The sequence below is a fragment of the Corynebacterium incognita genome (genome assembly GCF_014217255.1).
GTDB classification, from domain to species: Bacteria; Actinomycetota; Actinomycetes; order Mycobacteriales; family Mycobacteriaceae; genus Corynebacterium; species Corynebacterium incognitum.
Genome location: NZ_CP059404.1, coordinates 57,294 through 172,636, shown reverse-complemented (window position 1 = coordinate 172,636; position 115,343 = coordinate 57,294). Strand labels below are relative to the sequence as shown.

General features: G+C 61.6%; 107 protein-coding genes, 1 tRNA gene and 1 pseudogene (2 of these 109 cut by a window edge). 81 read left to right on the top strand and 28 right to left on the bottom strand.

All coding sequences use genetic code 11. From position 1 onward, the window contains the following. The 4 genes from H0194_RS00825 to ypfJ form a co-directional block, all read right to left on the bottom strand. Positions 1 to 78 carry the start of a CE1759 family FMN reductase gene (locus H0194_RS00825; protein ID WP_185176022.1) on the bottom strand. Its footprint begins 609 nt before the window's first position, so only the first 78 of its 687 coding nucleotides appear in the window; its start codon is at positions 76 to 78; its stop codon lies off the left edge, out of view. Between the two features lie 31 nt (positions 79 to 109). Further along, a complete protein-coding gene (locus H0194_RS00820; RefSeq protein WP_185176021.1) occupies positions 110 to 1,222 on the bottom strand; it encodes an LLM class flavin-dependent oxidoreductase in 1,113 nt (370 codons plus the stop codon). 106 nt (positions 1,223 to 1,328) lie between these two features. Then, entirely contained in the window at positions 1,329 to 2,033 is a 705-nt protein-coding gene (locus H0194_RS00815) for a CBS domain-containing protein (RefSeq protein WP_185176020.1), read from the bottom strand. A 256-nt stretch (positions 2,034 to 2,289) separates the two neighbouring features. Further along, positions 2,290 to 3,180 (bottom strand): KPN_02809 family neutral zinc metallopeptidase, encoded by an 891-nt coding sequence (gene ypfJ, locus H0194_RS00810; protein ID WP_185176019.1) that lies wholly within the window; start codon positions 3,178 to 3,180, stop codon positions 2,290 to 2,292. 114 nt (positions 3,181 to 3,294) lie between these two features. Here ypfJ and aspS point away from each other — a divergent pair, with 114 nt between their 5' ends. The 16 genes from aspS to H0194_RS00730 all read left to right on the top strand — a co-directional run bounded on the left by aspS (position 3,295) and on the right by H0194_RS00730 (position 20,560). Continuing rightward, a complete protein-coding gene (gene aspS / locus H0194_RS00805; protein WP_185176018.1) occupies positions 3,295 to 5,097 on the top strand; it encodes an aspartate--tRNA ligase in 1,803 nt (600 codons plus the stop codon). A gap of 52 nt (positions 5,098 to 5,149) precedes the next feature. Further along, entirely contained in the window at positions 5,150 to 6,370 is a 1,221-nt protein-coding gene (locus H0194_RS00800; RefSeq protein WP_185176017.1) for a protein kinase family protein, read from the top strand. Between the two features lie 3 nt (positions 6,371 to 6,373). After that, positions 6,374 to 7,744 carry a replication-associated recombination protein A gene (locus tag H0194_RS00795; protein ID WP_425486435.1) on the top strand — a complete coding sequence of 457 codons (1,371 nt, stop codon included), beginning with the start codon at positions 6,374 to 6,376 and terminating at the stop codon, positions 7,742 to 7,744. Positions 7,745 to 7,837: 93 nt separating this feature from the next. Then, positions 7,838 to 10,504: an alanine--tRNA ligase gene (gene alaS, locus H0194_RS00790; RefSeq protein ID WP_185176016.1), complete on the top strand. Its 2,667-nt coding sequence runs from the start codon at positions 7,838 to 7,840 to the stop codon at positions 10,502 to 10,504. 28 nt (positions 10,505 to 10,532) lie between these two features. Further along, positions 10,533 to 11,060: a Holliday junction resolvase RuvX gene (gene ruvX / locus H0194_RS00785; RefSeq protein WP_185176015.1), complete on the top strand. Its 528-nt coding sequence runs from the start codon at positions 10,533 to 10,535 to the stop codon at positions 11,058 to 11,060. A gap of 84 nt (positions 11,061 to 11,144) precedes the next feature. Continuing rightward, positions 11,145 to 12,311: an endolytic transglycosylase MltG gene (gene mltG / locus H0194_RS00780; RefSeq protein WP_185176789.1), complete on the top strand. Its 1,167-nt coding sequence runs from the start codon at positions 11,145 to 11,147 to the stop codon at positions 12,309 to 12,311. Positions 12,312 to 12,351: 40 nt separating this feature from the next. Next, on the top strand, positions 12,352 to 13,215 hold the full coding sequence (locus tag H0194_RS00775; RefSeq protein WP_185176014.1) for a shikimate dehydrogenase: 864 nt from the start codon (positions 12,352 to 12,354) through the stop codon (positions 13,213 to 13,215). 90 nt (positions 13,216 to 13,305) lie between these two features. Beyond that, the gene (locus H0194_RS00770) at positions 13,306 to 13,761 is read left to right on the top strand and encodes a prepilin peptidase (protein WP_246388959.1); all 456 of its coding nucleotides are present in this window, start codon (positions 13,306 to 13,308) and stop codon (positions 13,759 to 13,761) included. Positions 13,762 to 13,768: 7 nt separating this feature from the next. Further along, the gene (aroC, locus tag H0194_RS00765; RefSeq protein WP_185176013.1) at positions 13,769 to 14,992 is read left to right on the top strand and encodes a chorismate synthase; all 1,224 of its coding nucleotides are present in this window, start codon (positions 13,769 to 13,771) and stop codon (positions 14,990 to 14,992) included. 73 nt (positions 14,993 to 15,065) lie between these two features. Continuing rightward, positions 15,066 to 15,620 carry a shikimate kinase gene (locus H0194_RS00760; protein ID WP_185176012.1) on the top strand — a complete coding sequence of 185 codons (555 nt, stop codon included), beginning with the start codon at positions 15,066 to 15,068 and terminating at the stop codon, positions 15,618 to 15,620. Positions 15,621 to 15,678: 58 nt separating this feature from the next. Further along, positions 15,679 to 16,755 carry a 3-dehydroquinate synthase gene (gene aroB / locus H0194_RS00755; protein WP_425486451.1) on the top strand — a complete coding sequence of 359 codons (1,077 nt, stop codon included), beginning with the start codon at positions 15,679 to 15,681 and terminating at the stop codon, positions 16,753 to 16,755. A 10-nt stretch (positions 16,756 to 16,765) separates the two neighbouring features. After that, on the top strand, positions 16,766 to 17,209 hold the full coding sequence (gene aroQ, locus H0194_RS00750; RefSeq protein WP_185176010.1) for a type II 3-dehydroquinate dehydratase: 444 nt from the start codon (positions 16,766 to 16,768) through the stop codon (positions 17,207 to 17,209). 92 nt (positions 17,210 to 17,301) lie between these two features. Beyond that, entirely contained in the window at positions 17,302 to 18,393 is a 1,092-nt protein-coding gene (locus H0194_RS00745) for an aminopeptidase P family protein (protein WP_185176787.1), read from the top strand. A gap of 125 nt (positions 18,394 to 18,518) precedes the next feature. Beyond that, on the top strand, positions 18,519 to 19,082 hold the full coding sequence (efp, locus tag H0194_RS00740; protein WP_185176009.1) for an elongation factor P: 564 nt from the start codon (positions 18,519 to 18,521) through the stop codon (positions 19,080 to 19,082). A 27-nt stretch (positions 19,083 to 19,109) separates the two neighbouring features. Further along, positions 19,110 to 19,676, top strand: a complete 567-nt coding sequence (gene nusB / locus H0194_RS00735; protein WP_185176008.1) for a transcription antitermination factor NusB — start codon at positions 19,110 to 19,112, stop codon at positions 19,674 to 19,676. 29 nt (positions 19,677 to 19,705) lie between these two features. After that, entirely contained in the window at positions 19,706 to 20,560 is an 855-nt protein-coding gene (locus tag H0194_RS00730; protein WP_185176007.1) for a PPK2 family polyphosphate kinase, read from the top strand. Positions 20,561 to 20,590: 30 nt separating this feature from the next. Here the strand turns inward: H0194_RS00730 and H0194_RS00725 are convergent, their stop codons facing one another. The 3 genes from H0194_RS00725 to H0194_RS00715 form a co-directional block, all read right to left on the bottom strand. Beyond that, positions 20,591 to 21,064 carry a YbjN domain-containing protein gene (locus H0194_RS00725; RefSeq protein ID WP_185176006.1) on the bottom strand — a complete coding sequence of 158 codons (474 nt, stop codon included), beginning with the start codon at positions 21,062 to 21,064 and terminating at the stop codon, positions 20,591 to 20,593. Then, positions 21,054 to 21,593 (bottom strand): YbjN domain-containing protein, encoded by a 540-nt coding sequence (locus H0194_RS00720; RefSeq protein WP_185176005.1) that lies wholly within the window; start codon positions 21,591 to 21,593, stop codon positions 21,054 to 21,056. The genes H0194_RS00725 and H0194_RS00720 overlap by 11 nt, the downstream gene beginning before the upstream one ends. A gap of 119 nt (positions 21,594 to 21,712) precedes the next feature. Then, a complete protein-coding gene (locus H0194_RS00715; protein ID WP_185176004.1) occupies positions 21,713 to 23,146 on the bottom strand; it encodes a TIGR01777 family oxidoreductase in 1,434 nt (477 codons plus the stop codon). 192 nt (positions 23,147 to 23,338) lie between these two features. Here H0194_RS00715 and pyrR point away from each other — a divergent pair, with 192 nt between their 5' ends. The 28 genes from pyrR to secG all read left to right on the top strand — a co-directional run bounded on the left by pyrR (position 23,339) and on the right by secG (position 54,141). Further along, the gene (gene pyrR, locus H0194_RS00710; RefSeq protein ID WP_185176003.1) at positions 23,339 to 23,983 is read left to right on the top strand and encodes a bifunctional pyr operon transcriptional regulator/uracil phosphoribosyltransferase PyrR; all 645 of its coding nucleotides are present in this window, start codon (positions 23,339 to 23,341) and stop codon (positions 23,981 to 23,983) included. Positions 23,984 to 24,018: 35 nt separating this feature from the next. Continuing rightward, positions 24,019 to 24,978, top strand: a complete 960-nt coding sequence (locus tag H0194_RS00705; protein WP_185176002.1) for an aspartate carbamoyltransferase catalytic subunit — start codon at positions 24,019 to 24,021, stop codon at positions 24,976 to 24,978. Positions 24,979 to 25,036: 58 nt separating this feature from the next. Further along, on the top strand, positions 25,037 to 26,458 hold the full coding sequence (locus H0194_RS00700; protein WP_185176001.1) for a dihydroorotase: 1,422 nt from the start codon (positions 25,037 to 25,039) through the stop codon (positions 26,456 to 26,458). Between the two features lie 24 nt (positions 26,459 to 26,482). Next, complete coding sequence (carA, locus tag H0194_RS00695; RefSeq protein ID WP_185176000.1) at positions 26,483 to 27,688, top strand: glutamine-hydrolyzing carbamoyl-phosphate synthase small subunit; 1,206 nt, start codon at positions 26,483 to 26,485, stop codon at positions 27,686 to 27,688. Positions 27,689 to 27,720: 32 nt separating this feature from the next. Continuing rightward, positions 27,721 to 31,056 (top strand): carbamoyl-phosphate synthase large subunit, encoded by a 3,336-nt coding sequence (gene carB / locus H0194_RS00690; RefSeq protein WP_185175999.1) that lies wholly within the window; start codon positions 27,721 to 27,723, stop codon positions 31,054 to 31,056. Further along, positions 31,046 to 31,891 carry an orotidine-5'-phosphate decarboxylase gene (gene pyrF, locus H0194_RS00685; RefSeq protein WP_185175998.1) on the top strand — a complete coding sequence of 282 codons (846 nt, stop codon included), beginning with the start codon at positions 31,046 to 31,048 and terminating at the stop codon, positions 31,889 to 31,891. Before carB ends, pyrF begins: the two co-directional genes overlap by 11 nt. A 241-nt stretch (positions 31,892 to 32,132) precedes the next feature. Further along, positions 32,133 to 32,453 carry an integration host factor, actinobacterial type gene (gene mihF / locus H0194_RS00680; RefSeq protein WP_185175997.1) on the top strand — a complete coding sequence of 107 codons (321 nt, stop codon included), beginning with the start codon at positions 32,133 to 32,135 and terminating at the stop codon, positions 32,451 to 32,453. A 14-nt stretch (positions 32,454 to 32,467) separates the two neighbouring features. After that, on the top strand, positions 32,468 to 33,040 hold the full coding sequence (gene gmk / locus H0194_RS00675) for a guanylate kinase (protein WP_185175996.1): 573 nt from the start codon (positions 32,468 to 32,470) through the stop codon (positions 33,038 to 33,040). A 111-nt stretch (positions 33,041 to 33,151) separates the two neighbouring features. Beyond that, positions 33,152 to 33,454 carry a DNA-directed RNA polymerase subunit omega gene (rpoZ, locus tag H0194_RS00670; RefSeq protein WP_185175995.1) on the top strand — a complete coding sequence of 101 codons (303 nt, stop codon included), beginning with the start codon at positions 33,152 to 33,154 and terminating at the stop codon, positions 33,452 to 33,454. Positions 33,455 to 33,617: 163 nt separating this feature from the next. Next, on the top strand, positions 33,618 to 34,841 hold the full coding sequence (gene coaBC / locus H0194_RS00665; RefSeq protein WP_185175994.1) for a bifunctional phosphopantothenoylcysteine decarboxylase/phosphopantothenate--cysteine ligase CoaBC: 1,224 nt from the start codon (positions 33,618 to 33,620) through the stop codon (positions 34,839 to 34,841). A gap of 29 nt (positions 34,842 to 34,870) precedes the next feature. Next, positions 34,871 to 36,127 carry a methionine adenosyltransferase gene (metK, locus tag H0194_RS00660; protein WP_185175993.1) on the top strand — a complete coding sequence of 419 codons (1,257 nt, stop codon included), beginning with the start codon at positions 34,871 to 34,873 and terminating at the stop codon, positions 36,125 to 36,127. A gap of 11 nt (positions 36,128 to 36,138) precedes the next feature. After that, positions 36,139 to 38,160, top strand: a complete 2,022-nt coding sequence (locus tag H0194_RS00655; protein ID WP_185175992.1) for a primosomal protein N' — start codon at positions 36,139 to 36,141, stop codon at positions 38,158 to 38,160. 10 nt (positions 38,161 to 38,170) lie between these two features. Beyond that, positions 38,171 to 39,115: a methionyl-tRNA formyltransferase gene (gene fmt, locus H0194_RS00650; RefSeq protein WP_185175991.1), complete on the top strand. Its 945-nt coding sequence runs from the start codon at positions 38,171 to 38,173 to the stop codon at positions 39,113 to 39,115. Between the two features lie 3 nt (positions 39,116 to 39,118). After that, positions 39,119 to 40,684: an RsmB/NOP family class I SAM-dependent RNA methyltransferase gene (locus H0194_RS00645; protein WP_185175990.1), complete on the top strand. Its 1,566-nt coding sequence runs from the start codon at positions 39,119 to 39,121 to the stop codon at positions 40,682 to 40,684. A gap of 20 nt (positions 40,685 to 40,704) precedes the next feature. Further along, positions 40,705 to 41,418, top strand: a complete 714-nt coding sequence (rpe, locus tag H0194_RS00640) for a ribulose-phosphate 3-epimerase (protein ID WP_185175989.1) — start codon at positions 40,705 to 40,707, stop codon at positions 41,416 to 41,418. A 9-nt stretch (positions 41,419 to 41,427) separates the two neighbouring features. Then, positions 41,428 to 42,465: a bifunctional diaminohydroxyphosphoribosylaminopyrimidine deaminase/5-amino-6-(5-phosphoribosylamino)uracil reductase RibD gene (gene ribD / locus H0194_RS00635; RefSeq protein ID WP_185175988.1), complete on the top strand. Its 1,038-nt coding sequence runs from the start codon at positions 41,428 to 41,430 to the stop codon at positions 42,463 to 42,465. Positions 42,466 to 42,595: 130 nt separating this feature from the next. Then, positions 42,596 to 43,213 (top strand): riboflavin synthase, encoded by a 618-nt coding sequence (locus H0194_RS00630; protein ID WP_185175987.1) that lies wholly within the window; start codon positions 42,596 to 42,598, stop codon positions 43,211 to 43,213. 19 nt (positions 43,214 to 43,232) lie between these two features. Further along, positions 43,233 to 44,522 carry a bifunctional 3,4-dihydroxy-2-butanone-4-phosphate synthase/GTP cyclohydrolase II gene (locus H0194_RS00625; RefSeq protein ID WP_185175986.1) on the top strand — a complete coding sequence of 430 codons (1,290 nt, stop codon included), beginning with the start codon at positions 43,233 to 43,235 and terminating at the stop codon, positions 44,520 to 44,522. Positions 44,523 to 44,534: 12 nt separating this feature from the next. Beyond that, complete coding sequence (gene ribH / locus H0194_RS00620) at positions 44,535 to 45,032, top strand: 6,7-dimethyl-8-ribityllumazine synthase (protein WP_185175985.1); 498 nt, start codon at positions 44,535 to 44,537, stop codon at positions 45,030 to 45,032. Between the two features lie 11 nt (positions 45,033 to 45,043). Next, entirely contained in the window at positions 45,044 to 45,574 is a 531-nt protein-coding gene (locus H0194_RS00615) for a PH domain-containing protein (RefSeq protein WP_185176786.1), read from the top strand. Between the two features lie 15 nt (positions 45,575 to 45,589). Beyond that, the gene (gene uvrC, locus H0194_RS00610; protein WP_185175984.1) at positions 45,590 to 47,599 is read left to right on the top strand and encodes an excinuclease ABC subunit UvrC; all 2,010 of its coding nucleotides are present in this window, start codon (positions 45,590 to 45,592) and stop codon (positions 47,597 to 47,599) included. A 9-nt stretch (positions 47,600 to 47,608) separates the two neighbouring features. After that, positions 47,609 to 48,481: an RNase adapter RapZ gene (rapZ, locus tag H0194_RS00605; RefSeq protein ID WP_185175983.1), complete on the top strand. Its 873-nt coding sequence runs from the start codon at positions 47,609 to 47,611 to the stop codon at positions 48,479 to 48,481. 134 nt (positions 48,482 to 48,615) lie between these two features. Beyond that, the gene (locus tag H0194_RS00600) at positions 48,616 to 49,584 is read left to right on the top strand and encodes a gluconeogenesis factor YvcK family protein (RefSeq protein WP_246388956.1); all 969 of its coding nucleotides are present in this window, start codon (positions 48,616 to 48,618) and stop codon (positions 49,582 to 49,584) included. A 51-nt stretch (positions 49,585 to 49,635) separates the two neighbouring features. Beyond that, positions 49,636 to 50,610 (top strand): DNA-binding protein WhiA, encoded by a 975-nt coding sequence (whiA, locus tag H0194_RS00595; protein WP_246388953.1) that lies wholly within the window; start codon positions 49,636 to 49,638, stop codon positions 50,608 to 50,610. A gap of 118 nt (positions 50,611 to 50,728) precedes the next feature. Then, a complete protein-coding gene (gap, locus tag H0194_RS00590) occupies positions 50,729 to 51,736 on the top strand; it encodes a type I glyceraldehyde-3-phosphate dehydrogenase (RefSeq protein ID WP_185175982.1) in 1,008 nt (335 codons plus the stop codon). 101 nt (positions 51,737 to 51,837) lie between these two features. Continuing rightward, positions 51,838 to 53,052, top strand: coding sequence for a phosphoglycerate kinase (locus tag H0194_RS00585; protein WP_185175981.1), 1,215 nt, complete (start codon positions 51,838 to 51,840; stop codon positions 53,050 to 53,052). A 26-nt stretch (positions 53,053 to 53,078) separates the two neighbouring features. Continuing rightward, the gene (tpiA, locus tag H0194_RS00580; RefSeq protein WP_185175980.1) at positions 53,079 to 53,840 is read left to right on the top strand and encodes a triose-phosphate isomerase; all 762 of its coding nucleotides are present in this window, start codon (positions 53,079 to 53,081) and stop codon (positions 53,838 to 53,840) included. 64 nt (positions 53,841 to 53,904) lie between these two features. After that, on the top strand, positions 53,905 to 54,141 hold the full coding sequence (gene secG / locus H0194_RS00575) for a preprotein translocase subunit SecG (protein ID WP_185175979.1): 237 nt from the start codon (positions 53,905 to 53,907) through the stop codon (positions 54,139 to 54,141). On the opposite strand, the gene pgl is transcribed toward secG, so the two are convergent. The 5 genes from pgl to tkt are packed head-to-tail and all read right to left on the bottom strand — an operon-like array spanning position 54,129 to position 60,524. After that, a complete protein-coding gene (gene pgl, locus H0194_RS00570; protein ID WP_185175978.1) occupies positions 54,129 to 54,788 on the bottom strand; it encodes a 6-phosphogluconolactonase in 660 nt (219 codons plus the stop codon). The two genes, secG and pgl, sit on opposite strands and share 13 nt — an antisense overlap. A 13-nt stretch (positions 54,789 to 54,801) precedes the next feature. Then, positions 54,802 to 55,737, bottom strand: a complete 936-nt coding sequence (locus tag H0194_RS00565) for a glucose-6-phosphate dehydrogenase assembly protein OpcA (protein ID WP_185175977.1) — start codon at positions 55,735 to 55,737, stop codon at positions 54,802 to 54,804. A gap of 12 nt (positions 55,738 to 55,749) precedes the next feature. Beyond that, positions 55,750 to 57,282 carry a glucose-6-phosphate dehydrogenase gene (gene zwf, locus H0194_RS00560; protein WP_185175976.1) on the bottom strand — a complete coding sequence of 511 codons (1,533 nt, stop codon included), beginning with the start codon at positions 57,280 to 57,282 and terminating at the stop codon, positions 55,750 to 55,752. A 49-nt stretch (positions 57,283 to 57,331) separates the two neighbouring features. Next, a complete protein-coding gene (gene tal, locus H0194_RS00555; protein WP_185175975.1) occupies positions 57,332 to 58,390 on the bottom strand; it encodes a transaldolase in 1,059 nt (352 codons plus the stop codon). A 13-nt stretch (positions 58,391 to 58,403) separates the two neighbouring features. Further along, the gene (gene tkt / locus H0194_RS00550; protein WP_246388950.1) at positions 58,404 to 60,524 is read right to left on the bottom strand and encodes a transketolase; all 2,121 of its coding nucleotides are present in this window, start codon (positions 60,522 to 60,524) and stop codon (positions 58,404 to 58,406) included. A 169-nt stretch (positions 60,525 to 60,693) separates the two neighbouring features. On the opposite strand from tkt, the gene H0194_RS00545 reads away from it, so the two are divergent. Further along, on the top strand, positions 60,694 to 61,620 hold the full coding sequence (locus H0194_RS00545; RefSeq protein ID WP_185175974.1) for a heme o synthase: 927 nt from the start codon (positions 60,694 to 60,696) through the stop codon (positions 61,618 to 61,620). Here H0194_RS00545 and H0194_RS00540 read toward each other — a convergent pair. From H0194_RS00540 to mptB, 4 genes are read right to left on the bottom strand one after another with little or no spacing between them, the layout of a single operon-like run. After that, the gene (locus tag H0194_RS00540; protein ID WP_185175973.1) at positions 61,570 to 62,511 is read right to left on the bottom strand and encodes a COX15/CtaA family protein; all 942 of its coding nucleotides are present in this window, start codon (positions 62,509 to 62,511) and stop codon (positions 61,570 to 61,572) included. The two genes, H0194_RS00545 and H0194_RS00540, sit on opposite strands and share 51 nt — an antisense overlap. A 36-nt stretch (positions 62,512 to 62,547) precedes the next feature. Further along, positions 62,548 to 63,300: an ABC transporter permease gene (locus H0194_RS00535; protein WP_185175972.1), complete on the bottom strand. Its 753-nt coding sequence runs from the start codon at positions 63,298 to 63,300 to the stop codon at positions 62,548 to 62,550. A 2-nt stretch (positions 63,301 to 63,302) separates the two neighbouring features. Further along, positions 63,303 to 64,223, bottom strand: a complete 921-nt coding sequence (locus H0194_RS00530; RefSeq protein WP_185175971.1) for an ABC transporter ATP-binding protein — start codon at positions 64,221 to 64,223, stop codon at positions 63,303 to 63,305. A gap of 6 nt (positions 64,224 to 64,229) precedes the next feature. Next, positions 64,230 to 65,807 carry a polyprenol phosphomannose-dependent alpha 1,6 mannosyltransferase MptB gene (gene mptB / locus H0194_RS00525; protein ID WP_246388947.1) on the bottom strand — a complete coding sequence of 526 codons (1,578 nt, stop codon included), beginning with the start codon at positions 65,805 to 65,807 and terminating at the stop codon, positions 64,230 to 64,232. A gap of 126 nt (positions 65,808 to 65,933) precedes the next feature. Between mptB and H0194_RS00520 the strand changes: the two genes are divergently transcribed. From H0194_RS00520 to H0194_RS00485, 8 genes are read left to right on the top strand one after another with little or no spacing between them, the layout of a single operon-like run. Further along, positions 65,934 to 66,554 carry a helix-turn-helix transcriptional regulator gene (locus tag H0194_RS00520; protein ID WP_185175969.1) on the top strand — a complete coding sequence of 207 codons (621 nt, stop codon included), beginning with the start codon at positions 65,934 to 65,936 and terminating at the stop codon, positions 66,552 to 66,554. After that, complete coding sequence (gene sufB / locus H0194_RS00515; RefSeq protein ID WP_281382552.1) at positions 66,526 to 67,953, top strand: Fe-S cluster assembly protein SufB; 1,428 nt, start codon at positions 66,526 to 66,528, stop codon at positions 67,951 to 67,953. The genes H0194_RS00520 and sufB overlap by 29 nt, the downstream gene beginning before the upstream one ends. A 5-nt stretch (positions 67,954 to 67,958) precedes the next feature. Further along, complete coding sequence (sufD, locus tag H0194_RS00510) at positions 67,959 to 69,101, top strand: Fe-S cluster assembly protein SufD (RefSeq protein ID WP_185175968.1); 1,143 nt, start codon at positions 67,959 to 67,961, stop codon at positions 69,099 to 69,101. A 25-nt stretch (positions 69,102 to 69,126) separates the two neighbouring features. Next, on the top strand, positions 69,127 to 69,882 hold the full coding sequence (gene sufC / locus H0194_RS00505; RefSeq protein WP_185175967.1) for a Fe-S cluster assembly ATPase SufC: 756 nt from the start codon (positions 69,127 to 69,129) through the stop codon (positions 69,880 to 69,882). A gap of 18 nt (positions 69,883 to 69,900) precedes the next feature. Continuing rightward, positions 69,901 to 71,124, top strand: coding sequence for a cysteine desulfurase (locus H0194_RS00500; RefSeq protein ID WP_185175966.1), 1,224 nt, complete (start codon positions 69,901 to 69,903; stop codon positions 71,122 to 71,124). Continuing rightward, positions 71,125 to 71,580, top strand: coding sequence for a Fe-S cluster assembly sulfur transfer protein SufU (gene sufU / locus H0194_RS00495; RefSeq protein WP_185175965.1), 456 nt, complete (start codon positions 71,125 to 71,127; stop codon positions 71,578 to 71,580). It abuts the gene before it with no gap. Beyond that, positions 71,577 to 71,975: a metal-sulfur cluster assembly factor gene (locus tag H0194_RS00490; RefSeq protein WP_185175964.1), complete on the top strand. Its 399-nt coding sequence runs from the start codon at positions 71,577 to 71,579 to the stop codon at positions 71,973 to 71,975. The genes sufU and H0194_RS00490 overlap by 4 nt, the downstream gene beginning before the upstream one ends. 11 nt (positions 71,976 to 71,986) lie before the next feature. Continuing rightward, positions 71,987 to 73,609, top strand: a complete 1,623-nt coding sequence (locus H0194_RS00485) for an ABC-F family ATP-binding cassette domain-containing protein (RefSeq protein ID WP_185175963.1) — start codon at positions 71,987 to 71,989, stop codon at positions 73,607 to 73,609. Here H0194_RS00485 and H0194_RS00480 read toward each other — a convergent pair. From H0194_RS00480 to H0194_RS00470, 3 genes are all read right to left on the bottom strand, one after another. Continuing rightward, positions 73,586 to 74,665, bottom strand: a complete 1,080-nt coding sequence (locus tag H0194_RS00480; RefSeq protein ID WP_185175962.1) for an HNH endonuclease signature motif containing protein — start codon at positions 74,663 to 74,665, stop codon at positions 73,586 to 73,588. The two genes, H0194_RS00485 and H0194_RS00480, sit on opposite strands and share 24 nt — an antisense overlap. Before the next feature lie 68 nt (positions 74,666 to 74,733). Further along, a complete protein-coding gene (locus H0194_RS00475) occupies positions 74,734 to 76,059 on the bottom strand; it encodes a PFL family protein (protein WP_185175961.1) in 1,326 nt (441 codons plus the stop codon). Between the two features lie 3 nt (positions 76,060 to 76,062). After that, positions 76,063 to 76,332 (bottom strand): ACT domain-containing protein, encoded by a 270-nt coding sequence (locus H0194_RS00470; protein ID WP_185175960.1) that lies wholly within the window; start codon positions 76,330 to 76,332, stop codon positions 76,063 to 76,065. A 42-nt stretch (positions 76,333 to 76,374) separates the two neighbouring features. Here H0194_RS00470 and H0194_RS00465 point away from each other — a divergent pair, with 42 nt between their 5' ends. Continuing rightward, a complete protein-coding gene (locus H0194_RS00465; RefSeq protein ID WP_185175959.1) occupies positions 76,375 to 77,022 on the top strand; it encodes an NAD(P)H-binding protein in 648 nt (215 codons plus the stop codon). On the opposite strand, the gene H0194_RS00460 is transcribed toward H0194_RS00465, so the two are convergent. Further along, entirely contained in the window at positions 77,009 to 77,551 is a 543-nt protein-coding gene (locus tag H0194_RS00460; RefSeq protein WP_185175958.1) for a TetR/AcrR family transcriptional regulator, read from the bottom strand. The two genes, H0194_RS00465 and H0194_RS00460, sit on opposite strands and share 14 nt — an antisense overlap. 9 nt (positions 77,552 to 77,560) lie before the next feature. Further along, positions 77,561 to 80,371, bottom strand: coding sequence for an aconitate hydratase (gene can, locus H0194_RS00455; protein ID WP_185175957.1), 2,811 nt, complete (start codon positions 80,369 to 80,371; stop codon positions 77,561 to 77,563). A 187-nt stretch (positions 80,372 to 80,558) separates the two neighbouring features. Between can and H0194_RS00450 the strand changes: the two genes are divergently transcribed. The 3 genes from H0194_RS00450 to H0194_RS00440 all read left to right on the top strand — a co-directional run bounded on the left by H0194_RS00450 (position 80,559) and on the right by H0194_RS00440 (position 84,308). Then, entirely contained in the window at positions 80,559 to 81,008 is a 450-nt protein-coding gene (locus H0194_RS00450; RefSeq protein WP_185175956.1) for an Rv1476 family membrane protein, read from the top strand. Positions 81,009 to 81,463: 455 nt separating this feature from the next. Beyond that, entirely contained in the window at positions 81,464 to 83,194 is a 1,731-nt protein-coding gene (locus H0194_RS00445; RefSeq protein WP_185175955.1) for a DIP1281 family NlpC/P60 protein, read from the top strand. Positions 83,195 to 83,234: 40 nt separating this feature from the next. Then, positions 83,235 to 84,308 carry a ferrochelatase gene (locus H0194_RS00440; RefSeq protein ID WP_185175954.1) on the top strand — a complete coding sequence of 358 codons (1,074 nt, stop codon included), beginning with the start codon at positions 83,235 to 83,237 and terminating at the stop codon, positions 84,306 to 84,308. On the opposite strand, the gene H0194_RS00435 is transcribed toward H0194_RS00440, so the two are convergent. Continuing rightward, complete coding sequence (locus H0194_RS00435) at positions 84,305 to 85,084, bottom strand: hypothetical protein (protein WP_185175953.1); 780 nt, start codon at positions 85,082 to 85,084, stop codon at positions 84,305 to 84,307. The two genes, H0194_RS00440 and H0194_RS00435, sit on opposite strands and share 4 nt — an antisense overlap. Before the next feature lie 33 nt (positions 85,085 to 85,117). On the opposite strand from H0194_RS00435, the gene H0194_RS00430 reads away from it, so the two are divergent. Beyond that, positions 85,118 to 85,966, top strand: a complete 849-nt coding sequence (locus H0194_RS00430; protein ID WP_185175952.1) for a DUF3097 domain-containing protein — start codon at positions 85,118 to 85,120, stop codon at positions 85,964 to 85,966. On the opposite strand, the gene H0194_RS00425 is transcribed toward H0194_RS00430, so the two are convergent. Continuing rightward, positions 85,963 to 86,529, bottom strand: coding sequence for a MarR family transcriptional regulator (locus H0194_RS00425; protein ID WP_185175951.1), 567 nt, complete (start codon positions 86,527 to 86,529; stop codon positions 85,963 to 85,965). The genes H0194_RS00430 and H0194_RS00425 overlap by 4 nt on opposite strands. 45 nt (positions 86,530 to 86,574) lie before the next feature. Next, complete coding sequence (locus tag H0194_RS00420; RefSeq protein ID WP_185175950.1) at positions 86,575 to 87,330, bottom strand: TVP38/TMEM64 family protein; 756 nt, start codon at positions 87,328 to 87,330, stop codon at positions 86,575 to 86,577. A 105-nt stretch (positions 87,331 to 87,435) separates the two neighbouring features. On the opposite strand from H0194_RS00420, the gene H0194_RS00415 reads away from it, so the two are divergent. The 3 genes and pseudogenes from H0194_RS00415 to pflA all read left to right on the top strand — a co-directional run bounded on the left by H0194_RS00415 (position 87,436) and on the right by pflA (position 91,447). Then, positions 87,436 to 87,861: a cupin domain-containing protein gene (locus tag H0194_RS00415; protein WP_185175949.1), complete on the top strand. Its 426-nt coding sequence runs from the start codon at positions 87,436 to 87,438 to the stop codon at positions 87,859 to 87,861. 282 nt (positions 87,862 to 88,143) lie between these two features. After that, positions 88,144 to 90,519, top strand: a pseudogene (gene pflB / locus H0194_RS00410) (formate C-acetyltransferase). A gap of 37 nt (positions 90,520 to 90,556) precedes the next feature. Then, complete coding sequence (gene pflA / locus H0194_RS00400) at positions 90,557 to 91,447, top strand: pyruvate formate-lyase-activating protein (protein WP_185175946.1); 891 nt, start codon at positions 90,557 to 90,559, stop codon at positions 91,445 to 91,447. 87 nt (positions 91,448 to 91,534) lie between these two features. Here pflA and H0194_RS00395 read toward each other — a convergent pair. Next, positions 91,535 to 91,620: transfer RNA gene (locus H0194_RS00395), tRNA-Leu, on the bottom strand. A 209-nt stretch (positions 91,621 to 91,829) separates the two neighbouring features. On the opposite strand from H0194_RS00395, the gene H0194_RS00390 reads away from it, so the two are divergent. Further along, the gene (locus H0194_RS00390) at positions 91,830 to 92,369 is read left to right on the top strand and encodes a YbhB/YbcL family Raf kinase inhibitor-like protein (protein ID WP_185175945.1); all 540 of its coding nucleotides are present in this window, start codon (positions 91,830 to 91,832) and stop codon (positions 92,367 to 92,369) included. Between the two features lie 24 nt (positions 92,370 to 92,393). Next, complete coding sequence (locus H0194_RS00385) at positions 92,394 to 92,795, top strand: hypothetical protein (protein WP_185175944.1); 402 nt, start codon at positions 92,394 to 92,396, stop codon at positions 92,793 to 92,795. Positions 92,796 to 92,805: 10 nt separating this feature from the next. Here H0194_RS00385 and H0194_RS00380 read toward each other — a convergent pair whose 3' ends face one another. Both H0194_RS00380 and H0194_RS00375 read right to left on the bottom strand, forming a co-directional pair. Further along, entirely contained in the window at positions 92,806 to 93,897 is a 1,092-nt protein-coding gene (locus H0194_RS00380) for a quinone-dependent dihydroorotate dehydrogenase (protein ID WP_185175943.1), read from the bottom strand. After that, positions 93,898 to 94,908 carry a hypothetical protein gene (locus H0194_RS00375; protein WP_185175942.1) on the bottom strand — a complete coding sequence of 337 codons (1,011 nt, stop codon included), beginning with the start codon at positions 94,906 to 94,908 and terminating at the stop codon, positions 93,898 to 93,900. Between the two features lie 87 nt (positions 94,909 to 94,995). Here H0194_RS00375 and H0194_RS00370 point away from each other — a divergent pair, with 87 nt between their 5' ends. The 7 genes from H0194_RS00370 to H0194_RS00340 all read left to right on the top strand — a co-directional run bounded on the left by H0194_RS00370 (position 94,996) and on the right by H0194_RS00340 (position 103,320). Then, complete coding sequence (locus H0194_RS00370; protein ID WP_185176781.1) at positions 94,996 to 95,823, top strand: undecaprenyl-diphosphate phosphatase; 828 nt, start codon at positions 94,996 to 94,998, stop codon at positions 95,821 to 95,823. Between the two features lie 46 nt (positions 95,824 to 95,869). Continuing rightward, positions 95,870 to 97,114, top strand: a complete 1,245-nt coding sequence (gene mshC / locus H0194_RS00365) for a cysteine--1-D-myo-inosityl 2-amino-2-deoxy-alpha-D-glucopyranoside ligase (RefSeq protein ID WP_185175941.1) — start codon at positions 95,870 to 95,872, stop codon at positions 97,112 to 97,114. A 14-nt stretch (positions 97,115 to 97,128) separates the two neighbouring features. Then, the gene (locus H0194_RS00360) at positions 97,129 to 97,509 is read left to right on the top strand and encodes a hypothetical protein (RefSeq protein ID WP_185175940.1); all 381 of its coding nucleotides are present in this window, start codon (positions 97,129 to 97,131) and stop codon (positions 97,507 to 97,509) included. An 18-nt stretch (positions 97,510 to 97,527) separates the two neighbouring features. After that, on the top strand, positions 97,528 to 98,229 hold the full coding sequence (locus tag H0194_RS00355) for an HAD family hydrolase (protein WP_185175939.1): 702 nt from the start codon (positions 97,528 to 97,530) through the stop codon (positions 98,227 to 98,229). 231 nt (positions 98,230 to 98,460) lie between these two features. Beyond that, the gene (aspA, locus tag H0194_RS00350; protein ID WP_185175938.1) at positions 98,461 to 100,017 is read left to right on the top strand and encodes an aspartate ammonia-lyase; all 1,557 of its coding nucleotides are present in this window, start codon (positions 98,461 to 98,463) and stop codon (positions 100,015 to 100,017) included. A gap of 216 nt (positions 100,018 to 100,233) precedes the next feature. After that, positions 100,234 to 101,541 (top strand): anaerobic C4-dicarboxylate transporter, encoded by a 1,308-nt coding sequence (locus H0194_RS00345; RefSeq protein WP_185175937.1) that lies wholly within the window; start codon positions 100,234 to 100,236, stop codon positions 101,539 to 101,541. A gap of 123 nt (positions 101,542 to 101,664) precedes the next feature. After that, positions 101,665 to 103,320, top strand: a complete 1,656-nt coding sequence (locus tag H0194_RS00340; protein ID WP_185176780.1) for a formate--tetrahydrofolate ligase — start codon at positions 101,665 to 101,667, stop codon at positions 103,318 to 103,320. Here the strand turns inward: H0194_RS00340 and H0194_RS00335 are convergent. Beyond that, positions 103,317 to 104,156 carry a RecB family exonuclease gene (locus H0194_RS00335; RefSeq protein ID WP_185175936.1) on the bottom strand — a complete coding sequence of 280 codons (840 nt, stop codon included), beginning with the start codon at positions 104,154 to 104,156 and terminating at the stop codon, positions 103,317 to 103,319. The genes H0194_RS00340 and H0194_RS00335 overlap by 4 nt on opposite strands. Before the next feature lie 47 nt (positions 104,157 to 104,203). Between H0194_RS00335 and H0194_RS00330 the strand changes: the two genes are divergently transcribed. From H0194_RS00330 to H0194_RS00280, 11 genes are all read left to right on the top strand, one after another. After that, the gene (locus tag H0194_RS00330; RefSeq protein WP_185175935.1) at positions 104,204 to 105,454 is read left to right on the top strand and encodes a M18 family aminopeptidase; all 1,251 of its coding nucleotides are present in this window, start codon (positions 104,204 to 104,206) and stop codon (positions 105,452 to 105,454) included. A gap of 90 nt (positions 105,455 to 105,544) precedes the next feature. Next, the gene (locus tag H0194_RS00325) at positions 105,545 to 106,381 is read left to right on the top strand and encodes a tRNA (adenine-N1)-methyltransferase (RefSeq protein ID WP_185175934.1); all 837 of its coding nucleotides are present in this window, start codon (positions 105,545 to 105,547) and stop codon (positions 106,379 to 106,381) included. A gap of 13 nt (positions 106,382 to 106,394) precedes the next feature. Next, positions 106,395 to 107,822, top strand: a complete 1,428-nt coding sequence (locus tag H0194_RS00320; RefSeq protein ID WP_185175933.1) for an AAA family ATPase — start codon at positions 106,395 to 106,397, stop codon at positions 107,820 to 107,822. Positions 107,823 to 107,891: 69 nt separating this feature from the next. After that, positions 107,892 to 109,436 (top strand): depupylase/deamidase Dop, encoded by a 1,545-nt coding sequence (dop, locus tag H0194_RS00315; protein ID WP_185175932.1) that lies wholly within the window; start codon positions 107,892 to 107,894, stop codon positions 109,434 to 109,436. A 60-nt stretch (positions 109,437 to 109,496) separates the two neighbouring features. After that, positions 109,497 to 109,688: a ubiquitin-like protein Pup gene (locus tag H0194_RS00310; RefSeq protein WP_185175931.1), complete on the top strand. Its 192-nt coding sequence runs from the start codon at positions 109,497 to 109,499 to the stop codon at positions 109,686 to 109,688. 4 nt (positions 109,689 to 109,692) lie between these two features. After that, positions 109,693 to 111,177: a Pup--protein ligase gene (gene pafA / locus H0194_RS00305; RefSeq protein ID WP_425486434.1), complete on the top strand. Its 1,485-nt coding sequence runs from the start codon at positions 109,693 to 109,695 to the stop codon at positions 111,175 to 111,177. Between the two features lie 31 nt (positions 111,178 to 111,208). Then, a complete protein-coding gene (locus H0194_RS00300) occupies positions 111,209 to 112,198 on the top strand; it encodes a helix-turn-helix transcriptional regulator (protein ID WP_185175930.1) in 990 nt (329 codons plus the stop codon). Between the two features lie 3 nt (positions 112,199 to 112,201). Continuing rightward, positions 112,202 to 113,194: a helix-turn-helix transcriptional regulator gene (locus tag H0194_RS00295; RefSeq protein ID WP_185175929.1), complete on the top strand. Its 993-nt coding sequence runs from the start codon at positions 112,202 to 112,204 to the stop codon at positions 113,192 to 113,194. Positions 113,195 to 113,242: 48 nt separating this feature from the next. Continuing rightward, positions 113,243 to 113,530 carry a Sec-independent protein translocase subunit TatA gene (tatA, locus tag H0194_RS00290; RefSeq protein WP_185175928.1) on the top strand — a complete coding sequence of 96 codons (288 nt, stop codon included), beginning with the start codon at positions 113,243 to 113,245 and terminating at the stop codon, positions 113,528 to 113,530. 84 nt (positions 113,531 to 113,614) lie between these two features. Beyond that, the gene (gene tatC / locus H0194_RS00285) at positions 113,615 to 114,550 is read left to right on the top strand and encodes a twin-arginine translocase subunit TatC (RefSeq protein ID WP_185176778.1); all 936 of its coding nucleotides are present in this window, start codon (positions 113,615 to 113,617) and stop codon (positions 114,548 to 114,550) included. Positions 114,551 to 114,560: 10 nt separating this feature from the next. Next, positions 114,561 to 115,343, top strand: the beginning of a protein-coding gene (locus H0194_RS00280) for a DEAD/DEAH box helicase (protein WP_185175927.1). It continues 2,037 nt past the right edge of the window; the window shows 783 of its 2,820 coding nt (coding positions 1-783); its start codon is at positions 114,561 to 114,563; its stop codon lies beyond the right edge, outside the window.

The following is a 115,343-nucleotide window of genomic DNA, read 5'->3' as shown; positions in this document are numbered from 1 at the left end:
GGCGCTGAGGTCGTCGGCAAGCTTTGAGGTCGTGGACGGGGTTGATAGCCCCGCGGAGAGGACGACGAGATTGCGCATGGTTCCTCCTTACTATGGGCGCGGGCGGGGGCTAGCCGCGTTGGGTGGGATCGACGAAGTGGTGCGGGTGGTTGCGATCTGCCTTCAAGGTGGCGTGGGTCGGCGGATCGGACGGAACGTGCTCCGGGCGGCGCGCCTCCATGCGGCGGCGCAGCTCGGGGACCACCTGGGTGCCCAGGAGCTCAATCTGGTTGAGAACCACCTCCTCAGGCAGGCCGGCATGGTCAATGAGGAACAACTGGCGCTGGTAGTCGCCCACCCAGTCGGCGAACTGCATGGTGCGCTCAACAACCTGCTCCACGGTTCCCACCGTCAGTGGGGTCATGTCCGTGAATTCCTCGAGACTCGGACCGTGACCGTACACCGGGGCGTTGTCGAAGTAGGGGCGGAAGAACTTCTTTGCCGCCTCTTCGGACTCGCCGATGAACACCTGGCCGCCCAGACCCACGATGGCTTGGTCGGCGCGGCCGTGTCCGTAGGACTCAAAACGGCGGCGGTACATGTCCACCATCTTGGCGGTGTGCTCCTTGTTCCAGAAGATGTTGTTGTGGAAGAAGGCATCGCCGTAGAAACCAGCCTGTTCAGGAATCTGGACGGAACGGATGGAGCCGTGCCAGACGAAAGGTGGGGTGTCATCCAGTGGGGACGGGGTCGAGGTATAGCCCTGGAGTGGAGTGCGGAACTTGCCCTGCCACGTGATGTTCTTTTCGCGCCAGAGGCGACGGAGGAGGTGGTAGTTCTCTATGGCCAAGGGGATGCCCTGGCGGATGTCCTTGCCGAACCACGGGTACACCGGTCCGGTGTTGCCACGGCCCATCATGAGATCCACGCGGCCGCCGGAGGCGTGTTGCAAGAACGCGAAATCTTCGGCGATTTTGAGGGGATCGTTGGTGGTAATGAGCGTTGTCGCGGTGGAGAGCTGGAGGTGCTTGGTCTGTGCGGCGATATATCCCAGGTGGGTGGTCGGCGAAGACGGCACGAACGGCGGGTTGTGGTGCTCGCCGGTGGCGAAGACGTCGAGGCCAACTTCCTCGGCTTTGAGGGCGTACTTGGTAATCGAGCGGATGCGCTCGGCCTCGGTGGGGGTGGTGCCGTTGGTTGGGTCAGTGGTGACGTCGCCGATGGTGAAGATTCCGAATTGCATGACGGTTCCTTTGCTCGTGGGTTTCTATGTCATGTCAACAAGTTTGTGGCCGTGCAATTCCCGTGAGGGGTAGGCGGGGTGAACGCGGTGGGACTACAGGGCGGGCTTACAGGGCGTCGACAAGCACGTGCAAGTCCCGCGGTGAAATGACCCGGATGGGCCTTTGATCGGGCTTGCCGTGCTCGCTGATGATGAGCGCACGCGGGGTCTCGCCGTGATTGCCGGGTTTGGTAAGTAGCTCGTAGGCCTCGAGGGCGGTCGCGTCGCGGTGGACAATGAGCGCCCGTTCGTGGTCCTTGAGATAATCGAGAAGGTCGCTCACGTGAGAAGACGCAAGGTCATCGTCGACGTGGTGGGCGACCCAGCGCGCGACGGCGTTCATGGTGAGCAGTCGCACGAAGCGGCCATCATCGTAGACGGGAATCTGCGAGACGTCGTGCTCCCGAATGATGTCAAGCACGGTAGCGACGTTGTCATCCGGGTCGACGGTGAGGACTTTCTGCGGCGGCAGGAGGGACAGCGCCAGGGGAGGCGTGAGGAGCTTGTTGCGGATGTCAATGATGTCCGCCACGACGTCCTCGTGGGGGCTGGCGGTGGGCTGGTCGCCGTAATACTGGCCATGCGAAATGGCGTTGCGTAGTTTGGCAAAGTCCTTGAGCTGCGCGGCCTGCTCGTCGGTGAGCATGTGTTTGTTTTTGGACCACTCGACGAGCTTCCAAAAAGGCTGGCTGTCGCCGGCGTTGAGTGTGTCCCGGAGGTGGGACTCGATGTCGTTGAAGGCGGCGAGAAAGGTAGTGGCGCGGTCGGTCATGGACTCCACTGTATTGGAAGGATGCGCGGGGTGCGGCGGGCTTGAACAGCCAAAAAGTTTCTCGAGAGGCCTTTTCGAGGGGGGACCGTCAAGCGGTGAATGCATCACCCTCGATTGTAGAAAGTGGTGCATTTTTATGGCCACGGTACGCCGTTCGCGCCTCAGGGCACGGGAAAAATTTTGCCCACTCTGGCCAGAATCGTTTCCGATCGGCCGTGAGTGGGTAAAAATGACGCGCTGTGCAACGCGGCGGGTATTAACCCTTGTACACCCCGCGGCCCAGGGTGTCGCACTGGCTCATCTTGCCGGACTGGTAGCCGGCAAGGAAGGCGTTCTGGCGATCCTTGGAGGAACCGTGGGTCCACAGATCCGGGCGGACCTGGCCCTGGGTGCGCTGCTGGATGTTGTCATCGCCGACCGCGCGGGCGGACTCGAGTGCGGTCTTGACCTGCTCCTCGGTGAGGGGCTCCAACAGGGCGTTTTCGCCCTTGTCCGCGTGGTGGGCCCACAGCCCTGCGTAGCAGTCTGCCTGCAGCTCAACCTTCACTGCGTTCGAGTCTTCGCCCGGCTGGTTGTAGTTGGACAAGCGCAGGGTGCCTTCAATCTGCTGAATGTGGTGGCCGAACTCGTGGGCCACGATGTACATCTGCGCGAACGGGGCGTCGGAGCCGCCCAGCTGCTCCAGCTGGCTAAAGAAGGAGGTATCGAAGTAGGCGCTCTGATCGCCCGGGCAGTAGAAGGGGCCCGTGGAAGAAGACGCCATGCCGCAGCCGGAGTTGGTGGAGTTCTGGAAGATGACCAGGCCCGGCTCGGTGTATTCCAAGCCCGCCTGATCGCGGAGCATCTCGGTCCACACGTTATCCAAAGATTGCGCGGTGAATGCAACGCGGCAGTCGGCATGGTTGTTGCCGTCTTCCGCGGTTGTGCAGTGCTGGTATTGGCTGCCTTCTGCCTTGGGGAGCTCTTGCTGCCCGCCGCCGGATACGAGTCCGCCCAAATCGTTAGGGTTGCCGCCGAGGAGGAGGAAGAGTCCAATGAGGAGGAGGGAGCCGATGCCGCCGCCGGCCGCGATTGTGCCGCCGCGGCCGCCACCGCCTCGGGTGGTTTGTGCTCGGTCTCCAAAGTCTGCGCCTTCTCTGAAAGTCATACTCAAAATACTGCCACACCTAGTCGGGAAACGCTGGCATAGACCGAGTACACTGGGCGCGATAGAGAATGCCCGAAACGGGAACATGTACAGGCTGGAAGGAAGTAACAACGCGTGTTGCGCACTCACCTAGCGGGGGAACTCCGCAAAGATATTGCAGGTCAGTCGGTAACTTTGACAGGTTGGGTATCCCGCCGCCGAGACCATGGTGGTGTGATCTTCATCGACTTGCGTGACCGCTCCGGTTTGGCGCAGGTAGTTTTCCGCGAGTCTGAGGTTGCGGAGCGCGCCCACGATCTGCGGTCGGAATACTGCATCAAGGTCACCGGCGTCGTCGAGGCACGCCCGGAGGGCTCCGAGAACCCGAACCTGCCGTCGGGTGAGATCGAGGTGAACGTCGCTGAGTTGGAGGTGCTCAACAAGTCCGAGGCACTCCCGTTCCAGATCGATGACCCGTCCACGTCCGGCGAGGTGGGCGAAGAGGCCCGCCTGCGCTACCGCTACCTGGACCTGCGCCGTAAGTCCCAGGGTGACGCTCTGCGCCTGCGCTCTGCCGCCAACCGCGCCGCGCGCGAGGTGTTGGACCGCCACGACTTCACCGAGATCGAGACCCCGACGCTGACCCGCTCCACCCCGGAGGGTGCGCGTGACTTCTTGGTTCCGGCGCGCCTGAAGCCGGGCTCCTGGTACGCCCTGCCGCAGTCCCCGCAGCTGTTTAAGCAGCTGCTCATGGTGGCCGGCATGGAACGCTACTACCAGATCGCGCGCTGCTACCGCGACGAGGATTTCCGCGCGGATCGCCAGCCGGAGTTCACCCAGCTGGACGTCGAGATGTCCTTCGTGGACCAGGATGACGTCATCGCCCTGGCGGAGGAGATCCTCGTGGAGCTGTGGAAGCTCATTGGTTACGAGATCACCACCCCGATCCCCCGCATGACCTACGAGCACGCCATGAAGTACTACGGTTCGGACAAGCCAGATCTGCGCTTCGACATCAAGATCACCGAATGCACCGAGTTCTTCAAGGACACCACCTTCCGCGTGTTCCAGAACGAGTACGTGGGTGCCGTCGTGATGGAGGGCGGGGCCTCCCAGCCGCGCCGCCAGTTTGATGCATGGCAGGAATGGGCGAAGCAGCGCGGTGCCAAGGGCTTGGCGTACATCACCATCGCTGAGGACGGCACCCTGGGCGGCCCGGTGGCCAAGAACATCACCGACGCTGAGCGCGACGGCATCGCCGCACACGTTGGTGCGAAGCCGGGCGACGCTATCTTCTTCGCCGCCGGCGACACCAAGTCTTCCCGCGCGCTGCTCGGCGCGGCCCGTGGTGAGATCGCCCGCAAGCTGGACCTCATCAAGGACGGCGACTGGGCATTCACCTGGGTTGTTGACGCCCCGCTGTTCGAGCCTTCAGCGGACGCCACCGCCTCCGGCGACGTGGCTCTGGGTAACTCCACGTGGACCGCGGTGCACCACGCTTTTACCTCCCCGAAGCCGGAATGGAAGGACTCCTTCGACTCCAACCCGGGCGAGGCCACCGCGTACGCGTACGACATCGTGTGCAACGGCAACGAAATCGGCGGCGGCTCCATTCGTATCCACGAGCGCGACGTCCAGGAGCGCGTTTTCAAGGTGATGGGCATTACCGAGGAAGAGGCCCGCGAGAAGTTCGGCTTCCTGCTGGACGCCTTCGCCTTTGGCGCTCCGCCGCACGGCGGCATCGCCTTCGGTTGGGACCGCATCGTGTCCCTGCTGGGCGGCTTCGATTCCATTCGTGACGTCATCGCCTTCCCGAAGTCCGGCGGCGGCGTGGACCCGCTGACCGACGCCCCGGCGCCGATTCCGGCCGCGCAGCGCAAGGAGACCGGCGTGGACTTCAAGCCGGAGAAGAAAGACGCACAGAAGGCGGCGAAGTAGTCGATAGAAATCGTGGAGGCGAGCGAGCAGGAGAAGGGAGCGGAAACTAGTGGTGAGCCAGCTTGACCATGACGATGTCGTGGACATTGCACAGAATTTGTTGTCGTCCCGTTTCGGCGGCTCGCAGCAGCTCAGCGACATCGAAGATCTCGGTGGCTCGGGCAACGCCATTGTTCTGCGAGCGCGGGTGGCCAACTCACCGTTCCTGCCGCACCGCACGGTGGTGCTGAAGTACACCCCGGAGTCCGGCAATGCCTTCGACGACGCCTCCCTCGTCCGCGAAATTGTGGCCTACCAGTACACCACGTCGTTGCCCGCCGAGGTACGCCCGGGGCCGCTGCTGTTGGCCCATGACTTGGAGCGTCGCATTGTGGTGCTCACCGATTCGGGCGACGGCGAGACTTTGGCGGATCTGCTGAGCGTGGCGGACGATAGCCGCCGCGTGCACCTGGTGCGTCAGCTGGGCACTGCGTTGGGTGTTATGCACGCGGGCACAGCGGAGCGTGAAAAGGGCTACGACATCCTGTTCGCCCGCATGTTGCGTCATAACCCGGGCTGCATGGACACCAAGGCGGTGCGCGATGAAGTGCTGAGCTCGTCCATGACGATGGGCCTCAAGCTTCTCGACGCCGCGGGTTTGGACGTGCCCAGCACGTTCACCGACAAGGCGGAGCAGGCCGCCGCGAGTTTGCATTCCGCACAGTTGCGCGGGTTTACCCCGTTTGATCTGTCCCCGGACAACATCATCGTGGCCGAGGGAATGCACTTTTTGGACTACGAGTGGGCGGGTTTCCGCAATGTCATTTTCGACGTTGCTTGCGTGATCGCGGGCTTCCCGCAGTTCCTGTTCGCACGTCCCATCACCGACGCCGAAGCCGATGTTTTCATCAGCGCCTGGACCCGCGAGGTCAAGCAGGTGTGGCCGAAGGTGGAGGATGATAGGTTCCTGCAGGAGGCTGTGACCTCCGCGCTTGTGGGCTGGGTCCTCTCGAGCGTTACGGCGATGTGCGTGGGCGGCATGGATGAGCTTGTCGACGCCGCGGGCGAGGTGGCCACCGATCACGTCGACGCCGACACCGCGGAACTGGTCAAGCACCTGCTGGGGTCGGGGGACTCGGTCTTCAACGAGGACGAGCTGCTTATACGCCGCGATCTTTACGAAACGTTCGAGGCACTCGCGCGTTTTGTGCAGCGCTGCGACGGCGCCAACTGCGCCACGCTTGCGGACTTCGCATGCACCGTGGCGCGCCGCCTGGCGTTGCCGGGGGTGTAGCTGGTGAGCCAAGACTCGCTGTTTGGGGGACTGGGCGGACGCGGCGACGACGCCCACGACGCCGGGGTGGCCGGCCGGGGTCAAGACCTCTTCGCCACCCATGCAGGTTCTCCGCTCGCGGCACGCATGCGCCCGGCAGATCTCGATGAGGTGGTGGGGCAGCAGCACCTCCTGGCTCCCGGCAAGCCCCTGCGGCGCCTGGTGGAGGGCAGCGGTGAGGCGTCTGTCATTTTGTACGGCCCGCCGGGCACCGGTAAGACCACCATGGCTTCACTAATCGCGGCCGCCATGGGCCAGAACTTCGTCGGGCTTTCCGCACTAGATTCTGGTGTGAAGCAGGTCCGCGAAGTGATTACCGCGGCACGGCGCGATGCTGCTCGCGGGGTGCGCACCGTGCTCTTTATCGACGAGGTGCACCGCTTTTCCAAAACCCAGCAAGATGCTCTTCTGGCTGCCGTGGAAAACCGGACGGTACTCTTAGTGGCGGCGACCACGGAGAACCCGTCGTTTTCGGTGGTGGCACCTCTCTTATCGCGCTCGCTGCTGCTCCAATTGAACTCGTTGGAGCCCGAAGACATCACCACGGTGCTGCGCCGCGCCATCGCCGACGAACGCGGCCTGGCAGGCCGGATCACCGCGGACGACGACGCCATCTTCACCTTGGTGCAGCTGGCAGGCGGCGACGCCCGCCGGGCGCTGACCTACCTCGAGGCCGCCGCGGAGGCCGTCGGCGATGGGGAGGTTCTCACCGCGGACATCGTCGCCGCCAACATCGACCGCGCCGTGGTTCGCTACGACCGCGACGGCGACCAGCACTATGACGTCACCAGCGCTTTCATTAAGTCGATCCGCGGCAGCGACGTCGACGCCGCGCTGCACTACCTGGCGCGCATGATCGAAGCCGGCGAGGACCCGCGGTTTATTGCTCGACGGTTGGTCATCTTGGCTAGCGAGGACATCGGCCTCGCCGACGACAGCGCGCTGCACGTGGCCGTCGCGGCGCACCAGGCCGTGTCGTTCATCGGCATGCCGGAGGCGCAGCTGACGCTGGCGCACGCCACCATCAAGCTCGCGACCGCGCCGAAGTCCAACGCCGTGACCACTGCGATTTTCACTGCGCTTGCCGACGTCCGCGCGGGCAAGGCCGGTGCAGTCCCACCGCACCTGCGCGACGGGCACTACGAAGGCGCAAAGAAGCTCGGCCACGCGGTGGGTTACGTGTATCCCCACGATGACCCACGGGGCGTCGTCACGCAGGAATATGCCCCGGAGGAGGTCCGCGATGCCGTGTACTACGCGCCGACCACTCACGGAGCCGAGCGCCGCTTACACGAGTTCGTGGGCACGCTGCGCCGGATAGTGCGTGGTTCCTAAGATTTTGGGAGGGGCGGGATCCAAGCATGCCAAACCCGCGGGTAGAGTAGAGCCGTTGTTATAGCTGCCATCGACCAAGCGAGGATTTAGCACGTGAAGACCCATGAGATCCGCCAGCGGTTCACCCAGCACTTCGTCAACCAAGGTCACGAGGAAGTACCGAGCGCCTCGCTGATCCTTGATGACCCGAACTTGCTGTTCGTTAACGCGGGCATGGTTCCCTTCAAGCCGTATTTCTTAGGCCAGCAGACCCCGCCGTTCCCCAACGGCACCGCAACTTCCATCCAGAAGTGTGTGCGCACCCTGGACATTGAGGAGGTCGGCATTACGACCCGCCACAACACCTTCTTCCAGATGGCGGGCAACTTCTCCTTCGGTCAGTACTTCAAGGAAGGCGCTATTAAGAACGCCTGGGCGTTGCTGACCAACTCGGTCGACGACGGTGGCCTGGGCCTAGACCCGGAGCGCCTGTGGGTCACGGTGTACGAAACCGACGATGAGGCCGCGGAGATCTGGAACCAGAAGATCGGGGTGCCTGCCGAGCGCATCCAGCGCATGGGCATGGAGGACAACTACTGGTCCATGGGCATTCCTGGGCCATGCGGTCCCTGCTCGGAGATTTACTACGACCGTGGCCCGGAGTACGGCCAGGAGGGCGGCCCAGAGGCGGACGACAACCGTTACATGGAGATCTGGAACCTGGTCTTCATGGAGTTCGAGCGCGGCGAGGGTGACAAGAAGGGTAATTTCCCGCTGTTGGGCGAGCTGCCGCAGAAGAACATCGATACTGGTATGGGCATTGAGCGCGTGGCCTGCATCCTTCAGGGCGTGGACAATGTTTACGAAACGGACCTCTTGCGCCCGGTTATTGATGTTGCTGAGGAACTCACTGGCGCCACCTACGGCAAGGATCAGGACTCCGATGTGCGCTTCCGCGTCATCGCGGACCACTCCCGCACCGGCATGATGCTCATCCTGGACGGCGTGACCCCGTCCAACGAGGGCCGCGGCTATATCCTGCGTCGCCTGCTGCGTCGCATCATCCGGTCTGCCCGACTGCTGGGCGCGACCGGGGCCACGATGGAGCGCTTCATGAACACCATCATGGACACGATGACTCCGTCCTACCCGGAAATCGCGGACAACCGCGAGCGCGTCATCCGCGCGGCCGTGGCCGAGGAGAAGGCCTTCCTCAAGACCCTGGAGTCCGGCACGCAGCGCTTCGACGAAGCGGCGGCCAATCTCAAAGGTAGCGGGCAGAAGGTCTTGCAGGGCCAGGATGCCTTCGTGCTGCACGATACCTACGGCTTCCCCATCGACCTGACCCTCGAGATGGCGGCGGAGGCCGGACTCGAGGTGGACATGGCTGCCTTTGACGCGGCGATGACGGAGCAGCGCGAGCGCGCCAAGGCCGACAACAAGGCTAAGAAGAACGCGCACGCCGACGAGTCGCTGTACCGCGAGTGGGTGGACAACCAGCCGACCATCTTCACCGGCTACGAAGAGCTCAGCTCGACGGCCAAGGTGATCGGGCTGGTTCGCGGTGGTCAGAAGGTCAACGAGGTCGCGGAAGGCGACGAGGTTGAGGTCATCTTGGACCAGTCGCCGCTCTACGCCGAATCCGGCGGCCAGCTGGGTGACCGCGGCTCAATCTTCGCCGGCGACGCGCAGCTGCAGGTCAATGACGTGCAGCAGATCGGCAAGAAGCTCTGGATCCACAAGGCCACGGTGACACGCGGCGGACTGGATCTCGGCTCCGCGGTGACCGCGCAGGTGGACGAGCAGTGGCGCCACGGCGCTACCCAGGCCCATACCGCTACCCACCTCATCCACGCGGCCCTGCGCCAGGTGCTCGGCCCCACCGCCGTGCAGGCTGGTTCCATGAATAAGCCGGGCTACCTGCGCTTTGACTTTAACTTCACGGAACAGCTCAGCCCAGCGCAGCTCGAAGAGATTGCCACAATCACCAACCAGGCGGTGGACGCAGACTTCGCGGTCAACACCATCGAAACTTCCCGCGAGGAGGCCGAGAAGATGGGCGCCATGGCGCTGTTCGGCGAGAACTACGGTAAGACCGTTCGCGTCGTGGAAATTGGCGGGCCGTTTTCCATCGAGCTGTGCGGCGGCACCCACGTGGCGCATTCCTCGCAGATCGGTCCGGTGGCGGTGCTGGGCGAGTCCTCCGTGGGCTCCGGCGCCCGTCGCATCGAGGCCTACTCGGGCATGGACTCGTTCCGCTACTTCTCCAAGGAGGCAGCTCTGCTCGAGGGCGTTGCCCGCGATATGAAGGCGAAGCCGGAGGAGCTCCCAGATCGCATCGCAGCTTTGGCAGAGAAGTTGAAGAACGCGGAGAAGGAGCTGGAGAACTTCCGCAAGGCCCAGCTCGTGGCCAAGGCCGCTGACATGGTGGCTTCGGCGCACGACGTCAACGGCTTCAAGGTCATCACCATGCGTCTGCCGGAGGGCACCGCCGCGGGCGATCTGCGTACCGTGGCGGCGGACCTGCGCGGCCGCGTGGCCGACCAGGACGCTCTCATTGTGCTGGCCGCCGAGAACGACGGCAAGGTCCCGTTCATCGTCGCCGCCACCAAGTCCGCGGTGGACCGCGGCATTAAGGCTGGCGACGTCGTGAAACTGTTCGGCGAGTACGTCGACGGCCGCGGCGGCGGAAAGCCCGACATGGCCCAGGGCCAGGGCGCCACCCCGGAGGGCGCCGAGCGCGGCTTCGAGGCCGTCAAGGAATTGCTGCAGTCCAAGTAGGCTGCGCGCGGAAAGGCGGTACCTAAAAATGTCAAAAGTGGAACCGGACACGCCTGGGGTCGACGACCCCGGGGCGGGGCGTCGGCTAGCGCTCGACGTCGGCACGGGGCGCATCGGCGTCGCCACCAGCGATCGCGACGCCCGACTGGCCACTCCTGTGGAGACAGTGCCGCGCGTCACCGGATTCAAAGACCGCGATGGCGCCGACATCGACCGGATTTTGGAGCTCATCGCCGAGTACGAAGTCGTGGAGATCATCGTCGGCCTACCGCGGGACTTGCAGGGCAATGGCTCAAAAAGTGTGAAACACGCCAAAGAAATAGCGTTTCGTATCCGCCGCCGCCTGAGCAAAAGTGCCAACATAGGAGAAGCTCCGCCGGTGCGGATGGCTGATGAACGACTCACCACGGTGGCCGCAACTACGGCGCTTCGGGCGTCGGGCGTCAGCGAGAAAGCCGGGCGGAAGGTGATCGACCAGGCCGCGGCAGTAGAGATTCTGCAGTCGTGGCTCGACGCCCGTCGCAGCGCCCTCGCCAGGGACACCGCGGGTGAATAACCCTACATCGACAGCAGTTAAACCGGCAGCACCAAGGAGACCTTCTTCACCATGAGTCCAAGAAATCCCCGCATGGCGCGACGTATGGACACCAAGTACGTTAAGCGTCGGCAGCGCGGCCTCGCCGTACTTGTGGCGTCGCTGGTGCTGGTCATCGGCGCTATCGGCTACATTGGCGTGTCCAAGCTGTTCGGAGGAGGGGAGGAGCGATCCGTGACAGCAGACTACGAGGGGACCGGCAACGGCGTGACCAAGCTGGTGGAGATTCCGGAAGGCTCTGCGGTATCCCAGCTGGGGCAGCAGCTGGTGGACAAAAACATTGTGAAGTCTGATGGGGCTTTCCAGACTGCGGCGGCGAACAATCCCGACGCAGGTGATGTCCAGCCAGGCTTTTATCGCCTGCAGGAGGAAATGAGTGCGAAGTCCGCAGTGGACGCTCTGCTGAACCCGGACAACAAGGTGGATCTCCTCGACGTTCCAGGTGGCGCGACGCTGTCTGATCTCCAGGTCATCGGCGGGGACAAGCGATTGGGCATTTACTCGATGATTGCCGACGCCTCCTGCCAAGGCGAGGACAAGGAATCCTGCGTCAAGAAGGAGGACCTGGAAAAGGTGGCCGCTACCGCGGACCTTGAGGCGCTCGGCGTGCCGGAATGGGCGCGGAGCGACATCGAAAAGCGTGGCGATGACCCGAAGCGCTTGGAGGGGCTTATTGCCCCAGGCCAGTACGTCCTGAACCCAGAGATGAACGCTGAGGAAATCCTGACGGATCTGATTACTCGATCGACGAAGAAGTACAACGAGACTGACATCGAAAACCGTGCCAAGGCCATCGGCCTGAGCCCCTACGAGCTGCTCACCTCCGCGTCGCTGGTCGAGCGCGAGGCTCCGGCGGGAGAATTCGACAAGGTCGCCCGCGTTATCCTGAACCGTCTCAAAGAGCCAATGCGTCTGGAGTTCGACTCCACGGTGAATTACGGTCTCGAGGATGTGGAGCTGGCCACCACGGACGAACACCGCGCCGAGAAGACTCCGTGGAACACTTATGCCAAGGACGGTCTCCCGGAGACCCCGATCGCCAGCCCGAGCGAGGAAGCCATCTCGGCGATGGAGGATCCCGCTGACGGCAAGTGGTTGTTCTTCGTCACGGTGGACGACCAGGGCACCACGGTGTTTTCTGACGACTACGATGAACACCTGAAGAACGTGGACAAGGCCATGAACTCCGGCATCCTCGACCAGCACCGCTAGGCAACCGTCGACTGCGCCACGATACTTTTAAGGAGATGTCATGCCTCGCGCCGCGGTGATCGGTTCCCCGATTGCTCATTCGTTGTCCCCGGACATGCACAACGCGGGCTATGTGGCTCGGCGTCTGGATTCCTGGACATACCACCGTTTCGACGTAGACGAGGCGGGCTTTGGTGACTTCATGTCGCGGTTGCCTGTCGACGCCCCCGACGTCACCGGCTTGTCGGTGACTATGCCGTTGAAGTTCCGGGCGCTGGACTTCGCCGACGAGGTGACTCCTCGGGCCGCACTCATTGGCTCGGCCAATACCCTTGTACAGATGGGGCATGCGGGCTCCCGTCCTCTGTGGCGGGCCGATAACACCGACTGCGATGGCGTCGTCGGTGCGCTCCGCACGCTTGACCTGCAGGCTAATGAGGATGATTCGACCCCGCGCAAGGCAGTACTCATCGGTGCTGGGGGCACCGCGCGGCCGGCGCTGTGGGCTCTGGCGCAGGAGGGCTTCGCCCACGTTACTGTTCTCAATCGCAGCGATCGCAGCGCGGAGTTCAAGGAGCTTATCGACGCCCTGGGGATTACCGTGGACTTCCAGCAGCTCAACTCTGAAGCGACTGAACGCCTGCGCGAACTGGCTCTCGGGGCAGACGTGTTGGTGTCCACGGTGCCGTCGGCCGCGCTGGCCGGGTGTGAGCGCGCGCTGGCACATACCAAGGTCTTTGATGTTATCTACGATCCTTGGCCAACGTCGCTGATTAAGCAGGCTGCCGCTAATGGCTACCGCACTGCTGGGGGCCACACCATGCTGCTGCACCAAGGCGTGCAACAGTTCGAGCAATTCACTGGCCACACCGCGCCCGTGGCGGCGATGGAAGCTGCCCTGCACCGAGCCCTGCAATTGCGGTAGTCTCAATCTAGACATCGTTGTGTTGGCGGGGGCCTGCACAATTAAAGGGGCTTGGTCGACCATACGGCGGGGAAGTAGAGGGGAATACGGGTGGGGGACTTTGGCACCGTCGCAGCGCTGGTCTGCGCTGCGACGTGGGCGGTTGCGTTGTGCATTTATGACTTTCGGTGGCAGCGGTTACCTAACTTCTTAACGCTGCCTGCCGCTGCCGGAGCAGTGGTGGCAGCAGCACTGTGGGCGCCGGAGGCGCTGTGGGGCTTGGCCTGGCCTCTACTGTATGTAGCGTTGGCTCTCGCGCAACCTCACGGCGCAGTGGGTGGCGGGGACATCAAGCTTGCCGCAACGCTGGGCCCGGTAGTGCAGTGGGTCGGAGGCTTCCTTGCGGTAGTACTAGCGATAGGATGCGCCGCCGCGTTAACGCTTGTCGGTGCCGTGGGATGGCACCTTGTTGTGCGGACATCCCGGGTAGCTCGCGGAGGGATTCCACACGGTCCGAGCATGATTATTGCCACCGTATCAGTCATGGCCGCTGTGCTCATGGCATAATCCATGTATGTTTCGTTGGTCAACTGCTGGAGAATCGCACGGCCAGGCTCTCATCGCCATGGTGGAGGACCTGCCCGCTGGCATCAAGTTGAGTTCTGAAGCCATCTCTCGGCAACTCGCACGGCGCCGCCTAGGCTACGGTCGCGGCGCCCGCATGAAGTTTGAAGCCGACGATGTCACGCTTCTGGCGGGCGTGAGGCACGGCGTGACCCTGGGCAGCCCGGTGGTCATCATGATTGGCAACACAGAGTGGCCCAAGTGGACCACCATCATGTCTGCGGATCCAGTGGATACCGAAGATTCAGAGGTTGCCTCCGCGCTCAATTCCGGACGAGGCGCGCAGTTGACCCGTCCTCGTCCGGGCCACGCGGACTTTGCCGGCATGGTCAAATACGGCCATGAGGATGCTCGTCCGATTTTGGAGCGAGCGTCCGCGCGAGAGACCGCCGCTCGCGTTGCGGCCGGAACCGTGGCGCGGCAGTTCTTGCGGCAGACCCTGGGCATCGACGTGTTTTCACACGTCGTGGCCATTGGTGATATGGAGCCCTATTCTGGTGCTAGCCCTTCCGCAGCTGACTTGGACGACATCGATGCCTCGCCGGTTCGCGCTTACGATGCCGATGCCGCCGCCGAGATGGTGGACAATATTGAGCGCGCTAAGAAATCCGGTGACACCCTCGGCGGTGTGGTGGAAGTGATCGTTGATGGCGTGCCCATCGGCCTCGGCTCGCACACGCGGTGGGACGCCCGCCTGGATGCGCGCTTGGCCGCCGCATTGATGAGCATCCAGGCCATCAAGGGCGTAGAGATCGGCGATGGCTTCGCGGAAGCCCGTCGCCCGGGCACGCAGGCGCACGACGAAATGGTGCGCACCCCAAGAGGCGTTGAGAGGCTGAGCAACCGGGCCGGCGGTCTCGAGGGCGGGATGACTAACGGCCAGCAGCTGCGGGTGCGGGCAGCGATGAAGCCGATTTCCACCGTGCCCCGTGCCCTGTCTACTGTGGACATGTCTACCGGCGCTGCCGCGACAGCCATTCACCAACGCTCCGATGTGTGCGCTGTGCCGGCGGCAGGTGTCGTGGCCGAGGCGATGGTTGCGCTCGTGCTGGCTGAAGCAGTGCGTGAGAAGTTCGGGGGTGACTCCGTAACGGAAACTGTCCGAAATATTGATAGCTATAACGGATACGTGTCCCAGCGTCTCGAATTCGATGACGCCGACAGCTCGCAATAGACTGCAGCACTGCGGATATTGATGCGGATGTTTATCTGGAATCCAGAAATCCTGAGAAGGAAGGCGAAGGCTAGTGAATGATCAGGCACCTTTGAGCGTGGCCAGCGGCGGACCCCGCGTTGTGTTGGTGGGCCCGCCCGGAGCTGGAAAATCCACCATTGGGCGGCGCTTGGCTAGCACCCTGATGCTTCCTTTCGTTGACTCGGACGCTCTTATCGCAGAGGACTTCGGTATCCCCTGCGGTGACGTGTACAACCTGCTCGGGGAGGAGGCGTTCCGCGCCAAGGAAGAGGAATTCGTCGCGCAATCCCTCGCCTCCGGCGGTGTCGTCAGCCTGGGCGGGGGAGCAGTACTGAGTCCCGTCACCCGCGACCTGCTGGCCCGCCACACTGTGGTCTACTTGGACGTCTCCGCCGAGGAGGGGATTCGGCGTACCAGCGGGGAGAACACGCGCCCCGTTTTGAAAGCCGACGACCCAGTGCAGCACTACATGTCTCTGCTTGAGCAGCGCGGCCCGCTTTACCGTGAGGTTGCAGACTTTAAGGCGCGGACGGATGGCAAGACCCCACAGCAGGTTGTTGGCGATATCCTGGGCTTTATTGAATCCGTTGCCCTGGACCACGTCTAGGTTCTGATCGGTATGCGCTGTTCAACGTCCAATCTGAGGTGAGGAGTTTGTGGTGGAACTGACGACTATCCCGGTACGCGGGGCGAACCCCTACGACGTTGTGGTGGGCAGGGGACTGGCTCCCGCAGTCGTGGAACGCGCGCGTTCCATCGGCGCGCGGAAAGCACTGGTGCTGGTTGCTCCACCGCTGGCCACTGCAGCCGACACACTGGCGGCGGAGCTCGGCGCTTCTCATGGCGGACTCGAGGTGCATGTGGAAGTGCTCCCGGACGCAGAATCCTGCAAGAGCACCGACGTGCTGGCCCACCTGTGGGACGTGTTAGGAGAGAAGTCCTTTTCCCGCAGCGATGTCTTGATTGGGCTCGGCGGCGGCGCGACCACCGACCTGGCCGGCTTCGTCGCCGCTACCTGGATGCGTGGCATTAAGGTCATCCAGGTTCCCACCACTCTGCTCGCGATGGTGGATGCCGCCGTGGGCGGCAAGACCGGCATCAATACTGCTGCCGGCAAGAATCTCGTGGGCGCTTTCCACGAGCCTGATAGCGTTTTTGTGGACCTGGACGTTCTGGACGCGCTACCGCACACCGAGATCGTCGCCGGGTCCGCCGAGATCATCAAGTGCGGTTTCATTGCTGATGATTCAATCATTGCCGCGTACCTCGCCGATCCGCAGGCCTGCCTGGATCCCCATCAACAATTACCTACTTTGATTGCCAAGGCTATCCGGATTAAGGCGGACGTCGTCTCCCAAGACTTGAAGGAATCTGGCTTGCGGGAGATTCTCAATTATGGCCATACCTTCGGCCACGCGATTGAGCTGCGTGAGCACTACGAGTGGCGGCACGGTCATGCGGTCGCGGTGGGCATGATGTTCGTCGCGCACCTCGCGCATCAGGTAGGGGTGCTCAGCGCGGACGTCGTTAGTGTACACGAGAACGTCCTCGAGTCCGTAGGCTTGCCGACGTCCTACGCTCCCGACCGCTTCCCTGAGTTGCGCGACGCCATGTCACGCGACAAAAAGAACCGCGATGGCGCGCTCCGTTTCGTGGTGTTGGAAGCGATTGGTTCGCCACGCCGACTGGAGTCCCCAGACGAGGCCGACGTCCGCGCCGCCTACGACGCCATCACGAGATAGGCTTGAGCGCATGACTATTTTGCTGCTGCACGGCCCAAATTTGGACCGCCTGGGCAAGCGCCAGCCGGAGATTTACGGAACAACCACCCTTGCAGATATTCAGAACCGCGTGGCCGACTATGCGCGCGAACGCGGACAAGAAGTTGACGCCCGTCAGTCCAACCACGAGGGGCAGCTGGTGGAGTGGGTACACGAAGCGGCGGATAACGGCTGGGCAGTCATCGTCAACGCGGGGGCCTTGACGCACACCTCGGTCGCCTTGCGCGATGCCTTGGCTGAGATCGCCGACGGTGCCGGCTACGTGGAGGTACATCTGAGTAACGTCTACGGGCGCGAAGAGTTCCGCCATCACTCCTACTTGGCAGCCGCGGCCCGCGGAGTCATCGCCGGGCTCGGAGTCCACGGTTACTTCGCGGCAGTTGACTATTTTTCCCACGCTGACCCTGTACTTTAGGTAGACTTTCCTTTCATTGTTGAGTTCCGCCCGCCTAGTTCCCCAATGCTCCGTGGGGAGGTAAGCGGGCACACTGTAATGGAGGTATGACTATGCCGTTGGCTGATACTCGATTTTCTAACCGTCGCCGCGCCCTAGCGTCCAATTTGGCCGCCCAGCGCCTGGACGCCCTGCTGGTTACTAATCTCATCAACGTGCGCTACCTCACCAACTTCTCGGGTTCTAACGGCGCGCTCATCGTGGAAAAGGACATGACGGCCAACATCGCCACTGATGGGCGGTACACCACCCAAATCGCCGAAGAAGTCCCCGATATCGAGGCGAAGATTACGCGGGAGATGTTTGCCGAGCTTCTTGCGACGGTGCCGGCCCCGGCCCGCGTGGGCGTGGAAGCCACGCACCTTTCTATCGCGGCTTTCGACAAGCTGAAAGAGAAAGCACCGGAAGATATTGATCTGGTCCCGGTGACCGGGGTCGTCGAGAAGCTCCGCGAGACCAAAGATGAGGTGTCGCTAACGAAGCTCACCGAGATCGCGGCGCTGGCCACCAAGGCGCTCGACGATCTCCTAGACGCGGGTGGCCTGGCGGTGGGCAGGACCGAGCGCGAGGTGGCGGCGGACTTGGAGTACCGCATGCGTACCGCCGGGGCGGAGCGCCCGAGCTTCGACACCATCGTGGCGTCTGGGCCCAATTCCGCCAAGCCGCATCACGGCGCTGATGATCGTGTCATTGACAACGGTGACTTCGTCACCATCGACTTCGGTGCCCACTTGCGTGGCTTCAATTCGGACATGACCCGCACCTTCATCATGGGTGAGGAATCTGACTTCACGCGCGAGATCTACGACCTTGTGCTGCGGGCGCAGCACGCGGGCGTGGAGGCGGCGCGCCCGGGCACCACGCTGGTTGAGGTCGACGCGGCCTGCCGCTCGATTATCGAAGAAGCTGGATACGGGGAGTACTTTAACCACTCCACTGGCCACGGCATCGGCCTCGATGTCCACGAGGCTCCGTACGCCGCTACCACCGGTAAGGGCGAGCTGGCCCCTGGTATGACGTTGACGATCGAGCCCGGCGTCTACGTACCGGGCAAGGGCGGCGTGCGCATCGAGGACACCCTCATCATTACTGAAGGTGCCCCGCGTATCATCACCACGTTCCCCAAGGACCGCCGCGTCATCTAGTGACCACCAGATCCACACGATTGACTCATCGCGTTGTAGACTAGCGTGTACGCAATTTTCGTTCCGGGGCTAGGCGGTTCCCAGCTCTAGCCCGTGACACCGATAGTTATTGGAAGGTATCCCAAGTGGCAACTACCGCCGACTTCAAGAACGGCCTGGTACTCAAGGTCGACAATAAGCTCCAGCAGATTATTGAATTCCAGCACGTTAAGCCGGGCAAGGGCCCTGCTTTCGTACGTACCAAGCTCAAGGATGTCGTCTCCGGTAAGACCGTGGATAAGACCTGGAACGCGGGCGTAAAGGTGGAGACCGCGACCGTGGACCGTCGCGACATGACTTACCTGTACAACGACGGCACCAACTACATCGTCATGGACGACAAGGACTTCGAGCAGGTAGAGCTCTCCGAGGACAAGTTCGGTAACGCCGCTAAGTTCCTGCTGGAAAACATGCGCGTGCAGGTGTCTTTCCACGAGGGCGAGGCGCTTTTCGCAGAGCTTCCGGTCAGCGTTGACCTCAAGGTCGAGCACACCGAGCCGGGCCTGCAGGGCGATCGTTCCTCCGGCGGCACGAAGCCCGCCACCCTGGAGACCGGCGCTGAGATCCAGGTGCCGCTGTTCATCGAGACCGGCAACGTACTCAAGGTGGACACCCGCACCGGTGAGTACCTGTCTCGCGTCACCAACTAAGACCGACTGAACCAGGATAGCCTTTTCGTGACTGAGGACAGTAAGAAGAACTACCGCCGCCACGGTTCCCGTTACCGCGCGCGGCGCCGCGCCGCGGACATCCTGTACGAGGCGGAAAACCGCGACGTTGACCCTGTCCAACTCGTCGCCGAGCGCATCGAGCTCGCGCGCGATCGTGACAACGCGGTGGCACCGGTGGCCGAGTATACCCGCGCGATCGTGAGCGGCGTGGCTGACGAACTGGACACAATCGACGAGAAGATAGAACGCTTCCTTTCCACGGATTGGGAGCTCCACCGCATCCCAGCGGTGGACCGCGCCATCTTGCGAGTGTCCACCTGGGAACTGCTATTTAACCCCGACATCCCGACGGCGACAGCCGTGGTAGAGGGCGTTGAGCTCGCCAGCGAGTACTCTCACGACGCCGCGCCCCCGTACGTTCATGCTGTGCTGGACGACATCGCGCAGTCGCGCAGCGAATCCAGCCCGCTGGACGTCGCCGGTGATGCCGACGCAGATGAAGTAGCGGACGCGGGAGCAGAAGCCGCAGATACTGCGGAATCTGAAGCGGCCGGGCACGCGCCGCAGGACTAAGCAAGGATAAACCACGTAGGGTGGCGGGCATGGCTAAATTCAAGTTAAAACATGCCCGCACCCTGCGCGCCGGCGAAGGCTTTCGCCTCGCCGACATGGACCCTGGGTCCACTCCGGGTTTTGATGGCGACGAAGATGACCTGCAGGAACGTTTCGAGAAATACGATGAGGAGCTCTACGATCTTCAGGAGCTCCTCTTCGCCAATTCTCGTGCTAACCCGGACACCACGCCGAGCATCCTGCTGGTGCTTCAGGGCATGGACACCTCGGGCAAAGGCGGGGTCATCCGCAAGGTCATGGGAGTATTCGATCCCCAAGGCGTCGATAGCATTGGTTTTGGCGCACCGACGGAGGAAGAAAAACAGCACGACTTCCTCTGGCGCATCGAACGACATGTACCTCGCGCGGGTCGCATCGTGGCGTTTGACCGTTCCCACTACGAAGACGTGCTTATTCAACGCGTACATGGTTGGGTAGATGAACAGGAAGTCACCCGCCGTATCGAGGCAATCCAAGACTTCGAGAAGCGACTGGCTGATGCCGGCACGCGCATCATCAAGGTGATGCTGCACATCTCCAAGGATTTCCAGAAAGAAAATTTGCTGGAGCGCCTCGAGGATCCGGAAAAGCACTGGAAGTATTCCACGGGTGACCTCGATGAGCGCGCATTGTGGGACGACTACATGGCCGCTTACGAGGACGCTATTGCGCGCACGGACGCCGATCATGCGCCCTGGTACGTCATTCCCTCGGACAACAAAGATTACGCTCGCACCGCGGTGAAGTTCCTGCTTGTCGACGCCCTGCGGGGGATGGAGCTGAGTTGGCCAGAGGCTGACTTCGACGTTGCAGCGGAACTAGAGCGCGTTCGCAACGCCGAATAGTCGTCGTGTCCGACCAGCCGATGGGCCCGGCTAGTCAGTCTGCTCCGTGGATGCAGACTGTTCCTCGTTGAGCTGCTGCATCTGCTCCGCGGCAGCCACCATCGCGTCCTGTGCGGCGATAACGCCGTCGACGGCAGCCTTCAGGGCCACCTGGAGCTGCTCGTCGGTCATTCCTGCAGCGCAGGGGATGTCGCGCTCAGTGCGGACCACGAGCTTGCCTTCGTGGGAGGCGATGGCGGCACGGGCACCGAAGGACACGGAGTTGATCTGGTTGGATGCCAGGAACAAACCGGCGTCGGCGGTCGCGAAATCTGCCTCGGTGAGGACGTCGGCGCGCACGATGGCCACGGAATCCAGCAGCGCGAACGTGCAGGGCAGGCCATTGAGGTTCGCGGTGGCCACGTCGTGACCCTCGATGCGGTTAAGAGTGATGTCGTGGGTGGCCATGGCCGTGACGATGCGATCCATGGAGACGGCGTCGAGGGCGGGATTCTTAGTGCTCATGGTGTGGCTCCTCCCAGGTTACGAGTTCGGGGAATTGCTGCTCAAGGAAGTTGAAGGATTGCAGCACCGCGTCCAGGGTGGACATGATGAACGAACCCAGCTGGTTGCGGGAGAGTCCGAGTTCGGTGTTGATTTCCCGGAAGCCGGACACTGCCAACAATTCACCAGAAGCCTCGAAGAAGCGCAGTGTCGGTGCGAACTGGCCTTCGTTCCACTGGTTGACGGCTGCCAGGATCTGCGGGCCTTGGGACTGTGGGACGTCGCCACGCCACACAGAATCGATAACGAGGGTTTTCTCGCGCAGCTGGAGGGCGATGGCGGCGTTGACGAAGCCGGTGCGCACGATGGTTTCGGGCGCGGCGCCCTCGGCCATGGCGCGTTCCTCGAGCCGGTATTCGAGGTTTTCGTTCTCGAAGATTTCGCCGATCCTCTCAGGCGTGACCTCTGCGATCTCAGTGTCCGGGTAGAGCTCCGGGGTCGCTGCGGAGTCGGCCGCGGCGCCCTCGGACTTTAGGTTTGAGTCATCCATGTTCAGGGGTGAACTCCGTTTCTCACAGTAGCGATAGGGAACAAGGTTCGGCATCCACCCTATCCAAGACCCACCCTACAATGTGCAGAGAAGCGCCAATCTTTGCACTGACGAGTCAATCAGGCGTCAGTGAGCGGCTCCCCGCCAAGTTCATGCGCCAGGGCGGCGTCCACGGAGGGGTAGCGGAAGGCGTGGCCGAGGGAGTCAAGTGCCGACGGAATCACGCGCTGTTCGGCGAGCGCCAATTCCCGGGCGCCCTCTTTGCCCAGCAGCAGAGCGGGCCCTACGGTCGGGATGGGAATCAAGGTCGGACGCTTCAGCTCGCGCCCCAACGCTTGTGCGAAGTCCTCGTTGAACAACGGGTGAGGCGAGGTCGCATTAATGGGCCCCGACACCGCGGCGTCCACGATCGCGCGGAAGTAGATATCGGTGAGGTCATCAGCGCTAATCCAACTAAACCAGAACTGGCCGTCACCGAAACGCCCGCCCAAGCCAGTGGAAAACAGCGTGCGGAGAAGAGGGAGGAGACCGTGGCCGCCGTCAAGGGCTACGCCGGTGCGAATGAGCACGACGCGGGTGCCAGATTCGGCAGCCGGCGCCGTGGCGGACTCCCAGTCTTGGGTGACCTGTGCCAAGAACCCATCGCCGGGTTCCGACCCCTCGGTGAGCTTTTCGTCTCCGCGTTCGTTACCGTAATAGCCAATGGCCGATGCAGACACCAGGGCCTGGACACCAGGCGTGTTGGCCACGAGCTCGGCAAGTTTCCGTGTGGGCTCTACACGGGATTCCCGGATGGCGTTTTTGTGGTTGTCATTGAAACGTCCAAAAATCGGCTCGCCCGCCAGATGCACCACTACGTCGACGTCGCGCAACAAATCCGGATGCGGATTGAGCGGTTCCCAGGAACGCTGGTGCGGTTTGGCGTTTCCCCGCACCAGTTGAACCACTTTATGACCCGCGGTTGTTAACTGCGCGGTCAACGCGCGACCGACCGCACCACGTGAACCCGTCATGGCCACGGTAAGCGGTCGGGTAGGGGTGGTCACATCCCGGCTCGTTAGGTCGCCGGAAACGTCCTGGGTGGCGTAACCCGGCACGGCGTCGGCAAGCCTTTGGAGAAAAAGGAAATCTTGCCGCAATTGATGCTGTCGATAGGCGAACATCGGAGTGAGCGCGCTACCCGGAAAGCGGGAATCCACGGTGTCGGTGACAATCGTGGTGGGGCCGCCGGAATTGACCGCGGTATCGCGCACCGGGGAATCCTCGAAGCGGTGCTCGTGGCGCCAGTGCGCGAACTGGCGCACGGGAGCGTTGATGCAGACATCGGTAAAACGCCGGAACTCCTCGTAGCCGCCCAACTGGTGCTGCGCAGTCCACCTCAGGCCACCGGGGAATCCGAGGATCGTCGTCCCCGTGGCCAATGAATCCGTCTGCTGTAGCGGAACCATCGGGAGGAAAGGCGGCGTAAGGCGAGTCACCGCACCAGGGCGTGTATGCCACTGCCACACCTGGGTTCGCGGAGCCGGTACCAGGTGACGGGCTTGAAAGCTCACGGTCGACAACAACCTTTCCGGAGACTAGTGACTAGGGGACACAGGAGGGAACTCATCTCGAGACAGCAGCGCATTCCCTCACAACGCGGAAACCGCGAAGGTTTCTGCTACTGTTGGTTTCGACGTTACACCGATAGCGTCATCGAACCATCCTTTAAAGGACCGCACTGTGAGGCGGGGAAGGAGGTCACGATGAGTGAGAACCACAGCGTTGTCCATGTTACCGAGCTCCTGAGCGCGGAAGATGTGGCACGCACTATCGCACGCATCGCGCACCAGATCATTGAAAAGACTGCGTTAGATTCGACGTCGGGCGCACAGCAGCAAGTCATGCTGCTTGGAATCCCGTCGGGAGGCGTGCCATTGGCACATCGTCTCGCCACGAAGATCGAGGAATTCACCGGTGTTTCCGTCCCGGTCGGCTCGCTCGATATCACCCTGTACCGCGACGACCTGCGCTCCAAGCCGCACCGCGCGCTGCAGCCCACCAATATTCCCGGCAACGGAGTGGACGGCGCGACCGTCGTGCTCGTTGACGACGTCCTGTTTTCTGGACGCAGCATTCGTGCTGCCCTGGATGCGTTGCGCGACCTCGGGCGCCCGGAAACTGTCCAGTTGGCCGTCCTTGTCGACCGTGGCCACCGGCAGCTGCCGATTCGTGCCGATTATGTGGGCAAGAACATCCCGACCGCACGCGAAGAAGATGTCGCCGTGTACATCGAAGCCCTCGACGGAAAAGACGCGGTGGAACTATCGCGTCCCCGGGAGTCTCGTACCGCCAATACTGCCGACACTGCCGACACTGCCGACACTGCCGACACTGCCGACACCAAATAGGTTGACCTGGGAATACAAGGAAGAGACAACGGCTGATGAAACACTTATTGTCCATCGCAGAATGCACGAAGGATGAGGTGATTGGCCTGTTGGATGAGGCCGATCGCTTCCGGGAGACGCTGGAGGGCCGTGAGGTCAAGAAGCTGCCCACCCTTCGTGGTCGCACGATTTATACCCTGTTCTACGAAAACTCCACTCGCACACGCTCGTCGTTCGAGACCGCTGGCAAATGGATGTCTGCGGACGTCATTAACCTGTCGGCCTCGTCGTCGTCGGTGAAGAAGGGCGAGTCCCTGCGCGATACCGGCCTGACGCTGTCGGCGATCGGCGCGGACGCCATCATTATCCGCCACCCGTCCTCGGGCGCGGCGCAGCAGCTGGCGAGTTGGGTCGCACCCGAAGGCCGCGGCCCGTCCGTCATCAACGCCGGCGACGGTGCGCATCAGCACCCCACGCAGGCGCTTCTCGACGCCGTGACGATGCGCCAGCGCCTGGGTATCACCTCCGGCGACTTCTCTGGGCTCAAGGTGAAGATTGTGGGCGACTGCCTGCACTCGCGCGTGGTGCGGTCGAACGTCGAGCTGCTCACACTGCTGGGCGCGGACGTCACCCTCGTGGGCCCGCCGACGCTGATGCCGCAGGGCGTGAACCACTGGCCGGTCACTGTGTCCTATGACTTTGACTCGCAGTTGGCCGACGCCGATGTGGTCATGATGCTGCGCGTGCAGCAGGAGCGTATGCAAGGCGGCTTCTTCCCCTCACACCGCGAGTACGCCACGTTCTTCGGGCTGTCCCAGCAGCGCGCCAACATGATGAAAGACGGCGCCATCATCATGCACCCCGGACCGATGCTGCGCGGCATGGAAATCAATTACGCCGTGGCAGACCGCGATAATGCCGCGGTCCTGCAACAGGTCAACAACGGCGTTCATCTGCGCATGGCCGTGCTCTTCACGTTACTTGCAGGCGACCAAGCCCCAGGCGCAGACAGCTAAGTCCCACGTCGCTCAGACTGCCACCGAGCTACACCGACCACGAATTCCGGATAGGACCATGAACTCACACACTAACGCCGCTGCGTCCAGCGCGGCAGATTTCCCGGCCACGGGTGTGACCAGCACACCGGCACCGGGGCACACCCTGATCACCAACGTTCGCCCCTACGGAGAAGGCGACCCCGTCAACGTCCTCATCACCGACGGCCGCATCGCTGCCATCGGCGGCGACGTCCAGCTTCCCCACGAGGACGAGGGGGCAGCGGAGACCCGCACCGTTATCGACGGCGACGGTAACGTCTTGCTCCCGGGCCTTGTGGACATGCACGTGCACCTGCGCGAGCCTGGCCGCGAGGACACCGAGACCATTGAGACCGGCTCCAAAGCAGCTGCCAAGGGCGGCTTCACCGCGGTCTTCACGATGGCAAACACCAACCCCGTTACCGACCAGCCCATCATTGCGGAGTCCGTGTGGAAGAAGTCGCAGGGGTTCGGTATCTGCGACGTCCACCCCGTCGGCTCCATCACCAAGGGACTCGAGGGCAAGACGCTCACCGAGTTCGGCATGATGGCGCGCTCGGACGCCAAGGTGCGGATGTTTTCTGACGACGGCAAGTGCGTCGCCGACCCGCAGCTCATGCGCCGCGCGTTGGAATACGCCAAGGGCATGGACGTGCTTCTGGCGCAGCACGCGGAGGAGCCGCGCCTGACCGAAGGCGCCGTGGCTCACGAGGGCGAAGTAGCAGCCAAGCTGGGACTGCGGGGCTGGCCCCGCGTGGCGGAGGAATCCATCGTCGCCCGCGACGCGCTGCTCGCGCGTGACTACGGCAACCGTGTCCACATGTGCCACGCCTCTACCACCGGCACCGTCGAGCTGCTCAAGTGGGCGAAGTCCCAGGGCATTCCGCTATCCGCCGAGGTCACTCCGCACCACCTTCTGCTCACTGACGACAAGCTGCACACCTACGACGGAGTGTTCCGAGTGAACCCGCCGCTGCGTGAGGAGCACGACACCATCGCGCTGCGCGAGGCGCTCCTGGACGGCACCATCGACGTGGTGGCCACCGACCACGCACCCCACGGCGCGGAGGACAAGTGCGTGGAGTTCGAAAATGCGAAGCCGGGCATGCTCGGCCTGGAGTCTTCGCTGGCGATCATCGCGAAGATCTTCGTCTCCTCCGGCCTCGCTGACTGGCGCTTTATTGCCCGCGTCATGAGCGAGCGCCCCGCCGAGCTCACCAAACTCCCGGACCACGGTCGCCCCATCGCCGTCGGCGAACCCGCAAACCTCACTATCGTGGATCCCAACTCGTCGTGGACTTCGGACTCCACCCAGCTGGAATCCAAGGCCGCAAACAATCCCTTTGAAGGCGAGGAGTTCGCCGTTCAGGTCACCCACACCCTGTTGCGCGGCAACCTGACCTTTGAGCTGCGCCCGGGTGCCACCTCGTCCGCTTCCACTCCGTCCGCATCCGCCTAGACACCGCGAAAGGTAATAATTAGCATGACTGCACACAACACCACCAGCACCGAGGCGGTTTTGGTCCTCGCTTCCGGCCGGGTCTTCCGCGGCTACGGCTTCGGCGCGGAGGGCACCGCCTTGGGGGAGGCCGTGTTCACCACCGCCATGACGGGCTACCAGGAAACCATGACGGACCCGTCCTACCACCGCCAGTTGGTCACCCTCACCGCACCGCAGGTGGGCAACACCGGCTGGAACGACGAGGACAACGAGTCTCGCGGTAACAAGATCTGGGTTGCAGGCCTCATCATCCGCGACCTCGCGCACCGCGTCTCCAACTGGCGCGCGCAGCGCTCGCTTGAAGACGAGATGAAGGCGCAGAACGTCATCGGCATCCGCGGCGTCGACACGCGCGCCTTGGTGCGCGAGCTGCGCAATCAAGGTTCCATTGCGGCCGGCATCTTCAGCGGTGAGGCAGCCCGCCGCCCGGTGGAGGAGCTCGTCGCCGAGGTGAACGCTCAGGAGTCTATGGCAGGCGCCGACCTGGCTGCCGAAGTCACCACCGACGAGGTATATACCATCCCGGTAGTAGGGGAGAAGAAGTACACCGTCGTGGCCTACGACATGGGCATTAAGACTGCCACCCCGAACCACTTCGCCCAGCGTGGCATTGAGTCCATCGTCGTGCCTGCCGGCACCCCGCTGGCGGACATTCAGCAGTACAACCCCGACGGCGTGTTTATCTCCAACGGCCCTGGCGACCCGGCCACGGCCGATGAGATGGTGGCCGTGACCCGCGACATCCTTGCCGCTAAGCTTCCGTTGTTCGGCATCTGCTTCGGCAACCAGATCCTGGGGCGCGCGCTGGGATTGAAGACCTACAAGATGAAGTTCGGTCACCGCGGCATCAACGTCCCGGTCAAGAACCACGTCACCGGAAAGATCGACATCACCTCCCAGAACCACGGCTTCGCCCTGGAGGGCGAGGCAGGCCAGGAGTTCGAGACGGACTTCGGCACCGGAGTGGTCACCCACACCTGCCTCAACGACGGCACCGTCGAGGGCGTGGCGCTGAAGAACGGCATGGCGTATTCGGTGCAGTACCACCCCGAATCCGCGGCAGGCCCGCACGACGCCAACCCGCTGTTCGACCAGTTCATCGAGCTCATGGACGCAGCCTCACCGAACCGTACCGCTGGCATCGCCGCGGATAACGCTGCCGACAACAACCCTGCCGCGACCAACTAAGCCCACCAGGAAAGGAAACAAAGGAAAACACCATGCCAAAGCGCAACGACCTCAACCACGTCCTGGTGATTGGCTCCGGCCCCATCGTCATCGGCCAAGCCTGCGAATTCGACTACTCCGGTACCCAGGCGTGCCGCGTGCTCAAGGAGGAGGGCCTGCGCGTGACGCTGGTCAACTCCAACCCCGCGACCATCATGACCGACCCGGAGTTCGCGGACCACACCTACGTCGAGCCCATCCAGCCTGACTACATCGAGAAAATCTTCATTAAGGAAGCCGAGGAAGGCCACCCCATCGACGCTGTGCTGGCGACCCTTGGCGGCCAGACCGCGCTGAACGCCGCGGTGCAGCTGGATCGCCAGGGAATCCTGGACAAGTACGGCATCGAGCTGATCGGCGCCGACATCGATGCCATCGAGCGCGGCGAGGACCGCCAGAAATTCAAAGACATCGTGGCCAAGATCGGGGGCGAGTCCGCCCGCTCCCGCGTGTGCCACAACATGGACGAGGTCCACGAGACCGTCGCGGAGCTCGGCCTGCCGGTCGTCGTCCGCCCATCGTTCACCATGGGTGGTCTGGGCTCTGGCCTGGCCTTCAACAACGAGGACCTCGAGCGCATTGCCGGCGGCGGCCTGGCCGCATCCCCTGAGGCTAACGTGCTCATCGAGGAATCCATCCTGGGCTGGAAGGAATTTGAGCTCGAGCTGATGCGCGACGGCGACGACAACGTCGTGGTCATCGCCTCCATCGAGAACGTGGATGCGCTGGGCGTGCATACCGGCGACTCCGTCACCGTGGCCCCTGCTCTCACCCTTACCGACCGCGAGTTCCAGACCATGCGCGACCAGGGCATCGCCATCATCCGTGAGGTCGGTGTGGACACCGGCGGCTGCAACATCCAGTTCGCCATCAACCCGAACGACGGCCGTATCATCACCATCGAGATGAACCCGCGCGTATCGCGTTCGTCTGCTCTGGCTTCCAAGGCCACCGGCTTCCCGATCGCCAAGATCGCCGCCAAGCTCGCCATCGGCTACACCCTGGATGAGATCACCAACGACATCACCGGTGTGACGCCAGCGGCCTTCGAGCCGACCCTGGACTACGTCATTGTCAAGGCCCCACGCTTTGCCTTCGAGAAGTTCCCGGGCGCCGACGACACCCTGACCACCACGATGAAGTCCGTCGGCGAGGCCATGGGTATCGGCCGTAACTACATCTCTGGTCTCAACAAGGTCATGCGCTCTCTGGAGAACAAGCCTGGCGGGTTCTGGACCACCGACGACGCCGTCTTCGCCGGCGAGCGTGCCACGGACGTGGTGGCCGTTCTGGAAGACCTGCGCCGCCCGACTGAGGGGCGCCTGTACGACGCCGAATTGGCGCTGCGTTTAGGCGCCACTGTTGAGCAGGTTCACGAGGCCTCCGGCATCGACCCGTGGTTCTTGGCTGAGCTGGAGGCACTGGTGCAGTTCCGCTCCAAGCTTGCCGACGCCCGAATCCTGGACGAGGCGCTACTGCGCGAAGCCAAGTACATTGGGCTGTCCGACGCCCAGATTGCCGCCCTGCGTCCGGAGTTCGCCTCCGAGGATGGCGTGCGCGCCCTGCGCTGGTCCCTGGGCATCCGCCCGGTATTCAAGACCGTGGATACCTGTGCCGGCGAATTCGAGGCGCAGACGCCGTACCACTACTCGGCATACGAACTGGACCCGAACGCGGAGTCCGAGGTGACCGAGCAGCGCGACAAGGACAAGGTCATCATTTTGGGCTCAGGCCCGAACCGCATCGGACAGGGCATCGAGTTCGACTATTCGTGCGTGCACGCCGCACTGGAGCTCTCCCGCATCGGCTATGAGACGGTGATGGTCAACTGCAACCCAGAGACCGTTTCTACCGATTACGACACCGCGGACCGCCTGTACTTCGAGCCGCTGACTTTCGAGGACGTCATGGAGGTTTACCACGCGGAAGCACAGTCCGGCAACGTCGCCGGCGTTATTGTGCAGCTGGGCGGCCAGACTCCCCTGGGGCTGGCGCAGCGCCTGGCCGACGCTGGCGTCCCGGTCGTCGGCACCACCCCGGAAGCCATCGACTTGGCTGAGGACCGCGGCGAATTCGGCAAGGTCCTCACGAAGGCAGAGCTGGCAGCGCCGGACTTTGGTACCGCCACCGACTTCGACGAGGCTAAAAAGGTTGCTTCCCAAATCGGCTACCCCGTGCTGGTGCGTCCGTCCTACGTGCTGGGTGGCCGCGGCATGGAAATCGTCTACGACGAGGCGTCCCTGGAGGACTACATCACTCGTGCCACCGAGATCACCTCTGACCACCCCGTATTGGTGGACCGCTTCCTGGACTCTGCCATCGAGATCGACGTCGACGCGCTGTGCGACGGCACCGAGGTCTACCTCGGCGGCGTGATGGAGCACATCCAGGAGGCCGGTATCCACTCTGGTGACTCCTCCTGTGCGCTGCCGCCGATGACCCTGGGACCGGAGGACATCGAGAAGGTGCGCCGCTCCACCGAGGCGCTCGCACACGGCATCGGGGTACGCGGCCTCATGAACATCCAGTTCGCGCTCAAGGACGACATCCTTTACGTTATCGAGGCTAACCCGCGCGCCTCCCGCACCGTGCCGTTCGTATCCAAGGCCACCGGCGTGCCGTTGGCCAAGGCAGCATCGCGTGTCATGATGGGCGCCACCATCGCCGAGCTGAAGGCCGAGGGCATGCTTCCGGATTCTTACGACGGCGGCGCGTTGCCCGATTCCCACCCGATTGCGGTGAAGGAAGCAGTCCTGCCGTTCAACCGCTTCCGACGTTTCGACGGCTCGATGCTGGACACCCTGCTGTCTCCGGAGATGAAGTCCACCGGCGAGGTTATGGGCCTGGCCGGCGACTTCGGTGCGGCCTACCTCAAGGCCTCCACCGCGGCGTTTGCCAAACTGCCTCAGGAAGGTCGAGTGTTCGTTTCCGTGGCTAACCGCGATAAGCGCTCACTCATTCTGCCCATCCAGTCGCTGGCAAACATGGGATACACCATTCTGGCTACCGCGGGTACCGGTTCCATCCTGCGCCGTAACGGTATCGAGTGCGAGATCGTGCCGAAGGCCTCCGAAGTCCGCGAGGGTGCGGAGGGCACGTCCATTGTGCAACGCATCCTGGACCGTGAGGTCGATCTCATCCTGAACACCCCGGCTGGTTCCTCCGGTGCGCGTCATGATGGCTACGAGATTCGTGCCGCAGCCATCGAGATGGACGTGCCATTGGTGACTACTGTGCAGGCGGTGACCGCGTGCGTGCAGGCCCTGACCGCGCAAAACCGTGGCGAAATGTCGGTGACCGCGCTGCAGGAGCTGACTCATGACGCCTAAGATCGCCGAACAGGCCAGCTTTGGCGCGCGCCTGGTGAAGGCAGGGGAGCAGCGCGGTCGGTTGTGTGTGGGTATCGATCCGCACCCGCACCTGCTCGAAGCGTGGGGCCTCGACGCTAACGTCGACGGGTTACGCCGTTTCACAGAAACGTGCGTGGAGGCTTTCGCCGACACCGCTGCGTTGGTCAAGCCACAGGTGGCCTTCTTTGAGGCCTACGGATCGGCTGGGTTCGTAGTACTGGAGGAAGCCTTGGCGGCGTTGCGTCAGGCGGAATGCCTCACGGTGGCGGACGCCAAGCGCGGCGACATCGGTTCGACGATGGCGGGCTACGCCACGGCGTGGCTGGCAGAGGATTCTCCACTGCGCGCTGATGCAGTGACAGTGGCGCCATATCTGGGCTTCGGCTCGCTGTCCCCGGTGTTGGACGTAGCGGAAGAAGTCGGTGGCGGTGTCTTTGTGTTAGCAGCCACCTCCAACCCGGAGGCAGCCGCCCTACAGAACACCACGACGTCGGCAGGCAAGACTATTGCCCAAGGCATTGTTGATGCATGCGCGGAGCGCAACGCGCCTGCCGCACACGGCGGCGGTAGCGGGTACGGCAGTGTCGGCGTCGTCGTCGGCGCCACGTTGCATGACCCGCCGTGCCTGGAGGACCTCAACGGCCCCGTACTGCTGCCGGGCGTCGGCGCCCAAGGGGCGACGATGGCGGATGCGGCGTCGATAGGCGGTACGCAGGAGCGCTACGCTTTTCCGAACGTCTCCCGCGCGGTGTTGCAGGCCGGACCGAAAGTCGGAGAAATTCAAGCGGCCATGCGGCAGCTTTTAGCCTCGTAAACAGGAACTGAACTGCGAAAACGCCGGCTTTGGGGAACTATCCCTGAGCTGGCGTTTTGCCGTTTTAAAACCCGGTGACGTGGCGAAACGCCACCCGGTTTGCGATCCTCTTCCGCAGGCAGTGCTAGTATTGCGGGAAGTCGGTGCCTTTCCCGAGGACACCGAGCACTAGTATCCAAATACTGGTATCCAAGTATTGGAACCTGAAACTAAAAGCATCTAACGAATCGGAGGAAACCCCGTGGCACTTCCAAAGTTGACGGACGAGCAGCGCAAGGAAGCCCTTGCCAAGGCAGCAGAGGCTCGTAAGGCACGCGCAGAACTCAAGGCTGACCTGAAGCGCGGCGCTACCAACCTGAAGGAAGTTCTGGAGAAGGCCGAGACCGATGAGATCATCGGCAAGACCAAGGTCTCCGCACTCCTGGAAGCCCTGCCAAAGGTGGGCAAGGTTAAGGCTAAGGAGATCATGGACGATCTCGAGATTGCTCAGACCCGTCGCCTCCGTGGCCTGGGTGAGCGCCAGCGTCGCGCCCTGCTCGAGCGCTTCGGTTTCGCCGAGTAAATCCGGATCTCGCAATGGCAAATGGACAACCTGCGGGCCGCCTGGTCGTTTTGGCTGGCCCCTCGGCCGTGGGCAAATCCACGGTGGTGTCCCGTTTGCGCGAAGATGTCAAGGACCTCTATTTTTCGGTGTCCATGACAACCCGTCAGCCGCGTCCTGGTGAACAGGACGGGGTTGACTATTTCTTTGTGTCCCCAGAGACGTTCCAGGAGCGTATTGACGCCGGCGAGATGCTTGAATGGGCAGAAATCCACGGCGGTTTGCAGCGTTCAGGCACTCCAGCCCGTCCCGTACAAGATGCGCTGGGCTCCGGTCACCCCGTCCTCGTTGAGGTGGACTTGGTCGGCGCCCGCAACGTCAAGCAGGCAATGCCGGAAGCGGCGACGGTGTTTCTCGCGCCCCCTTCCTGGGAGGTGCTCGTCGAACGCCTCGTGGGTCGTGGCACCGAGCCTGAAGATGTCATCGCGCGTCGTTTGGACACCGCTCGGCAGGAGATTGCCGCCAAGGATGAGTTTGACTACGTTGTAGTCAACGATGACCTGGATGCGGCCGTGGCACGAATTAGTGCTATCCTGCAAGGCGAGTAACTCACCTGCGTTCGCGTAGCATATCTGCGCTGAGCAGGGGCATGAAGATGATCGCGTGAGCGGCATCGACACACAAGTTTTAACCCGTCATCTATCTACGAAAAGGTGCATGTGACTAACGTGACCACCAACGCAACTACTGAGGCAGCTAAGCCAGAGGCAGTATTCGATACCCCAGAGGGCATTACCTCACCGCCTATCGATGAGCTCTTGGACAAGGTGTCGTCTAAGTACGCACTCGTCATTTTTGCGGCGAAGCGCGCTCGTCAAATCAACTCCTACTACCAGCAGCCGGACGATGGCGTCTTCGAGTTCATCGGCCCGCTGGTGACTCCGGAGACCGGCGAGAAGCCGCTGTCTATTGCCCTGCGCGAGATTGATGCGGGCATGTTGGAGCATGAAGAGGGCAAGTAAACCCCGCTTTACGCTCAATACAAGCGTGGTATCGGCACACCGCCGGTGCCACGCTTGTGGCGTTTTCGCGTCGCGTACGATATGAGGAAGCGCATGGCCCGTGCGCCGACGGTGTCCGCGGGCCAAGAATCATCCTGGGCTGCACGGAGGAATCGGAGGACTGATGAACATTGTGGTGGGCGTAGCCGGCGGTATTGCGGCGTATAAGGCGTGCCATATCGTGCGTTCATTCAAAGAAGCAGGAGACGAGGTGACCGTGGTGCCTACCGAGTCGGCCCTGCGCTTCGTGGGGGCCGCGACCTTTGAGGCGCTGTCCGGGAACCGGGTGTCCACCTCGGTGTTCAGTGACGTTGATGAGGTGCGTCATGTGCGAGTGGGGCAGGAAGCCGATGCCGTGGTCATCGCCCCGGCCACCGCAGATGTTGTGGCGCGCATCGCGGGTGGGCATGCCAATGACTTGCTCACCGCCACCGTGCTCGTGGCCACGTGCCCCGTCATTGTGGTGCCCGCCATGCACACTGAGATGTGGAACAATCCAGCTGTGCAGGCCAACGTGCAGGTGCTGCGCTCCCGCGGTATCACCGTCATCGAGCCCGCGCACGGGCGATTGACGGGCAAGGACTCCGGGCCCGGGCGTCTGCCAGATACCGAACAGATCGTCGACGTCGTGCGCACCCGCATGGCGGGCTATTCCTTCCCCCTGGACCTCGCCGGCAAGAAGGTAGTTATTAGCGCAGGCGGCACCCAGGAGCCGTTGGATCCCGTGCGCTACTTGGGCAACCGTTCTTCTGGGCGCCAGGGTTATGCGCTGGCGGAGATCGCGGCGCAACGCGGCGCGGATGTGGTACTGGTGGCTGGCAACCATGTGGCGCTGCCGCTGCCCGCCGGGGCGCGGGTCGTGGACGTGGTTACCACACGAGAGATGGAGGCCGTCATGAACCAGGAAGCTAAGGACGCCGACGTGGTCATCATGGCCGCGGCGGTCGCTGACTTCCGACCGGCCAACGAGGCCGCTTTCAAAATGAAGAAGGGCAACGACGACGCTGCCTTGGCGTCCGTGGAGTTGGTTGAAAACCCCGATATTTTGGCATCGCTGGTCAAACGCCGGGATGCCGGCGAGGTTCCGGCTGGGTGCGTCATCGTCGGGTTCGCGGCGGAGACGGGGGATGCCGATACTTCTGCTTTGGAATATGCGCAGGCGAAGTTCGAGCGCAAGGGCTGTGACCTGCTCATGGCCAACGAGGTGGGCGAAGGCAAGGTATTCGGTCAATTAGACAATGCGGGGTGGCTGTTGCGGCGCGGGGAGGAGCCGCAGGTGGTCCACTCCGGCAGTAAGCATGTCGTGTCCGCGCAGATCGTGGATGCGGTGGTGGCACATTTGCAGTAATAGACAACTTAGTCTACAGTTGTGTCTCGATGAATGAGATAACTCCTAGCGCCGCCGTTTCGACGTCGGCCGACGTTTCCCGCGCCCGCCTGTTCACATCCGAGTCCGTAACCGAGGGCCACCCGGATAAAATTTGCGACGCCATTTCAGACACCATCCTCGATGCGCTCCTCGAAGCGGACCCCGCAGCGCGCGTCGCAGTAGAGACCTTGGTGACTACCGGTCAGGTCCACGTGGTGGGTGAGGTGCGCACCAGTGCCTACGTGGAGATTCCACAGCTGGTTCGCGATACCCTGACCGAAATTGGCTTCGTGTCCTCCGACGTTGGCTTCGACGGCCGTACCTGTGGCGTCAACGTGGCCATCGGCGAGCAGTCCCCGGAGATCGGCCACGGCGTCGATGTAGCCACTGAGGTCCGCGACGAGGAGTCGACGGACGAAGCCGACCAAGCTGGCGCCGGAGACCAGGGCCTCATGTTCGGTTACGCCACCGACGAGACGCCAGAGCTTATGCCGCTGCCCATCGCACTGGCGCATCGCCTGTCCCGCCGCCTGGCGCAGGTGCGCAAGGAAGGTATCGTGCCGCACCTGCGACCAGACGGCAAGACTCAGGTGACCTTTGCCTACGGCGATGATGACCAGCCTTCGCACCTGGACACCGTCGTCGTGTCCACCCAGCACGACCCTGAGGTCACCCGGGACTGGCTCTACGAGCAGATGAAGACCCACGTTATTGATTTCGTTATCGCCGAGGCTGGACTCGAGCGCTTCGTGGAGAATGGCTACTCGCTGCTGGTGAACCCGTCCGGCTCGTTTATTCTGGGCGGTCCTATGGGTGATGCTGGTTTGACCGGTCGGAAGATTATCGTGGACACCTACGGCGGCATGGCACGCCACGGCGGCGGCGCCTTCTCCGGTAAGGATCCCAGCAAGGTGGACCGCTCCGCTGCGTATGCCATGCGCTGGGTGGCTAAGAACATCGTGGCCGCAGGGCTGGCACGCCGCGCGGAGGTCCAAGTGGCGTACGCCATCGGTCGTGCCAAGCCTGTCGGGCTGTACGTGGAGACTTTCGACACCGCCCAGCACGGCCTCAATGATTCCGACATTCAAGCCGCGGTGTCTGAGGTATTCGATCTGCGCCCCGGCGCCATCATCAAGGACCTCGACCTCTTGCGGCCCATCTACCGGCAGACGGCGGCCTACGGTCATTTCGGACGTAATGACCTTGACCTCCCGTGGGAAGCCACCAACCGGGTGGAGGAGCTGCGAGCTGCCGCAGGCGTGTAAAATACGCGACCATGCCACCCCGCCAGAAAGCCTCATCCCAGCCGGTCGCGCGTGTGCTGCCGTTGCTGGGCTTGCCGCACCTGGACCGGGGTTTTGACTACCTAGTCAGTGAAGATTTAGCCGATGATTGCGTCCCCGGGGTTCGGGTGCGCGTGCGTTTTCACGGCAGGCTTGTCGACGCCGTGGTGCTCGAACGCCGCGGCGAAGCCGACTACGCCGGCACGCTGCGCTATGCCGAACGCGTTATTTCTCCCGAGCTGGTGTTTCCAGCGCAGACTCGCGCTTTAGTGGAATCCCTGGCCACCCGCTACGGCGGAGTGCGCTCGGACATCATCCGCACCGCCATTCCGGCGCGCCACGCCAAGGCGGAAGAGGCGGATTTTTCGACGCCGTGGGAGGAACTTGGCACCGTCGAGGAGCCAGATCTGTCTGAGTGGCTGAACTATGTGCACGGTGAGTCTTTCGTCGACGCGGTGCTCGGGGGACAGGTCGCTCGCGCCGCGTGGCACATGGCGCCGGGGGAGCCGTGGCCGCACACCGTGGCTGCGCTCGCCGCCAAGACCGCCATGCAGGGCGGCGGGGTGGTTATCGTTCTTCCCGATCAGCGCCTAGTCAGCATGCTGGAGCAAGCATTGCGCGAGGTGGTGGGCGCTAAGCAGGTCGTGGTCCTCACCGCGGGTTTGGGGCCACAGGCGCGATACCGGCGCTACCTTGCGGTGGCCAAGGGGCAGGCTCGGATCGTCATTGGTACCAGGAGCGCTGCCTTCGCACCGGTACATAAGCTCCGGCTGGCCGCAGTTCTATTTGACCACGACGATAATCTCGTCGATCCCCGCGCTCCCTATGTCCACGCCCGCGAGGTGCTCACGACGCGCGCCGCGCAAGAGAAAAGCTCGCTCATCATTGGCGGGTATACACGGACCGCAGAAACTCAGTTGTTGGTGGAGTCGGGCTGGCTCCATAGCCTTCAGGCGCCGCGCGAGGTAGTGCGCCGCCAGTCTCCGCTGATTCGTGCAACGGCGGATTCTGACTTCGAACAGGAACGAGACCCCCACGCGCGTTATGCCCGCATTCCGACGCAGGCCTATCTGTCCATTAAGCGTGCGTTGACTGCGGGCTCACCAGTATTGATTCAGGTCCCTCGGAAAGGCTATGTGCCCACGCTTGCTTGCGGGACGTGCCGTGCCCCTGCGCGCTGCCGCAAGTGCAATGGTCCTCTGGGCCTGCCCGCCGGTGAGGGGCAGGCGGCGCTGCCGACGTGCGGCTGGTGCGGGCGTCCGGAGCCAAAATTCGTGTGCGGGGAGTGCGGTAGCTCTCGGTTGCGCGCAGTGGTGTTAGGCAGCGAACGTACGGCAGAAGAGTTAGGGCGCGCCTTCGCCCCGGCGCCGGTAGTGACATCTGGCGGCACGAAGGTTGTCGAGACCGTGGCGAACAAGGCGGCCATCGTGGTGTCCACGCCAGGGGCCGAGCCGCGGGTAGAAGACGACGCGGGATATGGCGCGGCGGTCATGCTGGATACCTGGGCGCTCATGAGCCGGGCGGATCTCCGGGCGATGGAGGACACTCTCGCGAAGTGGGCCAAGGTGGTGGCCTTGGTGCGGTCAGCGGATGACGGTGGTGAGGTAACCGTGGTGGCGGATGCCGCGGCACCGGTGGTGCAATCGCTGATTAGGTGGGACATGCCTGGCGCGGCTGCGGCCGAATTGGCGGCGCGGCGCGAGGTGGGATTCCCTCCTGCGGTGAACATGGCGGCGGTGGATGGGCCGGAAAAGTCCATCGACGCCTTTATGGAGCAGGTGGAGCTTCCCGACGGAGCGGAAATCCTTGGCCCCGTCGATCTCCCGGCGGGGGAGAAGCTCCCTGGCGAGTACGACGTCCAAGCCTTTGGACGCCCGCAGCGCATCCTCGTGCGCACCCCGCTGGGGCCGCGCGGCCAACTGGGAGCCGCACTGCGCGCCGCGGCCGCGCTGCGTACCGCGAGCCGCGACGAACTGCCGCTACGCATCCAGGTTGACCCGAAGCACGTGGGCTAAAGTTGTGCGTATGCGTTTAGTCTTTGCCGGTACCCCTGAAGTAGCAGTAGTGGCCTTGGAGAAGCTATTGGCTTCCGAGCACGAAGTAGTTGCTGTTCTGACACGGCCAGACGCCCGCAAGGGCCGCGGCCGGAGTCTCCACCCGAGCCCAGTGAAAGCGCTCGCAACTGAACACGGGATTGAAGTGCTCACTCCGAGCACGCTGAAGGCCGGTACCGAGGACGGAGATGCTACCCGCGCCCGGCTCAAGGACGTGGCGCCGCAGGCGATCCCTGTGGTGGCTTACGGCAATTTGGTTCCGGCGGATCTGCTGGATCTCCCCGAGCACGGTTGGGTGAATCTGCACTTTTCCCTGTTGCCACAGTGGCGCGGGGCGGCGCCGGTCCAGGCGGCGATTGCGCACGGAGACGACATCACCGGTGCCACTACCTTCCGTATCGACGAGGGGCTAGACACCGGGGACATCCTCGGCACAGTCACTGAGGAGATTCGCGCCACGGACACCGCCGATGATTTGCTCACCCGCCTGGCCTATTCCGGTGGCGATCTCTTGGTGACCACCATGGACGGACTCGCCGCGGGGGCGCTGCAGCCGCAGCCACAGCAGGGCGAGCCGACCCACGCAGCAAAGATCACGACCGCAGACGCCGAGATCACGTGGTCACACCCCGCCGCGGCCATTGATCGGCATATCCGCGCCCACACCCCGGGGCCCGGCGCGTGGACCGTGGCCGGTCAGCAGCGCTTCAAGGTGGGGCCAGTCGCAGTGGAGTATGCCGACGATGTTCCCCACCTGGCGCCGGGCGAGTTGCACTTTGCTAAAAACGCGGTGTTCGTGGGTACTGCGACCACCCCGGTGCGCCTTGGCACCATTCAGCCGCCGGGAAAGAAAATGATGGATGCGGTGGATTGGGCCCGCGGCTTGGGCGAACGCCAGAAAGAAATGAGGTTCTAGGACATGGCAGGTGGATTCCGTTCACGCTCCAACAAGGGCGGCAGTGAACCCAAACGCACCCCGGATGGGCGCAAGCGCCCCGCGCAGGCCAACGATAAGCGCGCCCCGCAGCGTCCCCGCCGCCAGCGACGCGACACCGCGGGAATTGTGGGCGCCGGGACCCAGCTGGGCGTCGACAAGCCCCGCCTTGTCGCCTACGAGACGCTACAGCGCGTCAACCAAGACGATGCCTTTGCCAACCTAGTGTTGCCTAAAGCCCTTCGCCAGCATCGGGTAGAGGGGCGCGACGCCGCTTTTGCCACCGAGCTGACGTATGGCGCTCTGCGCAACGAAGGTTTGGTGGACGCTGTCATCGCCGAGTGCTCCTCGCGCGCGTTGGAAGAGATGTCGCCGGAGGTGCTCAGCGCACTGCGCCTGGGCGCTTACCAGGTGTTGTTTACCCGGGTGGAGGACCACGCAGCGGTGGACACGACCGTGCGGCTGGTGGAAGCCGCGGGCCACACCGGCGCTAAGGGATTCGCTAACGCGATCATGCGCTCGATAACTCGCAAGCAGCCAAAAGACTGGATCGCGCAACTGCGGCCGGGCGGAGAAGACAAGGTTGGGCAGCTGGCCTTCGAACAATCCCATCCGCGGTGGGTGGCGGAAAGCTTCGCCCGTGCCCTCGGCCTCAAGACTGACGCTGCGGAATCCGACGAAGCCGCAGTGGCTACGGCAGAACTTGAAGCAGCGCTCGCGGCAGACTCCGCGCGCCCCATTGTGCATCTTGTAGCGCGCCCGGGTGAGCTCTCGGCTGAGGAGCTGGCCCTGATGATCGGCGCCGAGGAAGGTCGCTATTCGCCCTACGCGGTGTACCTGGAGTCTGGGGACCCGGCTGCTCTGGACCCAGTTCGCCAGGGATTGGCCGGCGTCCAGGACGAAGGATCCCAGCTCATCGCACGCGCGGTAACCGAAGCACCGTTGGAGGGCAGCGATGGCGGGCGGTGGCTCGACCTGTGTGCGGGCCCCGGCGGCAAGGCAGCGCTGCTGGGGGCCCTCGCGCGCATCGACGGCGCCACGGTCGACGCGGTCGAGGTCTCCGCACACCGCGCGGAGTTGATTCGTCGGGTAGTTGACGGACTTCCGGTCAAGGTCCACGAGGCCGACGGTCGGACGCCGGGATTACAGCCTGGTTTCGACCGCGTGCTTGTCGACGCCCCATGCTCCGGCCTCGGCGCACTGCGACGCCGTCCCGAGGCGCGGTGGCGCAAAAAAGAAGGCGACATTGTCGAGCTCAGCGCGTTGCAATACGAGCTCTTGAGCTCGGCCATTAACCTCGTGCGGCCTGGCGGCGTGGTGGTCTATTCCACGTGCTCGCCGGATGTGCGGGAGACGCGTGACATCGTGGAACGCGCGCTGCGGGAGCTGGACGTTACCGAACTGGACGCACGGGAGACCATCCCGGACATGGGGGACGTCGGACAGCACAAGAGCGTGCAGATGTGGCCGCACCGCCACGGTACGGACGCGATGTTCTTCTCCGTGCTGCGTAAGAACGGCGGCGCCGGAAACCCCGACAACGCACACTAGAACCCTAGTAGGATCGAGGCATGACAGACATGACCGTTTCCCCCGCTCCGTCCAGCCCGATTATCGCGCCCTCAGTGCTTGCTGCGGACTTCTCTCAGCTTGGTAAAGAGGTCGCAGCGGTGGCCGGCGGAGACTGGCTGCACGTGGACATCATGGACGGGCATTTTGTGCCCAACCTTTCCTTCGGACCGGACGTGACGGCCACCATTAAGCGCGTTACTGACCTGGAGTTGGACGTCCACCTCATGATTGAGGAGCCGGAGAAGTGGGTGGAGCGCTACGTAGAGGCGGGAGCTGACTGCGTGATCTTCCACGTCGAGGCAGTAGCCGACAAAGATGCGGTAGTGGCGTTGTGCCGGACACTGCGGGGCCTTGGGGTGCGCGCCGGCATTAGCGTAAAGCCCGCGACGAGCGTCGAAGAATACCTCGACATCCTGGGCGAAGTCGACCTGTTGCTGGTCATGAGTGTGGAGCCAGGCTTCGGCGGGCAGTCCTTTATGCCGGAGATGCTGGAGAAAGTAAAGACCCTGCGTGCCGCGATTGATGCGGGGCAGCACAGCACCGTGATCGAAATCGATGGCGGCATTTCTGCCGACACCATCGCTGATGCCGCCGCGGCGGGCTGCGACGCGTTTGTGGCTGGATCCGCCGTTTTCAAGCAAGAAGACAAGGCCGCCTACATCGACCGCCTGCGTTCCCTTGCCGCTGCCGCGCAGTCGCAGGGTCAGCAGTAAGGGGAATAGATGACCGTTCATGAGCAGGACGTTGTTGGCGCCGCGGCGATAACCCGCGCTATGGAGCTCGGCGACAGCGTGCGAGGTCAAACGAGCCCTAACCCTCCCGTGGGCGCCGTGGTGTATACCTCCGACGGCACCATCGTCGGCGAGGGAGCCACTGCGCCGGTAGGCGGTGACCACGCCGAGGTCTCGGCCCTGCGTGCGGCGGGCGAGCGTGCACAAGGCGCTACCGTGGCGGTCACGCTGGAGCCGTGCAACCACACCGGCCACACTGGCCCATGCACCCAAGCTCTCATCAACGCTGGTGTGGCGCGCGTTGTGGTGTTGCATTCTGACCCGAACCCCATCGCAGCCGGTGGAGCTGAGGTATTGCGCGCAGCGGGAATCGACATTGTCCACCTCCACGGCGCGGTTCCGGAGCAAGCAGGCCACCTGTCTGACGCGCTGCGCCCGTGGTTGGCAGCGATCCAACTGGGACGACCACACGTGACCGTTAAGTTCGCACAGACCCTGGACGGCTATATCGCTGCCGCAGATGGCACCAGCAAATGGATCACCGGTGAGTCCGCACGGGAATACGTCCACGAAGATCGGGCTCGCCGGGACGCGATCATCGTCGGCACAGGAACAGCGTTGGCAGATGATCCGCGACTAACAGCCCGTACTTTCGACGGGTCGCTCTTCCCACATCAGCCGCGTCGCGTCGTCATTGGGTCTCGCTCTTTACCTCCGGGATCGAACCTAGAAAAGCTGGGATTTATCCAGTACGGTTCTATCTCTCAAGCGCTGGATGAGCTGTGGTCTGACGGTGCGCGCGACGTCTTGGTCGAGGGAGGAGCGGGCCTGTCGAGCGCGATGTTGAATCAGGGCTTTGTCGATTCTCTCCAGGTGTATATTGCCCCGATGCTGCTGGGTGCCGGGCAGAAAGTGCTTGCTCATCCGGTGACGCATACTTTAGCTGACGCTCCGCGGTTTCAGCAGGAGCACGTGGTGCTCTTGGGCGATGATGTGCTCGTGGAATACTCCGCGGCGGAGAGCGCTTGAAACACAGAGCACCCAGGCAATCAGGCAAGCAAGCAATGTGGATTGCTTCCCGGGCAATATAGTTCTCAATAAAGATAGAAGAAGCGATCGAGCCTCGTTGTATGCGAGGAGAAGAAGGCTGTAGGCGACTGTGTTTACCGGTTTGGTGGAAGAAGTAGGCAGTGTTGTGAGGATGGAGCCTTTGGGCGACTCCTTGCGCTTGACCGTGGCGGGGCCGTTAGTAACCTCGGATGCGTCTTTAGGTGACTCCATTTGCGTCAACGGTGTGTGTCTTACCGTGGCTGAACTCGTCCCCGAAGACGAAGGCTTCGCTGCCGATGTCATGCAGGAATCGTTGAATCGTTCAGCGCTTGGCGAGTTGGGCGTCGGCTCCCCGGTCAATCTCGAGCGCGCCATGTTGGCCACCGCGCGCTTCGGCGGTCATATTGTGCAAGGACATGTCGACGGCGTCGCCGAGCTCCTGCGCCGCGAGCATTCGGAGCACTGGGACGTCCTGCGGTTTAGCTTGCCACCGGAACTGGCGCGCTACGTGGTGGAGAAGGGGTCCATCGCGGTGAGTGGAACCTCCCTGACCGTCTCCGCATTGGGTGCTGAGTGGTTTGAGGTGTCACTCATTCCGACCACCTTGGCAGAGACCATTTTAGGGCAGTTGGAGCTCGGCGACGCCGTGAACATTGAGGTGGACGTCATGGCTAAATACGCGGAGAAATTGTTGGGATCCCAGCCCACGCCAAGCACCGAGAGCTAAGGGACTAAGGTTATAGCACATGACAGCGCAACCGTTTCCCGATGAAGGTATCCGTCTCGATTCTGTCGAGGATGCCATCGCCGCCATCGCCGCCGGCGAAGCAGTAGTCGTGATTGATGACGAGAGCCGGGAAAACGAAGGCGATCTCATCTTCGCAGCAGACAAAGCCACGCCCGAGCTGGTGGCTTTCATGGTGCGCTATAGCTCCGGGTATATCTGTACCTCCATGGGGCGTGAGGTGCTTGACCGACTGAACTTGCCGCCCATGGTGGCTCGCAACGAGGACGCCCGCGGTACCGCCTATGCGGTCACCGTCGATGCCAACACCGGAACCACTGGCATTTCCGCGACCTCGCGCGCGGAGACTATTCGGCGTCTGGCCAACCCGGACTCCACCCCGGGGGACTTCACCCGACCCGGTCACGTTGTGCCGCTGGCGGCTCGCCCGAACGGCGTGCTGGAGCGCGATGGTCACACCGAGGCCGCGGTCGACTTGGCACGTCTTGCTGGACTGCGTCCCGTTGGTGTCTTGTGTGAGATCGTCTCTGAAGAGGATCCCACCGACATGGCCCGTTCACCTGAATTGCGTCGCTTCGCCGATGCGCACGGGCTCAAGATGATCTCCATCGAGCAACTCATCGCGTACCGGCGCCTTCATGAGCGTCAGGTGGAGCGAGTCACCGAAACGCGGCTGCCTACCAAGCATGGCCTGTTTACCGCGATCGGCTACCGCAGCGCGGTAGACGGTCAGGAGCACGTGGCCCTGGTGGCCGGCGACGCTTCCAACGTGGCCGCATTGCGCGGCACGGAGAACGTTCACGTCCGAGTCCACTCTGAGTGCTTGACCGGTGATGTCTTTGGCTCCCGCCGTTGCGATTGCGGAGAACAGCTGGAGCTGGCCATGCAGAAGTCCCAGGAGGAAGGCCCCGCGATTATCATCTATCTGCGCGGCCACGAAGGCCGCGGCATCGGCCTGCTTCACAAGCTGGCCGCGTACCGCCTGCAGGACGAGGGGCTCGATACCGTCGACGCCAACCTGGAGCAGGGGCTGCCTGCCGACGCCCGGGAGTACTCGGTCGCGGGTCAGATCCTCAACGACCTGGGCGTAGCGTCCATCCGTCTCATGACGAATAACCCGACCAAGGGACACGGTCTTGATGACTACGGCTTTGGGGTAGGAGAGAATATCCACCTGGCTGTAGAACCCAACAGTGATAACATTGCCTACCTGCGCACCAAGCGCGACCGCATGGGGCACGAGTTGCCCGAGGTTGCGACGTGGGACGCGGCGCACTCCACTAGTGAATAGACAGAGGAAGACATGAGCAAAGAAGGCCTGCCCACCATCGGCAGCATTGATGCCCAGGGGTTAAGCGTCGCGGTGGTCACCGCCAGCTGGAACCCGGAGATCTGTGACGAGCTGCATGCCCGCGCCGTCGCCAAGGGCAAAGAACTGGGCGCGCACGTGGCGGAGTTTCGTGTTGTTGGTGCGCTAGAACTGCCCGTCGTCGCGCAGGCCGCAGCCAAGCAGTTCGACGCCGTGGTGGCGCTGGGCTGCGTCATCCGTGGTGGCACCCCGCACTTCGACTACGTTTGCGATTCAGTAACGCAGGGGTTGACTCGCGTCGCTTTGGACGAGGAGACGCCGGTAGCCAACGGAGTCCTCACCGTTAACGAGCACGCACAGGCAGTGGAGCGGGCTGGCGGTGAAGGAGCTGTGGAGGATAAGGGCGCCGAAGCCATGGTGGCCGCCCTGCACACTTGCCTGTCTCTGCGCGCGGTGGGGCGCCATTGGACTAACCAGCTCATGGAGGGGTAAAGATAATGGCTATGGACAATAACACCGGTTCCCGCCGTCTTAGCGATGAGGAACTAACGGCGTACACCGTCGCCGATCCTTTCGCGCAGACCACCACTAAACCGTGGGACATGGAGCTCAAGTCCTCCTTCCTGCGCAAGGTCGCCATCATCGCGGTGTGCATCATCATCCCCGTCCACATCTTCATGGGCGCAGTGCTGGATATCGAATACACCGGTGCGACCGTCACGGCGATTGATAAGTGGTCCTTCCCGATTCTTGGCGTCATCATCTCCGTCCTTGTGTGGATTTTGTTGACCCGTCCCCGCCTGCGCGCCAACGCGGATGGTGTGGAGATCCGCAACATGATCGGTACTCGGTTCTACCCGTGGGTTGTCATCTATGGCCTGTCGTTCCCCGAGGGCTCCCGCATGGCGCGTCTGGAGCTGCCCGAGTTCGAATACGTCCCGATTTGGGCCATGCAGTCAGGTGACAAGGCCACCATCGTGGACTCCGTGCAGCGTTTCCGCGAGCTCGAAGCCCAATACATGCCAGAGGATTAGCACCAGCAGTTCGCCATGGCAGATCCAGCAAGCTACCGCCCGGCGCCCGGCACCATCCCCACGGAGCCGGGCGTCTATAAATTCCGCGATGAATCCCGCCGCGTCATCTACGTGGGCAAAGCAAAGAACTTGCGCGCGCGATTGTCCAATTATTTTCAGGACCTCACGCAGCTGCACCCACGCACGCGCACCATGGTGCAAACTGCTGCCAGCGTGGAGTGGACTGTGGTGGCCAGCGAGGTCGAAGCCCTCCAGCTGGAGTACACGTGGATCAAACGCTTCGATCCTCGTTTCAACGTTAAATACCGGGACGACAAGTCGTATCCCATGTTGGCGGTCTCCGTGGGCGAGCGGATCCCGCGGGCGTATTTCTACCGTGGACCGCGGCGCAAGAACGTGCGCTATTTCGGTCCATATTCCCATGCGTGGGCGGTGCGCGAGACCCTCGACCTGCTCACCCGGGTATTCCCGATCCGCACGTGTTCCAAGGGCGTGTACAACCGGCACGAGGCCCTGGGACGCCCGTGCCTGCTGGGCTACATCGACAAGTGTTCCGCGCCGTGTATTGGACGGGTGTCGGAGGAGGAACATCGCGACATCGTTCGTGACTTCGTTTCGTTTATGTCGGGAAACACCGCGTCGGTGACCCGGCAGCTGCGCAAGGAGATGGAACAGGCTGCGGAAAGTCTTGACTTCGAACGTGCGGCCCGGCTGCGCGATGATGTGGGCGCCATTGAGAAAGTCATGGAGCAGCAGTCGGTCGTCTTTACCGACGGCACGGACGCCGACGTTATCGCAATGGTCGATGACGAGCTCGAGGCCTCAGTCCAGGTCTTCCACGTGCGCGACGGCCGTATCCGCGGCCAGCGGGGCTGGGTAGTGGAGAAGGCGGGGGAGTCATCGCTTGAGGAGCAGTTCCAGGACTTCCTCGTGCAGTTTTATTCCGAGGCCGCGGAGCGCGCGGAGCAGGAGGTCGCGGAGGATGCTGCGCTGGAGCGCCGGGGCGTCGATAAGCAGGCCCACGAGCGCCGTGCCATCAAGGTGATCCCCCGGGACATCCTGGTGCAGGTCGAACCCAAGGAGCGTGCCGACATCGCGCGCGTCATCAGCGACTTGCGCGGCGCCGCGGTGGATATTCGCGTGCCACAGCGAGGCGACAAACGGGCACTCATGGAGACGGTGCAGAAGAACGCCAAGGATGCGCTGCGACAGCACAAGCTCAAACGCGTCGGCGACATCACCGCACGCTCCGCAGCGCTGCAGGACATCCAGGAAGCCCTCGGAATGGAGACACCCCCGTTGCGCATCGAGTGCACGGACATCTCCCATATCCAGGGCACGAACGTGGTGGCCTCGCTCGTAGTTTTCGAGGACGGTCTCCCGAAGAAGTCCGACTATCGCCGCTACCGGATTAAGGAAGCGGCAGGCGATGGTCGCTCCGACGACGTGGGCTCCATCGCGGAGGTCCCCCGACGGCGGTTTAAACGCCATCACGAGGACAGGCGTGCAGTGCCGGACGAGGAGCTAGAGGAGTCCATTTTCGGGGACGAAGAGCCCTCTGGCGCGCAGCCCGCAAAATTGGCGTACCCGCCGCAGCTCTTCGTGGTCGACGGCGGCGCGCCGCAGGTCGCCGCGGCGCAAGCAGTCTTTGATGAATTGGGCATCGTGGACGTGACGCTGGTGGGTATGGCTAAGCGCCTTGAGGAACTGTGGATCCCCGGTGACGACGAGCCCGTCATCCTTCCGCGTAACTCCCAGGCGCTGTACCTGCTGCAGCAGATCCGCGACGAGGCGCACCGCTTCGCCATCACTTATCACCGCCAGCAACGCTCGAAGTCCATGCGTGCCTCCGCGCTCGACGACGTCCCGGGGCTGGGCGCGCGCCGGCGCACGGATTTGGTCAAGCACTTTGGCTCCGTGAAGAAGCTGCGCGCAGCCAGCGTGGAGGACATCATGGAAGTCAAAGGCATCGGCCCAAAATTGGCCGAAGCGATAGCGTCCCATCTCAAAGGCAATTCGCGGTAAGCTGGCGCCATGAAAGAATTAGACACGGCTCCCATTCTGATAACGGGAATGTCCGGCGGTGGCCTGAGCACGGCCGCGAAGGTTTTCGAGGACAAGGGATTCTACGTTGCTCAGAATCTCCCTCCGGAAATCATCGTGGAGCTTGTGGAGTTGTGCACCCGAGCGGACTCGCCAGTGTCTAAACTCGCCGTGGTCACCGACGTACGTGCGCGCATGTTCCCGGGAAGCCTCATCGAGACCATCAAGGAGCTCGAGGGCCACGGCATGGAGCCCGTGGTGTTGTTCATGGACGCGCGCGACTCGGTCCTCATTAAGCGCTTTGATTCTGTGCGCCGCACCCACCCTCTGCAGGAGGGAGACACGCTCAAGGACGGGATCGAGCGCGAGCGCGAAGCCGTGGCGGAGGTACGCGAGCGTGCCGATATCATCATCGACACGACGAATCTCTCCGTCCACGACCTGCGGCGCGTGATCGAGGCGTCGTTCGGCTCAATGAACAAGGATGTACCTCACGTGACCATCGAGTCCTTCGGCTTCAAACACGGCAGCCCGCGTGACGCCGACCTCGTGTTGGACATGCGCTTCCTCCCGAACCCGTATTGGGTACCGGAGCTGCGGGGATACCGGGGCGTCGATAAGCCAGTGTCGGACTACGTGTTGTCCGTACCCGCTGCCGGGGCGTTTATCGATCGCTTCGTAGAGATGCTGGACACGATGCTCGCCGGGTACCGCCACGAGGGCAAAGACTTCATTACCGTCGGCGTGGGTTGTACGGGCGGGCACCACCGTTCCGTCGCGATCGCCGAAGAATTAGGCCGCCGCCTCCGAGAAACCGGCAAGGTAGAAGTTAACGTGTTGCACCGGGATATCAACCGAGAATAGGTCGCTTCGCAGGCCGGCACTGCCTTGACCCGCGCCGTGGTGTAACACTGCGGCCGCGGACGCGATAGGACTGTGGCGTGCCGAGCTGAGGGCATGGTGGAGAAAAAGTCAGCAATTCAAGCAAGGAACGTGGGATGGAACAAGGTGCAATGAAGATCGCTTGCCTCGGCGGCGGGCACGGTCTGTACCAAACTCTACGGGCGGCGCGCCAGATGACGCCCGACGGCATCACGGCCATTGTGACCGTGGCGGATGACGGCGGTTCCTCAGGGCGCTTGCGCCGCGAGCTGCAGATGATTCCCCCAGGGGACCTCCGCATGGCACTGGCTGCGCTGGCGCGCGATGAGGACGACGCCCAGCTGTGGGCGAAGACTCTCCAGCATCGGTTTGGTGGAAACGGCGCACTCGCTGGTCACGCGGTGGGCAACCTGCTCATCGCCGGCCTGGCGGGGGTCTTGGGCGATGAGCAGCAGGCGCTGGATGCTGTCGCGGACCTGACCCGCTCCCATGGCCGGGTGCTCCCGGTGGTGATGCAGCAACTAGAGATCGAGGCAGATGTCGCCGGGCTTGACGACGACCCGCGATTGTTGCGGCCGGTTCGGGGCCAGGTTGCCGTTGCCTCCACGCCGGGCGAAGTACGGCGCGTACGTATCCTCCCGGAGGAACCGGCTGCGAACGCCAACGCCTTGCAGGCGATCGCGGAGGCAGACATGATTACATTGGGCCCGGGCTCCTGGTTTTCGTCAGTCCTCCCGCACGTGTTGGTTCCCGAGATCGTCGAAGCGATTAGCGCGGCGAGCGCGCAGCGCGTGGTCATCCTTAATCTGTCGGCGGAGCCGGGGGAGACCTCTGGATTTTCCGCGGAGCGACACCTTCACGTGCTCGCGCAGCATGCTCCGGATCTCCGGGTGGATAAAGTCTTGGTTGAAGAGGGCACTGTTCCGGTACGTGCCAACCGCGAACACCTGCAACGCGCGGCAGATGCCTTTGGTGCTGAAGCAGTGTACGAGCAGGTCTCAGCGCTTTCCGACGATGGCCGGATCATCGCTCGCCACGAGCCAGATAAGCTGGCGCGCGCACTCATGGCAATGCATGCACAGTAGACGATTAGAATAGACGAGCTGTACCCGGACGATAAGGAAGGATCCCACGCTGTGGCGCTGACGGACAAGGTCAAAGAAGAGCTGGCCGCAACGACTATCACGCGGCAATCCGCGCGCGCTGCGGAGGCAGCGGCGTTGTTGCGTTTCGCAGGCGAGCTCCAGGCCACCGGGGACTCCATAGCCTACGAAGTCGAGGTGGATAGCCGTGCTGTCGCGCAGCGCCTCATGGATACGTTGGAAGACCTTTACGACGTGAAATCAAGCATGCACATGGTGGGCGCTCACAACAACGCCCGAGTGCAAGTCCGGATCGGAAACGGCACAAAAGAGCTAATGCGTCGCCTCGGTTTGGTCACGCGCTCCGGTCATCCGGTGGTGGGCTTGCCGCCTCAAGTGATCTCCGGTTCCATCGCCGACAATGAGGCCGCCTGGCGCGGGGCATTCCTGGCTGGGGGATCGCTCACCGAACCGGGCCGGTCCTCAGCGCTAGAAATCGTGTGCCCGCGCCAAGAAGCAGCACTGGCGCTAGTGGGCTGTGCGCGTCGACTGAATATCTCCGCGAAGACCAAGGAAACTCGCGGCGCCGATCGCGTTGTCGTGCGCGATGGTGACTCCATCGGTGCGCTCCTAACACGCATGGGCGCGCAGGTGACCCGTCTGGAGTGGGACGATAAGCGGAAGCGCCGCGAGGTGCGTGCCTCGGCCAACCGTTTGGCTAATTTCGACGACGCGAACCTGCGGCGTTCTGCACGCGCCGCGGTGACCGCGGCGGCGCGCGTAGAACGTGCCATGGAGATCTTGGGTGACGACGTACCGGAGCATCTGGCAGAGGCCGGGCAGCTGCGAGTTAAGCACCGTCAGGCTTCCCTGGAAGAGCTCGGACGCCTCGCGGACCCGCAGATGACGAAGGACGCCGTCGCCGGTCGCATCCGCCGCCTGCTGTCAATGGCCGATAGGCGCGCCGAGGAACTGGGCATTCCGGACACTAATCAGGCAGTATCGGAAGAATTATTCGGGGAAGAGTAGGACTTTTACCTGCGTATAGTTCACCCCATGCAGGGTGCGGGAACTCTGAGTACGATGGCGAGAGTCAAGTCAATTTCCTTGGCTTTGAACTGGATTAACAAGACTTTAGGAGACCCCAGTGACTACTCGAATTGGTATCAATGGCTTTGGCCGTATCGGCCGCAACTTCTACCGCGCCGTCATGCAGTCGGACGCGGACCTCGAGATCGTGGCCGTTAACGACCTGACCGACAACGAGACGTTGGCAACCTTGCTCAAATATGACTCCATCCTGGGCAAGCTGGACGAGGACGTTACCTTCGACGACAAGTCCATCACCGTCGGCGACAAGACTTTCTCCGCCCACGCCGAAGCTGACCCGGCCAAGATCGACTGGGCTGCGGACAACGTGGACATCGTCATTGAGTCCACCGGCAAGTTCAAATCCTCTGCTGACTGTCAGGCGCACATCGACGCCGGCGCCAAGAAGGTCATCATCTCCGCTCCGGGCAAGGACGTGGACGCCACCTTCGTGTACGGCGTGAACTCCGACGACTACGACCCGGCTAACCACAACATCATCTCCGCCGCATCCTGCACCACCAACTGCCTGGCCCCGATGGCCAAGGTGCTGGACGAGAAGTTCGGCATTGAGCGTGGCCTCATGACCACCGTCCACGCTTACACCGGCGACCAGCGCCTGCACGACGCCCCGCACCGCGACATGCGTCGTGCCCGCGCCGCAGCAGTGAACATCGTTCCGACCTCTACCGGTGCAGCCAAGGCCGTGTCCCTGGTTCTTCCGCAGCTTGAGGGCAAGCTAGACGGCAACGCGCTGCGTGTGCCGACCATCACCGGTTCCTGCACCGACCTGGTGTTCCAGGCATCCCGCGACGTGACCGCCGAGGAGATCAACGCCGCCATCAAGGAAGCTGCGACCGGCGAGTTCGGCGAGACCCTGGCTTACACCGAGGATCCGATCGTCTCCACCGACATCGTGACCGACTCCCACGGCTGCATTTTCGACGCCGGCGTGACCAAGGTGACCGGCGGCAACCTGGTGAAGGTTCTCGGCTGGTACGACAACGAGTGGGGCTACACTTCTCAGCTGCTCCGCATGACCACCAAGGTCGCCAACGCCCTGTAAAGGACAGTTACCCCCGATACGCGCAGCGGTTTCAGCCGCTGCGCTATCTTTTTAAGTAGGACCATTTCATCTCTTCACCTAGTCACAGAAAAGGATTCGCCATGGCCAAGAAGACTCTGGATGACCTGCTCGCGGAAGGCGTGGCTTCCCGCCACGTCCTGGTTCGCTCTGATTTCAACGTTCCCCTCGATGAGGACGGCAACATCACTGACCCGGGCCGGATTAATGCCTCCCTGCCCACGATCAAGGCGCTTGTCGACGGCGGCGCAAAGGTCATCCTCAGCGCCCACCTGGGCCGCCCGAAGGGCGAGGTCAACCCGAAGTTCTCCCTGGCTCCCGTAGCGGAAGCACTGTCAGAGGCATTGGATCAGTACGTGGCACTGGCGCAGGACGTGACTGGCGAGGACGCTCACGAGCGCGCGAACGGCCTCAACGATGGTGATGTCATGTTGCTGGAGAACGTGCGTTTCGACGCCCGCGAGACCTCCAAGGACGAGGCCGAGCGCGGTGCATTCGCTGACGAGCTGGTAGCACTAGCTGCCGATAACGGTGCGTTTGTCTCCGACGGCTTCGGCGTGGTGCACCGCGCCCAGGCCTCCGTCTACGACGTAGCCAAGCGTCTGCCGGCCTACGCGGGCAAGCTGGTGGACAAGGAACTCGAGGTCCTGTCCAAGATCGCTGAAACCCCGGAGCACCCATACGTCGTCGTACTCGGCGGTGCCAAGGTGTCCGACAAGCTGGGCGTCATCGAGGCCCTCGCGGAGAAGGCCGACAAGATTATCATCGGCGGCGGTATGTGCTACACGCTGCTGGCAGCGCAGGGCTACAACACCCAGAACTCACTGCTGCAGGAAGATCAAATCGACAACTGCAAGTCCCTGCTCGAGCGCTTCGGCGACAAGATCGTGCTGCCCGTCGACCTGCTGGCCACCAGCAACTTCGACTCCTCCCAGGCGGAGATGGAGACCGTCGGCCTCGACGGCATCCCGGAGGGCTGGCTGTCTACCGACATCGGACCGGAATCCGTGAAGAAGTTCTCCGAGGTTCTCGCATCTGCCAAGACCATCTTCTGGAACGGACCAATGGGTGTCTTCGAGCAGGAGGCCTACGCCAAGGGCACCGCGGGCGTGGCTCAGGCCATCATTGATGCCACGTCCAACGGCGCCTTCACCGTGGTGGGCGGCGGTGACTCCGCCGCCTCCGTCCGTGCACTCGGCCTGGACGAGGACGGCTTCAGCCACATCTCCACTGGCGGCGGCGCGTCCCTCGAGTACCTCGAGGGCAAGGAACTGCCGGGCGTTTCCGTACTCAACTAAGCAAGAAGAAAGGAACAGTGGTTATCGTGCCTCGCACCCCACTTATTGCCGGCAACTGGAAGATGAACCTCGACCACCTCGAGGCCATCGGCGCGCTCCAGAAGTTTGTGTTCTCCCTGCCCAAGGAGTACTACGACAAGGTCGACGTCGCCTTCATGGTGCCGTTCACCGATATTCGCTCCGTGCAGACCCTCGTCGAGGGCGACAAGCTTCAGGTCACCTACGGCGCGCAGGACATCTCCGAGCACGAGTCCGGCGCCTACACCGGGGAGATTTCGGGCAAGATGCTGGCTAAGCTCGGCTGCCAGTGGGCGGTCGTCGGCCACTCCGAGCGCCGCCAGTACCACGGCGAGACCAACGAGACTGTGGCCAAGAAGGCCGCCGCGGCGCATGCCGTGGGCATCACGCCCATCGTCTGTGTGGGTGAGCCGCTTGAGGTCCGCGAAGCGGGCGAGCACGTCGCGTACGTGGTGCAGCAGACCCGCGAGTCCCTCGCTGGCCTGAGCGCTGAACAGATTGCAAACACTGTCATCGCTTATGAACCCGTGTGGGCCATCGGCACCGGCAAGGTCGCGTCGGCGGCGGACGCACAGGAAGTGTGCGCAGCCATTCGCCAGGAAATTGGCAACGACGACGTCCGGATCCTTTACGGCGGATCGGTGAAGGTCGATACCATCGCTGAGCTGCTGCAACAGAAGGACGTCGACGGCGGCCTCGTAGGCGGCGCCTCGCTCAAGGGCGAGGAATTTGCGAAGCTTGTCGCGGCAGCCGCGCCGTTTAACGCTTAGCGTACGTCGTCGTGTAAACTCGACGAGAAGATTGACTACCCAACTCCAAGGAACGAAGTAAACCATGACCTTGACCCTGCAGATCATCCTTGTCATCGCGGCTCTTCTTATGACCGTGTTTGTGCTCCTGCACAAAGGCAAGGGCGGCGGCCTGTCCAGCCTTTTCGGCGGCGGCGTGCAGTCCAACCTGTCCGGCTCCACCGTGGTGGAGAAGAACTTGGACCGCTACACCGTGGTCATGGTTATCATCTGGGTCGCCTGCATCGTGGCGCTCAACCTGATTCAGGCTTACGCGGCGTAGTACAACACCGTTTCTTCCCGGCCCTGTGCGCCGGCGGCGGGCCAGGCTTTCCAGTCTGCGCCCGCCATTACCTTTTCTGCGGCCTCGACCTTCTCAGCGCCGGCGACCAACAGCCAGACACGGTCTGCCGAGTGCACGGCCGGCAACGTCAACGTGACGCGCTCAGCGGGCGGCTTGGGGGAGTCCGACACCGCGACGACCTTCGCGGTATCTTCCAGCAACGCCGCGGTGTGGGGGAAAAGGGAATTGATGTGTCCCTCGCCGCCCATCCCCAGCAGGTGGAGGTCGAAGCGTTCTGGGAGGATGGAGGCGTAAGTGCGGGCGGCCTCGTCCATATCGCGGCCGTCGCCAAGCCCGTAGCCGTGGATGTTGTCCGCAGGGATGTTGACGTGGTCGAGGAGCGCGCGTCGCGCTTGGCCCTCGTTGGAGTCTTCGTGGTCCACGGATACGTTGCGCTCGTCGCCAAAGTAGACGTGAACACGCGACCAATCCAGGTCCATGTCACGGAGTTTTTCTAGCACCCCGATGCCCGCGCCCCCGCCAGTGAGTACCACGTGGGCCTCCCGGTCTGCGATCACAGAGGCGAAGTTCGCGGCGGCGTCGTCAAGCAGGTGGGCAAGATCAGGGTAGCGGGAAACGGTAACCACGGTGGGATGCTCCTTAGTCGTAGGTGATTTGGCTTAGTGCACGGAGAGCGTGCGCATAGGTAGCGTCGGCATCTAGGTGGCGGAGTTCCTCTGAAATAGTCTCGGCCGTCGAACGCGAGGACAACGCGACCAGTGACTCCGGGGTGCCGGGGACAGTGATCTTCAGGGTGAACTGGTCCACGACGTCGATGGTGACCGGGCACGTCGCGCGGTGCAGCGCCAAGTGCCGGATGGGGAACCAATCGGGGTTGTCGTCGGTGGAGTATGTGCGGCGCACGGGGACCCCGAGCCGGTCCGCGAGCCAGCCGGCGGCGATGTCGACCGCCGAGGACTGCTTCGGCCCCTCGATAGTGACCGACTCCACAGGCTCGTGGGGGTGGCGGTCCAAGGCCGACGCGACCACACCGCGCCAGGGCGTGATGAAGGCCCACATCATGTCGGAGTCACCCGGGAGGTAGCCAGCGGACAGGGAGTCCAAGTCGCGGCCGCGGTGGCGGTGGGCGACGTTCGTGATGCGGCGTTGGGCAAGGGCACCGATGGGGTGCTCCGAAGGGCGCTCGGGGCAGTCCGTGGGCCACCAGGCGACGATGGGGGTGTCGGGCAGTAGGAGGGGAGTCACGACGGAATCGGCGTGGTGCGCGAGGTCGCCGTGCAAGTGCATGACGACGATCTCTGAGGCGCCCGCTTCGCCACCGACGCGCAGTTGAGCGTCAAGAGAGTTTTCTTCACCGGCAGCCGCTTCCTTGTCGTCGACAATGACGATGACGCGGGACGGGTGCTCGTGGGAGGCGTCGCGGACCGCGGTCAATAACGCATCAAGATCGTCGGTGGCATAGGCCATGGTGATGAGCGTCAATACTCGGCCCGTGGTCAGCGTGTAATGCTCCTGGGCCTCGACTAGCTTCTTTCCCAGCTCACGAGTGCTGGTCTGGGGGAGATCAATAATCATCGTGTGTAACTCCTAAGGTCGGCGCCAGGTGTGCCCATTGCGGCGGAGCATGCGGTCAGCGGACTCTGGACCCCAGCTGCCAGACGGGTAAGAATCAGGCTCACCTGCACCAGCCCAATACTCCAGGATGGGGTCGAGAATGGCCCAGGACAGCTCCACCTCGTCATTAGTGGGGAAGAGGCTGGATTCGTCGAGCAAGGCGTCGAGGATAAGGCGCTCGTAGGCTTCTGGGGATTCCTCGGTGAAGGCCTCGGAATAGGAGAAGTCCATGTTGACGTCCCGGACCTCCATCGTGGAGCCAGGAACTTTGGAACCGAAGCGCATGAGGACGCCCTCGTCAGGCTGAATACGGATCACCACGGCGTTCTTGCCCAACACCGCGGTCTGCCCGGCGCCGAAGGGCTGGTGCGGGGCGTCCTTAAACACGAGTGCAATTTCAGTCACGCGGCGGCCCAAGCGCTTGCCCGTGCGCAGGTAGAAGGGCACGCCCGCCCACCGACGGGAGTTAATTTCCAGGGTGCAGGCCGCGTAAGTCTCGGTCGTGGAATTGGGGTCGAAGCCGTCTTCCTCGCGCAAGCCGCGCACCCGCTCCGAACCCTGCCAGCCGGCGGTGTACTGGCCGCGGGCCGTGGTCTTGCTGAGTGGGAACTGCGCCGTGGTGGCGCGGAGCACTTTAATCTTTTCCACCTGGAGCTCGTGGGGCTCAAACGACACCGGTTCCTCCATGGCCACGAGTGCGAGCAACTGCAACAAGTGGTTCTGGATGACGTCGCGGGCAGCGCCAATGCCGTCGTAGTAGCCGGCGCGACCACCCAGGCCAATGTCCTCGGCCATGGTGATCTGCACGTGGTCAATGTAGCGCGCGTTCCACAACGGCTCGAAGAGTTGGTTTGAAAAACGCAGGGCCAGGATGTTCTGCACGGTTTCCTTGCCCAGGTAGTGGTCGATGCGGAAGACCGATTCCTCGGGGAAGACCGCGTTGACGATTTCGTTGAGCTTGCGCGCGGACTCTTGATCGTGACCGAAAGGCTTTTCAATGATGACGCGGCGCCACGCGTCCTGGCGGCTGTCGGCCATGCCCACGCGTTCCAGCTGGTGGCAGATGTCGGAGAAATAGTCTGGCGGGACCGAGAGGTAGTAGGCCCAGTTGCCACCGGTGCCGCGTTCGGAGTCGATGTCGATGAGGCGCTGGGACAGGCGATCAAAGCCGGCGTCGTCGAAGGCACCCGACACGAACTCGATGCCTTTGATGAGGTGCTGCCAGACGTGTTCGCGGAACTCGGTACGGGCGCCAGCCACGACTGCCTCGTGGACGTAGTCGCAGAACTGCTGCTTGTCCCAGTCACGACGCCCATAGCCCACCAGGGTGAAGCCGGCGGGCAGGACGCCGCGATTGGCCAGGTCGTAAATGGCCGGGAGAAGCTTCTTACGCGCAAGATCGCCGGTCACGCCGAAAATGACCATACCGGACGGTCCCGCGATGCGGGGCAACCTTTTATCTGTTTTGTCACGTAGCGGGTTGACCCACGCTTGCGGGGTAGTCACCTTTGTATTAGTCCTTTCGAACACGTCGTGTCAGGTGTGCGCAACTATCTTATGCCAATCGGGATTCCACGGAGGAGAGGAGGTCGCCCCACGCGGCGACGAACTTATCGACGCCCTCTTTCTCCAACACCGCGAACACGTCCGCGGTGTCGACGCCCACGGCCTCCAGGTCGGCGAAAACCTGGCGTGCGGCGTCGCCGGTCCCGGACAGCGTGTCGCCGTGCAGGCCACCCTCCGCCAACGTGGCGTCGATGGTCGCCTCCGGCATGGTGTTGACCGTGTTCGGTCCCGCCAGCTCGGTGACGTACATGGTGGCGGGGTACTCGGGATTCTTGACTGACGTCGACGCCCACAGCGGGCGCTGCGGGTTCGAGCCCGCCGGGAACTCGGTTTTCTGGAACAGCTCATAGGCTAGGCGCGCGTTGGCGATGCCCGCCTTGCCCTTGAGCGACAGGGCAGCGCCAGTGCCGATTGCGTTGAGGCGCTTGTCGATCTCGGAGTCCACGCGGGAGACGAAGAAGGATGCCACAGAATGCACGTCACCGGGGTTCTCCGCACGCGTAATGCCGTCCTTGAAGGCCTCGATGACCTGGGCGTAACGCTCAACGGAGAAGATGAGCGTGACATTGACGCTGATGCCGGCCGCGAGCGCGTCAGCAATGGCGGGTAGGGAGTTGCCTACGGCGGGAATCTTGATCATCGCATTCGGGCGATCCACGCGCTCCCACAGTTCCTTGGCCTGGGCCAAGGTCGCATCGCGATCTTCCGAGATGCGCGGATCCACTTCGAGGGAGACGCGGCCGTCCTTGCCGCCGCTGGCTTCATACACCGGGAGGAAGGCGTCACAGGCGCGCTGCACGTCCTCGATGGCCATGGAGTACACCGCGGAGTCGAAGTCCGCGCCGGCGTTCTTCAAGGTCGCGATAGCCTCGTCATAGGCGTTACCCTTAGTCATCGCTGCTGCGAAGATGGCGGGGTTCGTGGTCACGCCCTGGATGGATTTCGTGCGGATCAGCTCCTCGACGTTGCCTGAATCCAAGCGTTCGCGGGATAGATCATCCAGCCAGGTGGAGGTGCCGATGTGCAGTAGTTCGTCGATGTGGGACACGTTGAGTGCTCCTTTAGGCGTTGGAGTTGTTGACGGTGGACAGGCTGGCGCGGGCGGCCTCATAGACGGCGTCGGAGGTGATGCCAAACTTATCGAAAAGCTCCTCTGCCGGGGCGGAGGCGCCGTAGTGCTCGAGGGAGACGTTGCGGCCGAAGGTGCCGGTGTACTTCAACCACGGCATAGCCAGGCCGGCTTCTACGGATACGCGGGCGCGCACGGAGGCAGGCAACACGGACTCGCGGTAGTCCGCGTCTTGGTCCTCGAACCACTCCAGGCACGGAGCCGACACCACACGGGTAGCGATGCCCTCAGACTCGAGACGTTCTGCGGCTGCGACTGCCAACTGCACCTCGGAGCCGGAGCCTAGAAGGATAACGTCTGGGGTGTCCTTGGATGCCTCCACGAGGACGTAGGCGCCGCGGCGCACGCCGTCGTGGGCTTTGTCCTTGGTGCCTTCGAGCACCGGGACGTTCTGCCGTGTCAGGCACAGGCCCTTCGGTGCGGCAGGTGCTTCCAGGGCCGCGGCCCACGCCTGCGCGGTCTCGTTGGCGTCCGCGGGACGGATGACTGACAAGTTAGGGATGGCACGCAGTGCGGTGAGGGTTTCTACCGGCTGGTGTGTCGGGCCGTCCTCGCCCAAGCCGATGGAGTCGTGCGTCCACACGTAGTAGGTGTCCGTGGACATGAGGGCGCCTAGGCGGACGGCGGGGTACATGTACTCAGAGAAGATGAGGAAGGTGCCCGCATATGGGCGGGTGGGGCCGTGCAGCGCGATGCCGTTCAGGATGGCGGACATCGCGTGCTCACGGATGCCGAAGTGAAGGTTGCGACCGTAAGGGGTGGCGTTCCAGGCGTCGGTGGAGATGGACACCGGGCCGAAGGAATCCGCACCCTTGATGACGGTGTTGTTGGAACCTGCGAGGTCGGCCGAGCCACCCCACATCTCCGGGAGCTTAGCCGCGAGAGCCTGAATAGCGGCCTCGGAGGCCTTGCGCGTGGCGACGCCCTTGGGGTCGGCGTCCCAGGAGGGCAGTTCGGCGCCGAAGTCTTGCGGAAGCTCACGAGCGTGCACGCGATCGAACAGCGCCTTGGCGTCTGGGTTGTTGGCTGCCCAGGCGTCGAAACGCTCCTGCCAAGCGGACTGTGCGGCCTGGCCGCGCTCGACGAGTGTGCGGGTGTGTGCCAGAACATCATCGTCCATGTGGAAGGACTGTGCCGGATCGAAGCCGAGGATCTCCTTGACTGCGGCGACTTCATCGTCGCCCAAAGCGGCGCCGTGGGAGGCGCCGGTGTTCATCTTGTTCGGCGCGGGGTAGCCGATGACGGTCTTCACGCGAATGAAGGACGGCTTGGAGGTCTCGGCCTTGGCCTTGTCCACGGCGTCGAGAATCGCTACGGTGTCCTCGCCGGACTCGACGGTCAGCACCTGCCAGCCGTAGGCCTCGTAGCGCGCGGCGACGTCCTCAGTAAACGCGATGTCGGTGTTGTCTTCGATGGAAATCTTGTTGTCGTCCCAGAAGACGATGAGGTTGCCCAGCTGCTGCGTACCAGCGAGCGAGCTTGCCTCAGCGGTCACACCTTCCTGGACGTCGCCGTCGGAGGCGATGACGTAGATGAAGTGATCGAAGGGGGACTCGCCGGCTGGCGCCGCGGGGTCGAACATGCCGCGCTCACGGCGGGCAGCCATGGCCATGCCTACGGACGATGCCAAGCCCTGACCCAGCGGACCGGTGGTGATTTCAACGCCGCGGGTGTGGTGCACCTCTGGGTGGCCGGGAGTCTTCGAACCCCAGGTGCGGAGCGCCTTCAAGTCTTCCATCTCTAGGCCAAAGCCACCCAGGAACAGCTGGATGTACTGAGTCAGAGAGGAGTGACCGACGGACAGTACGAAGCGATCCCGTCCTGCCCAGGCAACATCAGCAGGATTGTGGTTGAGGACCTTTTGGTAGAGGGTGTACGCCAAAGGGGCCAGTGACATGGCCGTGCCCGGATGACCGGAGCCGCAGTGTTGCACTGCATCAGCAGCCAATACACGGACGGTGTCGATGGCCTTCTGGTCCTCCTCGGCCCAGTCCGCGGGGTAACGGCGAACAGTCTTGGCGGCTAGATCTTCGGGCAATTGCGGGTTCGTCACTGCAGCGATTCCTTACATCTACAAAACGGTCTGTCATGTACCCCGCCCAGTCTAGTGACAACTGGCAGTGTGATTGTCGGTTTGGGGGTAGGAGCTTGTACACTGGCCATGTCTGGCGTCATCTGGCGCCACCTTTTTAGTTTCGAGAACCTGGCTGGAGGAATATTCCTTGGAGACAATCAAGGCCTATTTCGCGTTGACGAAACCAAGGATCATCGAGCTCCTGTTAGTCGCCGCAATTCCGGCCATGCTCCAAGCACAGCGTGGCGTGGAAGCCGTCGCGGATAATATTTGGCTCATCATCGCGACCATTTTCGGTGGTTGGATGGGGGCCGCGGCCGCACATACCTTCAACATGGTCGTGGACTACGACCTCGACCAGAAGATGCAGCGAACCCGCGCTCGACCACTGGTGCGTTCGAAGATTTCGAAGCGTTCCGCCACCATCTTCGCGTGGTCGCTGCTGACATTGTCCGTGTTGTGGATGATCTTCCTCACGAACTCCTGGTTAGCAGCGCTGTTTATCATCATCACCAACGCCTTTTACGTCTTCGTCTACTCCAAGTGGCTGAAGATGCGCACCACCCAGAACATCGTGTGGGGTGGCCTAGCCGGGTGTATGCCGGCGATGGTGGGCTGGGCTGTTATCCGCGACAACGCCCCGGCGGACGAGCCGGACAACTGGTGGCAGGCCGTCGTTTTGTTCCTCATCATCTTCTTCTGGACCCCGCCGCACACCTGGGCGCTGGCCATGAAGTACAAGGAAGATTACCGCAAGGCCGGCGTGCCGATGCTCCCGGTTGTGGCGGAAGAGCACGAGGTCACCCGCCAGATCCTGTGGTACACCGTGGGCACCCTGCTGACCTCTTTCGCCATCATCCCGGCCGCGAGCTGGATTTACCTCGTGGCCGCAGTCGTCTCCGGTGCCATTTTCCTCATCATGGCGTGGAATCTGCACCAGGGCGTAAAGAAAGGCGTACCGGTCAAGCCGATGCGCCTGTTCATTTACTCCAACAACTATCTTTCAGTGTTGTTTATTGGCCTTTCAGTGGACGCCGTGCTCGGCTGGGAGCCGCTCGGGAGCGTCTTCTTTTAGTCGCTTGCGCCCGTGGGCGTAAAGGAATGCCGTGTACGCGGTCACTACAGCCGACATGCCCACGTGGAACGGCACCGTCCAGCGGGGAACGCCCTGGTAAAACTGGAACACACCGATCGCCCATTGCACGATGATGACGCCGATGAGGACCCAACCGGCGCGAAGAGTGACTCGTGGGGCCTTGTTCGTGTACAGCAGCCAAAGGGTAATAATCGTCAGCGCCAAATAGACGTACATGCACATTGCGTGACCGACCGCCATGTATTCGGTATTGACCTCCAAGCGGCCCTCCATGCCCACGCCCTCGTCGCCAGAGTGCGGGCCTGAGCCGGTCACCATCGTGCCCGTCATCAGAACAACGGCCAGCGCAATAGCCGCAATGAGCCCAGTCATGCGCGCAGACTGCGGAATGATATGGGTAGGGGTGCCATCATCGGGGTCGAGGACGCGAACATAGAGCATTGCGGCGACCCAGACAAGAATCATAGACGGCAAGAAGTGCAGGGCCACCGACCACCAGCGCAGGTCTAGCAAGACAGAGGCGGCGCCGATCAACGCCTGGAGAATAACGAGCCCCATGGAAACCCAGGCGTACATCTTGAGTTCTTTGCGGCGGTGCGCACGGTGCATCGCGATGATGGCCGCAGCAGAAGTAGCGATGACGACGAAGGTCAGGAGTCGGTTACCGAATTCGATGGCCTGGTGGATAGCCGGTGCCGCACCTGCCTGCGGAACCAAGGAACCGGGGTGGCATTCCGGCCACGTCACACAGCCCAGGCCGGAGCCGGTGACGCGCACAACGGCGCCGGTGATAGTGATGCCAGCCTGCGAAATGAGCAACAGCAACGCCACGAGGCGCTGTGTTCTCAGGCTGACCTTTTGCTCTGCCATGAGAAAACTCCTGATCTATAAAATTGAGAAGGAAAACTATCCGTCGTAACGGAACCAGGCGGTGGCGCCGCCCGCTCCGACAAGTAGCCAGCCCAGCAGGCTGATCAACTGAGTATTCGGGAACCATCCGGCGAACGCCTCAGTGAGTCCGCCCGCCAACGCTACAGTGGGAACTGCATTCCACCAGCCGTTGGCCCCCAAACCTTGGGAGTACAACACCCAGCCTACTGCTCCGAGAAGTACAAACCATATGAGGTTAGCCAAGGCCAAGACCACTTCCGAACGCAGGTAACCGCCGATCAGCAGCCCCAGCGCCGTAAACGCAGCGACTCCTACGAGAAGGGTAATAAGTCCCAGCAATGCCCCCAACACCGACGTGTGGAAGCCAAGGAGAAGCGCGACGCCGCCCAGAATGACGACCTGCAGCGCCACCATCGCCATGACCCCGATGATCTTGCCGGCGATAATCGCCCACGTGGGCACCCCTGATGCGCCGGTGCGCTTCAACGCGCCGTAACGGCGGTCGAAGGACAGCGAGATTGCCTGGCCGGTGAACCCAGAGCTCGTAGCCGCGACAGCCAACACCATGGGGAAAACCTCCTGGAGGGAGGCCACCCCCGGAAAGCGTGCCGCGACCACCAAAATGGCCAGCGGAATAATGAGGGATAACAGTTGCTGCTCGCCGTGGCGCAGCATGAGCTTGGCCTCAATCTTGCCTTGCGCCCACGCCATCGCCTGTGGGCCCACGCGGCGCGGGGCCGGCGCGAAGGTGCCGGGGTCAAAGGTCATTGTTAGCTCCTTAGGTGGCGACCGGTGAGGTCAAGAAATACGTCCTCGAGATTGCTGCGCGCGGTATCCAGGCGTAATGCCAAAACGTCCTGTGCGGCAAGCGCACGCGATATCTTCGCGACGGCCGCGGGGGTGGGCTCGATGTGAATGGAATAGTGCAGAGGTCGGCTGCTCTCCAATTCCATGCCCGTGGCATCAAGGAATTCCGCAGCGTGCACCGGGTGCGAGGTCACCACTTTGATGGTGTCTGCCCGGTGGTTTGCCATTAGACTTCCGGGAGTGCCCTCAGCGACAAGAGAACCGTGGTCCATGATGATGACGCGGTCCGCTAATGCCTCAGCTTCATCCATGAGGTGAGTAGTGAGCACCACGGCAACCCCGTCCGACTTGAGAGCTGACACCAATTCCCACACCGCAATGCGGGACTGAGCGTCCATCCCAGCGGTTGGCTCGTCCAGGAACACTAATTCAGGCTTGCCGACGATCGCGACTGCCAACGAAAGCCTTTGTTTTTGGCCCCCAGACAAACGACGGTAGCTGGTGCGCGCAACGCCCTGGAGGCCCAGGACGTCGAGAAGCCACTCCGGGTCCAAGGGATTCTCGTTGTAGCTCGCGCTGAGCCGCAGCATGTCACGAGCGCTAATACCAGAATAAGAACCACCACCCTGCAACATAATGCCGATGCGCGCCCGCACGGCGTCCGGGTGGCGAGAAGGATCCATACCGACGACGCGGATGGATCCAGAGGTCGGGGTGAGGAATCCTTCACACATCTCGATGGTCGTGGTTTTACCCGCGCCGTTGGGGCCGAGCAAACACAGCGTTTCGCCATAGTCGACATGGAAGGAGATGTTGTCCACTGCGGTCGTTGAACCGAAGGACTTGCTTACCCCTTCGCACAGCAGTGCACTTGTTTCACTCACAAGTGTCTAGTGTAGGCCAGAACGGCGCCAATACAGTAACGCCACGGCCAGTGTAGCCAACAAGAACACCACAGTTAACGCATACACCACGACGACGCTTGATGGGGGCAAGCTCGAGCCACGGGGGAGGACCACAAAGGCCATGAACGCGGAATAGGCCACGACTGGTACACGAAAGAACAGGCGGTTGGCCCAGGCAGACAACGGGAGAACAGCCCAGAGTATGTACCAGGGGTGGACTACTGGGAACAACACGACCAAGACCAAGGTCGAGACTCCCAACGCACCGACGGGGTGTATCCGGTCCTTGTAGGTGTTCCAGAGCATGTAGACCATGAATACGCCGGCCACAGCCACCCCAGCACCGCGCGTGAGGGTGAGCATGGCTTCGGTGTGATCTCCTAGTCCGAGGAGCATGCCGATGGAACCCGCGCCGACGCCAATGGCCGTGCTGGAAGAAAGCCACGAACGGACCGTGACGGCGCCACCTTGACCGGAAACCCATCCCAAGGGGATTCCGGTCAGCCAGGTCACTGCGGCAAGGGTGACAAAGAGGATTGCTAACTGGACGAAAATCGCGATAGGGATAGCCCAGCGAGTGCGGGTGCGAAGTTCGCGAGCCAAGGCCATGCCGGTGAAACCAAGCGCGATGAATCCGGTGACCTTGACCGCACCGGCGCACGCAATTAGTGCACCCGATACCAGGAACAGTGACCACTTGCCACGCAGGCCAAGCTCAAGTCCGACTAAAAGAAGTCCGAGGAGCACGGATTCGTTGTGGATGCCTCCGACAAGGTGGAGGAGGGTCAGTGGGTTGAGCAGGCCCAGCCAGAGCGCGGCGACCGGCTGCACGCGGCAGCGGCGAGCCAGGTGAGTGATAGCCCAGCCGGCGCCGACCAGGGCAAGCAAGGCGCACAGCCGATGCAGGAGTACACCCCACAGAATGGAATCGCCCGTCACGCGGCTAATCGCGGCGGCGATCCCGAGGGCGACCGGTCCGTAAGGGGACGGGGAGTTGGCCCAAATGAACGGTACGGAGCGAGCGAGGTCGTTGTCGGCGCCTAGGAGTTCCACCGGACCCGCGGCATAGGGGTCCATGCCATGCGCGACGACCGATCCCTGAGCGAGGTACGAGTAGATGTCTTGGGTAAATAGGGGCGCGGCGAAGACTAAGGGGATGACCCAACTGAGCCAGATCCGCCACAGTTGTGGAACGGAGATACTGTGAAGGGCCGCGTTCTTGCGCAGTGGTGCCCCCACATGAGGGGCCAATAACATCCAGGCGACGACGAGGAATCCGACCCCCACGAAGACCATAGCGGTCGAGGTGTGCAGCATGCGGGAAAACAGTGCGCCACCCGGCACATCGAAATAAGGGTTGTTGACCACCGGTAAGGCACCGGCGCCCAACGCGCCGACGAGAATTAAGATGCTACCGATCGTTCCTAACCAGCGCAGGTGAAAGACGTCATGGAGCTGGCGCGCCCGCTCCGGGGCCGGGGTCGCGGGGGCGTCCGTGTGGAGCTGGGTAGCCTTGCCGAAGGACGGGGCTTCGGACAGGAGACGACGCAGGAGGGAATTCACGAGAATCGAGTCTAGCCCCCCGATCGTGCGGAATGATTTACGGAACACTAGTGTTGTGTAAAGGCGTACAGAGATTTCGCACCAAGGAGGTGGACACCAGTGGAAGGGGATACCCGAAGCGAGGTGATGGCACTTCTTCTGAAGGAAGGCCCGATTACCGCCACGGACTTAAGCTCCAAACTGGGGTTGTCCGCGGCGGGCATTCGACGCCACCTCGATATCCTTGTAGAAGAAGGGCTTGCGGAAATCCTGCACCGCCGACCAGAAGGACGTGGCAGACCAGCGAAGTACTTCCGGCTCACCGACTCCGGAAGGGCGCAGTTCGGACACGCCTACGACTTGCTCGCTAGCGACGCCCTCAATGCGCTCCGAGAAGCCGGGGGAAGCGAGGCAGTCAAGACCTTTGCCCGCGCCCGCATGGAGCGCATCGTTGCCGGAATCGAGACGGACAACGTCAGCCCTGAGGACGTCGCCAAGGCACTGGACGAGGCGGGCTACGCCGCCACCGTGAATAATGCGGGCACTGGCGTCCAAATCTGCCAGCACCATTGCCCCGTAGCGCATGTAGCTGCGGAACATCCGGAGCTCTGCGAAGCCGAACAAGAGGTCATATCCTCGCTGTTGGGGCAACACGTTCAACCACTGGCCACCATCGCCGACGGCCACGGCATCTGTACGACGAACATTCCAATAAACGTTATTACGAGAGGAGCAAGTCATGACCCAGGCACAAAAGCCGATGACTGATGACGAAATCATCGAGTCCATCGGTGCATACGGGTACGGCTGGCACGATTCCGACGCGGCTGGCGCCGCAGCACAGCGAGGCCTCAACGAGGACGTCGTTCGCGACATCTCCGCGAAGAAGAACGAGCCGGAGTGGATGCTCAACCAGCGCCTCAAGGCCCTGAGCATCTTTGACAAGAAGCCTATGCCTACCTGGGGCGCGGACTTGTCCGACATCGACTTCGACAACATTAAGTACTTCGTCCGCTCCACCGAGAAGCAGGCCGAGAGCTGGGAAGACCTCCCCGAGGACATCAAGGAAACTTACGACAAGCTGGGTATCCCCGAGGCGGAGAAGCAGCGTTTGGTCGCAGGTGTGGCAGCTCAGTACGAGTCCGAGGTGGTCTACCACCAGATCCGCGAGGACCTGGAATCCAAGGGCGTCATCTTCGTTGACACCGATACCGCACTGCGGGAGCACGAAGAGCTGTTCAAGGAATACTTCGGCACCGTTATCCCAGCCGGCGACAACAAGTTCTCCGCGCTGAACTCTGCCGTATGGTCCGGTGGCTCTTTCATCTACGTTCCCAAGGGCGTCCACGTGGACATCCCACTGCAGGCGTACTTCCGCATTAACACCGAGAACATGGGCCAGTTCGAGCGCACCCTCATCGTCGTCGATGAGGACGCCTACGTGCACTACGTCGAAGGCTGCACCGCGCCGATCTACAAGTCCGACTCGTTGCACTCCGCCGTCGTGGAGATCATCGTTAAGAAGGGCGGACGCTGCCGCTACACGACCATCCAAAACTGGTCCAACAACGTCTACAACCTCGTGACCAAGCGCACCAAGTGCGAAGAGGGCGCCACCATGGAATGGGTTGATGGCAACATCGGCTCCAAGGTCACCATGAAGTACCCGGCCGTATGGATGACCGGCCCACACGCTAAGGGAGAAGTTCTTTCCGTGGCCTTCGCCGGCGAAGGCCAGTTCCAGGACACCGGCGCGAAGATGACCCACATGGCGCCCTACACCTCCTCCAACATCGTGTCCAAGTCCGTAGCCCGCGGCGGCGGACGCGCAGCCTACCGTGGCCTGGTGCAGGTCAACGCCAACGCGCACCACTCCACCTCCAACGTCGAATGCGACGCCCTGCTCGTGGACAACATCTCGCGTTCGGACACATACCCGTACAACGACATTCGTAACGAATACGTGACGCTCGGCCACGAAGCCACCGTCTCGCAGGTGTCCGAGGAGCAGCTGTTCTACCTCATGTCTCGCGGCATCGCCGAAGAGGAGGCCATGGCCATGATCGTCCGTGGCTTCGTCGAGCCCATCGCCAAGGAGCTCCCGATGGAATACGCCCTCGAGCTCAACCGTCTCATCGAACTGCAAATGGAAGGATCGGTCGGCTAAACACCATGGTCAACTCCAATGAAGTACAGGCCAACCCCACCAAGGGTGACGCCTTCACCTCGTTCAACGTCGACGACTTTCCGATCCCCGGCGGCCGCGACGAAGTCTGGCGCTTTATCTCCCTGCGCAACCTCCGCGGCCTCCACAACGGTGAATTCGCCGAGGCCGTGGAACAGGACGTTACTGTCGACGCCCCGGCAAACGTGACCGTCGAGACACTCCAGCCTGGCGACGCCCGCTTGGGCCGCGCCGGTGCCCCCGTCGATCGCGTGGCAGCGCAGGCCTGGACCTCCATGCCCAGTGCCCAGTACGTCTCCATTCCTGCCAACGCGGCGCTGACCGACGCCGTCACCGTCACCATCACCGGTAAGGGCGACGGTGTGACCTCGTTCGGCGCGACCGTCGTGGAGCTCGAGCACCACGCCGAGGCCACCGTCGTGCTCAAGTACGTCGGCTCCGGTACTCATGCGGACAACGTCGAATTCATCGTGGGCGAAGGCGCCCACCTCACCGTCGTCGTCGACGCGGCGTGGAACAACGACGCCGTGCACCTGTCCAATCAGATCGCCCAGCTGGGCAAGGACGCGGTCCTGCGCCACAACGTTGCAGTCTTTGGCGGCGAAATCGTCCGCATCGTGCCGCGCGTCAACTACACCGCGGGCGGCGGCGACGCGGAAATGCTCGGCGTCTACTTCGCCGACGCAGGCCAGTACTTTGAAAATCGATTGCTCGTGGACCACTCGGTGGCCAACTGCCGCTCCAACGTCATGTACAAGGGCGCGCTCCAAGGCGAAGGTGCTCGCACCTGCTGGGTAGGCGACGTGCTCATCCGTTCCGGTGCACAAGGCACCGACACGTACGAAGTCAACCGCAACCTCGTCCTATCCGAAGGCGCCCGCGCCGACGCGATTCCAAACCTCGAGATCGAAACCGGCGAGATCGTCGGGGCCGGCCACGCCGCCACGGTCGGACGCTTTGACGACCTGCAGGTCTACTACCTCATGTCCCGCGGCATCCCAGAAGCCGAAGCCCGTCGACTCATCATTCGCGGCTTCTTCTCCGAAGTGATCTCCCGCATCCCGATCGAGTCCCTCCGCGAAGAACTCGAAGACCGAGTCGCAGCAGAACTCGCCAAAGTAACCGCCTAGAAACGAGAAAGTGAAGAACCCACACATGTCAACCCTAGAAATCAAGAACCTTCACGCGCAGGTCCTCCCCTCCGACGAAAACTCTGAGCCCAAGGAAATCCTCAAGGGCGTCAACCTCACCATCAAATCCGGTGAGACTCACGCCATCATGGGACCTAACGGCTCCGGCAAGTCCACTCTGGCCTACACTCTGTCCGGCCATCCTAAGTACGAAGTCACCTCCGGTGAGGTGCTTCTCGACGGCGAGAACATCCTGGACATGGAAGTAGACGAGCGGGCCCGCGCAGGCCTTTTCCTGGCCATGCAGTACCCGACCGAGGTGCCTGGCGTCTCCATGTCCAACTTCCTGCGCTCCGCAGTGACCGCCGTGCGCGGTGAAGCACCGAAACTGCGCGAATGGGTCTCCGAGTTCAACGGCGCACGCGAAAACCTGCAGATCGATAAGTCCTTCACCGAGCGCTCGGTCAACGAAGGCTTCTCCGGTGGCGAGAAGAAGCGCCACGAGGTCATGCAGCTCGACCTGCTCAAGCCCAAGTTCGCCGTCATGGACGAGACTGACTCCGGTTTGGACGTTGATGCCCTACGCGTCGTCTCCGACGGCATCAACCGCTACCAGGACGAGACTGGCGGCGGCATCCTCATGATCACCCACTACAAGCGCATCCTCAACTACGTCACCCCGGACTTCGTCCACGTGTTTGCCAACGGTCAGATCGTGACCACCGGCGGTGCAGAACTCGCCGACAGGCTCGAGGCAGACGGCTACGACCAGTTCCTCTAAGTAAGGCAGGTAATCTACATGGATGTAGACGCAATCCGCGCCGAATTTCCCATCTTGCAGCGCACCGTCCGCGGTGAAAAGCCCCTGGTATATCTCGACTCTGGGGCGACCTCGCAACGGCCACGCGAAGTGTGGCAGGCAGAGCAAGACTTCGTCCTCGAAAGCTTCGCCCCCGTGCACCGCGGGGCGTACCAGCTCGCCGAGGAAGCCACCGACGCCTACGAACAGGCCCGCGAGGACATAGCGGCGTTCGTAGGAGCTGATGAGCAAGAAATCGCGTTCACCAAAAACGCGACCGAAGCCATCAACGAAGTGGCCTACGTTCTTGGCGACGCAGGAAAAGTGACGGAGGGCGACACCGTCGTGGTCACTGAGCTGGAACACCACGCCAACTTAGTGCCGTGGCAGGAACTGTGTCGTCGGACCGGGGCAACGCTCAAATGGTACAAGGCCACGGAAGACGGACGCATCGACCTTGATTCGCTCGTACTAGATGAAACCGTCAAGGTCGTGGCGTTTACGCATCAATCAAACGTGACAGGTGCAGTGGCGCCGGTCTCAGACCTAGTACGACGCGCGCGCGAGGTAGGGGCGATGGTGGTCTTGGACGCATGTCAGTCGGTACCGCACATGCCCGTGAACTTCCACGCGTTGGACGTCGACTTCGCAGCATTTTCCGGGCATAAAATGTGCGGCCCGTCCGGAGTTGGCGTGCTGTACGGCAAGGCTGACTTGCTCGCGGACTTACCACCGTTCTTGACCGGTGGGTCCATGATTGAGGTTGTGAAGATGGAAGGCACGACTTTCGCCGCTCCACCGCAACGTTTTGAGGCCGGTACCCAGATGACGTCGCAAGTCGTCGGACTTGGGGCCGCTGTGCGATTCTTGAACAAGGTTGGTATGGAAAACATCCATGCCCATGAGCAGGAACTTGCCGCCTATGCACTCGACAAATTTGCAGAGATCCCAGGGCTGCGCATTGTAGGCCCGGAGACAGCCGAAGAACGCGGAGCAGCCTTGTCCTTCGTCGTGGACGGAATCCATCCCCACGATCTCGGACAGGTGTTGGACAACGAAGGCGTCTGTATTCGAGTAGGGCACCATTGTGCATGGCCCATCCATCGCACCTTGGGAGTCCAATCCACCGCGCGCGCCAGCTTCTATCTTTACAACACCCGTGAAGAAGTGGATGCACTGGTCAACGCCATCATCCACGCGCGAGAGTTCTTTGGAGTCGCATAAGTGAACCTAGAATCCATGTACCAGGAAGTGATCCTGGACCACTACAAAAACCCCCAGCACTCCGGCCTGCGGGACCCGTTCAATGCCGAAGTGCATCACGTAAACCCCTCGTGCGGAGACGAGCTGACCCTGCGCGTACAAATCAACCCCGAGGCCAACACCATCGAAGACATCTCGTACGAAGCCGAAGGGTGCTCCATCTCTCAGGCGTCTACGTCGGTGATGGCGGAGGAGCTCATCGGTCTGACCATGTCTGAGGCTAAAGCCAAACTCGACGAGTTTGAGACGATGGTGACCTCAAGGGGCGACGTCGAAGGCGACCCAGAGGTGATTGGCGACGGCGTGGCATTCGCGGGCGTCGCCAAGTTCCCTGCGCGTGTCAAATGCGCGTTACTGGGCTGGAAAGCCTACCAAGCCGCCGCGGCAGACGCGCTGAATACATTGGAGAAGAAATGACTGAACCATACCAAAACGAAAACTCACACTACGACGGCGCCAAAGAGCGTCCGACCATGACTGAGGAACAGGAAAAGCTGGCCTTCGACGCCCGCGAGTTCATGCGCGATGTTATCGACCCCGAGTTGGGGATTAACGTCGTAGACCTCGGCTTGGTGTACGACATCTGGGTGGAGGACCGTGACGGTCGCACCGTGTGCGTCATCAACATGACCTTGACCTCGCCCGCATGCCCGCTCACCGACGTGCTTGCTGAGCAGGCGGAAGACGCAGTCGTGGGAAATACCTCGGTCGATGAACTGGAACTGAACTGGGTGTGGATGCCGCCGTGGGGCCCACACATGATCACTGAAGAAGGCAGGGAGCAACTTCGGGCCTTGGGCTTCGCGGTATAGACTAAACGCCCGTGATTGTCACCCAAGATTTTGAAGTGCGCGTTGGCGCACACACGCTTCTCGACGCCCCCGGAAACCACCTGCGAGTCCAACCGGGGGACCGGATTGGTCTAGTCGGGCGCAATGGCGCTGGAAAAACGACGACGATGCGAATCTTGGCGGGGGAGACCGAGCCCTACGGCGGGTCTGTGACTAGGTCTGGGCCTATCGGCTACCTGCCGCAGGACAGTAAAGAAGGCAACCTAGAGCAAACGGCACGCGAACGCGTGCTGTCGGCCCGCGGGTTAGATGAAATTCGCCGGTCGATGTCCAAACAGCAACGGCTGATGGAGGACCCAGAAACACAGGACAAGGCCATCGTGAAGTTTTCCAAGTTGGAGGAACGGTATCAGGCCTTAGGTGGGTACGAGGCAGATTCAGAGGCAGCGCAAATCTGCGACAACCTCGGCCTGCCGCAGCGAGTGCTGGACCAGAAGCTGGGGACCCTCTCGGGCGGTCAGCGACGTCGTGTGGAGCTGGCACAGATTCTGTTTGCGGCGTCGGCAGGCTCGGGCAAGTCTCAAACAACCCTGCTGTTGGACGAGCCCACCAACCACCTCGACGCTGATTCCATTACCTGGCTCCGCGGATTCTTACCCAAGCACGAGGGCGGCCTGATCATGATCTCCCACGACGTTGAGCTGCTCGAAGCGGTATGTAACAAGGTATGGTTCCTGGACGCAGTACGAGCCGAAGCAGACGTATACAACATGGGGTACAAGAAATACCTCGACGCTCGTGCCACGGACGAAGCTCGGCGTCGCCGGGAACGGGCGAATGCGGAAAAGAAGGCGTCTGCTTTGCAAAAGCAAGCGGCGAAGTTGGGTGCAAAGGCAACTAAGGCGGCCGCGGCAAAGCAAATGCTGGCGCGTGCCGACCGAATGATGAGCCAGCTTGATGAAGTCCGCACTGCTGACAAGGTCGCTTCTATCTCTTTCCCCGAGCCGGCACCGTGTGGTAAGACACCGATGTTTGCTAAGGGGCTGACTAAGATGTACGGCTCACTGGAAGTATTCGCCGGCGTGGATTTAGCCATCGACAAAGGCTCGCGTGTCGTCGTGCTGGGATATAACGGCGCAGGTAAGACGACGCTGTTGAAGCTGCTTGCTGGGGTGGAACGCACCGACGGTGAGGGTGGTATCGTCTCCGGACATGGTCTGAAGATTGGCTATTTCGCGCAGGAGCACGACACGATTGACGGCGGCCGGACCGTGTGGGAGAACACCATTTCGGCGTGCCCTGACGCGAATGAACAGGATCTCCGATCTCTCTTGGGCGCGTTCATGTTCTCCGGCGACAAGTTGGAGCAGCCGGCTGGGACCTTGTCAGGCGGTGAAAAGACGCGCCTCGCTCTCGCGACCCTTGTATCTTCACGCGCCAATGTTTTGTTGCTTGACGAACCGACCAACAACCTTGACCCTATGTCTCGTGAACAGGTCCTCGACGCCCTTCGTACCTATTCTGGCGCCGTGGTGCTCGTGACCCACGATCCGGGCGCAGTGAAGGCCCTCGAGCCCGAGCGCGTCATCATCATGCCGGACGGGGACGAGGATCTTTGGAGCGACGACTACCTAGACATCGTCGAGTTGGCGTAGCGCCCACGCTCTTCCGAAGTCTTGATTCGTCGTATCTAGTGGCTGCCCACCATCTGGCGGTTTCCACATTGTTTCACCTTGCGGTCCTCTCTCCATTGTGCCGCGGCCGTTGCGGCCATTCATTGCGTTGTGCGGCCCGCATAGTCCCATGAGGTTCGCCTGGTTGGTGTTTCCGCCATCTTCCCACGCTGTGACGTGGTGTGCTTGGCCGTAGAGTGCGTTGCGGTTGCATCCGGGCCAGGCACAGGTTCCTTGATCTGCCGCGATAATTTGGCGTTGTTTTTCGTTAGCAAGCCGTTGGGTCCGCCACAAGTCGACGGGTTGGGTGTTCGCATCGTACAGCAGCGCCCATCCGTGGCGACCGAGCTGGGCCCTCATGTACTCAGCCGCTCGCAGGCGTGTGCCGTCTGTTGCTTGCAGCCATCCATCGCCACATCCGATGAGGTCCTCGGCCTTGATCAGCACTGTGGGCTCGAGGCCGCGCGTTTCCACGCCGGCCCCGGTGGTGAGTAGCGCCCACGCCGCGTCTCCCATTGCGATGTCCTCGGGCAAGGTTCCCTGCCCGCGGATCATCGAGCGAAGTGTGCGTTCAAACGCCGCCATTTCTTCCGCCGGTAGCTTGAGCAATGCCGTGCGACGTCCTGTCGCGTCCGGCTGGTGCGCGATCACGAGCGAGCGTGGCGCTCGTGTACCGGCCGTGGCATTGAGCTCACGGACCCGTTGTATGGCATACGCAGCAAGCTTATCGACGCCCTCCGTCCGCTCCGCGAGCTCTACCCGCAGCTCCCAGGGCGTCATGGCAGCGCCTTTGCGCAGCTGGTTCGGGTATTTGACAATGACGGAGAGTCGGTCAACCGAAAAATCCCCGGCGAGTTCCACTACCTGGGCCCGCAGCCGTTTCTCTCGACATGGTCCGTAGAATTCTCGCCCAATCGACATGAGTTGCCGTTTGGTGCTTCCCGCCACGTCTAACCCGTCGAGGCCGTGGGCTAGAGCGTGGTGCGCTATTGCCAGGCCTTGGCGGGTGTACGCGGTGAGAAGCTGACTGATGTCCATGCGTCCGATTCAACCGCACCGCACGGCTCCGCAACAGACCTGTTCCCGGCCTGTGGATAACTCCGCTGCTAGTTACGGAACCCGTGTACTGGCGCGGGGATGAATCCGCCTCGTGCGATGAATTTGTCGTTGCTTACCTGGTTTACATCGATGATCGGCGCATACCCCAGCAGGCCGCCGAAATTGACCTCTTCACCTGGCCCTTTACCCGGAACTGGGATGACACGCGTGGCGGTGGTTTTATGGTTCATTACACCAATTGCCGCCTCGTCCGCAATCATGCCCGCGATGGTCTGTGGAGAAGTCTGCCCGGGCAGGGCGATCATGTCGAATCCAACTGAACAGATGGACGTCATGGCCTCGAGCTTGTCCATCGTGATGGTGCCTGCTCGTACTGCGTCGATCATGCCCTTATCCTCGGAAACCGGGATGAACGAGCCCGACAGCCCACCAACGCGCGAGCACGCCATCATGCCGCCCTTTTTGACGGCGTCGTTAAGCAACGCCAGCGCTGCGGTGGTGCCGTGGGTTCCGACCTGGTCCAAGCCCATGCGCTCAAGGATGTGCGCCACTGAATCGCCGACCTCGGCGGTAGGTGCCAGGGACAGGTCCACGATGCCAAACGGCACTCCGAGGCGCTCCGCGGCCATGTTGCCTACGAGCTGGCCGGCGCGGGTGATCTTAAAAGCCGCCTTTTTGATTTCTTCTGCGACCTCGTTGAGGCTGGCGCCTTCTAGCGTGCCGACGGCGCGGTCCACCACGCCCGGTCCTGACACACCGACCGAGACCACGCAATCTGGCTCTTCGACACCGAAGAACGCTCCCGCCATGAACGGGTTGTCGCCCACGGCATTGGCGAAGACGACGAGTTTTGCCGGGGCTATCACAGAACCTTCGGCTGCGTCCTTGACTAATTGGCCCATGGTGGCCACTGCATCCATGTTGATACCCGCGCGTGAGGTGGCCACGTTCACGGAGGAGCAGACGATATCAGTGGTGTTGAGCGCCTCAGGGATGGATGAAATAAGCCGTCGGTCGGCCTCGGACGCGCCCTTTTCAACTAACGCTGAGTACCCACCGATGAAGTTCACTCCTACTTCTTTCGCTGCTCGGTCAAGCGCGCGGGCGTAGAGGAGCGGTTCGTCGTCGGAGATGATGGCGATAGGGGTGACCGAGATGCGCTTGTTGACGATCGGGATGCCGAGCTCGGCTTCGATCCCCTCGCAGACACTGACCAGGTCTCGGGCTCGGCCGACGACGCGTTCGTAGACCTGCTGTGGCGTTCGGCAGTCCAGCAAAGACACGCCCATGGTGACGGTGCGGATGTCTAGGCGGTATTTTTCGATCATCTCGATGGTGTCAAGGATCGACTCCGCCTTGATATTGAAGTCCATGGTCTATACCTCAGTCATAGCGTTGAAGATGGCCTCGGACTGGACACGGATGGACACTTCCATTCGTTCCTCAACCGGGTGCATCTCTTCCTTGATATTCACAATGGGATGAATATTTTCATCAAATTCCACACGGAGAAGCATGGTGAAATGCCCGTCCATAATCGTCTGGGAGACGTTGTGGATATTAACGTTAAGCTGGGCTAAAGTGGTAGTTACGGCGGCGATGATACCGACCTTGTCGGCACCGGTGACGGTCATGATGGCAAACATGCATAAATTCTAGCCCAGTTTCAGACTGTTAGGGTGGATTTCATGAAGAACGTTTTGATTATCGGTGGCCACGGCCACGTCGCTTTGCATGCCACTCCGAAGCTCATCGATAAGGGACACAAGGTTACTTCCTTGTTCCGCAACCCGGACCATGAGGCTGAAATCGCTGACTTGGGCGCGACCCCTCTAGTCCGAGACGTCACGGAGCTCTCGGTCTCTGACTGGACGGAGCTATTTCAAAACTTCGACACCGTCGTGTGGAGCGCGGGAGCCGGAGGCAAGGGCGATACCCTCGCCATCGACCGCGACGCCGCGCTGCGCACCATCGAAGCTTTAGAGTCTCTTGACGACGCCCCGGACTACGTTATGGTGTCCTACATCGGCGCCCGCACCAACACCGCGGATGAGTCTGAGGGGGCGTGGTACGACTACGTCGAGGCGAAGAAGGCCGTTGATAATCGCCTGTTTGACTCCCAGCTGAACTTCCTCGTCCTTGGCCCTGCGACCTTGACCCACGAACCGGCCGGGGGTATCGAGATTATCGGCGAGAATGAGCCAACGGGGGAGCTAGTTACCTCGCGCGAGCTTGTCGCCGACGTCATTACTGAGGTCGTCGACCGCCAATTCTTACCTACCAAGCGTAATCCGCTGGAGTTTATTGACGGCGACAGCGCGGTCAGCTCGATCTAACTGCTTGCTCGACAACGTCGAGGACTCGGTCAAGCCCGTCGGTTTGGCCGAGTGCAAGCCTATTGATAAATCCGCTCATAAACGTTTCGAGAAATACTACGAGCGTATCGACGTCCACGTCAGGGTTCGTCGTCTGCAGTCGCTGACGCACGGCGTCGTCGAGGACCTGCTGGTGTTCCATCCAACGCGCGCGAAACGATACGTCGGTGCGCAAAAGCCTTGTGATCTCCAGCCTTGTCGCTAACCATTCGTGGCGGTCGGGATCCTGGAGCATATCCCGCATCACTTCTACCAGACCGTTTTCGGCGACAACCTGTGCCTCGCGGGCTGCGTCTTCACGCGCCAGCGCGAGGAACAGGCTTTCTTTGTCGCCAAAGTGGTGGAAGATGGCGCCACGGGATTTCCCCGTGGCTTCTTCGAGGAGCCGAACCGTTGCTCCTTCGTATCCGTGTGCAGCGAAGCAGCGCCTCGCACCGACCAGGATTTCGTGGCGGCGGCGCTGCAGTTCTGCTTCGCTGACAATCGGCATAACTATCCGTTAGGAAGCAACCATCTGACGCAGCACGTACTGGAGGATGCCGCCGTGGCGGTAGTAGTCGGCTTCACCTGGGGTGTCGATACGCACGGTGGCGTCGAAGTCGACGGTGGAGCCGTCTTCCTTGGTGGCGGTAACCTTGACGGTCTTCGGGATGGAGTTGTTGAGCTCCTCCAGGCCGGTGATGTCGAAGGTTTCGGTGCCGTCCAGGCCGAGGGATTCGTGGGACTCGCCAGCCGGGAACTGCAGAGGCACCACGCCCATACCAATGAGGTTGGAACGGTGGATGCGTTCGAAGGACTCGGTGATAACCGCCTTCACGCCCAGCAGTACGGTGCCCTTTGCCGCCCAGTCGCGGGAGGAACCGGTGCCGTATTCCTTGCCACCCAAGACCACGAGTGGGGTGCCCGCAGCCTTGTAGTTCTCCGCAGCGTCGTAGATGAATGCCTGCGGAGCGCCTTCCTGGGTGAAGTCACGGGTGTAGCCACCCGCGACGTCGACAAGCTGGTTCTGCAAACGGATGTTGGCGAAGGTACCACGAACCATAACCTCGTGGTTACCACGACGGGAACCCAGGGAGTTGTAGTCCTGGCGCTCGACGCCGTTGGCGTCCAGGTACTGCGCGGCAGGAGTACCTGGCTTGATGGAGGAAGCAGGGGAGATGTGGTCGGTGGTGACCGAATCACCCAGCTTCGCCAGTACGCGTGCGCCCTTGATGTCCTGTACCGGAGCCGGCTCCATCTCCATGCCGTCGAAGTACGGTGCCTTGCGGATGTAGGTGGAGTCCTCGTTCCATGCGAAGGTCTTGCCCTCTGGAACGTCAAGGTTGCGCCATGCGTCGTCGCCCTTGAAGACGTCGGCGTAGTCAGCCTCGTAGAGTTCGCGGGAGATGGCGGACTGGATAGTGTCCTCGATCTCCTGTGGGGTTGGCCAGATGTCGGCGAGGAAGACGTCGTTGCCCTCCTGGTCCTGGCCCAGCGGCTCGTTCTCGAAATCAAAGTCCATGGTGCCCGCAATAGCGTAGGCGATGACCATGATCGGAGAGGCGAGGTAGTTCATCTTGACGTCGGGGGAGATACGGCCCTCGAAGTTGCGGTTGCCGGACAGAACGGCGGTGGCAGCGAGGTCGTGCTCGTTGATGGCGTCAGAGATCTCCTGTGGCAACGGACCGGAGTTGCCGATGCAGGTGGTGCAGCCGAAGCCGGAGAGGTAGAAGCCGAGGGCCTCGAGGTCCTTCCAGAGGTCGGCGCGCTTGTAGTAGCCGTCGACAACCTGGGAGCCAGGGGCACAGATGGTCTTGACCCATGGCTTGGACTTCAGGCCCTTTTCGGCGGCCTTACGTGCAATGAGACCAGCACCCATCATCACGGATGGGTTGGAGGTGTTGGTGCAGGAGGTGATGGAGGCGATGGCCACCATGCCGTGGTCCAGGGTGTACTCGCCACCGTTAGGCGAGGTGACGGTCACCGGCTTGGACGGACGGCCCTTGGCACCAACGGCCGCGGATTCGCCTTCGCCAGCGCGGGAGGCGTTGTAGTTGCCGTCGGCAGAGGAGGTCGGCTCGAGTTCTTCGCCCTCGGCGCCCATCTTAACGGCCTCTGGGGAGTCGTCCTCGCACACTTCGTCGGTGGTGTAGTTGGTGAGGTCCTTGCGGAACTGCTCCTTGGCATCTTCCAGCAGGATGCGGTCCTGCGGGCGCTTCGGGCCGGCAATGGACGGCTTAACGGTGGACAGGTCCAGCTCGAGGTACTCGGAGTACTCGGCTTCCTCAGCACCGGCCTCGAGCCACATGCCCTGGGCCTTGGCGTAAGCCTCAACGCGCTCGATTTGCTCCTCCGGGCGGCCGGTCAGGCGCAGGTAGTTAACGGTCTCCTCGTCGATCGGGAAGATCGCACAGGTGGAGCCGAACTCAGGGGACATGTTGCCGATGGTGGCGCGGTTTGCCAGCGGCACGGACTTGACGCCGTCGCCGTAGAACTCCACGAACTTCTGCACGACACCGTGCTGGCGGAGCATGTCGGTGATGGTCAATACGACGTCGGTAGCGGTAACGCCGACTGGGATCTCGCCGGTCAGCTTGAAGCCGACGACCTTCGGGATCAGCATGGAGACCGGCTGGCCGAGCATGGCAGCCTCGGCCTCGATGCCGCCAACGCCCCAGCCCAGGATGCCCAGGCCGTTTTCCATGGTGGTGTGGGAGTCGGTGCCGATGCAGGTGTCCGGGTACGCAACGCCCTCGTTGTCGAAGACAACGCGGGACAGGTACTCGATGTTGACCTGGTGCACGATGCCAGTTCCAGGAGGAACAACGCGGAAGTTGGAGAAGTTCTCCGCACCCCAGCGGAGGAACTGGTAACGCTCCTCGTTGCGCTGGTACTCAATTTCCACGTTCTTTTCCAGGGCATCGGAGGAGCCGAAGGCCTCAACGATGACGGAGTGGTCGATAACCATCTCGGCCGGGTTCAGCGGGTTGACCTGATCCGGGGAGCCGCCCAGGGCCGACACTGCCTCACGCATGGTGGCGAGGTCAACGACACATGGAACGCCGGTGAAGTCCTGCATCAGGACGCGGGCCGGGGTGAACTGGATTTCCACGGAAGGCTCAGCCTTGGGGTCCCAGTTGGCCAGAGCCTGGATGTGGTCGGTGGTGACGTTCTTGCCGTCCTCGTACCGCAGCTGGTTCTCAGCGAGTACCTTGAGGGAGTAAGGCAGCTTGGACAGGCCTTCAACAGCGTTGATGTCGAAGTAGTCGTAGGACTTGTCGCCAACCTCGAGGGTCTTCTTGGCGTCAAAGGAGTTTAGACTCTGGGTCATTTTTGCTCCGTTCTCTATTAATTAAGCAGGTGCATGTGTGATGGGACCAGTATCCATCATAGGCATCAGTGTAACAGTACGGGCGTTCTGTTTCGAATGTTTGGCATGCTCGGCGCGTTGCATCCCGCAAATGGGGGAGGGCGGGCGAAGATTGGGGAGCAAGCGAAAGTGGAGAGCGAGGAAAAGAATGGTTCCAGAAGGTGTCAACATCACCGAATTGGCTGCAGAGATGCGGGCCGACGGTATCACGGGGGCATCGTTGACTGAGGAACCGCTCATCGCTGAAGCGTTGTCGGGGCACGACAGCATCGGTGTCGCCGTCGTCCCCGTCCGGGCGCAGATGCCTGCGGATTACCGGGACGTCGCCCAGGAGCTTGCCGACGCCACCGGGCTAGACACTGTTATTGTGCGCGGGGTGGGGACGACGTCGGCAGTAAGTGAGGGCTATTCCCGGGCGGCGATTGAAACCGCTCAGGCGAAGGTGGCTGCCACACCGGACCATGCTGCGGCCGTGACCCAATTGCTCGCGTCCGTAGAGGGGGCTGGCATGAATTGGTGGGCGCTCGGGGGAGCGTTGCTCATTCTCATCTCCATGTGTGCTGTCGCCACTATCGTGACGTCAAGCGCGCAGCGTTGACCGACACGCCATCGTTGCGGCGTTGTGACTGAAATCACTTTAATTGTTGCGTTTTGATAAACCGCTGGCCAAGTGTGTTTGTTAAGTCCTGTTACCCAGCTTGACTTCTGGGGTTCCTGAAATCATCGTGCATCATGGTACGGGTGTGCTCTATGGTTTGCTTATTGACTCACGAGTCGATCAATCTCACTTTTGTCATATTTTGATCCTTGACTTACGCACGGGCATGTGGGGAAGCACGCCACGACGGTCACAGGAAGAATGCGGCAAGGGGCGGGAGGGGCCGACACGTGCGTCAGCTTTTGTCCGATTTTTCAACAAGCTTTCTATGAATGCACCCGCCATTTCGCGTGCGCGGGTACGTCACGTGCGCGTGCCACGGTGTCTCCGTGGCACGTCGATGCTGGCGTATCCAGATTCGCCGTACGCGCCATGGCGGCGTGAGGAGTGTCGTGGTGACCACCTCTATTTCCCGTACCCGAAAAAGGTCTAAGTTAGTCCGCCGCCGAAATTTCTTGGCCACCGTAGCCTGCACCGTCACGGTGTCCACGGCGACGTCGGTGACCCCTGCCATGGCGCAGGAACAATCGGTCGTCGAGAAGTTCAATAACGCACTGTCCAGCACCGGCGACGTCGGTGATCTGGCTGCAATTCTTGCGTCACTGAACGCCGAGATTGCAACCCTGGAATCTGAAATGGGCCGCTATCAACAGCAGGTCAATAAAGCCCTCGTGGATTTCCACAACGCGCGCACCAAGGCCCAGCAGGCTCGACTCGGTGCCTCCACCGCCAAGAAGAAGCTGGGTACCGCCAACACCAATCTGGAAGATGCGCAGGCTCTCCTCAACGGCTTGTCCAGCTCCCAGTACCGCCGAGCCGCCGGCAGCCAGCCGGTCACGCAGCTCGCTGGCGGCGACGCCTCGGCCGACGCCCTGGATCGTCAGTCATACCTGCGCCAGGAGACTGCCAAGCGCAATGACGTCATCGACAATCTTGAACGTGTGCGCACGGACAAGGCCAACCAGGAGTCCACGCTGCGCAAGGTCAAGCAGCTGGCAGAGGACCGCGAGAAAAAGGCCTCTGACGTCAAGAGCGAGGCTCAGTCCGTACTCGCGGACTCCGCCGCTGAGCACGCGGAGCTGAGTACGCAACATGACGAGCTCACCAGGCTTCAAGAAAAGGCGCAGCGCAAGCTCGACGTCAAACGTGGGGGGAACTCCCACGCTGCGACTACCGCCGCGGCGGCTCCGGAAGCAACCCCTGCCGCCCAGCCGGCAGCGACTGCTGCTGCAGCAGAGACAACGGTTACTACTGCAGCGCCCGCTCCTTCGTCCGCAGCAGAGGAATCGACTGTGGAAAGTACGGTCCCGCTGTCTGAGTCGGCAGTCGAGACCTCGACTACGGAGCAGACTCCGACACCGACGGAGCAGGCTCCGGAGGAGACGGTCTCCGAACCACAACGTCCAACCCGACCAGCGCGCCCTGCGCAGACTGAGGCGGCCTCCACCTTCGCGACCGACGTCCAGGCTTTCACCGACGCCCTTAATGAGGCAGCCACGATCATCTCGGGCTCGCAGCCAGAGCTGACCCTCGAAACCGTCGAAGAATCCGAGTCTTCCACCCAGCTTCCGGCACTGCAGCTGTCTGGCGACGCCACTGACGCCGCCGCTACCGGCGATGAGTCTGTGGACAGCCTCCTCAACGAGCTGGACACCAATGACTCTGTGTCTTCGCAGGCGTCCCAGGCGCTTCCCGACTCGAGCCGCGAGCAAAAGATCGAGGCAGTCATCGCCCGAGCTGAAAGCCAGATCGGCGCCCCGTATGCCTGGGGTGGCGGTACCGCGAGCGGACCCAGCCAAGGCATCCGCGATGGCGGCACGGCGGACGCACACGGCGATTACAACAAGGTCGGTTTCGACTGCTCTGGTCTAACCCTCTACGCGTTTAGCGCCGCGGGGCTCTCCCTTCCGCACTACACCGGCTACCAATACACCATGGGTGAGCAGATCGATCCGGCCAATATGCAACGCGGAGACCTTATCTTCTACGGCCCGCAGGGCAACCACCACGTTGCTATCTACTTGGGTAATGGAGAAATGCTCGAGGCTCCGCAGTCCGGGCAAACCGTGACCAAGACCCCCGTCCGGTGGTCCGGAATGTCTCCGCACGCGGTGCGCCTGCTCTAGGATTATCTCCCCAGATCAATCGCTAGTACTATCCGAAAGTATGATCTCACACTCCATCACCGAGGAATTCGACGCGCTCCTAGTGCTGTCTTTTGGCGGCCCAGAAGCCGAAGAAGAAGTTGTCCCGTTCCTAGAAAACGTGACCCGAGGCCGAGGCATCCCGCGGGAGCGTCTGGCAGTCGTTGGCAAACACTATTTCCATTTCGGCGGAAAGTCACCACTTAACGATCTCAACCGCGAGATCATTGCCAACGTCGAAGGCGTGCTCGCGGACCGCGGCATTGAGCTGCCGGTCTACTTCGGTAACCGTAACTGGCATCCCTTCGGCGAGGACGCGGTAGAGCGCATGGCTCGCGACGGCGTGCGCAAGGCTCTAGTCTTTGCCACCTCTGCGTGGGGTGGCTACTCGGCGTGTAGGCAATATGACGAGGACATCGTCCGTCTCCGGGAGCACCTGTCGGCGCAGGGACATGAGCCGATTGAGTTTACGAAGCTGCGGCACTTCTTTGATCATCCGGCCTTCGTGTCTGCGATGGCGCGCGGTCTCAAAGAAGGGCTTTCTCAGGTGACGAAGGACGAGGTGCGGGTACTGTTCACCGCACACTCTGTCCCCACCGCACACGACAACGTTGCCGGCGCAGAAGGTGATAAAAACCTTTACTCCCGCCAGGTGGCTGAGGCCTCCCGGTTGGTTGCGGAGGCCTCGGGTGTTGGCGACTACGAGGTTGTTTGGCAGTCGCGCTCGGGCAACCCGAGTACCCCGTGGCTCGAACCCGATATCGTGGATCGGACCACTGAGTTGGCGACAAACGAGGGCGTTGAAGCGGTGGTCGTGTGCCCGATTGGTTTCGTCTCCGACCACATGGAAGTCATCTGGGATCTGGATACCGAACTCAAAGCCGCCGCTGACAGCCTGGGCGTGCAGGTGGTCCGGACACCAACGGTGGGGCCAACCCAGGACTTCGCTGCGATGATCGTGGACCTGGCCCAAGAGCATGTCGACGGCGCGGATCCGGCGACCCTGGGTGCTGTGACGGTTCAGGGCTGCACGGTCAACGGTGAACCCTGTGCGGCGGGATGCTGCGACATCGCCGGGTTGCGTACGAAGGCCTAGCGGGCGAACTCGCTCATCGCATACGCCACACCTGCCATGCGGGCGTGGCGTATGTGTCTCCAGAGCCGAAACAGTTGCGGGTCCAGGCTGTGGTCGCCGACTCTTTCCGTCACCGTTTCAATGATCGCCGCGACCCCGTCGGTGCGGGCAAACAGTTGCGCGGCGCGGCCGGGGATGGACGCTGGGAGGCCGGGGGTGTCGTAAAAATCTGCCAGAGTGCCTACCGTCAGCCGGGGGTTGGGAAGGGGGTCAGTGGAGTATCCTAGCGCCTCTATAAGCGACGCCGATTCGTCTGTGGCGGCCGTCAGTGCGGCGTCGGCGTCGCCGGGGCTCAGGGGCGTAGATAAAGTCTGAGGGCTTGATTCTACGATCACTTTCCACAAAGTCGCGTCCACGCCCTTGACCTTTGTGCGGACGGGAACAAGACACAGGGGCGTCTCCGGGCTATCAGTACGGACCATCAGCACCCCTTCGGCGCTGTGGCGCGCCGCCTGAGCCGACGAACTTCCGGCCGCCAGCGCCGGGGCCTCGCCCGGTCCGGAAAGAATGAGGTTCATGATGGGTTCGCGTTCGCGGGCGTCGATAAGCCCGCGGGTGTGGGCGCGCAAGGTGCGCAACATCTCAGCGAACGCAGCGCCATCGCCGGCGTATTGAACCCCACCAAGTGCTGTGAGCGCGTCCACGAGAGCATCGGTCGACTCATGACCCCACAGCCAAGCCCCCAACCAACAGGCGGTGTTTTGAAGAGGTGACCACACCTCGGCGCGCATATCCATGACGGGGCATTCTAGCCGATAGGATGGACAGCCATGAATGCCGATTCCCGCTACTCCGGTGACATCTTCTCCGGCCATCCTCGCCGCCAGCCTCGCACCTACCCTGAAGTCCCTGCCGAGCCCGGGCTCGTCGTGGAGGTTCGCGGAGACGATTTTGTAGGGGCCATCGTTGGTGTCGACAAAACGGTCTATGGGGACGTTGTGCGGTTGGAAGATCGCTACGGCACCGAACGTGTTTTTAACCTCGTCAAGGGCGGCTTCCTGTTTGAAGGCAGGCCGGTGACGCTCGTGAAATACGTTGCGCCTCGTTTGCAGAAGCCAGCCCTGTCGAACTCAGGCTCCCGCCGGGTGGCCAACGTCGAGGCGAAAGTGGCAGCGCCGTCGCGCATCTGGGTCGAAGGCGTCCACGACGCCGCGATCGTGGAGAAGGTATGGGGCCACGATTTGCGGGTCGAAGGCGTGGTTGTGGAGTACCTGGACGGCCTGGACAACCTCGATGAGCGACTGCGCGAGTTTCGCCCGGGCAAGGGGCGCCGAGTGGGTGTGTTGGCCGACCATCTCGTCCAAGGCTCGAAGGAAACCCGCATGACACAGGAGGTTGGCGAGCATGTGCTGGTCACAGGTCACCCCTACATCGATATCTGGGCCGCTGTGAAACCCGAGCGCCTGGGCTTGCGCGCCTGGCCTGACGTCCCTTATGGGGAGGACTGGAAGACAGGCATTTGTCGCCGCGTGGGGTGGAGTGATCCGCGAGAGGGATGGAACCGGGTCTACAATGCCGTTCACACCTACAAGGATTTGGATTCGAGCCTCATTGGTGCGGTGGAGCGTTTGGTGGACTTCGTGACTACACCGGAGCTCCGTAAAGAGGACTTGCTCTAAGCGGGGTTAGCGCGCTGCAAAAGGTTGACCGCGAGTTGCCACCCGGCTTGTTCCGCGGCCCAGCCGGCCGCCTGGAGTCGTTGCGACATCGCTTGCTTTGAGATGCCCAATTCGGCGGCGGCCTCGTTCTGATCTAGCCCGGACCGCACCAGCGACGTCGCCTCCCGACCTTCCGCGGTGCGCTTGTGGAGGACGTGCGCTAGGAGGGCGAAAGTGGAAGATATATCGTCAGCTTCTGTTGTTGCCTTTGGGACCTGGACGCGGACCTTGACCACACCGGCGCGGGCGGAGTTGCGCAGCGCCGCGGTCGCGATCCGGCGGACGCCGAATTCCTGGGGGCCGGGGTGGACGCCGATTCCGACGGCCCACTCGCCGTCGGCAAGCAACGCCATCACGAGGTTGGTCACTGCGGTGGCGTCGGCGACGTTGGCACAAATATCTTCCACGCCGAGGATGTCAAATTCGCTGACGCCGGGGAGGGTGGCGAGGGCTTCGGCGGCGCGTTCAACATAGTCTGCGCGACGGGTATTGCGACCTCGATAGCGGGCGTGGACGGCGAACATAACCACTCTCCTGGGCGTAAAAAGAGAACAAATTTTTAAAAAAGTCTACCCTGAAGCCTTTACTTTGGCCAATGGCGTCCGGGAATCCAACACGAGGCTCACTATCCCGGCGATCGTGAGCGCGGCCAACAAACCGATGGCCCACGGGTTCATGTCTCCTGTGAGAGTATCGCCAAAAACCACCCCAATGATGGTCGAGGGTGCGGAACCAATGAGCGTCGCGAAGACATAAGGCAGCAGCGGTACGGCGGTCAATCCGGCGGCATAATTGAGCAAGGAAAAGGGGACAGCGGCGATCATTCGGAGGCTAGCGATGGTCCACCAGCCACGCTCCGCGAGGCGCTGATTGAGTCCGCTGACGGCAGGGTGGTTTAACCGCGGTGCCATCCAGTCGCCCAGAAGGTGGCGAACCGTCAGCATCGCCACGCACGCGGACACCGTCAGCGCAATCAAAGAAATCAATACACCTTTCAAGGGGCCAAAAAGCACCCCGGCAGCCACCGTCCACAAGGTTCGGGGCAAGGGGAAGAGTGTGGCGGTCGCGGAAAGGCCAATGAAGATCACCGCGAACCACGGCCCGGTGTTGTCGGCCCACTCGCGGAGCGAATGCAGGCTGGGCATGTCCACGGCCACCATCGCAATGGCGAAGATCCCCGCCGCGCCGACAACCGCGACCCACTGCCAGGGCGACCAGGAACGCACGGCCACGGCCGCGTCGCGGATGAGCGTGCTAAGAAAATCGGCGAAGCTAGTGATGCGTGATGACGACGCGCGTCTTGGCGGGCGGGCTGAGGATTGCATAAGGGTTTTGACGTTAGCACGGCCGCAAAAGTGCGTACGCTGGATAGGGACGTGGCCTCAACTATCGGCCACCTTGTTCATCCCGAGCTTTAGGAGGTACATCTCATGTCTGATCTGCGCACTGACCATGGCCCGAACCCATACGTTCTCAACATCGAGGAAGTAACGAAGGCTAACGATGCCTTCCGTGACACCCTGTGGACGGGCAAATTCCTGCAGATGACCGTCATGTCCATCCCGGCGGGCGGCGAAATCGGCGCTGAGGTTCACGACGACCACGACCAGTTCTTGCGCCTCGAGGAGGGTAAGGCTCGTGTGATGATTGGTGACAGCGAAGATAGCTTGGACATTGATCAGGTGGTCGAGGACGACTTCGCCATTTTCGTTCCGGCCGGCAAGTGGCACAACGTGGTCAACGAATCGGACGCCCCGTTCAAGGTCTACTCCATCTACGCCGCACCGGACCATGTGAAGGGGACGTTCCATCAGACGAAGGAAGACGCGGACAACGACCCTAACGAGCAGCACTAGCTGCCCCGTTCGGGGGCGACTTAACCGAAAAAGCTGTGACAATACTCTCGGTTATAACCAGCTTCCTAAGTCGCACGTACGGTTTGAATGCGTTGGCCTGCACAGTCGCCCCCTCAATCGGCCTGCCCTCAAAAACGAGCGGGTCAGCCTTAGTTTATAGCCCCGCTCTCCGCCCTACACTGGGAGGTAGCGGGGCTTCGTGCCGCCAGTGGAGTTGTCGTCGCGGCTCACGCCCCGGATTCATATCTCAATCCAATCCAGTGCGGAAGGGAGTCACGGCCTGTGACTATTGCAACACAACCCACCAAGTTCGAGGCCTGGGAAGGCTTTGAAGACGGCGACTGGAGCCAACGCATTAACGTGCGCGACTTCATCCAGCGCAACTATCGCCCGTATGATGGCGACGCGAGCTTCCTGACAGGCCCCACGGAGAAGGTGCAGCGTACCTGGGACGTCCTTGAAAAGGATTACCTTTCGGTGGAGCGCGAGCAGCGAGTGTACGACGTGGACACCCACACCCCGTCAGACATCGACGCATTCCCCGCGGGCTATATCAGTGAAGACGATGACGTGATCGTCGGCCTGCAGACGGACACCCCACTCAAGCGCGCCATGATGCCCTACGGTGGCTGGCGCATGGTGGAGCAGGCGATCAAAGAAGCCGGCAAAAAAGTCGACGAGGACGTTAAGAAGGTCTTCACCCGCTACCGCAAGACACACAACGACGGCGTCTTCGATATCTATACCCCAAACATTCGCGCCGCCCGCTCGTCGCACATCATCACTGGCCTTCCCGACGCCTACGGTCGCGGCCGTATCATTGGTGACTACCGCCGGGTGGCTCTCTATGGCGTGGACTACCTCATCGAGGAAAAGAAGTCGTCCAAAGACGCGATCGCCGATCTGCCTTTCTCAGAGGACTGGGCCCGCTACCGCGAGGAGCACTCGGAACAAATTAAGGCGTTGAAGAAGCTCAAGGTCATGGCGGAGTCCTATGGCTTCGACATTTCGCTCCCTGCCACCACCGCGCAAGAAGCGGTGCAATGGACCTACTTCGGCTACCTGGCTTCCATCAAATCCCAGGACGGCGCGGCCATGTCCATCGGACGCCTCTCCGCATTCTTCGACATTTACTTTGAGCGCGACCTGGCCAAGGGGCTCATCACCGAACAGGACGCCCAGGAGATCATCGACTCTCTGGTGCTCAAGCTGCGCATCGTCCGCTTCCTGCGCACCACCGACTACGACCAGATTTTCTCCGGCGATCCTTACTGGGCCACTTGGTCCGACGCTGGTTTTGGCACCGACGGCCGCCACCAGGTGACCAAAACCTCCTTCCGCCTGTTGCAGACCCTCATCAACCTTGGGCCGTCCCCAGAACCGAACATCACCATCTTCTGGGACCCGGCCCTGCCCGAGGGGTACAAGAAGTTCTGTGCCCACATCTCCATTGAGACCTCCTCCATCCAGTACGAGTCCGACCGTCAGATCCGCGAGCAGTGGGGCGATGACGCCGCCATCGCTTGTTGTGTCTCGCCGATGGAGGTGGGCAAGCAAATGCAGTTCTTCGGCGCCCGCGTCAACGCTGCGAAGGCACTCCTGTACGCCATCAACGGCGGACGCGATGAGGTCTCTGGCAAGCAGGTAGTAGAAGGTTTCGACCCCATTGCGGGCGACGGCCCCCTCGACTTCGACGAAGTCTGGCAGAAATACGAGAACATGCTCGACTGGGTCGTGGGCACCTATGTGGAGGCCCTCAACATCATCCACTACTCCCACGACAAGTACGCCTACGAATCCGTCGAGATGGCTCTGCACGATTCGAACATCGTCCGCTCAATGGGCTGCGGAATCGCGGGCCTGTCCATCGTCGCCGACTCCCTGTCGGCAATCAAGTACGCCACCGTCACGCCTGTGCGCGACGAGACGGGCCTCATCGTGGACTACCGTACCGAGGGCGACTTCCCGTTCTACGGCAACGATGATGACCGCGCCGATGACATCGCCGCGACCATCGTCCACACCGTGATGGAGAAGATCAAGGCCATCCCGATGTACCGCAACGCTATCCCCACGCAGTCAGTCCTGACCATCACCTCCAACGTGGTGTACGGCAAAGCGACGGGCTCGTTCCCCTCCGGGCACAAGGCAGGCACCCCGTTTGCGCCCGGCGCCAATCCGGAAAACGGCGCCGACACTCACGGCATGGTTGCCTCCATGCTGTCGGTGGGCAAGCTCGACTACAAGGACGCGCTGGACGGCATTTCTCTGACGAATACCATCACTCCGTCTGGCCTGGGTCGCACCCCGGAAGAGCGCATCACCAACCTGGTCGGTGTCCTGGACGCCGGCTTCATCATGGACAACTAACCACCCACCACATCCCGATCCACAAGGAGAATCATTATGACTGCCAAGACCTTTGATGAGCGCCTGGAGAGCATGAAGCGCAACCGCGCCGCACACAACATGGACTCCGGCCTGTATCACGCCAACATCAACGTCCTGGACAAATCCACCCTGGAAGACGCCGTGGAGCACCCGGAGAAGTACCCGAACCTGACCGTTCGCGTGTCCGGCTATGCCGTCAATTTCGTTCGCCTGACCAAGGAGCAACAGCTCGACGTCATCTCGCGAACCTTCCACCAGGATTCCTAAATTCGGACTACGTAACCCAATTAAGGCAGGCAGATTTATGGCAGACGGCATCTCAGGCGTGGTCACCCTTGCCCCTGAGCTAGGGGAGAAAGTCCGCGGCGTGGCCGCTGGATTGGGCTCCGCTGTCGGTCTCGGCCCCGGGGAATCCCCGTGGGACGACATCACGCATCCCGAGCTCATGGAGGCCCGGCGCACCGGCGATATCGCGCTGGTCCATTCCTGGGAACTAGTCACGGCCGTCGACGGGCCGGGTACCCGCATGACCATCTTCATGTCCGGGTGCCCACTGCGCTGCCAGTACTGCCATAACCCCGACACCATGGAGATGAAGTCCGGCTCCCTGGAGCGCATCGAGGACGTCGTCAAGCGAATTAAACGCTACGCACCCATCTTCCGCGCTTCCGGCGGCGGGCTTACGGTATCCGGCGGCGAGCCGCTCTTTCAGATCGCGTTCACCCGTCGGCTCCTCAAAGTCGTCCACGATGAGGGGATCCACACCTGCATCGATACGTCCGGGTTTTTGGGCGCGCGGCTTAACGACGACGACCTGGACAACCTCGATCTCGTGCTCCTGGACGTCAAGTCCGGCAACGAGGACACCTACCGGAAGGTGACCGGCCGCCAACTGCAGCCGACCATCGACTTCGGTGATCGACTCCATGCCAGAGGCAAGCGAGTATGGATCCGCTTTGTGGTGGTGCCCGGGCTTACCGACGCCCCCGAGAACGTTGCGGGCGTCGTCGACATCGTCAGCCGTTGGCGCGACAACGTGGAAAAGGTAGAGGTCCTGCCATTCCACAACATGGGTGCCGACAAGTGGCGTGAACTGGGCATTGCCTACAACCTGGAGGACACCAAACCTCCAACGCCTGAGTCGATAAATGCCATCCGGGAGCAGTTCCGGGCGGCTGGGTTCGATACGTATTAATTACAAGGGCGCCTAGCGCTCCGGCAGAACGAAGCGCACGACAAAGCCCCGCTGCTTCTGGAAGGAAGCAACGGGGCTAATTCTCTGTGCCCGGAGGGGGACTTGAACCCCCACGTCCGTTAATAGGACACTAGCACCTCAAGCTAGCGCGTCTGCCATTCCGCCACCCGGGCTGGTGAGCGGCGTGTACCTTGCGGTGAACGCACCTGATAACAATAGCCCGGCGCACGTGCACTTAACAAATCGCCAGGTCATTGCGTCAAAACACGGCTAAGAATAGCACTGCTGTAATTTGCGCCAGGCAAACACAATTGAGGTCGTGGGTGAAGAGTTTCTGAGAAACGGTGTGATACGCCTACTAATTCGGGCACAATGGTGAGGTATGACCTACGCAGATGATTCTCGTTTCCCTGGACCAGACCCTTACGCGTCGCTGAAGGACCTTCCCACCTTCCCGTTGTCCTCCAGCGACCTCATCGACGGCGATGAGCTCATGGAGAAGTTCCGCGCACCGGAGAATGTTTCTCCACAACTCGAGTGGTCCAACCTACCGGAGGGGACCAAGTCCGTCGCCATCACCTGTTTCGACCCGGATGCGCCGACCGCCGCAGGGTTCTGGCATTGGGCTGTGTTCAACATCCCGGTGGAAACCACCAGCATTCCGACGGGCGCGGGCGCAGCAGAAGATCTCGGTCTGGGAGGCAACATCGTGAGCCTCAAGGGCGATTCTGGGCAGCGCACCTACTATGGCCCGCAGCCGCCGGCAGGGCATGGCCCGCACCGCTATCTCTACGCCGTGCATGCCGTGGACGTGGAGGAGCTGGACATTGACCCGGACGCAACTCCGACCGTTTTGGGCTTTAACCTTTACTTCCATTCACTCGCGCGCACCATCTTGTGGGGCTGGGCGGAGACCAAGTAGCAACCCGCTGCTAGGTTAAGTCCTATGCCTCAACAGAAGTCTTCGAAGCGCAACCACGCCGCCCCCGTACCCGCGGCGCTGCGGTTGGGCGGCGCGTTCCTCGCGCTTGCTGTGGTGCTAGCGCTGTTTCTCATCATGGACACCATCAGCCTCGGATGGGGAACGCCGTTCGCCTTCACAGTGCGGCGCAACTTTTTGCTCGTTGCTGCGATGCTCGTGGGTGGTTTCGCCATGACTGCTGCTGGTGAGAAGGGCGCAATGACGCAGATCGGCGTCCTGGCGACGGCCGTGGTGCTTATTATCGTCTCGCGCCTGGTTCCCAACTCCCAGGTGTTCGTGACGGAGCAGTTCTGGGTGATTGGCTGGATCGTGGTCGCGGTCCTGTGTGCGCTGTTGTTGCGGCGCAGCGTGACGCCGCGTTCCTAGCGCGCTGAAGCTAGTGCTTGTAGGGCAGCTCGCGCCCGACGGCCTCGCCCAGCGAACTCAGTCCGTGGGCCTTGACCTGCCGCGCGATCCCCTTGTGAATGCGGGTTATCCACGCCGGACCTCCGTAGATGAGGCCGGTGTAGCCCTGGAGGAGGTGCGCGCCGGCGCCGATGCGCTCCCACGCGTCCTCCGGGGTGCTGATGCCGCCGACGCCGATGAGGACCAGATCCGCACCGTCCACCCGGGCGTGAATGCGGCGCAGCACCTCGAGGGAGCGCTGCTTCACCGGGGCACCGGAGATTCCTCCTGCACCTATCGCCGCGACTTCTTCGGCATCAGTGGCCAAGCCTTCACGCGAGATGGTCGTGTTGGTGGCGATGATGCCAGCTAGTCCTAGCTCGAGGGCAAGATCAGTGACAGCATCGACGTCGTCGTCGCTGAGATCTGGAGCGATCTTCACTAAGACTGGGGAGGAGGTAGATTCCTGCACTGCGCTCAGAATAGGGCGGAGTGACTCGATTGCCTGGAGGTCCCGTAGTCCCGGGGTATTCGGAGACGAGACGTTCACTACAATGTAGTCGGCTAAATCACCCAGCACGGACGCGGAACGGCGGTAGTTGTCTACTGCTTCCTCGGGCGGAGTCACCTTGTTTTTGCCGATATTGATGCCAATGACGTCCGAGCTTTTACGCTGGCGAAGATTCTTCGCCGCGTTGGCTGCACCGAGGTTATTGAACCCCATGCGGTTGAGAATCGCCTTGTCCTGCGGGAGGCGGAAGAGCCGGGGCTGGGGGTTGCCAGGCTGTGCCTCCGCGGTGATGGTGCCCATCTCGGCGTAGCCGAACCCTATGGCGCCCCAGCTATCCGCAGCAGCGGCGTTCTTGTCAAAGCCTGCGGCCAATCCCAGGGGGCGGGGAAAGTGAACGCCAAACAGCTCCTGTTCCAGTACCGGATCGTGGTGGGCCACTTTGGCCATGCCGCGGTTGACCGGGGTGAGCCTATGCAACGCTCCCAGTCCAGAGTTTATGATCTCGTGGATCTTTTCTGGGTCCACGCGGAACATGCCCTTGAGGGCGGCGCCATAGAGTTCGTCGTAAAGCATTTACTTCCTCACAATCTGCAATTGGGGCGAGGTAGCGGAGCCGAACGCAGTGAATCCTTCGGCCGCCGCCATCGATTGGGCATCAGGGACTACGTTCAGCTTCTTCTTTTCCACTGGCGCGCCAGTGGAGATGTCGAAGCCGAATGCCTGGTTGGTATCGGTGCTGGTGACCCACGCGAGCTTACCGTCCCAGCCCGCTGCCCAGGGCGTGCCGTCTATCGGGCCCAATTGGTGAAGGCGTACCACGGTCCCGGAGGTGTATACGGCTAGCTGCTTGCCCAAGGCGTCCGCAGCAACGATCACCTCGCTCGGTCCGGAGGCAATCGTGCCCACTCCGACGCCGATGCGCAGGCGGCCGCCCTCGCGGTCTTCCCGCCAGTCGATGTTTTGAATGGTGGAATCACCGCGGTTCATGCGCACCGGGGATTCACCAACGATGACCAACTGATCCGTGGGCGCGGCCACCTCAATGTCTTCGGCCTCCCCGCCGTCGGCGGGGATGACCTTCATTATCGCTTCCTTGTCAGAAGCGAGGAGAAGCGATCCGTTCGGAGCTCTCACCGCGGACGTGGCGGCGAACCCCTGGGTGTCCGCGGTCTGCTCTGCCTGTGCGTCAGCAGCGGGGAAGATGCGTACGGTGTTGCCGCAAGCTACGAGGAATTCCGGGGTGCCCCCGTCCTGTGCCCCTGACGTAGTCACCTCGCCGCACCCGGCGATATCAGTGGTGAAGGCCTCGTCGGATGCGCCGCCGAACTGCTCTGGTGTTCCGATCCGCAGGCTATCGCCGGTGCGCACCGCGAGGACACCGCCGACGGTATCGAGATCGGTGATGTTCTCGGCGTCGTCAAGCTCAATGATCTCGCCGTCCGGTTTCGCTCCTTGCTGTTGCGGGGAGGAGGCGGGTGTAGCGCCGCCCACCTGCTCCGGGGTATTCATCACGGGTTCCGGCGTGCACGCGATCATTCCGAGTGCGGTAGCCGCTACACAAGCAAGGGCAGTTAATCGTTTCACACCGCCTGATCCTAGCAGCGCGAATCGGCCACGCCTGCACTCGCATGTCGTGAGACATGGGTAGGGTAGTGCTCCATGAACGAAGCTATGAGCTGGACCCAAGTGGTGGTCCTTTCGATCGTCCAAGGCCTGACCGAGTTTCTCCCCGTGAGCTCCTCAGGCCACCTGCGCATCGTTTCGGAATTGTTCTGGGGCCAAGACGCCGGAGCCTCGTTCACCGCCGTGATTCAGCTGGGCACGGAGCTTGCCGTCCTCGTCTATTTTGCGCCAATGATTTGGCAGATTCTTAAAGGGTGGTGCATCGGCTGGGCGGATAAGTCCCACCGCGGTCAGGACTGGAAGATGGGTTGGTTCGTCATCGTCGGCTCGATCCCAATCGGCGTCATTGGCTTGCTGGCGGAGGACTATATCCGTGGCGCGCTGCGCAACTTGTGGATTACAGCTGCGATGCTGATTCTCTTTTCTTTCGTGTTCATTGCTGCAGAACGCATGGGCACCAAGTCTCGCGGCTTTGACGAGTTGACCATGAAAGACGCCATCGTTATGGGCTTGTGCCAATGCCTGGCGCTGGTACCTGGCGTCTCACGATCCGGCGGTACGATTTCCGGTGGTTTGTTCTTGGGCTTGGACCGCGAAGTAGCCACCCGCTTCAGCTTCCTGTTGGCTATTCCGGCCGTGCTCGCCTCGGGTTTGTTTTCGCTTCCCGACGCCTTCTCTCCCGAAGCCGGGCAGGCGGCTTCGGGCCTCCAGCTCGCTGTGGGCACCGGCATCGCCTTTGTCTTGGGCTATGTCTCCATCGCCTGGCTGCTGAAGTTCGTCTCCGACCACTCCTTTGAGTGGTTCGCGGCGTACCGAATCCCGGTGGGCATCATCGTCATGATCCTGCTGGCTATTGGGATGCTGCAGCCACTGTAAAGCACTAGACACCTCTATGCCTGGTGCGCCGGGTAGCATGTAGGGCATGCATTCTTGGCCGACACCAGATTTTAAGAAGATACCGGGAACCGCGCAGCCGTTGCGCTTGTATGACAGCGCCCGGCAGGACGTTGTTCCGGTTGAGGCAGGGGACACTGCCACGATGTACGTCTGCGGGATCACGCCGTACGACTCAACTCACCTTGGCCACGCTGCGACGTATCTCGCGTTTGATCTGGTGTACCGCCAGCTCCTCGATAACGGTCACGAGGTGCACTACGTCCAGAACATCACGGACGTTGACGACCCGCTGTTTGAGCGGGCGGAACGCGACGGTGTGGACTGGCGGGAGCTGGGCACCTCCCAAATTGATCTGTTCCGCTCAGACATGGAGGTCCTGCGCGTTTTCCCGCCGCGCGACTACATCGGGGCGATGGAATCGGTCGACGAGGTCATTGCCTTGGTAGGCAAGCTTCTCGACGTCGGTGCGGCCTACGTAGTCGATGATCCCGAGCACCCAGACATCTATGCCTCCGTCGCGGCGACAAAGCAGTTTGGCTACGAGTCCAATTATTCACGTGCGGAGATGGAAACCTTTTTTGCCGAGCGCGGCGGTGACCCGGATCGCCCCGGAAAGCGCGATCCTCTTGATGCCCTGGTCTGGCGTGCGCACCGCGAAGGGGAGCCGGCTTGGGACTCGCCGTTCGGCCCGGGGCGGCCTGGCTGGCACATTGAATGCTCTGCCATCGCAACCAATCGTTTGGGCGTGCCCTTCGATATCCAGGGCGGGGGCACGGACCTGCGGTTCCCGCACCACGAGTTTTCCGCCGCCCACGCAGAGGCTGCTCATGGCGTCGAGCGCATGGCCAATATCTATGCCCACGCCGGCATGATCGGACTCGAAGGCACCAAGATGTCCAAGTCTCTGGGTAACCTCGTTTTCGTCCACACACTCACCGAGGAAGGGGTCTCCGCCTCAGCGATCCGCCTGGGCGTGTTTTCGGGTCACTACCGCGAGGACCGTGACTGGTCTGATGACGTCGTAGCGCAGGCCCAGGACCGCCTGCAACGGTGGAGCGAAGCGCTTGCCACCCCGGGCTCAGTGGAGGCCGCGGAAGCCGCCGTCGCAGCTCTTCGTCGGCATCTGGCGGAAGATCTGGACACCCCTTCTGCGCTAGAGGCGATCGATGCATGGGCGCGCGGGAACAGGGGAGCGGACTCAACAGAGGCTGCGGATTTGATAAAAACTGCCCTGAATTCTCTGCTTGGCGTGCAGATCACCGAAAAGTAGGTAAGAATATCACCATGTCTATTCGCGCAGAGTTCCAGCCCACCGTCGACGAATTCATTTCTAACCTCGAATCCTTCGCCACCGGTTCCTACCTCAAGGAAGACGAGAAGGAATTCTGGGATCAACCTTTCGATCCGGCTGTGCTTCCGGAGCTTCGCGATATTGTAGAAAAGCTCCTCGACACCTTGGACGCGTTGCCGGACGACCCAGAGGGCGACGCTTTGGCCGCTGCCATCACACCACGGTACGAGGAGATCGCTGCGTTTAACCGCAAGCACCACGACGCCGTGGTGGAGCCCGAAGAAAAGGCTGAGCTCGCCGAGATCGTGTACAACGCTGCTGCTGCTACCGGCGCCGATGACGAGGCTCTGGCACAGCTGCCAGACCTGGACTAATTGATTGTTGGAACCTGAATGACTTTGAAACCAGCCGCCATCTTCTGGGATATGGATGGCACCTTGACCGATTCTGAACCACTATGGGCAATTGCGACTTTTGAGCTGTCGGAAAAGCTCGGTAAGCGCATTACCCCGGAGGTTCGCGCACTCACGGTGGGCTCCTCGTTTGGGCGGACTTTACAGATCTGCGCGGACTACGCGGGATATATCTTGCAGCCGGGTGACGAAGAGCGCTTGCGTGCGGAGATGTTTGACCGGGTCTGCGAACTTTTTGAGCAGGAGCTGGACACTTTCGATGGTATTCGCGAGCTGCTCACGGACTTGCGGGCACTAGATATTCCCATGCTCCTCACCACCAATACTGAGCGCCAGGTTGCTGACTTTGCCATCGACGCTATCGGGCGGGATTTCTTCATCGACACCATTTGCGGCGATGAGGTGCCGCAACCAAAACCGGCACCGGACATGTACCTCATGGCCGCACAGTCGGTGGGCGCACCGCCCAGCGAGTGCCTGGTGTTCGAGGACTCAACGGCGGGCATGACCGCCGCCATTGACGCGGGCTGTCGTGTGGTGGGACTGCCGGAGACCGACTCGGTAACGGTGCCGCAGGGCGTTGTTCCGATCGGCGAGTTGTCGGGAGCGCGGCACCTCGCCGGGGCGTCGGCAGGCGACGTTTTGGGCTGGTTCAACGACACCCGTTTGTTAGCGCGCTAAGGCCGCGCGATGCAGGCACATAGTGGACTCAAAAGTCTTCCTAACCGGTGAATAAAATAGCCCTGTTTTGGGGTAAAATACCTGCAAAATGGGGTGGAAATAACCAGTTCTCAACCCGGTCATGACACCTGGTGTCCAGCGCGTTATGCTGGTTACTGACGGCGGAATCATCCCCCAAAAATTTCTTCCCGATTCCGCGCGCCACTAGGGATCGAAGGAGAGGCACACGTCATGGCCAAGAATTCCACCAAAGACCAAGATCTGAAGAACGAGGACAAGAAGGCCGCCGAAGTAGCGGAGTCCACGGCGAAGGTCAAGGATCAGGAGCCAGAGACCAAGAAGAAGAGCGCACCCAAGTCCACGAAGAAGACCCGCACCGAGGTTGACCTCCTTGGTGAGATGGAAGTCTCGAACGATGTCTACTACGGCGTCCACACCATGCGCGCCATGGACAACTTCCAGATTTCCTACGTGACCATCAACTCCATTCCGGAGTTCATCCGTGGCATGGTCATGGTGAAGAAGGCCACCGCAATGGCCAACCGTCGCCTGCACACCCTGCCGAAGAAGAAGGCAGAGGCCATCATCTGGGCTTGTGACCAGATTCTGGAAGAGGGACGCTGCATGGATCAGTTCCCGCTCGACGTCTTCCAGGGTGGCGCCGGCACCTCGCTGAACATGAACACCAACGAGGTCGTTGCCAACCTGGCCCTGGAATACCTGGGCGAGGAAAAGGGTTCGTACGACATCATCAATCCAAACGATGACGTCAACATGTCCCAGTCCACCAACGATGCGTACCCGACCGGCTTCCGCCTGGGCCTCTACGCCGAGATGGAAAAGCTCATCGAGCGTCTGGACAAACTGCAGTCCTCCTTCTTGGCCAAGTCCAATGAGTTCCAAGACATCCTGAAGATGGGCCGCACTCAGCTGCAGGACGCCGTCCCGATGACCCTCGGAGACGAGTTCAAGGCCTTCGCTCACAACCTGCAGGAAGAGCAGAGCGTGCTCCGCGAGGCGCAGGGTCGCCTGCTGCAGATCAACCTGGGCGCCACCGCCATCGGCACCGGCGTAAACACCCCTGCTGGCTACCGCCACCAGGTCACCGCTGCTCTCCAGGAGGTCACCGGTCTGGACATCAAGTCTGCCCCGGACCTCATTGAGGCCACCAGCGACTGCGGTGCCTACGTCTTGGCCCACTCCGCCATCAAGCGCGCGGCCATGAAGCTGTCCAAGATTTGTAACGACCTGCGCCTGCTGTCCTCTGGTCCACGCGCTGGCCTCAACGAGATCAACCTGCCGGCACGCCAGGCTGGTTCCTCCATCATGCCGGGTAAGGTGAACCCGGTTATTCCAGAGGTCGTCAACCAGGTCTGCCTCAAGGTCTTCGGCAACGACGTCACCGTCACCATGGCAGCGGAAGCTGGTCAGTTGCAGCTCAACGTCATGGAGCCGGCCATCGGTGAGCCGCTGTTCCAGTCCATGCGCATCATGGGCAACGCTGTGGACACCCTGCGCGAGAAGTGCATTGACGGCATCACCGCCAACGCCGATGTGTGCCGCGCATACGTGGAGAACTCCATCGGTATCGTCACCTACCTTAACCCGTTCATCGGGCACCACAACGGCGACATGATTGCCAAGGAGTCCCTGGAGACCGGCCGCGGCGTCAAGGAGCTGGTGCTGGAAAAGGGCCTGCTCGACGAGGAGACCTTGAGCCGAGTACTGAGCGTGGAGAACTTGATGCACCCGGAATTCCGGGGCCAGCTGTTCGTCGATGAGGACTAGTCGACGAGGCTGGTAGAACCACGACACTAATAAGAAAGCCGGGTCACCACGATGCCACAGGTACGCAGCGCGCAGTCGCGCCAGACACCTTCGCATCTGGTGTACCCGGCTTCCTCATTGTCTGCACTACCTCTACAAAGCTTTCACCACTTCTAATTCAATACCTATTCAATTCCTACTGTTACCAAACTCATTCATAGAAAGTAGATGAGTCTCATGGTTGTTCTACACATCCTCATTGTCCTCGCGGCAATCGTGCTTGGTGCACGTCTGGGCTCCATCGCCATCGGCTTCGCCGGCGGCCTCGGCGTTCTCGCGCTGGCTGTTACCGGACTGAACGTCACGATGGAGGACATTCCGTTCGACGTCATCGCGATCATCATGTGTGTTATCGCGGCAATTTCTGCCATGCAGCGCGCAGGTGGCATGGACTACCTGGTCCACATCGCAGAACGCGCGCTGCGCAAGAACCCCAAACAGATCACGTTCTTCGCGCCTGTGGTGACCTGGCTGATGACTGTCCTTGCAGGTACCGGCCACACCGCTTTCTCCACGATGCCGGTCATCGTCGAAGTTGCCAAAGAAGGCGGCGTTCGCCCGTCGCGTCCGTTGTCCATCGCTGTCGTCGCCTCCCAGATGGCAATCTGTGCTTCGCCCATCTCCGCGGCAGTCGTCGCTCTTGCAGCCATGACTGAGCCACTGGGCGTCGGCTACTTGCAGGTTCTCGCCGTGATGATTCCTGCGACCTTCCTCTCTATCTTCCCGGCCGCCTGGCTGTCTAACCACCTGGGCAAGGACCTGGAATATGATCCGATTTACCAGGAGCGGATGAAGGCCGGCCAGGTCAAGCCGCCGATCGGCCAGACCGAGTTCAAGATTCAGCCGGGTGCCAAGGCGTCCGTCATCATCTTCGGTATCGCCATCCTCATCGTCATGGTGTACGCCTCCCTCATTTCCGAGCAGGTGGGTCTCATCGCCGAGCCGACGCTCCCACGTAACGAGGCCATCATGGCAGTGATGCTGACTGCCGCGACCATCATTGTCCTCGTAGCCAAGATCCCGGCTGCCGACATCCTGGGCACTCAGGTATTCCGTTCCGGTATGTCCGCATGTATCTGTGTGCTGGGTGTCGCGTGGTTGGGCACCACGCTGATTAACGCGTACATCGAAGACATCCAGTCTCTCTCCGGCGGCATCTTGGAGAAGTTCCCGTGGCTGCTGGCCGTGGTCCTCTTCTTCGCAGCCGCGCTGCTGTACTCGCAGGCTTCCACCACGAAGACCCTTATGCCGGCCGCGCTGGCACTTGGAGTCAGCCCGCTGACCGCTATCGCCGCGTTCCCCGCCGTCTCCGCGCTGTTCGTGCTGCCGACCTACCCGACGCTGCTCGCGGCCGTGGAGATGGACGACACCGGTTCAACGCGCATCGGCAAGGCCGTGTTCAACCACCCGTTCCTCATCCCGGGCGTGGTGTCCATCGCCTGCTCCGTGTTGCTCGGCTACCTGCTTGGCGCAGTTATCGTCTAGTTCAGCTCGCTTAATTCTCTAGCTCAGAGGAGAGCAGCAGCGGGGCGTGAGAACACTCACGCCCCGCCCCTTGCTTTTCCGCCTAGTTGCTATAACCAGTTGGGTAGCATGGGAAATATGACTATGCCATCTGATGTAGAGATTGCCCAGGCTCACGAGCTACAACCTATCGCTGATATCGCTGCCACGGCAGGCCTGCCAGACGACGCCCTCATCCCATACGGCACCACAAAAGCAAAGGTGGATATAACCAAGCTGGACTACGGGCGCCCACAAGGCAAACTCGTTTTGGTCACCGGCGTCTCGCCGACCCCGGCTGGTGAAGGCAAATCCACGATCCTCATCGGCCTCGCCGATGCGTTGGAGAAGCTGGACAAGAAGCCCATGGTGGCCATCCGCGAGCCGTCGCAAGGCCCGGTCATGGGTATCAAGGGTGGCGCTGCCGGCGGCGGCTACGCGCAGATCGTTCCGATGGAGGACATCAACCTCCACTTCACGGGTGACTTCCACGCGATTACCGCGGCTACCAACACCCTGGCCGCGATCATCGACAACCACATCCACCAGGGCAACGCACTGAACATCGATCCTCGCCGCGTCACCTGGCAGCGCTGCGTCGACGTCAACGACCGCGCATTGCGTAACGTTGTCACCGGCCTGGGCGGCCCCGCGCACGGCGTCCCGGCCGAGACTGGCTTCACCATCACCGCGGCCAGCGAAATCATGGCGATTCTAGGCCTGGCCACCAGCCTGGAGGATCTCAAAGAGCGACTCGCTGCCATCACCATCGGCTACACCTACGACCAGAAACCGGTGACCGCAGGGGACCTCGACTGCGCTGGTGCGCTTACCGCATTGATGCGTGACGCTCTAAACCCCAACCTGGTCCAGACCCTCGGCGGGGTGCCCGCATTCGTTCACTCCGGCCCCTTCGCCAACATCGCGCACGGTTGCAATTCCCTGTTGGCCACGAAGACTGCTTTGGCATACGGTGATATCGCTCTCACCGAGGCTGGGTTCGGCTCCGACCTAGGCGGTGAGAAGTTCCTCGATGTCAAGGCCCGCTTCGGTGATTTGAACGTGGACGGAGCGGTCCTGGTCACCACTATCCGCTCCATGAAGTACAACGGCGGCGTAGCCAAGGACCAGCTCACAGAGGAAAACGTCGACGCACTGCGGGCTGGGATCGTGAACTTGGAGCGCCACGTGGAAAACATGCGCCAGTTTGGCGTCAAGCCGGTGGTCGCGGTGAACCTTTTCCCGTCTGATACTGATGCGGAGCGTGAGTTCATGAAGAAGTGGGCGCAGGATTTCGGCGTCGCTATTGCAGAGGCGGAGGTCTTCACCAAGGGCGGAGACGGTGCCATTGAATTGGCTCAGACTCTCCTGGACAATCTCGACGGGAACTCGGAGTTCCTGTACGACCCGGCCGAGGGGATTGAGGAGTCAATCAAGACGATCGCGACCAAGATCTACCGCGCAAAAGTCGTGGTCTTCGGCGCCAAGGCTCTCAAGGATTTGAAGTACATCAAGGCCAACGGCTGGGACAACATGCCGGTGGTCATTTCTAAGACGCAATACTCCTTCAGTGATGACCCCACCGCATTGGGCGCTCCGGAGGGCCATACCCTCCACGTGCGGGAGTTGTTGCCTCGCACTGGCTCGGGTTTCATCGTTGTGCTCACCGGCGATGTTATGACCATGCCTGGTTTGCCCAAGCGCCCTGCTGCGGAGCGTATCGACGTCGACGCTGACGGCGTGATGTCCGGCCTTTTCTAGGTCAGCTGTGGATCGTCGCTGCTAGCTGCCCCCGCCGCCCCGGGCCATCCCGGGTATTCCGGCGGGGTGCCGCCGTATTCTGGGCAGTAATCCTGGAAATTGCACCACCCACACAAGTTATTGCGCCTGGGCTGGAAGGTGCCTTTGCGGCCGTCATCCACGATCTTGGACCAGAGATCCTCAAGATTTCGTTCGAACTCCTCCAAATTCTCCCTCGAGGGAGTAATGAAGATTGAATCGATGTTCTTGAGGTACATTAGCCGCAGCTGCGTGGGGATGACGCCCCGAAGGCGCCAGTACACGAGTCCATAAAACGTCATCTGAAAGACCGCGTTGTCCTTGAAACGTGGCAGAGGCTTCTTTCCGGTCTTGTAGTCCACCACGCGCACTTCGCCTGTCGGAGCCACGTCGACGCGGTCAATGAAGCCGCGCACGGGGACGTTGTTGGGCAGGATGGTCTTCACCTCGAGCTCATTGGCGGCCGCATCGAAGCCGGCGGGGTTCTCCATCTCGAAATAGCCCCGGATGAGGGGACGGCATTCCTCGAAGAAGTCGCTACGGCTGGCCACCGGCACGAGTTCGTTGAGCGCGGGATCCTCTTCCGTCATCCGTTCCCACCGCGGCCGCACCATCTTGATCGCAGCCGGGTAGGTGCGCTGCTCCCGAGGTAGCCCGTGGAGTTCCTCCAATACTGCGTGGACCAGTGTGCCCTTGACCTGAGCGATGGTCTTAGGCTCCGGCAACTTATCAATAGCCTTGAGGCGGTAGAGCAACGGGCATTGCTTGTAATCAGTGGCGCGCGAGGGGGACAGGGCCAGGGGAGTCTTGGAAGTCATTGTGAGTTTCAAGCATATCTTGGTTTCAGACATGGCAAGCTATAGACATGTTTGCGAGCAACGATTTCCTCGACTTCATTCAAGCGTCCCCAAGTTCTTACCACGCCGCGGCAGAAGTGGCCCGGCGTCTGGAGGCTAGCGGATTTACCAACGTCGATGAGTCCGCGCACTGGGCCGACGGGCCTGGCGGATATTACTTCATCCGCGGTGGGGCCGTCATGGCGTGGTGGATCCCGGAGGAGGCGTCGCCGGAGTCGGGGTTCCGCATTGTTGGCTCACACACCGATTCTCCGGGGTTTGTGCTCAAGCCCAGCCCCAACAGCTCAGTCGCAGGCTGGCAGCGCGTAGCCGTCGAAGTTTACGGCGGCCCTATCTTGCACTCGTGGTTCGACCGCGAACTGGTCGCGGCAGGCCAGGTCGTCCTGACCGATGGCTCCACCCGTTTGGTCAACACCGGGCCGGTCCTGCGCATCCCTAATTTAGCGATCCACTTAGAGCGCTCCAACGAATTCAAACCGGACAAGCAGCAACACCTCATGCCGGTGTTAACGGTGGGCGAGACGACAATGACGGGGGTTATCGCCGAGCAGCTTGGGGTAAACGAGGCAGACATCGCCGCATTCAACATGATTACTGCGGACGCCCAGCGCGGCGAGGTGTTCGGCGGCGAGGCCGAGTTCATCGCGGCCGGACGCATGGACAATCTCAGCAGCGTCTACGCTAGCCTGCGTGCCTTGGAATCTGCAGTAGCCTCTGGAGACTTAGGCCATGACGTCGCAGTTCTGGCGGCATTTGACCACGAGGAGGTGGGCTCCGCAACGCGCTTTGGCGCGGCCGGACCACTGCTTGAAACGGTCTTGCAGCGCATTGCCTTGTCACTCGGCGCCGGTGAGGAGGAACGTTTCCGCATGTTCGCGCGGTCTTCGTGTGTGTCGGCCGACGCCGCGCATTCGGTTCACCCCAACTACGCCGTCAAGCACGACCCGGATCACCATCCCATCATCGGAGGCGGTCCCGTGACCAAGATAAACGCCAATCAACGCTACGCTTCGCATGCGGGGACCATCGCACTGTGGGAAAACGCGTGTCGGGCGGCGGGCGTGTCAGTCCAACGTTTTGTGGGGCACAACGAGGTTCCTTGTGGCAGCACGATCGGACCTATCACGGCCACCCGTTTAGGAATTGACACTGTCGATGTCGGCGTGCCGATGCTGTCGATGCACTCGGCACGCGAAATGGTGGGGCTCGCGGACCAGGCTGCCTTTGAACAGGCACTATTTAGCTATTTCCTTGCCTAAGCTAGGCTGAAACAGTCTTTGTCTGTGTCCAAGTGCAGTGCGTACTTGGTTGCGGACTTTTGTTGCTGCCACTACAGGAAGGCTCGAGCATTGCCTTATTCCGGACCATTTCAGCTCGGCGATCGCGTCCAGCTCACCGATGCCAAGCGCCGCCACTACACAGTCATTCTCGAAGACGGCGGTCAATTCCACTCCCACAAGGGAATCATTGAGCACAACGACATCGTAGGAATGGACGAGGGCTCCGTTATCCGGTCAAGCCTTGGTTCGGATTTCCTTTTGTTCCGTCACCTCATGGTTGACCATGTTCTCTCGATGCCTCGTGGTGCCGCGGTGATTTATCCGAAGGACTCCGCCCAGATCTTGGTCGAGGGCGACATCTTCATGGGGGCCCGGGTGTTGGAGGCGGGCGCCGGTTCGGGCGCGCTCTCGATGACTCTTCTACGTGCAGTCGGCCCGCAGGGGCACGTGTTTTCCTACGAGATTCGCGACGACCACCTGGAGTACGCAGTGGACAACGTACGCGAGTATTTCGGTCAGCAACCCGAGTGGTGGAGTCCGCGTCTCGGGGACTTGAAGGACGTGACTGTCGACGACCTTGGCGGCCCAGTTGACCGGATCATCCTCGACATGCTGGAGCCCTGGGAATGCCTGGAGCAGGTGCGTGATTTGTTGATCCCGGGCGGTGTCTTCATGACCTATGTCGCCACCGTGCCTCAGCTCATGAAAGTAATGGAAGGGATTCGGGAGTTGCAATGCTTTACGGAGCCCAAGGCGTGGGAGTCCCTCGTCCGCGAGTGGAAGGTGGAGGGCCTGGCTACTCGCCCGGAGCACCGCATGAATGCTCACACAGCGTTCCTCATCTGGACCCGCAGGCTCGCGGACGGTGTCACCCCGCCCCGTCCGCAACGCCGCGCTCGCAAGTAAGGAGGCACTCACGATGCCGAATCCGCTAAGCGCCCAGGAACTCACGCGCCTGGTTGACGAGTTGGAGTCGAGCAATGCGGTGTTGAAGCAAGCCCTCAACAAGGCCCGCGCCCAGCTCGTCGACCAGCATGAGCAACTCAAAGCAATGGCGGATCCGTCCTTGGCTTACGGCATCGTGCTCGGACAGCCTGAGGGCCGTCAAGGCAGAGGACAGGGTGCGTCGCGCCACGTGCGCGAGGTCGATATTTTGTATGGGCAGCGTCAGCTTTTGGTAAAGGTCGCACCCCACATAGAAGGATCTCAGTTGCAGCCGGGAACCCGGGTGCGGCTTGGCGACGGTCTCGTGGTGGTCGAGGTCGCGGACACTGTTGCGGAAGGCTCTCTGGCCACCGTGGAGCGCACGGTAGGATCGGATCGCGCGGTCGTTTCATCCCACACCGGGGAATCACTACTCGTTCGCTTGGTTCCGCGGTTGCGAGGGCAGCTCAAAGAAGGGGACACCGTCGCGCTCATCACCTCCGCCAACCTGGCTATTGAACGGGTCCAGCGCATGGAGTTTGGACAGGTGGTCTTGGAGGAAACTCCGACAGTATCCTATGACGACGTCGGCGGCCTGGAGGCAGAAATCCAGCAGTTGCGTGATGCCGTCGAGCTGCCCTTCGTGCACCGCGACGTTTTTACGCAATTGGATTTGGCCCCACCCAAGGGCGTTCTGTTGTTTGGCCCGCCGGGCTGCGGCAAGACGATGCTTGCCAAGGCTGTCGCACACTCGCTGGCCGACTCCCCAACGCTGTTTCTTAACGTAAAGGGCCCGGAGCTCCTGAGTAAGTTTGTAGGCGAATCCGAACGGCAAATTCGATTGATCTTTGAACGCGCCCGCGCACTTGCCGCTCAAGATCCTTCACGGCCCGTCGTGGTGTTTTTTGACGAGATGGAGGCGGTATTCCGTACCCGTGGCTCGGGTAAATCCTCCGATATTGAGACGACTGTTGTCCCGCAGCTATTGACAGAGCTCGATGGCGTAGAATCCATTCGCAACATCATGGTCATTGGCGCGACAAACCGTCCGGATCTCATTGACCCCGCGCTGATGAGACCCGGGCGTCTCGATATCAAGATCCATATTGGTCGCCCGACACGCGATAGCGCCGCAGACATTTTCCGCCGCCACTTGCACGAGGGCGTCCCTATCGATGGAGATAGGGAGGAAATCATCATGACGGGCCTGGATACGCTGTATACGGAGCCGAACCAGGTTCCTGTGTCGGGCGCCATCATCGCTAACGTAGTGGCTCGGGCAAAGAAGCGCGCGGCGAAAAAGTTTTTAGAAAATGCTTCCGGACATGTTAATGCCGTCGCGCTCGCGGTTTCGGTGGACGATGTAGAACACGCGGTTGCTGAAGAGATTAACGAATATGATGCGTCCACAAATATAGAGTAGATTCTTAATCACGCTAAGTTGGTTCTTGCCAATCGCATTATTTTCTTCACGAGTGGAGGTCTCTTTCAGTTGCCACGCATCATCGGAACCGAAACTGAATACGGGATTGCCACCCCTTCCTGGCCCCAGTTGTCGCCGATTATTACGTCGACCCATGCGGTCGTCGGCTACGCATCGACACTCGCTGCCACACCAGTGGTGCGGCCGCGGTGGGACTATGGCGCCGAGTCCCCGCAGCGAGATTTACGTGGAATGGATAATCGCCGCTACCAGCAGTCTCCAGTTGTGGACCCTAATACGGTGGGAGTGGCCAACGTGGTGACCCCGACGGGCGCGCGGTTGTACGTGGACCATGCCCACCCGGAGTACTCTGCGCCTGAAACCACGGACGCGTTTGAGGCGATGATATACGACCAAGCCGGCGACCTCGTGCTGCGCCGAGCGATCGAGGCCGTCGCTGAGCGGACCGCAGCAGGGGAGTCAGTCCTCGAGGGGCAGGAACCCTGCCCACCGCTGAAAATCTACAAAAACAATGTCGATGGCAAGGGCGCCAGTTACGGTAGCCACGAAAACTATCGCTATCTACGCTCAACCGACTTTGACACACTAGCTCAGGCGCTGATCCCGTTTTTTGTGGCGCGCCAAGTTATCATCGGTGCCGGGCGCGTTGGACTGGGTCCGGAGGGTGAAGAGGTAGGTTTCCAGATTTCGCAGCGCGCAGATTACATCGAGACCGAAATCTCTCTGGAAACCACTCTGAACCGCGGCATCATCAACACCCGCGACGAACCCCACGCGGATGCTTCGCAATATGGTCGGCTCCATGTGATCATCGGCGACGCCAACATGTCGCAAACCGCTACATTCATCAAGCTCGGTATGACGGCGTTGGTGCTCGATAGCATCGAGTCCGGAGTCGATTTCAGTGACTTGCGGCTCGTAGATCCGGTCGCTGAGGTCCGTCGAGTAAGTCGCGATGTGTCCTTGACTCACGGGCTCGAGCTTCGCGACGGCCGCGTCCTTACTGCCCTGGAAATTCTCAACGAATACCGACGCCGCGTGGTGGCTTCAACCGCCGGTGAACGCCGGGTTCTGGAAGTTTTTGATGAGGTAGTTGATCTGCTGGCACAGGATCCATTGCTCACCGCTCACCTTTTGGATTGGACCGCCAAGTATAAGCTCATCTCCGCCTATCTGGCCCGCGGACTGGCAATGTCTGACCACCGCATGGCGCTGGTAGACTTGCAGTATTCAGATATTGACCCTGCTAAGTCGCTGTACCACGCCTTAGTGCGCAAGGGCCAGATGCGCGAGCTCGTCGCTCATGAGCAAATTGAGCAGGCGGCGCTGCATCCACCAAAGACCACGCGCGCCTATTTCCGCGGCAAGGTGAGTGGCGAATTCGGCGCACACGTGGTCGCTGCGAACTGGCAACACATGACGCTCAAAACAGATCTTGACAGTGAACGACTCGTTACCGTCGACATCACCAATAACAAGAACTTTAGCCAGGCTTCCGTGGGGCCCCTGATCGACTCGGCGGTCGCTAAGGGGGATATTACCGTGCTCCTCAACGGGCTCCCGGAGGGCACCGTCTCCGATAAACTGGGGTGACTGGATATCATTTGCGATCCGGCGGGCTTGCCGCGGGTCAGTATGTAGCTGGGAGGTCACATGAGTAGCAAACAGGTTCACGCTCAAGGTTCGACTGGGGATTCCGCGGCGGAAACCCCAGTGGAATCCACGACACAGTTTGTGTACGGTACTGCGGCCGATACCGATGCACTGCTCGATGAAATCGATGGCCTCTTGGAAGGCGACGCCGAGGAGTTCGTTAATAATTTCGTTCAAAAGGGCGGACAGTAGTTCCGTGGCACATTCCAAGTCTGACGTCTTTTATCGCCGCATTATGGGCGTGGAGACTGAGTACGGGGCCCAGGCCCGCACACCCACGACGGATCGACCGATCAGTGTGGACGAGCTCGGCAGAGTAATGTTCGATCCGGTGAAGGACGAGTATGGTTCCACAAACGTGTTTCTGCCGAACTCTTCAAGGCTCTACCTTGACGTTGGATCTCATCCCGAGATCGCGACGGCTGAGTGCGACCATCCATTGCAACTGCTCCGCCATGTTCGGGCGGGGGACCGCATTGTCGACGACCTAGCACGGCGCGCGGAGGAGGCACTGAGCGGGCGATTGCACCACCCGATCTCCGTGTTTCAGCTCAAGAACAATGTCGATAGCGCGGGAAACTCCTACGGCAGCCACGAAAATTATCTGATTAGCCGAGAGTTGGTTTTGAAAGAACTTGGCACCAGCCTGTTGCCGTTTCTCATCACCCGGCAGCTCATCTGTGGTGCCGGCAGCATCACGCCGGCTACCTCTACTGATCCTGGACGCTTCCTTTTGTCGCAGCGGGCACATCACGTATGGGAAGGTGTTTCTTCGGCGACAACGCGATCCCGCCCAATCATCAACACTCGCGACGAGCCTCATGCCGATTCATCACGCTACCGGCGGATGCACGTTATCCTCGGCGACTCGAACATGGCGGACAGTTCTTTCCTGCTTCGCATCGTGTCCACGCAGCTCGTGCTCGAAATGCTGGAATCAGGTTTCTATGTCCCCGAATGGGAGCTACACGATCCCATGTCCGATGTGAGGACTATCGCCGGAGACATAAGCGGCAAGACTCCGCTAGAGCTCTCAGCGGGCGGCACGGTGACCGCCCTGGAGATTCAGCGAGCCATAGCGGACAAGGCTGCCGAGTGGCTGCATCATCGTCCTGCCGATGCAGTCGTGCATCGTCTGGTGCAGCTGTGGCGTGAGCTTCTCGACGCCCTGGACGCAGGCGATGTAGACCGCCTGGCCCGCGACGTTGATTGGGCAATCAAACTTCGCTTGCTGCGCTCGTATCAACAACGCCTCGGCGTATCTGCAGAGGACTTCAGCCACCCGAAACTGCGCCATATCGACCTTGCATATCACGATATTAGGGAAGGCCGTGGGCTATTCTCGCTGCTTGAGACAAAAGGCGCAGTAAAAAGGTGGGCCACTGAGGTGGAGATTGCTGGCGCTACAGTGACACCGCCGACAACCACCCGTGCGGTGCTTCGCGGAGCCTTTCTTGAGGCCGCGCGCGATGCCGTGCTACGCGCACGTGAGGCAGGTGTTGAAGCACCAACTACTATCGTGGATTGGACAAGGCTGAAACTTAACAGTTACGGCACCGTTGATGCCCGTACTGTGGAGTTGGCAGATCCTTTTGCTACCACCGATGCGGACGCCGAGGGGCTCATCGCTCTCCTGGGGAATCTTCCAGGTTCGGATGCGGAACCTTCACACGCTGACTGAGGTTTATTCGGAAAGTTGGGGACTTAGTTTTATGAGCGAGAACAAGCTCCGCAGCAGCACGACTGCTGCAGTAATGCGGCTTACTAACCTTTGCTTCGCTCTGCAGGGCGCAGCCATGGGCTTCGGGCGCCCGCATCGTACGGCTGAATGGATTTTTTCCCACGTACCCGGGTATCCGGAGGACGTACTCAACGCTCACAAAATGCTTGGCCGCGACGTGAATACTCTCGTCCGCGCAGGCGTCCCCGTCCGCTTGGACAAGACTAGTGAAGTCTCCTATTACTACATGGAAATGGACGACTACTCCCTGCCACCGGTAGAGTTCACTGCGGAGGAAGCCCAGGTAGTAGGCATGGCCGCAGATATTGGGCGCACGGGCGGCCTCGCCACCTTTGCAGCTACCGGGTGGACCAAGCTTGCAGCTGCGGGTGTACATCGCGAACTGTCCGAGGCACCTATTTATAGTTCCACCAATGACATCAATCGAGTGAGTCCCAAAGTACTTCAGGACCTCCTCACGGCCATCCGCAATCGTTTGAGAATTCGCTTCGACTACCAAAAGTCCGCGGTGGCGCCAATTCAGCAACGCTTCATGGACCCGTGGGGCCTTGTCCCCATCGCCGGACGTGTGTACCTCATCGGCTGGGACGTAGAAAAGGACGCCGAACGCGTTTTTCGCCTCACTCGCATCTCCGCCGTATCGGGGCGGAAGGAAGTACCCACCCACCTCGATTATGAGGGTGACTTGCAGGAGAAGGTGGAACGATTCCTTGAAGGGGCCGAGCGCACTGACGCCGTGGTGTCCATTCCGCCTGGGATCGCCGAAGAACTCGCGGACGTCGGCACGCGTGACGGTGAGGTGGTTCGTTTCGTTGATGTCGACAAAGATTGGTTGGTGCGCACTGCAGCCGGATACGCTTCCGAGGTTGAAGTGTTCGAACCGCGGGGCGTGCGTGACGACGTCATTGCGCTTCTCGACGCACCGATGAACCTCGGCATCGCTGAAGAAGGGGAGGAATAGAAGATGGCGGATGCCCCAGAAAAGCTCCAAGCGCTGGTTCGTTCCCTCAACCTCGTGCCATACTTCCGAGCACATCCAGATAAGACCACGATGGAGGCAGCAGCTGACCTCGGCATGACCCCAGCTGAAGTCCGTGAGGGATTGGAAAGCCTGTTTTGCACCGGAGTAGGCCAACACACGGAAGAGATGCTCGATGGTGATGCCTCGGATTGGCGGCGTGTCATCATCACCGAAGACCAGGGATTAAATAAACCGCTGAAGCTGACTCCCACGGAGGCGGGGTCATTGCTGCTCATGTTGGAATCTCTCGAAGCCATGCCGGGCCTCACGGATGCCAGTGCAGTAACCTCCGCGGCCTCGAAGATTCGGGCAATTATGGACAAGAAAACTGCGGCAATTTACGACACCCTTGCCGTGCCGGACCCCGAGGAGTCCTCAGCGGGCGCAGTGATGCGCGAGGCTCTTACCGGCAAACATAAACTGCGTTTCGATTATTGGTCGCAAACGAGCAACACCACCTCCACACGCGTGGTATCTCCGGCCCGCATCTTCATCCGCGATTCCGAGGTGTACCTCGTCGCTTGGGATGACAGCGCTGGTCAGAACGGCGGCCACCGGACCTTCCGCCAAGATCGCATGTCGCGTGCCGAGGTGCTTCGGGACGTCGAACACCAGGCCACGCCCCATGAGGAGTTGTTAAACTTTTCCCCGGATGACCCTTTCGGGCTAATGGGCGCCACACGCGCGCAACTAGCAGTTCACAAAGAATTCACGTGGCTTGCTGAGGAATACCAGATGGAACTCGGCGAAGAGCTAGATAATGTCCATCTAGCTGCGTCAATGCCGTTTGGTTCCGTTGAATGGTTGGCGCGACTGGCACTGGCTTATGGCGATGTGATGACCGTTCTCGGGCCTCCGGAGGCGGTAGCTGCCATTGCGGAGAAGAGAGTCGACGCACAGCGGCGCTATACTGAACAAACGAGCAATTACCGTTAGCACGCGAGCGCGTGCTGCGGTGTCAACTGTCAATCGAAAGAGGAACTCATGAGTGTTGGGCCTTGGGAAATTCTGGCAATCCTTCTCGTCGTGCTGCTGTTGTTCGGCGCGCGGAAGCTGCCGGAGCTGGCCCGTTCCGTTGGCCGTTCCGCACGGATCTTCAAGTCCGAGGTCAACGAAATGAAGGAAGAAAACAATTCACAGCAGCCGCAGCAGGGGCAGCTGCCGCAGCGCGATCCTGCTAACGACGACTTCTGGAATGACCCGGCCAATCAGCCGACCCAGTACCAGCAGCCGCAGCAGGGCTACGGAAACCCGCAGCAGCCTGGCCAGTAATTAGTCGTGTCGCAACCACAGCAAGGAGCGGCGCAGCGGACTAAGCGTAAGCGGTCTAAGCGGAAGGCCAATCCGACGGGGGAGATGACCCTAGTCGAGCACTTAAAAGAGCTGCGTCGCCGCATCATCATCTCACTCAGCGCATTAGTAGTAGCCACCGTCTTGGGGTTCATCTGGTACCAGCATGCTCCTTTGGGGACGATTCCGCTGGGCGAGCTGTTGCGCGGCCCGTACTGTAACTTGCCATCGGAGATGCGCATTTCCACCGGCGATGGACAGTGTCGCCTGCTGGCGACCAGCCCGTTCGAAATGCTCATGCTGCGCATGAAGATCGGTGGCCTGGCGGGCCTCGTGCTGGCTTCCCCGATCTGGCTGTACCAGCTGTGGGCGTTTATCACCCCGGGGTTGTTGCGCAAAGAACGTCGCTGGACGTTTGCTTTTGTCACCGTTGCGGTAACTCTTTTCGTGCTCGGCGCCGTGTTGGCATACGTGGTGCTGTCTGTGGGCCTTGAGTTCCTCATGGGCATCGGCGAGGAGTTCCAAGCCTCGGCTCTGACCGGCGAGCGCTATTTCTCCTTCGTCTTGAACCTCATCCTGATCTTCGGCATTAGCTTTGAGGTCCCGCTCCTCATCGTGATGCTCAACATTATCGGCCTGTTGGAATACGCCCAGATTAAGGACAAACGCCACATCATCATTGTGGGCCTGTTTGTGTTCGCGGCGTTCATGACTCCCGGCCAAGATCCGTTCTCCATGGTGGCGCTCGCGCTTTCCATGTCGCTATTGGTCGAGTTGTCGCTGCAGTTCTGCCGAGTCAACGACAAACGCCTCAAGCGCGAGCATCCCGAGTGGGCGGACCTCAGCGATCTTGACGATGATGAAGCTTCCGGGCCTATCGCTCACGTCACCCCGGTGTCGCGCCCTGCTCCAATAGCAGATTCGACGCCCCACGCGGATACGCGGCGGAAGCACGGGACGTCGGAAAGCCAGAACCGCGACCCGTTCGGTGACGTCCTGTAGCTTGGAAGGCATGACTCTGACGCACCTGGAAGATTTCCGCGCCGGCTTAGGTTTCCCGCTAGACGATTTCCAGATCGCCGGCTGCACAGCGGTGGAGGAGGGCCACGGCGTGCTTGTGTGCGCGCCCACGGGTGCGGGCAAGACGATCGTCGGAGAATTCGCGGTGTCTCTGGCGCTCTCTCAGGGCACGAAGTGCTTTTACACCACCCCTATTAAGGCCCTGAGCAATCAGAAGTACCACGACCTCGTCGCCGCGCACGGTGACGACGCAGTGGGACTGCTCACTGGTGATGTCTCCGTAAACGCTGACGCGGACATCGTGGTGATGACCACCGAGGTGCTCCGCAACATGATCTACGAGGAATCCTCCCGCTTAGACCGCCTGACGCACGTGGTAATGGACGAAATCCACTTCCTCGCGGACCAATCTCGCGGTGCGGTGTGGGAGGAAGTGATTCTCAATATCGCGGACCACGTCAACATCATCGGCCTTTCAGCAACCGTCTCCAATTCCGAGGAGTTTGGTAACTGGCTCACCGCCGTCCGCGGAGACACGAAAGTCATTGTCTCCGAACATCGCCCGGTCCCGCTGGACCAATGGATGTTGTTGGGGAAGAAGATTTATCCTTTGTTCGAGCCTGATTCGGGCGGCGCCGTTAACGCCGAACTGGCCCGCCGCATCGAGCGCTTAGAGTCCGACAGCGGGGGAGAGCAGGCCTACGAGAGCGCTAAGCGATATAAGGCGGGCGGCTTCCGTAGCCGCGCGCGAGAAAAGGGGGGACGCGGGGACCAG

What these genes read in the sequence shown, in the direction of transcription:
- tatA (WP_185175928.1), top strand. Translation starts at nt 113,243, where the DNA reads ATGAGTGTTGGGCCTTGGGAAATTCTGGCAATCCTTCTCGTCGTGCTG.
- H0194_RS00420 (WP_185175950.1), bottom strand. Translation starts at nt 87,330, where the DNA reads ATGCAATCCTCAGCCCGCCCGCCAAGACGCGCGTCGTCATCACGCATC.
- H0194_RS00775 (WP_185176014.1), top strand. Translation starts at nt 12,352, where the DNA reads ATGCCTCGCGCCGCGGTGATCGGTTCCCCGATTGCTCATTCGTTGTCC.
- rpe (WP_185175989.1), top strand. Translation starts at nt 40,705, where the DNA reads ATGACAGACATGACCGTTTCCCCCGCTCCGTCCAGCCCGATTATCGCG.
- H0194_RS00600 (WP_246388956.1), top strand. Translation starts at nt 48,616, where the DNA reads ATGGAACAAGGTGCAATGAAGATCGCTTGCCTCGGCGGCGGGCACGGT.
- gmk (WP_185175996.1), top strand. Translation starts at nt 32,468, where the DNA reads ATGGCAAATGGACAACCTGCGGGCCGCCTGGTCGTTTTGGCTGGCCCC.
- H0194_RS00705 (WP_185176002.1), top strand. Translation starts at nt 24,019, where the DNA reads ATGAAACACTTATTGTCCATCGCAGAATGCACGAAGGATGAGGTGATT.
- pyrR (WP_185176003.1), top strand. Translation starts at nt 23,339, where the DNA reads ATGAGTGAGAACCACAGCGTTGTCCATGTTACCGAGCTCCTGAGCGCG.
- H0194_RS00490 (WP_185175964.1), top strand. Translation starts at nt 71,577, where the DNA reads ATGACTGAACCATACCAAAACGAAAACTCACACTACGACGGCGCCAAA.
- mltG (WP_185176789.1), top strand. Translation starts at nt 11,145, where the DNA reads ATGGACACCAAGTACGTTAAGCGTCGGCAGCGCGGCCTCGCCGTACTT.
- H0194_RS00520 (WP_185175969.1), top strand. Translation starts at nt 65,934, where the DNA reads ATGGCACTTCTTCTGAAGGAAGGCCCGATTACCGCCACGGACTTAAGC.
- ypfJ (WP_185176019.1), bottom strand. Translation starts at nt 3,180, where the DNA reads ATGACTTTCAGAGAAGGCGCAGACTTTGGAGACCGAGCACAAACCACC.
- H0194_RS00360 (WP_185175940.1), top strand. Translation starts at nt 97,129, where the DNA reads ATGTCTATTCGCGCAGAGTTCCAGCCCACCGTCGACGAATTCATTTCT.
- ribH (WP_185175985.1), top strand. Translation starts at nt 44,535, where the DNA reads ATGAGCAAAGAAGGCCTGCCCACCATCGGCAGCATTGATGCCCAGGGG.
- H0194_RS00440 (WP_185175954.1), top strand. Translation starts at nt 83,235, where the DNA reads ATGATCTCACACTCCATCACCGAGGAATTCGACGCGCTCCTAGTGCTG.
- H0194_RS00425 (WP_185175951.1), bottom strand. Translation starts at nt 86,529, where the DNA reads ATGTTCGCCGTCCACGCCCGCTATCGAGGTCGCAATACCCGTCGCGCA.
- carB (WP_185175999.1), top strand. Translation starts at nt 27,721, where the DNA reads ATGCCAAAGCGCAACGACCTCAACCACGTCCTGGTGATTGGCTCCGGC.
- H0194_RS00720 (WP_185176005.1), bottom strand. Translation starts at nt 21,593, where the DNA reads ATGGATGACTCAAACCTAAAGTCCGAGGGCGCCGCGGCCGACTCCGCA.
- H0194_RS00370 (WP_185176781.1), top strand. Translation starts at nt 94,996, where the DNA reads ATGAGCTGGACCCAAGTGGTGGTCCTTTCGATCGTCCAAGGCCTGACC.
- sufC (WP_185175967.1), top strand. Translation starts at nt 69,127, where the DNA reads ATGTCAACCCTAGAAATCAAGAACCTTCACGCGCAGGTCCTCCCCTCC.
- H0194_RS00390 (WP_185175945.1), top strand. Translation starts at nt 91,830, where the DNA reads ATGACCTACGCAGATGATTCTCGTTTCCCTGGACCAGACCCTTACGCG.
- aroC (WP_185176013.1), top strand. Translation starts at nt 13,769, where the DNA reads ATGTTTCGTTGGTCAACTGCTGGAGAATCGCACGGCCAGGCTCTCATC.
- H0194_RS00465 (WP_185175959.1), top strand. Translation starts at nt 76,375, where the DNA reads ATGAAGAACGTTTTGATTATCGGTGGCCACGGCCACGTCGCTTTGCAT.
- can (WP_185175957.1), bottom strand. Translation starts at nt 80,371, where the DNA reads ATGACCCAGAGTCTAAACTCCTTTGACGCCAAGAAGACCCTCGAGGTT.
- metK (WP_185175993.1), top strand. Translation starts at nt 34,871, where the DNA reads ATGAATGAGATAACTCCTAGCGCCGCCGTTTCGACGTCGGCCGACGTT.
- H0194_RS00655 (WP_185175992.1), top strand. Translation starts at nt 36,139, where the DNA reads ATGCCACCCCGCCAGAAAGCCTCATCCCAGCCGGTCGCGCGTGTGCTG.
- tatC (WP_185176778.1), top strand. Translation starts at nt 113,615, where the DNA reads ATGACCCTAGTCGAGCACTTAAAAGAGCTGCGTCGCCGCATCATCATC.
- H0194_RS00820 (WP_185176021.1), bottom strand. Translation starts at nt 1,222, where the DNA reads ATGCAATTCGGAATCTTCACCATCGGCGACGTCACCACTGACCCAACC.
- H0194_RS00475 (WP_185175961.1), bottom strand. Translation starts at nt 76,059, where the DNA reads ATGGACTTCAATATCAAGGCGGAGTCGATCCTTGACACCATCGAGATG.
- H0194_RS00355 (WP_185175939.1), top strand. Translation starts at nt 97,528, where the DNA reads ATGACTTTGAAACCAGCCGCCATCTTCTGGGATATGGATGGCACCTTG.
- H0194_RS00615 (WP_185176786.1), top strand. Translation starts at nt 45,044, where the DNA reads ATGGACAATAACACCGGTTCCCGCCGTCTTAGCGATGAGGAACTAACG.
- H0194_RS00430 (WP_185175952.1), top strand. Translation starts at nt 85,118, where the DNA reads ATGAATGCCGATTCCCGCTACTCCGGTGACATCTTCTCCGGCCATCCT.
- H0194_RS00450 (WP_185175956.1), top strand. Translation starts at nt 80,559, where the DNA reads ATGGTTCCAGAAGGTGTCAACATCACCGAATTGGCTGCAGAGATGCGG.
- H0194_RS00585 (WP_185175981.1), top strand. Translation starts at nt 51,838, where the DNA reads ATGGCCAAGAAGACTCTGGATGACCTGCTCGCGGAAGGCGTGGCTTCC.
- H0194_RS00460 (WP_185175958.1), bottom strand. Translation starts at nt 77,551, where the DNA reads ATGCCGATTGTCAGCGAAGCAGAACTGCAGCGCCGCCGCCACGAAATC.
- H0194_RS00295 (WP_185175929.1), top strand. Translation starts at nt 112,202, where the DNA reads ATGGCGGATGCCCCAGAAAAGCTCCAAGCGCTGGTTCGTTCCCTCAAC.
- coaBC (WP_185175994.1), top strand. Translation starts at nt 33,618, where the DNA reads ATGAACATTGTGGTGGGCGTAGCCGGCGGTATTGCGGCGTATAAGGCG.
- pflA (WP_185175946.1), top strand. Translation starts at nt 90,557, where the DNA reads ATGGCAGACGGCATCTCAGGCGTGGTCACCCTTGCCCCTGAGCTAGGG.
- H0194_RS00535 (WP_185175972.1), bottom strand. Translation starts at nt 63,300, where the DNA reads ATGACCTTTGACCCCGGCACCTTCGCGCCGGCCCCGCGCCGCGTGGGC.
- uvrC (WP_185175984.1), top strand. Translation starts at nt 45,590, where the DNA reads ATGGCAGATCCAGCAAGCTACCGCCCGGCGCCCGGCACCATCCCCACG.
- fmt (WP_185175991.1), top strand. Translation starts at nt 38,171, where the DNA reads ATGCGTTTAGTCTTTGCCGGTACCCCTGAAGTAGCAGTAGTGGCCTTG.
- mshC (WP_185175941.1), top strand. Translation starts at nt 95,870, where the DNA reads ATGCATTCTTGGCCGACACCAGATTTTAAGAAGATACCGGGAACCGCG.
- ribD (WP_185175988.1), top strand. Translation starts at nt 41,428, where the DNA reads ATGACCGTTCATGAGCAGGACGTTGTTGGCGCCGCGGCGATAACCCGC.
- H0194_RS00380 (WP_185175943.1), bottom strand. Translation starts at nt 93,897, where the DNA reads ATGCTTTACGACGAACTCTATGGCGCCGCCCTCAAGGGCATGTTCCGC.
- H0194_RS00340 (WP_185176780.1), top strand. Translation starts at nt 101,665, where the DNA reads ATGCCATCTGATGTAGAGATTGCCCAGGCTCACGAGCTACAACCTATC.
- H0194_RS00320 (WP_185175933.1), top strand. Translation starts at nt 106,395, where the DNA reads ATGCCGAATCCGCTAAGCGCCCAGGAACTCACGCGCCTGGTTGACGAG.
- H0194_RS00725 (WP_185176006.1), bottom strand. Translation starts at nt 21,064, where the DNA reads ATGAGCACTAAGAATCCCGCCCTCGACGCCGTCTCCATGGATCGCATC.
- H0194_RS00470 (WP_185175960.1), bottom strand. Translation starts at nt 76,332, where the DNA reads ATGTTTGCCATCATGACCGTCACCGGTGCCGACAAGGTCGGTATCATC.
- H0194_RS00730 (WP_185176007.1), top strand. Translation starts at nt 19,706, where the DNA reads ATGGCTAAATTCAAGTTAAAACATGCCCGCACCCTGCGCGCCGGCGAA.
- H0194_RS00700 (WP_185176001.1), top strand. Translation starts at nt 25,037, where the DNA reads ATGAACTCACACACTAACGCCGCTGCGTCCAGCGCGGCAGATTTCCCG.
- rapZ (WP_185175983.1), top strand. Translation starts at nt 47,609, where the DNA reads ATGAAAGAATTAGACACGGCTCCCATTCTGATAACGGGAATGTCCGGC.
- H0194_RS00345 (WP_185175937.1), top strand. Translation starts at nt 100,234, where the DNA reads ATGGTTGTTCTACACATCCTCATTGTCCTCGCGGCAATCGTGCTTGGT.
- H0194_RS00310 (WP_185175931.1), top strand. Translation starts at nt 109,497, where the DNA reads ATGAGTAGCAAACAGGTTCACGCTCAAGGTTCGACTGGGGATTCCGCG.
- H0194_RS00330 (WP_185175935.1), top strand. Translation starts at nt 104,204, where the DNA reads ATGTTTGCGAGCAACGATTTCCTCGACTTCATTCAAGCGTCCCCAAGT.
- sufD (WP_185175968.1), top strand. Translation starts at nt 67,959, where the DNA reads ATGGTCAACTCCAATGAAGTACAGGCCAACCCCACCAAGGGTGACGCC.
- H0194_RS00435 (WP_185175953.1), bottom strand. Translation starts at nt 85,084, where the DNA reads ATGGATATGCGCGCCGAGGTGTGGTCACCTCTTCAAAACACCGCCTGT.
- aspA (WP_185175938.1), top strand. Translation starts at nt 98,461, where the DNA reads ATGGCCAAGAATTCCACCAAAGACCAAGATCTGAAGAACGAGGACAAG.
- pyrF (WP_185175998.1), top strand. Translation starts at nt 31,046, where the DNA reads ATGACGCCTAAGATCGCCGAACAGGCCAGCTTTGGCGCGCGCCTGGTG.
- sufB (WP_281382552.1), top strand. Translation starts at nt 66,526, where the DNA reads ATGACCCAGGCACAAAAGCCGATGACTGATGACGAAATCATCGAGTCC.
- H0194_RS00415 (WP_185175949.1), top strand. Translation starts at nt 87,436, where the DNA reads ATGTCTGATCTGCGCACTGACCATGGCCCGAACCCATACGTTCTCAAC.
- H0194_RS00645 (WP_185175990.1), top strand. Translation starts at nt 39,119, where the DNA reads ATGGCAGGTGGATTCCGTTCACGCTCCAACAAGGGCGGCAGTGAACCC.
- secG (WP_185175979.1), top strand. Translation starts at nt 53,905, where the DNA reads ATGACCTTGACCCTGCAGATCATCCTTGTCATCGCGGCTCTTCTTATG.
- H0194_RS00540 (WP_185175973.1), bottom strand. Translation starts at nt 62,511, where the DNA reads ATGGCAGAGCAAAAGGTCAGCCTGAGAACACAGCGCCTCGTGGCGTTG.
- H0194_RS00565 (WP_185175977.1), bottom strand. Translation starts at nt 55,737, where the DNA reads ATGATTATTGATCTCCCCCAGACCAGCACTCGTGAGCTGGGAAAGAAG.
- carA (WP_185176000.1), top strand. Translation starts at nt 26,483, where the DNA reads ATGACTGCACACAACACCACCAGCACCGAGGCGGTTTTGGTCCTCGCT.
- H0194_RS00745 (WP_185176787.1), top strand. Translation starts at nt 17,302, where the DNA reads ATGCCGTTGGCTGATACTCGATTTTCTAACCGTCGCCGCGCCCTAGCG.
- H0194_RS00300 (WP_185175930.1), top strand. Translation starts at nt 111,209, where the DNA reads ATGAGCGAGAACAAGCTCCGCAGCAGCACGACTGCTGCAGTAATGCGG.
- H0194_RS00815 (WP_185176020.1), bottom strand. Translation starts at nt 2,033, where the DNA reads ATGACCGACCGCGCCACTACCTTTCTCGCCGCCTTCAACGACATCGAG.
- H0194_RS00335 (WP_185175936.1), bottom strand. Translation starts at nt 104,156, where the DNA reads ATGACTTCCAAGACTCCCCTGGCCCTGTCCCCCTCGCGCGCCACTGAT.
- H0194_RS00500 (WP_185175966.1), top strand. Translation starts at nt 69,901, where the DNA reads ATGGATGTAGACGCAATCCGCGCCGAATTTCCCATCTTGCAGCGCACC.
- H0194_RS00625 (WP_185175986.1), top strand. Translation starts at nt 43,233, where the DNA reads ATGACAGCGCAACCGTTTCCCGATGAAGGTATCCGTCTCGATTCTGTC.
- aroQ (WP_185176010.1), top strand. Translation starts at nt 16,766, where the DNA reads ATGACTATTTTGCTGCTGCACGGCCCAAATTTGGACCGCCTGGGCAAG.
- ruvX (WP_185176015.1), top strand. Translation starts at nt 10,533, where the DNA reads ATGTCAAAAGTGGAACCGGACACGCCTGGGGTCGACGACCCCGGGGCG.
- H0194_RS00480 (WP_185175962.1), bottom strand. Translation starts at nt 74,665, where the DNA reads ATGGACATCAGTCAGCTTCTCACCGCGTACACCCGCCAAGGCCTGGCA.
- H0194_RS00385 (WP_185175944.1), top strand. Translation starts at nt 92,394, where the DNA reads ATGCCTCAACAGAAGTCTTCGAAGCGCAACCACGCCGCCCCCGTACCC.